The sequence below is a fragment of the Mesorhizobium sp. ESP-6-4 genome, assembly GCF_020164735.1.
Taxonomy (GTDB): Bacteria; Pseudomonadota; Alphaproteobacteria; order Rhizobiales; family Rhizobiaceae; genus Mesorhizobium.
This window is the reverse complement of sequence record NZ_JAIUGS010000006.1, coordinates 1-112,508: the sequence shown is the minus strand read 5'-3', so window position 1 is coordinate 112,508 and position 112,508 is coordinate 1. Positions and strand designations below refer to the sequence as shown.

Here is a 112,508-nt window from a genome sequence, read left to right as displayed (position 1 = left end):
CATTGGCCGGTTCCGCATCCAGCGACTTCGCAATCATCCGCAGAGCCGGCTTCACCTTCCCGAATGTTGCATGGAGGATATGCGCCGAGCACGCCGCGGCGTAGGGATGCCCCTCTGCGGCCGCCGCGAAGAAGGACTCGAAATCTTTCGACATGACATCGCCGCGCCATGTCCGGCAGACCAGCACGCCAATCGCTCGCAACGGCATTGCGGAAGAGGCTTCGAACTGTCTTGTCATGAGCGCCTTCAAAACGGCCTCGCCGGACCGGTAGTCGCGTTCGTGAAAAAAAGCCGCCGCGATTTTGAGCGGATAGACGTCGTTGTGCGGATCCAGCGCGTGAGCCTTTTCCAGGATGTCTCTTGCTCGCGCGGGATTGATTTGATCCTCGAGATCTAGAAACGCGGTTTGATAGCCGAAGGCCGCCTCGAGCGGGTGGTAATCGCCCTGATGTCGGCTGAGTTCGGCCAGAATCATTTCCGCGGCTCTCGAACCGTCGAACAAGGTTTTCGGATGGACGAGACCGACATCGCCCATCATCGATGCGACGGACGCATAGACGCTGCCGCCTGCATAGATTTTCTGGCACCGCGCCATCAGCCTCATCTCGAAGAATGCCTTGAGCGTCTCATCTGCGAATTCCGCCGATCCCAGATCGTCGCCCAGCAAGGCTCCCGTTTCCGACCGCAGATATTCGAGCGTTTCACGATCCTGACCGATCAGAAGAGTTGTCAGGCCTTTTGACGAAAGCTCCGACGCGACAGCCTTGACCAAGGTCGAGGCCACTACCTTGTCGCTGAAATGCAGCATGAAGCGATATTTGCCGCGCACGATGTCGCCGCTGCGAAGATGTAAAGCGGCGATCGGCCCCGGAAACGGGCATCTGTCGGCGGCGTCGAGCGCCTGGTTCACGGCCCTGGAAAAACCGAAACCTCGCAATGTCTCCGATCGTCGGACGAATTGGGATCCGCCGTGAAAATGATCCAGTATCTCAAACTCGTTGCAGATCCAGCCGCGAAACCTTCGCCGTGCCGCCGCGGCATCGAGACTGGCACGGCTAAAGGCTACCCCTTCCAGAACATCGAAACCCAATGGTTCGACCGTCTCCCCCAGCCAGTGCTTCTCGATGAAATCGGCGGAGAATATCTTGTCGACTTTCTCGACCGAGTGAAATTTATCGTCATGGATCGGCTTCCAGGCAAAGCCGAAGCGATAGCCGAGCGAGTCGGCAAGCGCCTTGGCGTTGACCATAGCCAGAAGCCGGCCGCCCAAACCGTCCTCCCTGGTCGCCGCGATGAGTTTCGATTGAGAATCATGCAGCGCCAAGACGGATATCGCCTTTCTCGACATGGTCGAGGAACCAGGCATAGGTCTGTTCCAATCCATCTCGAAGCGAATAGGCCGGCCTCCAGCCGGTCTTGAACAGGCGCGAGACGTCCATCAGCTTGCGCGGCATCCCGTCCGGCTTCGTCAGATCGAACGCGATCTCGGCGCCGGCGCCGACGACCGATACGACGGTGCCGGCAAGCTCCGCGATGGTGATGTCCTCACCGCTACCGACATTGACGTGGCCGTCGCCGGAATAAGTCTTCAAAAGCCAGATAAAGGCGTCGGCGGCGTCGTCGACATGCAGGAATTCTCGCATCGGCCGGCCCGAACCCCACACCTGCAGGGTCTTTTGACCGGTTAGCTTCGCCATATGCGCCTTGCGCATCAGCGCAGGCACGACATGACTGCTGTCGAGGTCAAAATTATCGCCCGGACCATAGAGATTTGTCGGCATGGCCGAGATGTAGTCGACGCCATGTTGCCGCCGGTAGGCCTGGCAAAGTTTCAACCCGGCGATCTTGGCGACGGCGTACCATTCGTTTGTGGGTTCGAGCGGGCCGGTGAGCAGCGCGTCTTCCGGGATCGGCTGCGGCGCAAGCTTCGGATAGATGCAGGACGAGCCCAGGAACAGGAGCTTCTGCACCCCGCTGCGAAAAGCGGCCTCGACGACATTGGTCTGCACGACGAGGTTTTCGTAAAGGAAATCCACCGGGAAGCTGTCATTGGCCAGGATGCCGCCGACCTTGGCGGCCGCCATGATCACGGCGTCCGGCCGCCGGGCCTCCATCCAGCGGCGCACGCCGGCCTGGTCGAGAAGGTCGAGCTCGCGGCGCGCCACGGTCACGATCTCGCAATCCTCGCCGGCCAGGCGGCGCACCAGGGCCGAGCCGACCATGCCGCGGTGGCCGGCAATGAAAATGCGCTTTCCTTTGAGATCGAAACTCTTGTCCATAAGCGCAGGTCCTAGGTTGAACGGCCGTTGCGCCAAGTAGCGCCGGCGGTGCGCATCAGATCGGCCCGAACCATTTCCGCCACCAGGTCCTTGAAGCCGATGGTGTGCGACCAGCCCAAAACCTTTCTTGCCTTGGCGGCGTCGCCGACCAGCGTATCCACTTCGGTCGGCCGGAAGTAGCGCGGATCGATCCGCACAAGCGCGGCGCCGGTGGCTGCGTCGATGCCGACTTCATCGGCACCGCTGCCCTGCCAGCGAATGCGGTGTCCGGCCTCGGCGAAGGCGAGTTCCACGAATTCGCGCACCGAATGCGCCTCGCCGGTCGCGAGCACGAAATCGTCCGGCTCGTCATGCTGCAGGATGCGCCACATGCCCTCGACATAGTCGCGCGCATGACCCCAGTCGCGACGTGCGTCGATATTGCCGAGATAGAGCGTGTCCTGCAGGCCGTGATGGATCGCGGCAACTGCGCGCGTGATCTTGCGGGTGACGAAGGTTTCGCCACGCGTCGGGCTCTCGTGATTGAACAGGACGCCGTTGGCGGCGAACATGCCATAGGCCTGGCGGTAATTGACCGTGATCCAGTAAGCATAAAGCTTGGCTGCCGCATAGGGCGAGCGCGGCCGGAACGGCGTGCTCTCGTTCTGCGGAGCTTCGACCGCATCGCCATAGAGCTCCGAGGTCGAGGCCTGGTAGAAGCGCACCGATTTCTCGAGGCCGAGAATGCGGATCGCTTCGAGAAGCCTGAGCGTCCCCAGCGCATCCGCATTGGCAGTGTATTCCGGCGTCTCGAAGCTCACCTGGACATGGCTTTGCGCCCCGAGATTATAGATCTCGCTGGGCTTCGTCTCCTGCACAAGGCGGATCAGATTGGTCGCGTCGGTCAGATCGCCATGATGCAGAAAGAAGCGCGCGCCGCTCTCATGCGGATCGACATAGATGTCGTCGACGCGCTCGGTGTTGAAGGAAGACGACCGGCGTTTGACGCCGTGGACGACATAGCCTTTGCCGAGCAGCAGCTCAGCCAGATAAGCCCCGTCCTGCCCGGTAACCCCGGTGACAAGCGCGACCCTGTTTGCCAGGGCGACCTTGTCTGCCGGGGCGACTTTCTCCGCCATTGCCATGTGCGCCCGCGCCTATTTTCGGCAAGCGAATACGATTTATCGCCGAAACGCAAATCCCCGCACAGGGACCGGCTTAAACGCCCGCGACCGCCAGCAGGGTCTTCATCCTGGCGATGGCAAGATCGGGGTCGGCCAGCAGCCCGGCCTGGTCGGAGAGCCGGAAGACATCCGCGTAGTGGCTTATGCCGCGCGCCGATTGCATGCCGCCCACCATCGTGAAGTGGTCCTGATGCCCGTTCAGCCAGGCCATGAAGACGATGCCGGCCTTGTAGTATTCGGTCGGCGCCTCGAAGATTTTTCGCGACAGCGGCACGGTCGGCGCCATCAGCGCGTCATAGCCGGCCTTATCGCCCTCCGCCAGCTTCGCCAGCGCGGCATTTGCCACCGGCGCGATGGCGTCGAAGATGCCGAGCAGCGCGTGCGAGTGTTTCCTGCCGTCGCCGGCGATCAGTTCGGGATAGTTGAAATCGTCGCCGGTGAACATCACCACCCCTTCGGGCAGCCTGTCCCGCAGCCGCACTTCCTTCTCCGCGTCGAGCAGCGATATCTTGATGCCTTCGACCTTGCCCGCATGCCGCTCGATAATGGCGACGACGGTGTCGAGCGCCGCGTCGAAATCGTTGCTGCCCCAATAGCCCTTGAGTGCCGGATCGAACATGTCGCCCAGCCAGTGCAGGATGACCTTGCCCGATGCCTGGGACAGCATGCGGTCATAGACGCGGGCATAATCGTCCGGCCCTTTGGCCACCGCCGCCAGCGCGCGGCTCGCCATCATGATCGCCTTGCCGCCCTCGCCTTCGATGAAGGCGAATTGCTCTTCATAGGCGCTGATGACGTCATCGAGCGTCTTGGCCGCTGCCGGCGGCAGGTGATCGGTCCCCGCCCCCGAGGCGAGGTCGGCGCCCGGCACAGTTTTGGCTTCCGCCATCGAGCGGCGGATCAGCTCCTTCGCGCTCGCCCAGTCGAAACCCATCCCGCGCTGGGACGTGTCCATGGCTTCGGCGATGCGAAAGCCGAGCCGCCACAGATGATGGCGGAACGCCATCGTCCTGTCCCAGTCGACCGCCGGCCGCGACCACGGATCGGTCATGGCGATGGGATCGGCAACGACATGGGCGGCGGCATAGGCGATGCGCGAAAAGCGTGCGCCCTCGATCGGTTCGGCCGGTTTGCCGACAAGCCGGTAGCTGACGCGGTCGCCGTTTGCCGCAGGCAAGGTGATGTCCATGGAACTCTCCCGTGCGGTCGCTATAAATGGAACGTTCCAATAAATCAAGAACCTTTATGATTCATGGCATCCAAGCCGGAAGACATTGTGTCTCCTTTGGGATGGCCCTTACATTCATTGACGTTTTGAACCGCGCCGATCAATTTTTCGAATCTCCGCGGAATCGTGATTGACTCGGATTTGGATCGATGATTAGAACGTTCCAATAGATTTTCTCGAAACTTGGAGGACATGACGAGGATGGCCAGCCGGCCCAAGGCGACGATCCTGGACATCGCTCGCGAGGCCGGCGTGTCCAAATCGACGGTGTCGCTCGTGCTGCAGGGCAGCGGGTTGATCCGGCCTGAAACCGCGGTCAAGGTGCGCAAGGCGATCGAGGATGTCGGCTATGTCTACAACCGCGGCGCCGCCAATCTGCGCAAAGCCCATTCCAATGTCATCGGCATGGTGATCAACGATCTCACCAACCCCTTTTTCGCCGAGTTGGCGGTCGGCATGGAGCGCGTCTTCCAGGCGGCGGGCGTCGTCCCCTTCATCGCCAACACGGCGGAAAACCCGGTGCGTCAGGAAGAGGTGCTGAAGTCGCTGATGGAACAGGGCGTCGCCGGCCTGATCGTCTCGCCGGCGCGCGGCACCACGCCCGGTACCTTCCGCCGCATCGAGACGGCCGGCGTCCCGATCGTCTTCACCATGCGCAGGCTGCCGAACAGCCGCATTCCGGTGATCGCGCCGGACAATCATCGCGGCGCGGTGCTTGCCGCCGAACATCTGATCCGCAAGGGCCATCGCCGCCTGGCCTTCTTCGGCGGTTCATCCGATCTCGTTGTTTATCAGGAGCGCCTGGGAGGCTTCCTCGAAGCCTGCGAAACGCTCGGCATCCCAGCTTCCGACCGGCTGATCGTCGAGGGCGAGACCAGCCGCAAGGGCGGCATGGCCTGCCTGGAGACGGCCCTTGCCGTGCCGCGACCACCGACCGCAGCGCTGTGCTTCAACGATGCGGTAGCCTTCGGCGTCATGCTGGCATTGCGCAAACGCGGTCTCGAGGCGGGCGCAGACTTCGCCGTCGTCGGCTTCGACGATGTCGCCGAGGCCGAGCACTACAGCCCGGCGCTGACCAGCGTCGCCGTCGATACGGCGGGTCTCGGCGAGCGCGCGGCGCACGTCATGCTGAAGATGATCCAGTCGCGCACCACGCGCGCCGAGAACCATATCGGTGCCGTCAGCCTGGTCGTGAGGGAAAGCAGCGGCCCGGACCGCAACAGCCAAGTGGGAGACGCGGCGTGAGCGTGCGATGGGGACTGATCGGCGCCAGCACGATCGCCAGACAGTTCATGATCGATGCCATCCGCGCGCAGGCCGACGGCGAGGTCGCCGCCGTGATGAGCTCCAGCCCGGAACGGGCCGAGACCTATGCAAGGGAAAACGGCATCGCACGCGCCGTCTCGTCTCTCGACGCGCTGCTCAACTCAGATATCGACGCCGTCTACATCTCGACCACCAACGAATTGCATCTCGAGCAGGGGCTTGCCGCGATCAAGGCCGGCAAGCATGTGCTGTGCGAGAAGCCGCTGGCGCTGACCAGCGCCGATGCGCGTGAGATGGTTGTCGCCGCGAAAGCTGCCGGTATCGTCTTCGGCACCAATCACCATCTGCGCAATGCCGGCGCCCACCGCGCCATGCGCGAGGCGATCGCCGCCGGCCGCATCGGCAAGCCGATCGCGGTGCGCGTCTTTCATTCCGTCTATCTGCCGGAAAACCTGCAGGGTTGGCGCATAACCAAGCCCGAAGCCGGCGGCGGCGTTGTGCTCGACATAACCGTGCATGATGCCGACACGCTGCGCTTCGTGCTGGACGACGACCCCGTCGAGATTTCGGCCTTCACGCAAGCCGCCGGCATGGCCGGCGGCGGACTGGAGGACGGCGCCATGTGCATCTGGCGCTTCAAGTCCGGCGTCATCGCGCAGTCGCATGAGGGCTTCACCACGAAATTCGCCGGCACCGGCTTCGAGGTGCATGGCTCGGAAGGCTCGCTGATCGCCGCCAATGTGATGACGCAGAAGCCGGTCGGCTCGGTGCATCTGCGCAGCGCGAGCGGAGAAGAAGAGCTGAGCTTCGACCGCGAGGATCTATACACCCGCTCGCTGCGCCACTTCCATGCCGCAATCCGCGGCGAAGGGCGGCCTGCCGCCACCGGCGAGGACGGCGTCTGGTCGCTGGCATCGTCCGAAGCAGCACTGCAATCGTCGAACACCGGCAAGGCCGTCGCTATCGACCCGCAACTTGGGGGCATCGCGTGAGCAAGCTCGTCTCGGCGGCCTATGCCGCCAGCCTGATCAAGGACGGCATGGTCGTGTCGGTGTCGTCGTCGAGCGGGCTCGGCTGCCCCGACGCCGTGCTTGCCGCGATCGGCGAGCGTTTCGACGCGGAAGGCCATCCGCAGGCGATCACCACGCTGCATCCGATCGCCGCCGGCGACATGTACGGCATCAAGGGCATCGACCATCTCGCCAAGCCAGGCCTGCTCAAGCGCACGCTCTGCGGCTCCTATCCGTCCGGCCCCTCCTCTGCCGAGCCGCCGCAGATCTGGAAGATGATCGGCGACAATTCGATCGCCGCCTACAACGTGCCGTCCGGCATCCTGTTCGACATGCATCGCGAGGCCGCCGCCAAACGTCCCGGCGTGCTGACCAAGGTCGGCCTCGACACCTTTGCCGATCCGCGTCATCAGGGTTGCGCCATGAACGCCGCGGCCAGCGAGCCGATCGTCTCGGTTGAGCAGTTCGACGGCGAGGAATGGCTCTATTTCCGCGCCATCGTGCCCAACGTCTCGATCATCCGCGCCACGACGGCCGACGAGCGCGGCAACCTCACCTATGAGCATGAGGGCGCCTATCTCGGCGGGCTGGAGCAGGCGCTGGCCGCCCGCAACAATGGCGGCATCGTCATTGCGCAGGTCAAGCGCGTCGTCGAGAACGGCACGCTGAAGCCGCACGACGTGCGTGTGCCCGGCGTGCTGGTCGACCATATCGTGGTGGCGCCCGACCAGTTGCAGACGACGCAGACCCCTTATGATCCGGCGATCTCCGGCGAGATCTTCCGGCCGCTGTCGACCTTCCGCACGCCGGAGATGAACATCCAGAAGGTCATCGCGCGGCGCGTCGCCATGGAATTGCGCGACGGCATGGCCGTCAACATCGGCTTCGGCATCTCGGCCAACGTGCCGCGCATCCTTCTCGAGGAAGGCCAGCACGGCAAGGTGACCTGGGTGATCGAGCAGGGCGCGGTCGGCGGCGTGCCGCTGCTCGACTTCAAGTTCGGCTGCGCCTCCAACGCCGAGGCGATCATGCCCTCGCCGCACCAGTTCATCTATTTCCAGGCCGGCGGCTTCGACGCCTCGCTGCTGTCCTTCCTGCAGATCGACCGCCACGGCTCGGTCAACGTCTCCAAGCTCTCGGCGCGGCCGCATGTGACCGCCGGCGCCGGCGGCTTCGTCGACATCACCGCGCGGGCGAAGAAGATCGTCTTTTCCGGCTTCTTCAATGCCGGCGCCAAGCTGTCGCTGGCTGGAGGCGCGATCCGCATCGACCAGGAAGGCAAGGTCAAGAAGGTGGTCGCGGAGGTCGAGCATATCTCCTTCTCCGGCAAGCGCGCGGTCGCCCAAGGGCAGGACATCACCTATGTCACCGAGCGCTGCGTGATGAAGCTGACGCCGGACGGGCTGATGGTGACGGAACTGGCGCCGGGCATCGACCTCGAACGCGATGTGCTGGCGCAGGCCGAGATCCCGCTCGCTGTGGCGAACGACCTCAAGGTCACGCCTGTGGCGCTTTATCAGGACCGGCCGATCGGCCTGTCGCTCAATGGCGGCGCTTCGCTCGGAGGTGCGCATGGCTGAGCGTCTCGTCACCTTCGAAAAGGACGGCGCCGTCGGCATTGTCACGTTGCGCCGGCCGGAAAAGTTCAACGCGCTCGACATCCCGATGCTGCGCGCGCTCGAAGCGGCGCTCGACGAAGCGGAACTGGCCGAGGGCGTTCGCGCCGTGCTCATCCGCGGCGAAGGCAAGGGCTTCTGCGCCGGCGGCGACGTCGAGGCCTGGGGTGCCATGAGCGCCGCCGACTTCCAGGTGCAATGGGTGCGCTACGGCCACCGCGTCTTCGACCGGCTGGCGCAGCTCCGGCAGCCGACCATCGCGGTGCTCTCCGGCCATGCGCTGGGCGGCGGGCTGGAACTGGCGGCGGCTTGCGATTTCCGTGTCGCCGAAACGCAGGTGAAGCTCGGCTTCCCCGAAACCTCCATCGGCGTCGTGCCCGGCTGGTCGGGCACCCAGCGCGCGGTACGCCGCTTCGGCGCACAGATCGTGCGCCGGATGGCGATCGGCGGCGAGATTTTCCTGGCATCCGACGCGCTCGCGCACGGCGTCGTCGACCAACTGGTTGAAACAGGCAAGGCTTTCGACGAAGCCAAAGCCTGGGCCGAAAAGATCGCCGAGCGCGGTCCGCTTGCGACGGAGGCCGCGAAGCTGATGATCGGCATTGCCGAGGGCGAGGAAGATGCGGCCGCGACCGAGGCGCTGGCCAGCGGTTTCATTGCGCTCACCGCCGACCTCAAAGCTGGCGTCGGCGCTTTCAAGACCAAGCAGAAGCCGGCCTTTTCGAGATCCTAGAGAAGACATGATGAACGCACCCCTCAACATTGCCATGCCGGCCGAGGCGTCTGAGGCGCCGAAGGCCTATAAGCTGCTGATCGACGGCAGGCATGTCGATGCCTGCGACGGCCGCAGCATAGAGCGCGCCAGCCCAGGCCACGGCTTCGTCGTGTCCCGTTACGCGCAAGCGGGCGCGACAGAAGTCGAGGCGGCGGTGCAGGCCGCGCACAAGGCTTTCGAGACCGGCCCGTGGCCGCGGATCAAGGCGTCGGAACGCGCGGCGGTTCTGCTGAAGGCGGCCGACCTGATCGAGACCCAGCTGGAGCAGATCGCGCGGCTCGACGCGCTGGAATCCGGCAAGCCGATCGCCCAGGCGCGCGACGAGATCGGTGGCGCGATCAACATCTGGCGCTATGCCGCTTCGCTTGCCCGCACGCTGCATGGCGAAAGTTACGCCAATCTCGGCGATTCCATGCTGGGCGTAGTGCTGCGCGAACCGATCGGCGTCGTCTCGATCATCACGCCGTGGAATTTCCCTTTCCTGATCGTCAGCCAAAAGCTGCCTTTCGCGCTCGCCGCAGGCTGCACGGCGGTGGTGAAGCCGAGCGAGATGACGTCCGCTTCCACTTTCGTGCTCGGCGACATCCTGCTCGAGGCCGGGCTGCCGGCTGGCGTCGTCAACATTCTCGCAGGCTACGGCGCCGATGTCGGCGCGCCGATGGTCGCCCATCCGCTGGTCGAGATGGTCTCCTTCACCGGCTCGACCCGTGTCGGCAAGACAACCATGGCCGCCGCTTCCGATTCCTTGAAGAAGGTTTCGATGGAACTCGGCGGCAAGAACGGCCAGATCGTCTTCCCTGACGCCGACCTCGAGGCCGCTGCGGATGCCGCAGTGTTCGGCGGCTTCTTCAACGCCGGCGAATGCTGCAATGCCGGCAGCCGCCTGATCGTGCATGAGGCGATCGCCGACGACTTCCTCAACGCGGTCAAGGCGCTGTCCCAGAAGGTCCGCGTCGGCGATCCGCTCGACGATCGCACCAAGGTCGGCGCGATGATCTCGGCCGACCATATGGAAAAGGTAGCCGGCTATGTGACAGCGGCGAAAACCGACGGCGGCAGCGTTTTCGCCGGTGGCGCGCGGCTTCCATCCAACGCCGGTCAATATCTCGATCCGACCATCATCCGTGACGTCACGGAGGATATGGCGATCGCGCGCGAGGAAGTGTTCGGACCAGTGCTGTCCGTGCTCACTTTTGAAACGATTGAAGAGGCATTGCGCATTGCCAACAACACGCCCTATGGTCTGTCTGCAGGGGTGTGGAGCGCCGGTATCGACACGTGCATGTCGGTGGCGCGCGGCGTGCGTTCGGGGACGGTTTGGGTGAATACGTTCATGGAAGGTTATCCCGAACTGCCCTTCGGCGGCTACAAGCAGTCGGGTCTGGGACGCGAACTCGGCAAACGCGCTGTCGAGGATTATACCGAGGAAAAGACTATCCAGTTTCATCGCGGCCAGCGCACCGGATGGTGGGTCGGCTGAGTTGGGAGACCCCGGCGGACACCCGCCGGTTCTGTGAATGCAACAAGGGAGGTAGTACATGTTGCGCAAACTGCTTATCGGAACGGCTCTTGCGACGAGCTTTGCGTTCTCGGCGCACGCCGCGGACGTCAAGGAAGTGCAGATGCTGCATTGGTGGACGTCGGGCGGCGAAGCGGCTGCTCTGAACGTGCTGAAGCAGGATCTGGCCAAGGAAGGCTATGCCTGGAAGGACGTGCCGGTGGCCGGCGGCGGCGGCGATGCCGCCATGACCGCGCTGAAGGCGATGGTCGCGGCCGGCAATTACCCGACCGCCTCTCAGATGCTCGGCTACACCGTGCTCGACTATGCCGCTGCCGGCGTCATGGGCGACCTCACCGAGACCGCCAAGAAGGAAGGCTGGGACAAGTCGGTTCCGGCCGCCCTGCAGAAGTTCTCCGTCTATGACGGCAAATGGGTCGCCGCTCCGGTCAACGTCCACTCGGTCAACTGGCTGTGGATCAACAAGGCGGTGATGGAGAAGATCGGCGGCACCGAGCCGAAGACCTTCGACGACTTCGTGGCGTTGCTCGACAAGGCCAAGGCCGCGGGCGTCATCCCGCTGGCACTCGGCGGCCAGAACTGGCAGGAAGCGACCATGTTCGATTCCGTCGTGCTGTCGACCGGCGGACCGGAATTCTACAAGAAGGCGATGAACGACCTCGATGAGGAGTCGCTCAAGTCCGACACGATGAAGAAGTCGTTCGACAACCTCGCCAAGCTCGTCAAATATGTCGACCCTAACTTCTCGGGCCGCGACTGGAATCTCGCCACCGCCATGGTCATCAAGGGCGATGCGCTGGTCCAAGTCATGGGCGACTGGGCCAAGGGCGAGTTCCACGCCGCCAACAAGACCCCGGGCACCGACTTCCTGTGCTACCGCTTCCCAGGCACCGACGGCTCGGTGATCTACAACTCCGACATGTTCGGCATGTTCAACGTGCCGGAGGACCGCAAGGCCGCTCAGGTGGCACTCGCCACCGCCACTTTGTCGAAGAGCTTCCAGTCGGCCTTCAACGTCGTGAAGGGTTCGGTCCCGGCCCGCACCGACGTGCCTGATACCGACTTCGATGCTTGCGGCAAGAAGGGCATCGCCGACCTGAAGAAGGCCAATGAGGGCGGCACGTTGTTCGGCTCGCTGGCGCAGGGCTACGGTGCCCCGCCGGCCGTCGCCAATGCCTACAAGGATGTCGTGTCGAAGTTCGTCCATGGTCAGATCAAGACCTCCGACGAAGCCGTGACCGAGCTGGTCAAGGCGATCGACGACGCCAAGTAAGCCGTTGCTTGAACTCGGATCTCCCCCGCTTCGGCGGGGGAGGTCTCCCGTCGACAAAGGCGCGGGAAAGACCCTGGCGCGTTTCGCGCCGGGCGGTTTCCGACCAACCGGTACTGGACGAGCCTATGAGCACAGTTGCCGAAACCCGGATCAAGCTGACACCGGAGCATGACGCCCGTCCTGGCGCGTCGGTTCGGTCGCGGCTGCAGGATCTGCTGCCGAAGATCGTTTTGGCGCCGAGTTTCGCGGCGACGATCGTCTTTGTCTATGGCTTCATCCTGTGGACGATCTATCTGTCCTTCACCAATTCCAAGACATTCCCGTCCTATGCCGTCACCGGAGCCCGCGCCTATCAGCGGCTGTGGCGCTGGACCTTCGAGAGCGACCCGCCGTCGAGCTGGTACACCTCGATCACCAATATGGGCATATTCGGCTTCCTCTACATCCTGATCTGCCTGGCGCTCGGCCTGTTCCTGGCCATCCTGCTCGACCAGAAGATCCGCGGCGAAGGCGTGCTCAGGCCGATCTACCTCTACCCGATGGCGCTCTCCTTCATCGTCACCGGCGTCGCCTGGAAATGGTTCCTCGATCCCGGCCTCGGACTGGAACAGACGCTGCATCAGTGGGGCTGGACGAGCTTTCATTTCGACTGGATCAAGAACAAGGATTTTGTCATCTACACCGTGGTGATCGCCGGCGTCTGGCAGGCGTCCGGTTTCGTCATGGCGATGTTCCTGGCCGGCCTGCGCGGCATCGACGGCGAGATCATGAAGGCCGCGCAGATCGACGGCGCTTCCACCTTCCAGCTCTATCGCCGCATCGTCATCCCGCTGCTCAGGCCCGTCTTCCTATCGGCCTTCATCGTGCTCGCGCACCTGGCCATCAAGTCCTATGACCTTGTCGTGGCGCTGACCAGCGGCGGGCCCGGCGGCTCAGCCTGGCTGCCGTCCAACTTCATGTATGAGTTCACCTTCAAGCGCAACGAAATGGCAGTCGGCTCGGCAAGCGCGGTGATCATGCTGATGACCATCACCGCCATCATCGTTCCGTATCTCTATTCCGAGCTCAGGGAGAAGTCGCGATGAGCGCCGTCGCTTCACCCGCCGGCCAAGCCGCAAGCGGCGCCCGCGCGAGGACAATCAACCGCATCGTCATCTACGGGCTGCTTGGGCTGTTCGCGATCTTCTATCTGATGCCGCTCTTCGTCATGCTGGTCACCTCGTTCAAGACCATGGACGAGATCCAGAACGGCAACATGCTGTCGCTGCCGCATGCGCCGACCTTCGCGCCATGGATAAAGGCGTGGAGCGAAGTCTGCTCGGGCCTGACCTGCGTCGGCATGAAGGGCTATTTCTGGAACTCCATCAAAATGGTCGTGCCGGCGGTGCTGATCTCGACGCTGCTCGGCGCGCTCAACGGCTATGTGCTGACCAAATGGCGCTTCCGCGGCCACACGCTGGTCTTTGCCATGATGCTGTTCGCCTGCTTCATCCCGTTCCAGTCGGTGCTGTTGCCGATGGCCACGATCCTCGGCAGCCTCGGCCGCTTCGGCGTCACCCTGCAGAACGCGACCGGGTTCAACTTCGGTCTCGGCAATTCGACCGTGAACCTGGTCTTCGTCCATGTGGTCTACGGCCTCGGCTTCACAACGCTGTTCTTCCGCAATTATTACGAGGCCTTCCCGACCGAGTTGGTTAAGGCGGCACAGGTCGACGGCGCGTCCTTCTTCCAGATATTCCGGCGCATCATGCTGCCCAATTCGCTGCCGATCATCGTTGTGACGGTGATCTACCAGTTCACCAACATCTGGAACGACTTCCTGTTCGCCTCTGCCTATGCCGGCTCCGGCGACGTGATGCCGATGACGGTGGCGCTGAACAACGTCGTCAACACCTCGACGGGCGTCGTCGAATACAACGTCAACATGGCGGCGGCGATGATTGCCGCGCTCCCCACCCTGATCGTCTATGTCGTCGCCGGCCGCTATTTCGTGCGCGGGCTGATGGCGGGCGCGGTCAAGGGCTGACCACATTCGGAAGGAACGACCATGGCTTTTCTGGAAATTGATGGGCTGAAGAAGCGCTTCGGGAATGTCGAGATCCTGAAGGGCATCAATGTCGAGCTCGAGAAGGGCGGCTTTCTGGTGCTCGTCGGCCCTTCCGGCTGCGGCAAGTCTACGCTGCTCAACACCATTGCCGGCCTGGAGCAGATCACCGAGGGCGAGATCCGCGTTGACGGCCGCGCGATCAACGACCTGCATCCTTCGAAGCGCGACATCGCCATGGTGTTCCAGAGCTATGCGCTCTACCCGAATATGACGGTTGCCGGCAACATCGCCTTCGGCATGGAGATGCGCGGCGTGCCGGCGGCGGAACGCCAGGCGGCGATCGACAAGGTGGCGAAGATCCTGCAGATCGGCCATCTCCTCAACCGCAAGCCCAGTCAGCTTTCCGGCGGCCAGCGGCAGCGCGTCGCCATGGGCCGGGCGCTGGTCCGCGACCCGAAACTCTTCCTGTTCGACGAACCACTCTCCAATCTCGACGCCAAGCTGCGCGTCGACATGCGCATCGAGATCAAACGCCTGCATGCCACGACCGGCACGACCATCGTCTATGTCACGCACGACCAGATCGAGGCGATGACGCTGGCGACCAAGATCGCCGTCATGCGCGACGGCGAGGTGCAGCAATTCGGCACGCCGGCCGAGATCTACAACAACCCGACCAACATCTTTGTCGCCGACTTCATGGGCTCGCCGGCGATGAACCTGATCCCGGCCAAGATCGATGCTAACGGCAGCGGGCTGTCGGTGGTTCTGGACCGCGAAGCGCGCCAGCCGATCGTGCTGCCGATGCCCGGCGCGCCTACCGGCCTTGCGGCCTTCAAGGATAAGCCGGTGATCTTCGGCGTGCGCCCCGAAGCGCTGACCGACCCGGAAGGTGCGGAACGCAACGGTTCGAACATCGCCACCGCCGACTGCCATATCGAAGTGGTGGAGCCGGCGGGATCAGATACGTTCGCCGTCACCAATCTGGGCGGCAAGGGCGTGGTGGCGCGGCTGAGAGCTGATGCGAATATCCAGCCCGGCACCAGCACGCCTTTGGCCTTCAACCTGAGCAAGGCGGTGTTCTTCGACCCGGCGACCGAGAAGCGCATTCTTTAAAAGCTATGGCAAACCCGGATATCGTCATCATCGGCTCCGGCATCGGCGGCGCCACGATCGCCTCCGGCTTGGCCGGCAGCGGCGCCTCGATCCTGATCCTGGAGCGCGGCGAGCCGCTGCCCGCGACGCCGCATGCGCGCTCGACGCGCTCCATCTTCATCGACGAGCACTACCGGCCGAAGGAGATGTGGCGCGAGGCCGGCGGTGCCGCCTTCAACCCCGGCAACTACTACTATGTCGGCGGCAATTCGAAATTCTTCGGCGCCGTCCTGATCCGCTACCGCAAGGAGGATTTTTCCGAGCTCGAGCATTTCGGCGGCATCTCGCCGGCTTGGCCGTTTTCCTATGACGAATTCGAGCCGTGGTATTCGAAGGCCGAGCAGCTTTTTCGCGTGCACGGCACGCTGGGTGAAGACCCGACCGAGCCGTTCCATTCGATCCCCTACGCCTTCAAGCCGGTGCCGGACGAGCCGCCGATCGCGCGCGCCCGCGCCGAGCTGAAGAGCCTTGGACTCCATCCTGCCTCGCTACCGCTCGGCGTCGACATCGAGGCCTGGCTGAAGGACGGCAGGACGGGCTGGGACGCCTTCCCCAACACCGGCCAGGGCAAGATCGACGCCCAGACTGGACCGCTGACGGCGGCGCTCACCGACAAGAACATCCGCCTCGAGACCGGCGCGCATGTCGACTGGCTCGAAACCACGCCGGACGGCAGGTCGATCGCCGCCATCCACTACATACAAAACGGCGCACAGAAGAGGCTGTCGCCGAAGCTCGTCATCCTGTCGGCCGGCGCGATCAATTCGGCCGCCATCCTGCTGCGCTCGCCGTCGGCGACGGGCAAGGGCCTCGCCAACAGCTCCGACCAGGTCGGACGCAATTTCATGAACCACAATTCGAGCGCGATGCTGGCCATCGATCCGCGCCGCCGTAACGATAGCGTCTACCAGAAGACGCTGATGCTCAACGACTATTATCTGTCCGACGGAAAGCGCGGCAAGCCGCTCGGCAATGTGCAACTGCTCGGCAAGATCGATGGCAACATGCTGAAGGCCAATGTGAAGAGGATGCCGAAATTCGTGCTCGACTTCATGGCCGGCCACGCCGTCGACTGGTACCTGATGTGCGAGGACCTGCCCGATCCCGAAAGCCGCATCATGGTCGATGGCAAGGAGATCATCATGCAGTGGCGGCGCTCCAACATGCAGTCGCTGGATGGCCTGACCAAGGTCATGCGCGAGAACCTTCGCGCCTGCGGCTATCCGATCGTGCTGTCGCGGCCCTTCGACAAGCGCACGCCGTCGCACCAATGCGGCACCGTGAAGATGGGCAACGACCCCGCAACATCGCCGCTCGACCCCTTCTGCCGTGCCTGGGACCATCAAAACCTGTTCGTCGTCGACGGCGGTTTCCTGCCGACATCGGCCGCCGTCAATCCGGCGCTGTCGATCGCGGCGCAAGCGCTGCGCGTGGCGGACTACATCCGCAAGACGGAGCTTTCTTCATGACAGGCCGGCGCCGCCCCTCATCCGCCTGCCGGCACCTTCTCCCCGTAAACGGGGAGAAGAGCGCTGGCCGCAACGCCGATACCCATTCTGCAACGCTTGCGACTGGCGAAGCCGGCGACAGCATCCTTCTCCCCGTCACTATACGGGGAGAAGTGCCCGGCAGGGCGATGAGGGGCGGCGCCGGCATCCAAGAGGCCAGTCTCCAATGACCCGCCCGGCAGCCATCGTCACCGGCGGCGCGCGCGGCATCGGCCTCGCCTGCGCCGAGGCGCTGGCGGATGCCGGTTTCGACATTCTGATCGCCGATCTTGCTGAGAAGCCTGCGGCTGGGCTTGCCGAAAACATCGATACGCGCAGCGCGAAATTCGCCTACGCTCAATGCGATATCGCCGACCTCGCCCGCCATTCGAAACTGGTCGAAGCAGCCGCGGACGCCTTCGGCCGCATCGATTGCCTGGTCAACAACGCCGGCGTCGGCGCCGTGGTGCGCGGCGATCTGTTGGAGCTGAAGCCGGAGAATTTCGACCGCGCTCTGGATATCAACCTGCGCGGTACAGTGTTCCTCAGCCAGGCCGTCGCCAAGGTCATGCTTGCGGCACCCGCAAACGCCGTCCGATCGATCATCACCATCACCTCGGTGAGCGCCGCTATGGCTTCGCCGGAACGTGCCGACTACTGCATCTCCAAGGCCGGGCTTTCGATGTGGGTGAAGAACCTGGCGCTGCGGCTCGCACCCGAAAATATCGGCGTGTTCGAGGTCCGGCCGGGCATCATCCGAACCGATATGACGGCTGGCGTTTCAGCCAAATATGATGCGCTGATCGAGGACGGCTTGGTGCCGGCAAAACGCTGGGGCGAGGCCAGCGACATCGGCGCCGTCGTGGCCGCGCTTGCCTCCGAAAAGTTCGCCTTTTCGACCGGATCGGTCATCGATGTCGACGGCGCGCTCTCCGTGCCACGCTTGTGAGGAACCATGGCTGACTACATCATCGTCGGCGCCGGTCCGGCCGGCTGCGTTCTCGCCAACCGGCTGAGCGAGGATTCGTCCAATTCCGTTCTGCTTTTGGAGGCCGGCGGCAAGGACTGGCATCCACTGATCCACATGCCGGCGGGCTTTGCCAAAATGACCAAGGGCATCGCCTCCTGGGGCTGGTCGACAGTGCCGCAGAGGCACATGAAGGACCGCGTCTTCTGGTACACACAGGCCAAGGTCGTCGGCGGCGGCTCATCGATCAACGCCCAGATCTACACGCGCGGCAATGCCCGCGACTATGACGCCTGGGAGAAGGAAGAGGGACTGGCCGGCTGGGGCTATCGCGATGTGCTGCCCTATTTCAAGCGCGCCGAGAACAACCAGCGCTTCGCCAACGATTTCCATGGCGACCAGGGACCGCTCGGCGTCTCCAACCCGATCTCGCCGCTGCCGATCTGCGAGGCCTATTTTCGCGCCGGGCAGGAAATGGGCATTCCGTTCAACCCCGACTTCAACGGCGCCAGCCAGGAAGGCGTCGGCTACTATCAGCTGACCCAGAAGGATGCGCGGCGTTCATCAGCCTCCGTGGCCTATCTGAAGCCGATCCGCAGCCGCAAGAACCTGACGGTCAGGACCGACGTGCTCGTCACCCGCGTCGTCGTCGAGAAGGGCCGCGCCGTCGGCGTGGAGATCGTCGGCAAGCCGAGTGGCGAAAAGACGATCCTGCGCGCCGAACGCGAGGTGATCGTCTCGTCGGGCGCGATCGGCTCGCCAAAGCTCCTCATGCAATCGGGCATCGGCCCGGCCGACCATCTGAAATCGGTTGGCGTCACGCCCGTGCATGACCTGCCCGGCGTCGGCTCCAACATGCAGGATCATCTCGACCTCTTCGTCATCGCCGAATGCACCGGCGACCACACCTACGACAATTACGCCAAGCTGCACCGCACGATGTGGGCCGGCTTGCAATATGTACTGCTCAAGAAGGGCCCCGTCGCCTCAAGCCTGTTCGAGACCGGCGGCTTCTGGTACGCCGACCCGACCGCCGCCTCGCCCGACATCCAGTTCCATCTCGGCCTCGGCTCCGGCATCGAGGCCGGCGTCGAGAAGCTGAAGAATCCGGGCGTGACGCTGAACTCCGCCTTCCTGCGCCCGCGCTCGCGCGGCACGGTGCGACTGAAGAGCGCCGACCCGGCCGACCACCCGCTGATCGATCCGAACTACTGGTCCGATCCTTACGACCGCGACATGTCGATCAAGGGCCTGCGGCTGGCCCGCGAGATCATGCGGCAGAAGGCGCTGCAGCCCTATGTGCTGCGCGAGGTGCTGCCCGGCCCTGCCCTGCAAAGCGACGCGGACCTTTTCGACTACGCCTGCCGCACATCGAAGACCGACCACCACCCCGTCGGCACCTGCCGCATGGGGCATGATGCGATGGCCGTGGTGACGCCGGATTTGAGGCTGCGCGGCATCGAAGGTCTGCGCGTCTGCGATGCGTCGGTGATGCCGCGCGTTCCCTCCTCCAACACGAATGCGCCGACGATCATGGTCGGGGAAAAAGGCGCCGATCTCATCCTCGGCCGCGAGCCGCTGCCGCCGGCCGTGTTCAAGGGCAACCAGGCGGCATGAGGCATCAACGAAGATCCGGCATTGCGTCTTTGTCCGCTTTCGCGACGACGTCCCTGAAATCGAGCGCGCGGCGATTCACGCTGATCTCGAAGCCTTGCGCGCCGTTATCGCCGGCATGGACAGGGTCCAATTCAGCGCCAATGTCAGCCCGGAGCCGTTCGGGCGCGGCTTCGGTCACGGTTTCACCATCGACTTCCGCGATGCCGCCGCCCGCGACGCCTACCTCGTTCACGAGGCGCATCAGCGCGCCGGCGCGCGCCTGGTCGCCGCGCTCGAAGGCGGCACCGACGGGCTGATGGTCATCGATCTGGAGGTGACGCAAATGTGACCGCTCGCCGGCTCAAATCCGGCGGCCGTCCCGTTCTCTTTTGCCCGCCCTGGAACATATCGTGCTTTCGGGGGATGCAAAAGGAGCACTGCCTTGAACCTCACCCTCGAGCAGAAGAAAACCGTAACCGCATCGTTCCTCGGCTGGACGCTCGACGCTTTTGATTTCTTCCTTCTGACATTCCTGCTCACCGATATTGCCGCTGAATTCCAGACCGACGTGCCGGCGGTCTCCAAAGCACTGTTCCTGACACTGGCGACGCGTTTCATCGGCGCGTTCTTCTTCGGCGTGCTTGCCGACAGATACGGCCGCAAGCCCATTCTGATGCTCAATATCGTCAGCTATTCGGTGATCGGCGCCTTGGCCGCCTTCTCGCCCAATCTCGGCATATTCCTGGCGCTGCGTGCCCTGTTCGGCATAGCCATGGGAGGCGAATGGGGTCTGGGCAGCTCGCTCGCCATGGAATCCATTCCGCCGAGCGCGCGCGGCACGGTCTCGGGCATTCTGCAATGCGGCTATCCGGCCGGCTATCTGCTGGCCGCGGTCGTCTACGGGCTGCTCTACCGGCAGAAGATCGGCGACTTCACCTTCGGTTGGCGCGCCATGTTCCTCCTGAGCTTCCTGCCGGCGCTGATCGTGCTCTTCATCCGCTCGCATGTGCCGGAATCGCCGGCCTTCGTCGAAGGCCGCGCCCAGACGCGGCCCGGCCTTTTAGAAACGTTGCGGAAGCACTGGCGGATCGCGCTCTACGCCGTGGTGCTGATGATGTTCTTCAACTTCTTCAGCCATGGCACGCAGGACCTCTATCCGACCTTCCTGAAGAAGCAGCACGGCTTCGACACGCACACGGTGAGCTGGATCACCATCGTCGCCAATATCGGCGCGATCGTCGGCGGCCTGGCCTTCGGCGCGCTGTCCGAGAAGATTGGCCGCATCAACGCCATCACGCTCGCTTGTGTGATCGCCCTGCCGGCAATCCCGCTCTGGGCCTACACGACCACGCCCTTCATGCTGGCGATCGGCGCATTCATCATGCAGGTCGCGGTGCAGGGCGCCTGGGGCGTTATCCCGGTGCATCTCAACGAATTGTCGCCGGGCTCGGTGCGGGCGACGCTGCCCGGCTTCATCTATCAGGCCGGCAACCTCGCCGCTTCCTATGGCGGTCCCTATCAGGCCGGCATCGCCGAAGCGCCGGGAAGCAGCTACGGCTTTGCGCTGGCCCTGTTTGCCGGCGTGGTCGCCGTCTGCCTCATCGTCGTCATCCGCTTCAGTCCGGAAAAGCGCGGCCAGGTGATGACCGTGCTCGGTTGAGGGTCTGTTTTTAACCCATCCTGAGCGCCGCGACGCCGGCAACGATGCCGAGCGCCGCGGCCGCGCGCCAGACGGTCATCTTCTCGCCCAGCGCCAGCACTGAGATCAGCATGGCGAACAGGATCGAGGTCTCGCGCAGCGACGCGACCGAGGCGATCGGCGCCTTGGTCATTGCCCACATCACGATCCAATAGGCCGCGCCGCTGAGCACGCCGGTGAACAGCCCGGCCTTCCAGTCGCGCGCCAACACAGGAAGCGACCGCGGCCCGCGAAAGAAGATGCACAGCAAAAGCGCCCACGTCGCATCGCAGACGAACAGCCAGGCCGCATAGCTTTGCGCAGTTGCCGCCAGCCGCGCGCCGCTGCCGTCGGAGAGTGTGTAGCTGGCGATGAAGATCGATGTGCCGAGCGCAAAGCCGACCGCGCGCAAATTGAGCTTCTCCAGATGCGCCCCGCCCCGGAACGACATGACCAGCGTGCCCGCCGACAGAAGCACGATGCCGAGGATGGCGAACGGCGCCGGGACCTCGCCGATCAGGACGATGCCGCCGAGCGCCGAGAGCAATGGTGCGGTGCCGCGCGCCAGCGGATAAGTCTGGGCGAAATCGCCGGCCTTGTAGGCGCCGATCAAGAAAGTGCGGTAGCCCATGTGGAAGATCAACGAGGCGAAGATATAGGGCCAAACTTCGGCCTTTGGCACCTCGACGAAGGGAAGCGCGACCAGCGCCGCAAAGCCCATGCCGAGCGTCATCAGTGTGATCGACAGGAAGCGGTCGAGATGCACCTTGACCAACGCGTTCCAGATCGCATGCATGGCCGCCGCCGAAAGCACCGCCAGGACGACGAACAGCGTCATGCCTGCCTCACCTGCCCGCCAGGCCGGAGGCGATGCCTGGCATTTCAAGATCGATATCGACCCTCAGCGGGAAATGGTCGGAAGCCACCTCGCCGATATCGGCGCTCACAGAACGCACCCTCCCGGCCAGCATGCCGCCGACGAAGCAATGATCGAGCCGTCGTTTCGCCCGCCTGCCGTCGATGACCTTTTCGTGCGTGTGGAAATCCGGCCCCGGCTCGCCGGCGACGGCCGCGGCATCGACGAATCCGTCGATATAGGCAGCGCCGTGATGGTAGGGTGTATCGCCGACGATGCGCCGGTATTCGGCGCTGCCCGGCTCCATGTTGAAGTCGCCCAGCCAGATCGCCGCCAACGGGTTTTCCGGTTCCGGCTGGCCGTTCGACCAGTTGCGCTGCGGCTCGTCGTCGACGCCGCTCCAGGGGCCGCCGTCGGACGGCGCGCGGCGATGTTCGGCAAGCAGGTAATCGATCTGCTCCAGCCGCTCTTCAGCCGCGATATGCGCCAGATGCAACGAAAGCACCCGCACTGGTCCCGCCGGCGTGCGGATCATGCATTCGAGCGCCGCATTGCGAGTGTTGAGCGGCCTCAGCGTCCGCCGCTGCGGCAAAGTGTGCAGCCGCGACCAGACGATCGGCAGCTTCGACAGCACCATCGTGCCGAATTGCCGCCGGCGGTTGACGACGCGGCCATCACGCTTCTCGCTGGCATCCATGTCGAAGGCCGGGCCGTAAGCCCAGTAATAGCCGGGCAGCAAGCTGGACAGGATCTCGGGCTGGTCGTCCTCGTTGCTGCGTTGCCAATGCCGCTCCACCTCCTGCAGCGCGACGATGTCGGCGCCGTCCACCAGCCTGGCGCAGCGGCTGAGATCGTAGCGCCCGTCGCTGCCGTAGCCATACTGGATATTGTAGCTGATCAGCTTCATTGATTAACCGGCTCACTTCTGGTGATCGCAGTAGCGCCACGCCCCTTGCGTTGCAATGGACCGGCGGGGCAAGCGGAATAGTCCAGTGGAAATCGGCGAACCGGCGCTCTAATAAGTCGTCAGCGGCTGGAAGCTTCCGGCGGGCGACGCCGCAAGTTCCGACCAGTCGATCTCCTCCTCCAGCCGGTGATAGGCTTCGTCGCCGATCGTGCCGTTGCTGCGCAGTTCCTCCAGCGTGTCCCGCTGCCGCTTGATGGCGTAGAGGCGCAACCGGTCGTATTCCGTCGCGGCCTGCGCGTCGTCGGGATTTTCGGCGATCCGCCGCTGCGCTTCGTACTGCTCGCGCACGACGGCGGCAGCCGACGAGGTCTTGCGGCTCAGCACATCGAGCGCGGCCTGCATGATGGCGACGCGCGCTTCGGCCACCTCGCGATCGATCGTCCAATCGCGCGGGAAATTGAGCCAGCGCAGCAGAACCTTCAGGCTCATGCCTTGCAGCACCAGCGTGCCGAGCACGACCGCGAAAGCGGCAAGCACGATCGGGTCACGCCCGGGAAAGCCGGCCGGCAAGGCAATGGCGGCGACCAGCGTCACCAGCCCGCGCATGCCGCACCAGCCGACAAGCGCGGCACCGGCAAATGTCGGCGCATCCTGCTTTTCTTCCTCGCTGTCGTTGCGGGCAAACCATCGGATGATCGCGACATACCCCGCCACCCAGACGAGGCGCGCCACGATGACGACGGTAAGAACCGTCGCGGCGAAGACGAATGCCTCGCCTTGCCCATCGCCGGCCAGCCGGCCGATGATCGACCGTGCCTGCAGGCCCATCAGCACAAACGCCAGCACATTGAGCACGAACACCGCCGATTCCCAGACCGAATAAGCGCTGACGCGGCGTCTGGCCGACATGCGGCGCGGCGTGGTGCGCGCGATGGTGATGGCATAGACGACGATGGTGATGATGGCGGAGAGGCCGAGCTTGTCGGCAATGATCCAGACGGCGAAGGTTCCGGCGAACTGCACCACGGTGCTGCTTGCCGCGTCCTCGATGCGTGTCAGCGTGAGCCGCGACACTCGGCCGAACAGATAGCCGGCGATAACACTGCCGACCGTTGCAAGCAGGACGACGGGCACTGCGTCTTTGAGCATGAGTGTGCCGATGGCGGCTGAAACCGATATCCGGTAGATCAGCAGCGCCGTGGCATCGTTGAGCAGGCTCTCGCCCTGCAGGATCGCAGTCAGACGGTGCGGCACCTTGAACTGATTGAGCACCGCGCTTGCGGCGACTGCGTCCGGCGGCGCGACGATGGCGCCGAGCGCGATCGCCGCCGCGATCGGCAGGCCGGCCATCTTCCAGCCGACAAAGGCAACGACCACCGCGGTGAAGACGACCGCGCCAAGCGCCAGCAGGGCAAGCGACAGCCGGTAGCGCTTCAGGTCGCGCAACGAGGTGTCATAGGCGGCATCGAGCAGCACCGGCGCGATGAACAGCGCCAGCGCCAGTTCCGGATCGATCTCGATCATCGGCGCGCCCGGCACGAAGGCAAGCCCAACGCCGGCAAGCGCCAGCAGCGACGGGTAAGGTACCTCCAGCCATCGCGATACCGCCGTCAGCGCGACGGCGATGAGCAGCAGGACAAGGGTGAGTTCGAACAGCGCCATGGCTCATCGTAACGATGGAACCAGGCGTTTGGCACTGCAAAAGTGATGGTGAATGGTGAATGGTGAATCATCAGAAGATCTCGAGCACGTAAAGTGCTGATCGCCATTCACCATTCACTCTTTCCCTAATGCAAAACCAGCATATCGCCCGATGAGAAGGAGATGTCCGCCTTGTCGCCTACGGCAGGGGGCGGTGTCGCCGAGTTGTTGAAGGTATCGAGCGATACCGTGTTGCCGCCGATGCCGACGCGCACGCGGATGACGGAGCCGAGGAAATGCACTTCGGCGATCTCGCCCGACAGGCTGGTGTCGTGGCCAGGCTGGCGCCCCAGCGAGATGGCTTCGGGCCGCAGCGCCAGCGACAGCGTGTCGCCTGACTTCGAGCCGTTGAGCTTGCCCTTGAGCGACACTTCCTGGGCGTTGACTTGCACCTTGCCGGACGCGGCGTCGGTGACCTTGCCTTCCAGCACGTTGAGCGTGCCGACGAAATTGGCGACGAATTTGGTGGCCGGCCGGTTGTAGATCTCGAACGGCGTGCCGACCTGCTCGGCCTTGCCGCCATACATCACCGCGATGCGGTCGGAGATCGACAGCGCCTCTTCCTGGTCATGCGTGACGAAGATGGTGGTGATGCCGAGCTTCTTCTGGATCGATCGGATTTCCTCGCGCAGCGACACGCGCACCTTGGCGTCGAGCGCCGACAGCGGCTCGTCGAGCAAAAGCAGCTTCGGCTTCGGCGCAATCGCCCGCGCGAGCGCGATGCGCTGCTGCTGGCCGCCGGAAAGCTGGTAGGGATAGCGATCGGCCATCTGCGGCAGCTTGATGATGTCGAGCATCTCAGCGACGCGCCTGTCGGCATCGGCCTTCGGCATGCCACCTACCTTCAGTCCGAAGGCGATGTTCTGCGCCACCGTCAGGTTCGGAAACAGCGCGTAGGCCTGGAACACCATGCCGACATTGCGCTGGTTGGGCTTCAGCCTGGTTATGTCCTTGCCGCCGACGACGATCTTGCCGGCCGAGGGCTCCTCGAAGCCGGCGACCATACGCAGCACCGTGGTTTTGCCGCAGCCGGACGGCCCCAGGAAGGAGACGAATTCGCCCGGCGCGACATCGAGATTGAAGTCCTCGACCACTGTTGTGGCGCCGAAGGATTTTCGCACATGCTGGATGGAGAGGAACGGCTCGGCCATGGCTTTTTTCTTTCGATGCTCTTCGCTCAGTTGGGGCGGTTCGCCGATCTTGGCGCGAAACGCGACAGAATCTGGATCAGGGACATGCAGCCCCAGGTTATCACGAAGGCGATGATGGACAGCGCGGCCGGTTCGTAGGCGCGATTAGCCACAAGGTTCTGCAGATACGGACCGAAGGCAGGGCGATTGAGCAGACTGGCCATGGTGAATTCGCCAATGACGATGGCGAAGGTGAGGAACGCGCCCGACAGCACCGCGATCAGCACATTGGGCAGAATAACCCGAGTGATGATCGTACCCCAGCCTGCCCCCAGAATCTGCGCAGCCTCCGTCAGCGTGCGAACGTCGATGGTGCGAAGACCGGTGTCCACGGCCCGGTACATATAGGGCAGCGCGAGTGCCGCGTAGCCGATGACCAGCAGCGCGTTCGCTCCCAAATTCGACCCGAGAAACGGCAGCGGCGAATTCGAGCCATACATTCTGATATAGCCGAAAACGATGACGATGGCTGGGATAACCAACGGCAACAAGGTGATAAACTCGACCACCGGGCGCAATTGGGGCAGGCGCAGGCGGATCCAATAGGCGGTTGGCACCACGACCAGCACGCCCAGGAGAATCGTGAAGATGGCGACGACCACGGAAAATATGAAGGTAGCCTGAAACTGGCTGTCGCCCAGCACGACCTTGTAGGCATCGAAGGAATAGACACCGCGCCGCATGCGCAGCGAGAACTCGACTGTCGCGATCAGCGGTATGAAGAAATAGGCCGCGCCGAGGATGAAGACGGCCCAGGCCCAGAATTTGCCAGCCTTCATTTGAGCCACCTCTCCGAGCGGGTCCGAAACCAGATGTAGAAGATGTTGGCAAGCCCGGTGATGAAGATCATGCCGAAGGCGATCGCATAGCCGAGATGGGCATTGTGCAGCACGTCGCCGCGGATCTGCGCATAGAGCAGGATCGGAACAATGTTAAGCGACGAGCCGGTCAGCGCATAGGCGGTTGCGATTGCTCCGAACGCATTGGCGAAGAGCAGGATGACGGTGCCCAGGAAGCTCGGCCAAAGCACCGGAATGACCACCATGCGCCAATATTGCGCCTGGGTGGCGCCGAGCGTGGCGGCGGCCTCGCCCCATTCCCGTTTCAGCCCGTCGATCGCGGGCACGATGATGACCACCATCAGCGGAATCTGGAAATAGACATAGGTGATCGTCAGACCCCAGAACGATAGCAGGTTGAAGCCATGCGCGTAGAGGTTCAGGCCGACCAGCGTGTTGAGCAAGACAGTGACGAGACCGACCCGCCCAAGCGTCGCGATGAAAGCAAACGCGAGCGGCACGCCGGCGAAATTGGATGCGACGCCCGAGAAGGTCAGTGTCGCTGAACGTATCCAGTCGGGCAGCCCGCCGCGCACGATGGCGATGGCGATGGCAAGGCCGGCTAAGGCGCCGATGAGTGATGACGCCAGGCTGACCTTTATCGAGATCCAATAAGCTGCAACGATGTTGGCCGAAAAGAGCGCGACGATGTTTGCGAAGGTGAATTCGCCTGCCTCATTCTGGAAAGCGCCCAGCATCAGATAGAGCGTGGGCAGGATCAGGAACATCACGGCGAAGATGAAGAAAGGCGTGACGCCAAGCCACTGCGTCGGCAGCCTCAGGCTCCGAGCCTCTGCCGGCGGCGCGGTCTTTCCCGCAATAGCCTTGTTGGAGAGCGAGAGATCGGTCATGCGCCGGTTACCGTTCTGAAACGAGGCCGGGCGGCCAGGGCCGCCCGGTCGATATCACCCTGTTACTTCACATTGGCGCCGACAGTGGCGTCCCAATTCTTGGTGATGGCTTCTTTGGCCTTCCCCTGCTCGTCGAGCGTCGGGAACACGGCGGAAGCGTACGACTCCGCCGGCGGCAGCTTGGCCAGCACGTCCGCCGGAATCTTGCCGTTCTTGGCGAGATCGTTGAAGCGGATCGGATGGCAGTAGCCCTTCAGCCAGCCGATCTGGCCTTCGTCGGAATAGAGATACTCCATCCACAGCTTGGCGGCGTTCGGATGCGGCGCAAAGGCGCTGATCGCCTGCACATAGACGCCGGCGACGACGCCGGTCTTCGGCACGATGACGTCGACGGGCGGGTTGCCCTTCAGCGTGTCGCGGCCCGAAAGCGCGTTGTAGTCCCAAGTGACGAGGATCGGCGTCTGGCCCTGGGCGAGCGTCGCCGTCTTGCCAATGACCGGCACGAAATTGCCGGCCGCATTGAGCTTCTTGAAGTATTCGAGGCCGGCGGTGCCCGCGGCTTCACCAGCAGCGGCGCCACCGGAAAGGCCTGCAGCATAAACGGCCTGAATGGCTTGGTTCGAAGCACGCGGATCGCCGGCAAGCGCGACCGAGTTGGCGAATTCCGGCTTCTGCAGGTCAGCCCAGTCGGTCGGCGATTCCTTGACCAGATCCTTGTTCACCTCGAAGGCGAGCACGCCGTAATAATCGCCATACCAGGCACCATCGGCATCCTTGGCGCTGTCCGGGATCGAGTCCCAGGTCGACACCTTGTAGGGCATCAGTAGGCCGTCTTTCTTGGCGGTCGGGCCGAAGGACAGGCCGACGTCGATGACGTCAGGCGCCTGCGGGCCCTTGTTGTCCTTGTTGGCCTTGATCGCCTCGACCTCGTCGCCCGAGCCGGCGTCGGGATTGAGCTCGTTGATGGTGATCCCCGGATACTTAGCCTTGAAACCGTCGATCACTGCCCCGTAGCCACACCAGTCATGCGGAAGCGCGATGGTGGTGAGCTGGCCTTCAGCCTTCGCGGCCTTGACGAGATCGTCCAGCGAATCCGCGGACGAAATCACCGTCGACGCAAAGAGCGCCGCGGCCGAGAGGGAAAGCACTTTCCCCGTGAACTTGAACATGTGTTCTCTCCGTTGAACTGGCGCGTTTAAGCGCCTGCGATGCGGGTATCGTTTTCGTGTGACAGCCGGATGAAGGCTTTTTGAAACCCGATCCCCGCGGCGAAAAAAGTTAACTCTTTTTAACGGACTGTAGCAATTAGCCCGCGCTTAATTTTCCGGCTAATGGTTATTCACCTTGCCCTTTGCCCTCTCCCTTCCCCTTTGGAACGCCTCTTCAGTCAACTCTTCGGCATTGAAAGCCGGCTCTCAGACGGAGCCGGCGATCGCATTTTCGAGCAGCGTCAGCGCCGCCTTCTTGGTGAGCTTGACCGGGTTGCCGCCGGCCGTAGGATCGACCACCGCCATGTCGGCGATCAGCGTCTTGCGCTTCTTGTCCATGTCGAGGCCCTTGATCAGGCCGGGCAACGCATGCGGCACCTTGAGTTCCTTGCGCAGCTTGACGATCGCCTTGGCGAAGCCGTCGAAGCCGCCCTTGATGCCGCAATAGGCGGCGAGCCTGGCGATACGCTCCTCGATCGCCTCGCGGTTGAAGGCCAGCACATAAGGCATGAACACGGCATTGGTCATGCCGTGATGAGTGTCGTAGAGCGCGCCGATCGGATGCGACAGCGAATGGATGGCGCCCAGCCCCTTCTGGAAGGCGGCAGCGCCCATGGCGGCGGCGCTCATCATATGGGCGCGGGCGACCAGATCCTTGCCGTTGGCAAAGGCCTTGGGCAGGTTCTCGAAAACCAGACGGATGCCTTCCACCGCGATGCCGTCGGCCATCGGGTGGTAGCCCGGCGCGCAATAGGCCTCCAGGCAATGCGCAAGCGCGTCCATGCCGGTGCCTGCAGTGATGAAGGCCGGCATGCCGACCGACAGCTCCGGATCGGCAATGACGATCGCCGGCAAAAGCTTCGGATGGAAGATGACCTTCTTGGTGTGGGTCTCCTCATTGGTGATGACGCCGGCGCGGCCGACCTCGGAGCCGGTTCCCGCCGTGGTCGGCACCGCGATGATCGGCGCGATCGCGTCCGAATTGGCCCTGGTCCACCAGTCGCCGACGTCCTCGAAATCCCATACCGGGCGCGTTTGCCCGGCCTGGAAGGCGATCAGCTTGCCGAGGTCGAGCGCCGAGCCGCCGCCGAAGGCGATGACGCCGTCATGCTTGCCCTTCTTGAACACGGCGATGCCGGCGGTGAGGTTGGACTCGACCGGGTTCGGCTTCACCTCCGAAAACACGCCGTACGGGACCTTGGCGTCGTCGAGGATCTTCAGCGTCGATGCGACGACCGGGAGTTTTGCCAGGCCCGGATCGGTGACGAAGAGCGGGCGCTTGATGCCCGCGGCAGCCAGCACGTCCGGCAGTTCCTTGATGCGCCCGGCGCCGAAACGGACGGTGGTGGGGTAGTTCCATTTGGAGATCAGCTTGGACATGTCTTGTCTTTCAAAAAGTCAGATTGCTTCGCGCAGGTGATAGGATTTCGGCCGGGTCAGATTGTCATAGCCGATGGCCGAGAGTGCGGCGCCCTTGCCGGTGTCCTTGACGCCGGTCCAGACCAGCGCCGGGTCGAGATAGTCGCAGCGGTTCATGAACACCGTGCCGGTCTCGACGCGGTCGCCGATGGCCACCGCGCGCTCCGTGTCGCGCGTCCAGATCGACGCCGTCAGTCCGTAGGGGCTGTCGTTCATCAGCGCGATCGCTTCCTCGTCATTGCGCACCTTCATGATGCCGACGATCGGCCCGAAACTTTCCTCGCGCATGACGCTCATCTGGTGGTCGACCCCGGTCAGCACTTCCGGCGCCAGATAGGGCGAGCCTGGCCTGTCGTTCTCGACCTTCATGCCGATATGGGCCTTGGCGCCCTTGCGCAGCGCCTCGGCCTTTTGCTCGCGGATCAGGTCGGCGAAGCGTGGCTGCGCCATCGGCCCCATGGTCGTCGCCTGCTCCAGCGGATTGCCGACGACATAATTCCTGGTCTCGGCGACAAAACCCTCGATGAACGCGTCATAGACCTTCTCGTGCACATAGACGCGCTCGATGCCGCAGCAGCACTGGCCGGAATTGAAGAAAGCGCCGTCGACCAGATTGGCGACCGCATGATCCATCTTAGCGTCGGGCAGCACATAGGCGGGGTCCTTGCCGCCGAGCTCGAGGCCGAGCGTCATGAAGGTGCCGGCCGCGGCCTTCTCGATGGCGCGGCCGCCGCCGACCGAGCCGGTGAAATTGACATGATCGATCTTGCCGGAGCCGAGCAGCTTCTCGGTCTGGGCGTGGTTCATGACCAGGTTCTGGAAGAGCCCCTTTGGCAGGCCGGCCTTGTCGAAAGCCTGCTGGAAGCGCTCGCCGACCAGCAGCGTCTGCGCGGCATGCTTGAGGATAACGGCACTGCCCGCCATCAATGCCGGCACGATCGTGTTGACCGCGGTGAGATACGGATAGTTCCAAGGCGCGATCACCAGCACGACCCCGAGCGGCACCTTCTTCACATAGCGGCGGAAGCCGTCCTTCGGGTTGGAGGCCAGCACCGGCTTCAGCGCGGCTTCGGCGATCTCGACCATGTAGTTGGTGCGTTCCTTGACGCCGCCGAACTCGCCGCCATAGCGTACCGGCCGGCCCATCTGCCAGGCGATCTCGGGCACGATCTCGTCGGTCATCGCAACCAGGGCTTCCAGCATCGCCAACATGTATTTGCCGCGCTCGACGACCGGCGTCTCGGCCCATTTTTCTTGCGCCGCCCTGGCGCGCTCGACCGCCGCGTTGATCGCCTGATCGTTCGCGACCGGCCGCTCGGCATAGATCGATCCGTCGATGGGGGATTTGAGTTTGACCGTTTCGGTCATTTCTTCCTCGCAGTTTTACAACAATCGAAAATCACTTGGCTTGGCGCCGCCCCTCATCCGCCTGCCGGCACCTTCTCCCCGTATAGTAACGGGGAGAAGGGAGAAGCTCCTGCGCGGGCGACCCCCTCTCCCCGTTCTTCACGGGGGAAGGGTAAGGGTGAGGGCGGCGCCGACCCTAACCCAGCCCCCTAGTACCTCTCAAAACCCCTGTGCAGCTCCCAATCCGTGATGCGGCGGTCATATTCGAACTGCTCCCAGCGGGCGGTGTGCACATAGTGCTCGATCACGTCGTCGCCGAAGGCCTGCTTCAGCATCTTCGACTTCGAAAGTGTCTCGGTGGCGTCGCGCAGCGTCTTCGGGATCTCTGGCAGACGCGAGGCCTGATAGGCGTCGCCGACGAACGGCTTCTGCAGCTCCAGCTTCTCGTCGATGCCGGCAAGGCCGGACGCGATCAGGGCGGCGAAGGCGAGATACGGATTGAGATCGGCGCCGCCGATGCGGCATTCCATGCGGATGCCCTTGGTGCCCTCGCCGCACAGCCGGAAGCCGGCGGTGCGGTTGTCCTCGCTCCACATGATCTTGGTCGGCGCGAAGGTGCCGGCCTGGAAGCGCTTATAGGAATTAATGTAGGGCGCCAGGAACCAGGTGAATTCCTTGGCGTATTTGAGCTGCCCGGCCGCCCATTGTTGGCCGAGGCTCGACAGCGTCCAGTCGGCCGTCTTGTCGAAGAACAGCGGCGTCTTGCCGTCCGCGCTCCACAGCGAATTGTGGATATGGCTGGAATTGCCGGCCAGCCCGTAATTGTACTTGGCCATGAAGGAGATCGCCTTGCCCTCGGAATCGGCGATCTCCTTGGCGCCGTTCTTCAGGATGACGTGGCGGTCGGCCATCTCGAGCGCTTCGGCATAGCGCACATTGATCTCTTCCTGGCCGGGACCCCACTCGCCCTTGGAATTCTCGATCGGAATGCCAGCGGCTTCCATCTCGTTGCGAAGCCGGCGCATGACGCCCTCTTCCTTGCTGGTGATGCCGATCTGGTAGTCGCCGATATAGGGCGAGGCGCTGTCGAGCCCCTGCCAGTGCTTCTTGCGCGCGGAATCGTAGGTTTCGCTGAACAAATAGAATTCGAGCTCGGAGGCGAAATAGCCGATATAGCCGCGCTCCTGCAGGCGCTTGACCTGCTTCTTCAGAATCGCGCGGGGTGAGTGTGCCAAATCCTCATGGTCGTGATGGTCGAGCACGTCGCAGATGACCAGCGCCGTCTTCTCCAGCCAGGGAATGCGCCGCAGCGTCGACAGGTCCGGCTTCATGACGAAGTCGCCATAGCCCTTTGACCAGCTCGCCGCCTTGTAGCCCGGCACCGGCTCCATATCGATGTCGCAGGCCAAGAGATAGTTGCAGCCATGCGTCTCGCCATGCGCGGAATCGACGAAATACTGAGCCAGGAAGCGTTTTCCCGAGAGCCGGCCCTGCATATCGACGATGCAGGCCAGCACCGTGTCGATCTCGCCGTTAGAGACCGCTTTCTTCAACTGATCGAACGAGAAATTCCCGGCCATTCCTTTGGCACTCCAGCGCTTGTCGATTGAAAGGGAGAAGCAAAACCATGGCCGGCGTTGCGCCGGCCATGAAGCGAAGTATCAGTGGCCGGTCTCGCCAACCGCCACTTCGGCTGCTGCAATTTCCGCCTGACGGCGAGCAATATCGGCCCCGATCGGCGGGCCCTTGAACCGCTTGGATTCTATGCCGAACCACAGCACCGCGAGAAGGATGATCAAACCGATGGCATAGTTGATCAAGATATCGAAGGGCGGCTGGATACCCGCGTACATCAACACCATAACGCCGAGGATGGTGATAATGGCGAACGGCTTGGACCACACGCCCAGGCGGAACGGGCCGAATTCGGTCCAGCTTTTGCCTTCAGCAAGAAGGCCAGCCGCCACCGGCATCGCATAGGACACATAGAGGAACAGGGCACAGCCGGCCGCCAAAGCCGCGAAAGCCGGCGAGTAAAGCGTCGCTGCGACCGAGAGGACGGCTCCGAGCCAGATCGCCGCCACCGGCGTGCGCCATGTCGGGCTGACGGTTTTCCACATGGAGGAGCCGGGCAGCCCGCCATCACGCGCGAAGGCGAATATCATGCGCGAGGTGGAGGTCAGTCCAGCCAGCGCGCAGATGTAGTTTGCTACCACGATTGCGATGGCGATGATGCTCTTCAACCAAAACGGCGCCGGCAGATTGTTGAAGAGATTGAACCAGGCGTTCGCGCCGTCCTTGGCAGTCGCCGCCAGATCCGGGCTTGCCAGCACGAAAGAGACGGCCATGACGAAGCCGAAGACCAATGACCAGAGAACCGAATGGATCATGCCGCGCGGCACTGCCACCCGGGCGTTGTGGGTCTCCTCCGAGGTATGGGCGGAGGCATCAAAACCGGTGATGGTGTATAGTGGGTAGAGAAGACCGATCAGGAAGGCGACCAGCGCCGTCCGTGCCGTCGGCACATAGCCGCCACCCGCATCGCCCGTGTTGTTGACGAAAGTGGTCAGTCGCGAGAAATCCCAGCTCGCGCCCCAGATCAGGAACATCGCGGTCAACACCACCGCAACGACCAGGATGAGATAGCCCGAAAAGTCGGTCAGCGCTGTGGTCAACTTGATGCCGAAATGGTTGAATAGCGCCTGCGTCACCGTGATGATCACGACCCCGATCACCTGCTCCTGATAACCCCAAGCCGACACATCGTGGCCGAACACGCCGGCCCAAACGAGGTCCTTGAAGAGCGCATAGACGCCGACATTGACCGAAGCGACAACGAAGATCAGCCCAAGCAGGTTGATCCAGGCCGTCGCCCAGCCCCAGCCGCGCCCGCCCAAGATCGACGACCAATGGTAAAGCCCGCCGGCGGTCGGATAGGCCGAACCGATCTGGCCAAGCGAAGCCGCGACCACAAGAGCGAACAGACCGCCTATAACCCAGCCGATGGTCGCTTCGAAACCGCTGCCGGTGGCCATGGCCAGCGGGAACGAGGTGATGCCACCCGCCAGTATGCAAATGATCGAGAAGGAAATGGCAAAGTTGGAGAAGCCGCTCATGCGGCGAGCCAATTCCTGGGCATACCCCATGCTGTGAAGGACTTTTACGTCCTCAGACTTGTCGATTTCTTCAGGTCTCATTTTGGAAGTCCCCTATCTGGTTCTTAGCTGGCCGATTGTACTGACTTTCCCATTGCGCGTTGTCGGGAGCCCCTGGCCTCGTCAGGCTCCAGATTCGAGAATATGCCGGTGAGCAGATCCGCCCATTTCCGCTGCCCGGTCTCGCCGGAGATTTCGTCGTTGCGGATTTCGATCATCGCGCAGGCAAGGCCGCGCGAACGCGCGTGCCGTTCCAGCGTGAAATAGACGCGGTCGGCCGGCGAATAGGGTTCGTTGACGCCGACGGTGACGCCGGAGAGCCGCTGCAGCGCCGATATCAGCGGCGCCGCCAACCGGCGATCCTCGTCATGGATGATGCCGATATGCCATGGCCGGTTCTTGCCCTTATAGACCGGCGTGAAGGAGTGCACCGACACCAGCCGCGTCTCCTGGCCGCGCGCCAGCCGCCCGTCGATGATCTGGGCGATCGTGTCGTGGAACGGGCGCCAGGCAAGGTCGACGCGCGCGGCGCGCTGCTTGTCGGATAGATCTGTGTTCCCAGGGATGGCCGTCGTCTCGCTAATCGGCGGCACGAGGTCCGGCGCGTCGAGCGGCCGGTTGCAATCGACGACGAGCCGCGACACGCGGGTCTCGATCAAGATGGCATTGAGCGCTTCGGCCATGCGGCGAGCGACAGGAAGCGCGCCGGGATCCCAGGCGATGTGGCGCGAAAGATCCTCGGCCGGCAGGCCGAGCGTCCCGAACTCGGCGGGCAGGACGTTGGAAGCGTGGTCGCAGGTGAAGACAAAGGGGCTTGAGCCGCCGGGGTTCGTCACCCTCACGGTTTCAGACGGTGCAAGGCTGGCGGGCCGTGCTCTCTCCATACTGCCGTCCCCTGGGGGCGCTGTATCGAATGTTACGTATTTTGTCTCATTGCGTCCCTATGAATGATTTCATACAGTTTGACCGGCTTTGTCAAACGCGAATTCGGGAAAACGGCGGCGGGGCGGCCAACGGGCGGGGGAAAACCATGATTTCCAGCATTGCCGAACTGATCTCGGACCGCATCGGGACGATGCCGGCCGGCGAGCGCCGCGCCGCCCAGACGCTGATTGCCAACTATCCCTTGACCGGGCTGAAGACAGTCGCCGAATTCTCGGCCGCGGCCGGCGTGTCCTCGCCGACGATCCTGCGCTTCGTGGCCAGGCTCGGCTTCCAGAACTACCCCGAATTCCAGTCGGCGCTGCAGGATGAGCTGGCGGCGCAATTGCAGTCGCCCGCTTCGCGCACGCTCGATCCAAGCTCGGCCGGCGGCGCCATCTCGCCGATGCTCGAGGCAACGCTCGACAACATGCGCGAGACCTTCCGGCACCTCACCGACAGACAGCTGGCGGACATTGCCACGAGACTTGCCGAGCGGCGCGGCAAGACCTTCCTCATCGGCGGCCGTTTCACCGATCCGCTGGCGCGCTACATGGCCGCTCACCTGGCCATCATCCAGCCGGATGTCTATCACCTCGCCGGCCAGGAGAGCATCTGGCGCGACCGGCTGATCGACATGGGCAAGCGCGACGTCCTGGTGATCTTCGATATCCGCCGCTATCAGGAAAGTCTCGTGCGCTTTGCCGAGAAGGCTCACCATCGCGGCGTGCAGATCATTCTCTTCACCGACCAGTGGCTTTCGCCGATCGCCCGCTTCGCCCGACACGTGATCGCCGGACGCACCGCCGTGCCCTCGGCCTGGGATTCGTCCGCCGCACTCTTCGTCGTCGCAGAAACGCTGATCGCCGCCGTGACGAGGCAATTGGAAGCCGCCGGCGCCAAGCGCATGCGCGACCTGGAGAGCTTGCGATAGAGCCGGATGATTTCAGGTCGGACAGACCTGAAATCTGAATCCGTCCCAAAGCCGCCTATATCAACGCGGAGCCGGCCGAGCAGCTACTTTACGATCCTGCCCTCGATCGACCAGCGCGCCGCCAAAAAGTTCAGCACGGCGGCCACCACGACGCCGACGATCTTGGCCGGCCAGACGCCGACAACCCCCGCCAGTACAGCGATCGACAGGCTCGAAACACCGAGCGAAATCAGCGCCCCGAGCGAGACGAAACGCAGGAAGGACCGATGCAGCCGGATGTCCGGGTCCCGCTCGAACGACCAGAAGCGGTTCGCCACGAAGGAGAAGAGCACCGCGACGAACCAGGCACCGACATTGGCGGCCAGAGCCGGCACCACGAGCTTGAGCAGCAGGAAGAATGCGGTGAGATCGATCCCGGTGTTGACCAGCCCGACCAAGGCGAAGCGGACGATCTTGTTGCAGGTCGAACGCCGCGGCTGGCCGGCGCTCATGCTTTGCCGTCCATGACGCGCACTCCGGCCCGTTCGAGGCTGGCGCCGAAATCCTCAGAACTGAGAATCGTGAACTCGACCTCACGCGCGCCCTGCATCGGGTCTCGCGCCCGTAAAATGTCATCGACTTGACCCGGATGACACATGAACACCCCTTGTTCGGGCAATGTGTCGACCGCCGCGCGCAGCGTCGGACCGAATTTTTGCGGCTGCCGCCAGTCATAGATCCCGCAGAGCGGCGTCATCACGTTAAAGCCAGCCCGCTGCATCGACCTGTTGAAGCCCGCGGCCAGCGTGGCGATCGCCGCGATCTTGGCCGCCGCGTCCAGGCCGCCAAGGCTGGGCGCGCCGCGCAGCGCCGGCTTGTGTGCGCTCTCCCCAAACCGGGCGAGCAACCAATTCCGTACCACGGGAAGAAAATGCACGTGCTGGTGCCCGTCGATGTGATCGGGCGGGCCAGTCAGCGCGTCGGTGAAGAGGTCGTACTGGGCGTCGAGCTCGGCATGAATATCCCGCTCGTCGATGCGCCCTCGACGGACCGGCAGCGCAAGAGAGGCAAGCCCAGGCAATTTGCCGTCTGGCGCCAAACTGGACGAGCCGGTTGCGGCGGTCTGATCGGTGAGGGTCAGGTGCAGCCCGATGGCGACCTGTTGACGCAACGGCCTGATGCGCGCCGCCGCCTCTTCCCATTCGGCAAACCCGGTCATGCAACTGGTCCCGGTCAGGCGGCCGCGCTCGATGAGGTCGAGGATCGCGTTCGATACCCCCGGCGCAAGCCCGTAATCATCGGCGATCAGGCGGATCGGCCGGGTCATTTGCCGGGGGCAACCTGCTCGGCGGCATTGCCATGCAGCACGTCGCGCACGATATAGACGGGCCGGTCCTTGCTTTCGCTGAGCGTGACCCAGACATACTCGCCGATCAGGCCGAGCAGCGCCAGGTTGAGGCCTCCAAAAAGCACGACGGCGACCATGATGCTGGGGTAGCCAGGCACGGCGATGCCATAGAACAGCACCTCGAAGAGCACCTTCACGCCATAGGCCAGACCCGCGAATGCCGCGAGCAATCCGATGAGGCTGATGACGCGCAGCGGGATCACGGAAAACGAGGTGAACCCTTCAAGCGAGAACGCGATCAGGTTGAACCTTGTCCATTTCGACGTGCCGCCACCACGGTTTTCCGGCGAATAAAGCACAGCCTTCTGGCGGAAGCCGGCCCAGGCGAACAGACCCTTGTTGAAGCGGCGCTTGTCGCGCACGCTGGTCAAGGCACGCGCCACCGCGCCGCGCATGACACGGAAATCTCCGGCATTCTCGGGAATATCGAAGCGCTGGCTGCTGTTGATCAGCCTGTAGAAGAGCCGCGCCAGCTGGCTGCGCCGCCAGCTCCCCTCGCGCCGGTCGTTCTGCGCGTAGACGACATCGATCTGCGGATGCTCGACCAGCTCGCCGATCATCCTCAGGCTGATATCCATGGAATGCTGGAGGTCCGAGTCCATGATCAGGACCATGTCGCCACGGGAATGATCGAGCCCGGCGAGCACCGCCGCTTCCTTGCCGAAATTACGGCTGAGCCGCACGATCTCCCAGGAGCCGGAGAGCGTGGCCGCGAACGTCTCGGCGCTGCCGTCGCGGCTGCCGTCGTCGACGAGTATCTTGCGGACTGTCATGCCGAAGCGCTCCGCCACGGCCACTTCCAGCTTGTCGAGCAGCCCGACAAACGCGATGGCGGATTCGGCCTCGTCGAAGAACGGCGCGATGATGTCGAGCATCTCAGCCATGCGCGACGGCCCCGGCGGCAGGCGCCTTCTGTCTGTCTTGCGTCCAGAACCAGCCGACGAGCACGCAGCCAATTATGGTGATGCTGATCGGCCGGAACCACGGGTGGAAAAGATCGTGCAGTTGCAGGTCGGCACTGGTCAGTCCGGTGACGAAGAGGAACGCCGCCAAGAACCAGCACATGGCCCCGGTTCCCTTCTCCCGCCAAAGCAGGGCGATTGAGAGGCCGGCAGGCACCGCCACCATGGCGTAAGTGTTCTGCTCGACCCGCGGATTGAAGACGCACATGTAGAATGCCGCGGCGAGGAAGATAGCGAGTCCGCTGATGTTGGCGTCCAGCCTGCGATCGAGCTGGAGCACCAGCCAAAGCGTGAGCAAACCCGCGACGACGCGCACGATCGTCGCGTCAAACTCGGAAATCGGGAGGCCAAATCGCATGAAAGGCGCCGTGAAGTCGGCCGGAACGAAGGGGCCGGTCGGGTCCACCGTCATCGAAGTAAGAAGCCGGAAGAAATCATGATACTGCGCGTTGACGTAGTCGCTCGACGCAAAGCCATAGGGTATCGCGAGCACGACGAGCACCGCCAGCACCAGCACCGGTATCAGCCGGGGACGCAGCGCCCCCGCCAGAAGCAGCATGATGATCGCGGTCGGCTTGGCGATGATCGCAAGCATGGCCCAGAAGAAGCTTTCGGACCGGCGCCCCTCGAGTGTCGACAGTGTAAGGAACCAGCACGCCCCTGTGAGCAGGATCGTCGCCTGGCCATTGCGAAGCGCCGCCAGCGCCACCGGCAAGGCAAGAAAAAGACCCAAGGACAGCAGCCATGTCTGCTCCTGGCCGCCAAGCTTGCGCACCTGACGCATTGCGGCAAAGGTCAGGACGCTGAAGCCCAGCATGTGCCACAAAATATTGCCCAGATACGGCCCGAGCTTCAGCAGGGGAACATAGAGGACGGCGAAGGCGGGAGCGTATAGATACCCCATGGCAACTTCGACCTGATACAGCGGTTGGCGATCCAGAAAAGCTTCACTGCCATGCCTGTAGATATGGACCACCGAACGCGCATCGGGCGACCATAGCGCCAGACCAAGCACAAGCAGAAACGACCCGGCCCAAAGCCAAAGCCCCAAACGGTCGAAAACCGGCTTGGTTACCATCATAGCGCACCCCGCATTCCGACCAGGACGGCTTTCCCATCGCCGCCTGGTTTTTAACCGCCGGCGAGATATCACATCGAATGGAATAAAACATCCGAACGTGGCTGTTACCGGCGCGAGGCAATGACGGCGCGACAGCGGCTTTTTTCCGCCGCTGTCGGGCCGATCACAGCTTTGTGTTCAAGGCTTTGGTCTGGTCTGAACAGCTGCGATCGGGCGCTCGGATTGCCTCACGGCCTGATGAACACCTTTCCATTTGGCTTGGCGAGCTCGGCCGGCAGCCTCGCCATCGCTTCGTCGAGCGGCACGACCGCGGTGACGTCGGTCGACCAGCGTCCATCGGAAAAGCGCTTCTGCGCTTCCAGCACCGCCGGGCCCAGCCTGTCGCGGAACTGGCGCATCCATTCGGCCAGCCAGAACCCTTCGACGCGCTTGTGCTGGAAGATCAGTTGGCCGGGCTCGCGGATCACCGTCGGCTCGGCGTCGAGCCTTCCATAGACGATCCAGCGCGCGCGTTTCGGCATGGCATTGAAGATGGTCGAAGCCAGCGGGCCGGTGACCGCGTCGAGGAAGATGCGCGGCTGCTCGGCCTTCATCGCCTCGCGCAAGACCGCCTCGAAATCCGCCGCTTTCTCGTTGAGCACATGGGCGGCGCCGAGCTCCTTCAGCGGCGGAATCTGCTCGTCGCGACGCACGGTGACGATCGGACGGAAACCTTCCTCCTTCGCTAGGCCGATGATCAGCTTGCTGAGCTGGCTGGCGCCCGCGGTCATGATGAAGGATTTTTCGCCCTCCTCTCTGACGATGTCGAACATGGCCAAGGCCGTCAGCGGATTGACGATCATCGCGGCGCCGTCCTCGTCGCGCACGGTGTCGAGAAGCGGAATGCAAGACGCGGCCTCGGCAACCGCATAATCCGCCCAAGCGCCCCAGTTCGACACGCCGGTGGCGAAGGCCACGCGTTTCCCTGCAAGGCTCCTTGCATAGGGATCGTCGCCCGTGGCGACGACGATGCCGACGCCTTCGAAGCCCGCCGGCCGGCCCTTTACCCGCGGCTGGCCGTACTGGCCCTTGATGAAGGCGATGTCGGACGGGTTGACCGAGGCGAGGCTGACCTTGATCAGCGCCTGCGAGGGACCGGGCGCCGGCACCGCGATGCTGCCGGGCTGGAGGTAAGGCTCCATCGCCTCCAGCGCGGCCGCCGAGGGCGTCCTGGTGTAACCGTCGCCGACAAGCAGCAGACCCTGCATTTGCGAAGGAAGCGTCATGGCCGTCAGACCTTTTCCTGCGTGTATTTCTTCAGTTCCGTGCGCGCCACCTGCCGCCGGTGCACCGCGTCCGGCCCGTCGGCCAGCCGCAATGTCCTCAAATGCGTCCACGAGCGGGCGAGCGGCGTGTCCTGGCTGATGCCTTGCGCACCGAACATCTGGACTGCCTCGTCCGTGACCTTCAGCGCGACGCGCGGCGCCACCACCTTGATCTGGCTGATCCAGGGCGCGGCCGCGCGAGCGTCCCCCTGATCGATCATCCAGGCAGCCTTGAGGCATAAGAGCCTCGCCATCTCGATCTCCATCCGGCATTCGGCGATGATGTCGAAATTGGCGCCGAGCTTTGCCAGCGGCTGGCCGAAGGCCTCGCGCCGCACCGAGCGTTGGCACAGCATCTCCAGCGCCATCTCGGCCTGGCCGATCGCGCGCATGCAGTGATGGATGCGGCCAGGCCCCAGCCGCCCCTGCGCGATCTCGAACCCTCTGCCCTCGCCGAGGATCAGGTTCGTCGCCGCCACCCGTACATTGTCGAATCTCAGATGCATATGGCCGTGCGGCGCGTCGTCGTCGCCATAGACCTGCATGGGCCGCAGCTTGGCGATGCCCTTGCTGTCGGAGGGCACCAGGATCATCGAATGCCGGCGATGCTGCGGCTCCTCGTCCGATCCCGTCCTGACCATGACGATATAGATGGCGCAGCGCGGATCTCCCGCTCCGGAAGCCCACCATTTTTCGCCGTTCAGCACATAGTCCTCGCCTTGCCGCTCGCAGCGCATCGAAATGTTGGTGGCGTCCGAGGAAGCGACGTCCGGCTCGGTCATCAGATAGGCCGAGCGTATTTTCCCTTCGAGCAGCGGCTCCAGCCAGTCGCGCTTGTGCGCTTCCGAGCCGTATCGCTCCAGCACCTCCATGTTGCCGGTGTCAGGCGCCGAGCAGTTGAAGGTCTCGGCGCCGAGATGCGCCTTGCCCATCTCCTCCGCCAGATAGGCGTATTCGACGGTGGAAAGGCCGTAGCCGCGCTTGGAATCGGTGAGCCAAAAGTTCCACAGGCCGCGCTCGCGCGCCGTCTTCTTCAAGCCGTCCAGGATTTCCGTCTGCCTAGCGGTATAGGCCCAGCGGTCGCCATTCCTGCCGACTTCGGCGAGGAACTCTTCGCCGAGCGGCGCGATCTCGTCGCGCACCATCGCCGCCACGCGCTGATGGAGCGGCTTCAGCCGCTCGGTCATGCCGAGATTCATGTCCGCCATCGCTTCCGGCCTTTCCGAAGATAAACCTTTACCCGTGGCAAGGATGACCGTACTTCGGCTAGCCTTGTCAACGCGAGTCCTTGGGCGAGTCCCGGCCGGCCTGATGCGGAGAAACACGATGAGCTATCTGGACAAGCTGTTCTCGGTCGCCGGCAAGACTGCGCTGGTGACGGGTGCGGCGACCGGCATCGGCCGCATGGTGGCGACCGGGCTGGTGCGCGCCGGCGCTCAGGTGATGATCGCCTCGCGCAAGGGCGAGGATTGCGCAAAAGTCGCCAACGAATTGAACGCGCTCGGCGGCTCCGGCCATGCCGAGGGCTTTGCCGGCGACGTGTCCAGCGAAGCTGGCATCGCGGCACTGGTCGCCGAGGTCAAGGCACGCACGGAACGCCTGCACGTCCTGGTCAACAATGCCGGCATTTCCTGGGGCGCGCCGCTGCAGGATTTCCCCTACCATGCCTGGGCCAAGGTGTTCGGCGTCAACGTCACCGCCGTCTTCCATTTGACGCGGGAGCTCTTGCCGCTTCTCGATGCCGCCGCGAGCGACGAGGATCCTGCCCGCGTCATCAATCTCGGCTCGGTGATGGGCACCCAGCCGCTGGCCGACGACGCCTATTCCTACGCCGCCTCGAAAGCGGCGGTGCATCATTTGACGCGCACGCTGGCGATCGAGTTCGCCGCCCGCCGCATCACCGTCAACGCCTTTGCGCCCGGTCCTTTCCAGAGCCGCATGACGGCCTTTGCCACCGCGACCGAGGAGCAGGCGAAACATGTCGGTAACCATGTTCCGCTCGGCCGCATCGGCGTGGCGGATGACATTGCCGGCGCAACGCTTTATTTGTGCAGCCGAGCCGGAAGCTATGTCACCGGCGCCATCCTGCCTATCGACGGCGGCCAGTCGGTGCAGCATGGCATGACTTTGTTCAAGGAATAAGGTGCCCGGTTCGAGGAATCGCGGTCCGGGCGGGTTGCGGAGGACATCAGTGTGGAACCGATCAGTCTCGATACGCTTCTGGCAAGCGTCGGCAAGGAGGTCGGCGTCTCGCCCTGGCGAACGGTGACGCAGCGCATGATCGACCAGTTCGCCGATGCGACCGACGACCACCAGTTCATCCATTGCGATCCTGAGCGCGCCGCGCGCGAGACGCCGTTTGGCGGCACCATCGCGCATGGCTTCCTGTCGCTGTCGCTTTTGTCGGCAATGACCTTCGAGACCATGCCGCCACTGGAAAACAGCAAGATGGGCGTCAACCACGGCTTCGACACGCTGCGTTTCCTGGCGCCGGTGAAGACGGGTTCGCGCATCCGCACCCGCTTCGTGCTGGCGGACGTCAAGGTCAGGCCGTCCGGCTGGGTGCAGACGGCGCATGACGTGACCATCGAGATCGAAGGCTCGAAGAAGCCGGCGCTGACGGCGCGCTGGCTGACCTTGACGCTGATCGAGCGCCAACCCGAGAACGCATGAGCGGCGAGGCCGGTGCCATAGACCAGGCGGCCCTTGCGCCCTACCTCGAGGCGCATATCCCGGGTTTTGCCGGCCTGTCGGCGATTGAAAAATTCAAGTCCGGGCAGTCCAATCCGACCTATCTTTTGACAGCCGCCAGCGGCCGCTACGTGTTGCGCGCCAAGCCGCCGGGACAGTTGCTGAAATCCGCGCATCAGGTCGACCGGGAATTCCGGGTGATGCAGGCGCTTGCCGGCACGGCGGTGCCGGTGCCGCGCATGCTGCATCTTTCCGGCGAAGACTCCCCGATCGGCCGCATGTTCTACGTCATGGAGTTCCTCGACGGCCGCATCTTCTGGGATCCGTCACTGCCGGACGTATCCGGCAATGACGAGCGCGCCGCGATCTACGATGCCATGAATGCGACGCTCGCCGCCTTGCACGATATCGATGTGGACGCCGTCGGACTTGGCGATTTCGGCCGGCCCGGCAGCTATTTCGAGCGCCAGCTCGCGCGCTGGGCCAGCCAGTACAAGGCCTCCGAAACCGAAACCATAACAGACATGGACAGGCTGATTGCCTGGCTCGAAACGCATATGCCTGCCGATGACGGCCGCGTCTCGCTTGTCCATGGCGACTACCGGCTGGACAACATGATGTTCGCGCCGGGCGCGCCGAAGATCATCGCGCTGCTCGACTGGGAGCTGTCGACGCTCGGGCATCCCTTCGCCGACCTTGCCTATCAATGCATGCAATGGCGTCTGCCGCATGCCTCGGGCTTTCGCGGCCTCGGTGGCATCGACCGCGCCGCTGCCGGCCTGCCTTCCGAGGAAGCCTATGTCGAGGCCTACTGCAGACGGCGCGGCATCGAGAAGATAGACAACTGGACCTTCTTCCTCGCCTTCTCCTTCTTCCGGCTGGCGGCGATCTGCCAGGGCGTCTACCGCCGCGCGCTGGACGGCAACGCCTCCAATCCGGAAAAGGCAAGGACCTACGGCCAGGCGGTAAAACTGCTCGCCGCGCTCGCGGCGGAACTGATTGACGAGAACAGCTGAACGCGGAGAAGCCCGGCAATGGGCCGTTTCGATGGGATGACGGTGCTGATCACCGGCGCGACCGGCGGTCTCGGCAGCGGCGCGGCAAAGGCCTTCGCCGCGGAAGGGGCACGGCTCATTCTGTCCGACCTCGACGAGTCTGCGCTTGGCGATTTCGCCGCAACGCTCGACGCCGAGACGGCTCACCTTGCCGGCAACATCGCCGACGAAAAGCTCTCGGAGGATCTGGTGAAGCTGGCCGTGCAAAAGTTCGGCCGGCTCGACATCGCCGTCAACAATGCCGGCATCGTCCACTCCTTCGTACGCCTGCCGCAGGTCACCTCGGAGGAAGCGCGCCGCGTGGTGGAGGTCGACCTGCTCGGCGTCTTCTATGCCATGAAACACCAGATTCCTCAGTTGGAACGGCAATTCAGGGAAAGCGGCAAGGGCGGCGTCATCGTCAACATCGCCTCGGTCGCCGGCCTCTCAGGCGCGCCGAAGCTTTCGGTCTATGCCGCCGCCAAGCACGGCGTCGTCGGGCTGACGCGCTCGGCTGCCGTGGAATACGCCAGCAAGGGCATACGCATCAACGCGGTCTGCCCGGCCCACACCCGCACCGCGATGGTCGACGGCTTCGTGCGTTTCACCGGAGCGCCCGAGGCCGAAGCGATGGCCGAGCTCACGCGCGGCGTGCCGATGAAGCGTGTCGGCGAGGTCGACGAGATCACCACCGGCATCCTGTTCCTCGCCGACCCGGCCAATTCCTTCATGACCGGCCACGCTCTGGCGCTCGACGGCGGCATTGGCGCCATCTGAGCAATTTCAGGAAAAGTGCCTTAACGGTTTTCCGTCCGCAATTGCGTTAGGACGGAGAGTGCACGCAAGGGAACTGGAGGCGCCCTTGTCCGTTTCCGTACAGCGTATATAATTTCGTCAGGCAACCAATCACAAAGGCAAGCGTATATTGGCGCTAAGCGTTCAGAAACGCCGCGAAAAACAGAAGGCGGAGCTTCGCTCCGAACTGGTCGCGGCGGCTCACAAGCTGGTCCAGGAAGAGGGCTATGAGGGCCTGACCATCCGCAAGCTGGCCAAGCGGGTCGGCTACGCGCCGATGTCGGTCTATTCCTATTTCGCCGACAAGCAGGACATTCTGTTCGCGCTCGCCGAGGACGCCTTCGAAACGCTCGCCCGCCGCATCGAGGAGCACCCCGCCGACGATCCGATCGAGGCGCTCAAGGCGGTGATGACCGAATATGCCGCCTTCGGGCTCGGCAATCCCAATGAATACCGCACCGTCTTCATGACCGAGAAGACCAAGCTGCCTGAAGGGCGCAGCTACGCGGACATGGAAGAAGGCAATCCGGCCATGAAGGTGCTGATCAAACGCGTCGAGGCCTGCGTTGCCGCCGGCAGGCTCAAGGGCGACCCGCGCGCCATTGCCACCATGCTGTGGACCGTAGGCCACGGCACGATTTCGCTCTTGATCACCTTTCCCTTCTATCCGTTCGGCGACGCCCAGGCCTATGTGAAGCGCATGTGCGATTTCACGCTGGCGGGCTTGCAGGCGCAGGATATTCCGCCGCTGACCGCGACGCCCGTCAACTGCTGATCTCTTGATCGTCGGCTTGCACCGCTTCGCTTGATTTGCGGCGCCGAATTCCTGTGTTCAAAAAAATTTGTCGTACACGTACAGATTCCTCCTTGAATTCCGACTCTATTAACCGTATTTGTACACCGTATCGTACATGTACGAAAAAGATTGACTGGAGACGGAAAATGAAGAAGACCATCCTTGCTCTCGCCACCGTGCTGGCTTTCTCGGGTACCGCTTTCGCTGGCGCAAGCCAGCCGGCCAAGCACGCCCCCGCGGCTTGCGCTCAGACCAACGCCAGCGTGAAGCTCGACTGCACCCCGACCGGTTCGGTGGAAAAGGGCGACGCCAACAAGACGACGAAGAGCCCGCGGCTCGGCATCGATGTCAGCCCCTGGTTCGTGCCCGGCCTCTGAGCACTATTGGCAAGACTTCGAACGAAAACGGGCGGCATTTGGCCGCCCTTTTTCGTTTCTGCCCGCGCTCCTGAGGACCTGCTCGAGCCTATCTCTTGCGCGGTTTCGTTCCTGCCGCGGTCTTAGCCTTATTCTGCTTTGCCGGTCCGCCGGGAATGGAAGTGCTGGTGATCGATACCGGGTCGCTGGCGGGAAATGTGTCCTCGAGGCCTTCCTCGAGTTCCTCTTCCTCGACCTCGTGGCGCCGCTCCTGCTCCAGCGAGCGGACTGCAGCTGTCTTCTTGGATGACTTCGGCGCGGATTTGGACGGCATCGGCAATCTCCCTCGCAAGCCGCAGAAACGACATGGACTGGCGATGGTTCCTTGAAACCGACGCCGCGAAGCTCAGTTCGCCGCGTCGACCGCCGCTTCCGACAGCAGAGTGAAGACATAGTCCGAGAAGGAACGCCAGCATTCCACCCGGAACGCATCGGCCGCGCTGCGCAGCAGCACGATCTCGGATTTGCCGAGAATGGTGCGCGAGGCAGCACCGACCGGGAAAACCTCGAGCGATAGGTCCTGCGGACAACCCGAATTGACCGTCGCCGCGGCGGCAGGTCCGACAACGGAAATCCCGACATTGCGGTGCGAGATGCCGACCGCCGAATGCAGCATTGTCACCTTGGCGCAATCGGCGAGCGGATCCTTGCCCGCCTCGTCGATGATCATCCATTCGTCGGGCCCGAGCCACAGCGCCGTGCGCCCGTCCTTGGTCGCCGAAGTCTTGGGCTTTGTCGGCAGCGTGAGGCCGAGCGCCTTGGAAAGCGCTGCAAGGGAAGCCTGGGGGGCGCGCAGCGAGATGCGTTCAGCCGGCGGCAGCATCTCGACCTTGACGCCCGGCGCCGACAGCGTGCGGCCGGCAAGCGCGGGCCGACGCTCGACGGAGGTGGAAGCAGCAGCGGCTTTTGTCTTGGCAGCGGCCTTAGCCATTGAGGCGTTCTCCCTTCTCGTCGACGAACACCATGCCGGTGACTTCCACCTCGATCGTGCCGTTCGGCATCGGCACATAGAGCGTCTGGCCCATGCGGTCGCGGCCGCCGGCGACGAGCGCCAGCGCGATCGAGCGACCGCAATTCTCCGACCAGTAGCTGGAGGTGACGTGGCCGATCATCTTCATCGGGATCGCCTGCTTCGGGTCGGCGACGATCTGCGCGCCCTCTTCCAGCACGACCTTCGGGTCCTTGGTCTTCAGGCCGACCAGTTGCTTGCGGCCCTTGGTTACAAGGTCCGGCCGGGTCAGGCCGCGGATGCCGACGAAATCGGTCTTCTTCTTGCCGACCGCCCAGTCGAGCCCGGCATCGTTCGGTGTGACTGTGCCGTCGGTATCCTGGCCGACGATGATGTAGCCCTTTTCGGCGCGCAGCACGTGCATCGTCTCGGTACCATAGGCGGTCGCGCCATGCTTCTGGCCTTCGGCCCACAGCGCTTCCCACACAGCCTCGCCGTAATCGGCCGGCACGTTGACCTCGAAGCCGCGCTCGCCAGTGAAGGACATGCGGAACAGCCTCGTCGGTACGCCGCAGATCCTGCCCTCGCGCACCGACATATGCGGCATCGCCTCGTCCGACATGTCGATGCCTTCGACCAGCGGCGCGATGATGTCGCGCGACTTCGGCCCCTGCACCGCGATCACCGCCCATTGTTCGGTGATCGAGGTCAGCCACACATTGAGATGCGGGAATTCGGTCTGGAGGTAATCCTCCATGTGGTTCATGACGCGCGGTGCGCCGCCGGTCGTGGTCGTCACGTGGAAGCGGTCCGGCGCCAGCCTGCCGACGACGCCGTCATCATAGATGAAGCCGTCCTCGCGCAGCATGATGCCGTAACGGCAGCGGCCGGTTTCGAGCTTCTCCCACGGATTGGTGTAGAGCAGTTCCATGAACTTCGCCGCGTCCGGCCCGACCACCTCGATCTTGCCGAGCGTGGAGGCGTCGAACAGGCCGGCGGCCTTGCGCACCGTCACGCATTCGCGGTCGACGGCGGCATGCATGTCCTCGCCCGCTTTGGGGAAATACCAGGCGCGCTTCCAATGGCCGACATCCTCGAACACCGCACCTTGCGACGCGGCCCAGCCATGCGTTGCCGTGCGGCGGGTCGGGTCGAACAAGGCGCCGCGCGCGTGGCCGACGATCGAGCCGAACGTCACCGGCGTGTAAGGTGCCCGGAAGGTGGTGAGGCCGACCTGCGGGATCGGCTTGCCGAGCGTCTCGGCGGCGATCGCCAGGCCGTGCATGTTCGACGTCTTGCCCTGGTCGGTCGCCATACCGTTGGTGGTGAAGCGCTTGACGTGCTCGATCGAGTGCATGCCTTCATGCACCGCCTGGCGGATGTCCTTGGCAGTGACGTCGTTCTGGAAATCGACAAAGGCCTTGACCGTCGTGCCCGGGCCGGCACCGGGCGCGGCGCCCAACATACCGCGCGACCAGTTCTCGCCGGCGTCGACCTTGGGCTTGGCGCCCTTGCCAACCTTGCCGTCGGCCTCCTTCGCCGCCTTGGCGCCCGCCGCGTAAGCCTCGTCAACTGAGGCGGCCAGCCCGTCGGTACCGTTGCAGGCGCCGACCGAGACGCAGTCCTGCGCGTAGGTGCCCGGCACGAAGCGCTTGGTCTCGTCGTTGAAGGCGACCTTGCCGCGCGATTGAGAGAACAGATGCACCGATGGCGTCCAGCCGGCCGACATGAGGATCGCGTCAACCGGGATGGTCCGCTCGCCGCCACCATTCTTCGGCTGCACGGTCATTGACGACACACGCAATTTGCCGCCGGCGCTGACCACCGCGCGGCCAAAATTGATCTCGATGCCGAGCGCCCTCGCCTCGTCGATCACCGGTCCGGCCGGGTTGTCGCGCAGATCGACGATCGCCGCGATGTTGATGCCGGCCTTCTTGAGATCGATCGCGGCGGCGTAGGCGGAATCGTTGGCCGTATAGACGCCGATATTCCTGCCGACCGCGACGCCGTAATGGTTGAGGTAGGTGCGCGCCGCCGAAGCGAGCATCACACCCGGACGGTCGTTGTTGGCAAACACCATGTGGCGCTCGATGGCGCCAGTGGCGATCACGACGCGCTTGGCGCGAACCTGCCACAGGCGTTCTCGCGCAAGCTCCCGGCCCGGGCTCTTGAGATGGTCACTGACCCGCTCGACCAGTCCGACGAAGTTCTGCGCGTAATAGCCGAAGGCGGTCGTGCGCGACAGCACGCGCACATTGTCCATCGCCTTGAGCTTCGCGATCGCCGCTTGCGCCCAGGCATAACCGTCCTGGCCGTCGATCCTGGCGCCGCTCTCGAAGCGCAGGCTGCCGCCGAATTCGGCTTGCTCGTCGGCGAGGATCACCCGCACGCCGGTTTCGGCCGCGGCGAGCGCGGCCGCGATGCCGGCGGCGCCGCCGCCCAGCACCAGCACCTCGCAATGCGCGTAGCGCGCGGCATAATGGTCGGGATCCGGCTTGTCCGGCGAAACGCCGAGGCCCGCGGCAGCGCGGATCTTCGGCTCGTAGAGATCCTTCCAGGCCCATTTCGGCCACATGAAGGTCTTGTAGTAGAAGCCGGCCGAAAACATCGGTGATGCGATGTCGTTGACGGCGCCGACGTCGAAGGCAAGCGACGGCCAGCGGTTCTGCGAGTTGGCCGTCAGCCCGTCATAGAGCTCCTGCACTGTCGCCCGCACATTCGGCGTCTTGCGCGCATCGTCGCGCACGATCTGCACCAGCGCGTTGGGTTCTTCCGCGCCGGCCGACAGGAAGCCGCGCGGACGGTGATATTTGAACGAGCGGCCGACCAGGTGCACGCCGTTGGCGAGCAGCGCCGAGGCCAGCGTGTCGCCCTCTATGCCGATATACGGCTTGTCGTCGAAGCTGAAGGAGGCAGTCTTCGCCTGGCTGAGGCGACCGGCGCCGGAAATGCGGAACGCGGCGTTCATTTTGAGGCTCCGGGCAGCTTCGCGGGCTTCGGCTCGCCGGCCTTGTAGGTCATGACGAACCTGTCGGTGACCGTATCGCGCACCGCGTTGAAGAAGCGGGCGCAGCCATGGATGTGCCGCCAGCGCTCATAGATGACGCCTTTAGGGTTGGCGCGGATGAAGAAGAATTTCTCGAAATCGTCGTCGCTCTCGGCGGCAATGTTGGTCGGGCGCGCAATATGCGCCTCGCCGGCATTGCGGAACTCGAGTTCCGGGCGCTCTTCCTCGCAATAGGGGCAGCGGATGAGAAGCATTTTCGGTGGATCCTACAACTCGCCATGGCCGACGCGGGCGCCGGCCGGTTGATCGCAAAGCGGCTTAAGGGTCATTTGGCCCATCGTCAGTGTGCCACAGCCGCCGCGGCGGCCTCGTCGATGAGACGTCCCGTGCGGAAGCGCTCAAGCGTGAAGGGCGCGTTGATCGGGTGCGGCTCGTCCTTGGCGATCGTGTGCGCGAAGACGTTGCCCGAGCCGGGCGTCGCCTTGAAGCCGCCGGTGCCCCAGCCGCAATTGACGTAGAGGCCCTGGACCGGTGTCTTCGCCAGGATGGGCGAGCGGTCGGGGGTCACGTCGACGATGCCGCCCCAGGAGCGCAGCATCTTCATGCGGGTGAAGATCGGGAACATCTCGCAGATGGCGTCGAGCGTGTGCTGCAATATGTGCAGGCCGCCGGTTTGCGAATAGGAGACATACTGGTCGGTGCCGGCGCCGATCACCAGCTCGCCCTTGTCGGACTGCGAGATATAGGCGTGCACCGTGTTCGACATCACCACGCAGGGCACCACCGGCTTGACCGGCTCCGACACCAGCGCCTGCAGGGGATAGCTTTCGAGCGGCATGCGCACGCCCGCCATGTTCATGATCACGGAGGAATGGCCGGCAGCGACCACGCCGACCTTCTTGCCGCCGATGAAGCCGCGCGTCGTCTCTACCCCGCTCACAGCGCCATTGGCCGCGCGCTTGATGCCGGTGACCTCGCAATTCTGGATGATGTGCACGCCGCGCGCCGAAGCGCCGCGCGCATAGCCCCAGGCGACCGCGTCATGACGCGCCGTGCCGCCGCGGCGCTGCAGCGCGGCACCCATCACCGGATAGCGCGCCTCCCTGGAGATGTTGAGCGGCGGACAGAATTCCTTCGCCTCTTCCGGCGTCAGCCATTCATTGTCGATGCCGTTGAGGCGATTGGCATGGATATGGCGCTTGAACACCTGGACGTCATGCACATTATGCGCCAGCATCATGACGCCGCGCGGCGAATACATGACGTTGTAGTTGAGCTCCTGGCTGAGCCCGTCCCAAAGCTTCAGCGCATGGTCGTAGATGCCGGCGCTCTCGTCATAGAGATAATTGGAACGGATGATGGTGGTGTTGCGGCCGGTGTTGCCGCCGCCGAGCCAGCCCTTTTCCAGCACCGCGATGTTGGTGATGCCGTGCTCGCTCGCCAGATAATAGGCCGTCGCCAGGCCGTGTCCGCCGGCGCCGACGATGATGACGTCGTATTCCTTCCTCGGCTCGGGCGACGTCCACTGCTCTTCCCAGCCTCTGTGGCCGCGCATCGCCTCGCGGGCAATGGCGAATACCGAGTATTTCTTCACGTTAAGCCTCGCGCCAAAAATCGCGGATGTCGTTCGGGCCTCTCCCGTCACGCGAGGTGTATCACTAGCGAAACCGCGTCGCCATCCTTGCGCTGTTTGCGACGGCGCTTGCCGTTTTGCGCCACGGTCAAAACGAAGCGTCTGCTCTGGCTTCCGAGATTCCGTTCGGCGACACTCCTGCCGCGTGATGCTGGAGGACGACAATGGGTAATGCCTGGTGGAATCTGAGCCTGCGCTTCCTGCTGGAACTTGCAGCGCTGCTTGGGCTCGGCATGGTCGGCTGGAGCTTTGCTGTCGGTTTCAGCCGTTGGATTCTTGCCATCGCCTTGCCGCTCGTCGCGGCGGTGCTGTGGGGCACTTTCGCCGTGCTCAATGATCCGAGCCGGTCGGGTCGAGCTCCGGTGCCTGTGCCCGGCGCCCTCAGGCTGGCGCTGGAACTCGTCATCCTGTGCGGCGGCGCCGCGGGATTCTGTCTGACTGGTCACGTGGCCATTGGCATCATCATGGCTCTGCTGATTGCCTTCAGCTACGTCTTCTCGCTGGATCGGCTGGCTTGGCTGTTGCGGCAGTAGGGCAATGCGCCTTTGCCGGTTTCGGGTGGCCACCGTAATCCTCATCTGCGACCAAGCATCCAACAGTCGGCAAGCCCGGTACAGAGGAAGGATGCAAAGACATGTTCACCCTAACAAACAAGGTCGCAATCGTCACCGGCGCGAGCTCCGGCATCGGCCGCGCCACCGCCAAACTGTTTGCCGAGCAAGGCGCAACCCTGGTCGTCGCGGCCCGGCGTCAGGCCGAGCTCGACGTGCTCGTCGACGAGATCGAAGCGGCCGGCGGCACGGCAGCCGCGCTTGCCGGCGATGTAAGGGACGAGGCCTATGCGAAGGCGGTCGTCGAATTCGCCGTCGCAAGGTTTGGCGGCCTCGACATCGCCTTCAACAATGCCGGCGCCGTCGGTGTGATGGGACCGGTGACCGATATGCCGCCAGCCAACTGGCACGAGACGATGGACACCAATCTGACCAGCGCCTACCTCGCCGCAAGGCACCAGATACCGGCCATGCTGGAGCGCGGCGGCGGCTCCCTGATCTTCACCTCGAGCTTCGTCGGCTACACCGCCGGCATGCCGGGCATGGCGGCCTACGCCGCTGCCAAGGCCGGACTGGTCGGCCTGACGCAGGTGCTCGCTGCCGAATACGGTCCGCAAGGGCTGCGCGTCAACGCACTGCTGCCCGGCGGCACCGACACGCCCGGCGCAACCACGACCACGCCCGAGGCGCGCGCTTTCGTCGAAGGCATTCATGCTTTGAAGCGCATGGCGCAGCCGGAAGAGATCGCCCGCTCCGCGCTTTACCTTGCCTCGGATGCGTCGAGCTTCACCACCGGAACCACGCTGTTTGCCGATGGCGGTGTCTCGATCAACCGGACATGATCTATTTTGGCAGACGACAGACATGCCCATCCGCCAAAATGTTGGCGATGCGGCCTTGCATTCCCGTCCATTTTGACGATTTTCGTTCCCGTCGAAATCGGACCGGAACGATGCTGCTGATCAGAACCTATGTTGCCCAGAGCGCCATCGAAGGGGTCGGGGTCTTCGCCGCCGAGCCGATCCGTAAGGGCGCTTCGATCTGGCGCCTCGATCCGGATTTCGACCGGCTGATCCCGATGGAGAAATATGAGGCGGCGCCGCCGCATCTGCGCGAGTTGCTCGACCGCTATGCCTATCCGAGCCCGGACAAGCCCGGCTTCATGGTTTATGAGGTGGACAATGGCCGCTTCATGAACCATTCGGAGCGGCCGAACACGGATTTCTCGCAGTATGGCGGCGCCACAGCCATTCGCGACATCGCTGCAGGCGAGGAAATCACCTGCGATTATGGTGAGTTTTTCGAGGACTTTGCGCGCCACCATCTGGCGACCGCGTAGCGCGAGCGAACATGCGGGCGCAGCGCTCGGGTTTTTGATCGCCGTTTCGCGCAATCGGAGGTGGACATCCCAGCCTGATTCTGCTATCAGCCGCCACAATTCGCGGTGCAATTCGCCGCGGAGGCATGTCAGCTATGGCTGTTTGCCTAATGATTTCAAACCCGAAGACAGGATTGCCCGTGCAGGTACTCGTCCGCGATAACAACGTTGATCAGGCGCTTCGCGCGCTGAAGAAGAAGATGCAGCGCGAAGGTATTTTCCGCGAAATGAAGATGCGCGGTCACTACGAGAAGCCGTCCGAGAAGCGTGCCCGCGAGAAGGCCGAGGCCGTGCGCCGCGCCCGCAAGCTGGCCCGCAAGCGCGCCCAGCGCGAAGGCCTGCTGCCGATGACCCCGCGCCCGGCTCCGGCTGGTGCCGCCGGCGCATCGCGCTCGCCGCGCTCATAACGCCTATTTTTCGTCCTTTTCGAAGGATACCGAAGGTGGCGCGATGCGGAATCGCCGCCACCTTTTTGTTTATGTATTGGAGCCGGTTCGGAGAGGGAACGGACTGACGGCGCTGCGGCAGTGAGGACAAAGATGAACGCAATTACCGTGGAGCGCAAAACCGCTTTTCGCGGCTTCGCCCTGACGGCGGCCCTGCTTTCGGGTCTGACGCTTGCAGCATGCCAGACGACCCCGACGGGCGAGTTCAACTCGATCGACAAGGCGCAGGCGTCGAGCGAGAACATCTCCTCGCTTTCGGCGGTCATCCAGCGCAATCCGCAGGATCCCGAGGGCTATAACGTGCGCGGCTCGGCCTATGGCCGCGGCGGCCAGTACCAGGCGGCGCTCAAGGACTTCAACCAGGCGATCCAGCTCAATCCGAACTTCTACCAGGCCTATTCGAATCGCGCGCTGATCCAGCGCTTCCTCGGCAATCAGGAAGCCGCTTTGGCCGACTACAACCGCTCGATCCAGATCAACGCCAACTACGACGCAGCCTATATCGGCCGCGGCAACCTCTACCGCAAGGCGGGCCGCACCCAAGATGCCTTCAACGACTTCCAGAAGGCGATCCAACTCGACACCACCGATGCCCGCGCCTACCACAATCGCGGCCTGATCTATCAGAGCCAGGGCCAGCACAAATTCGCCATCGAGGATTTCTCGACCGCGATCTCGCTGGCGCCGGACGCCGCCGAGCCCTACAACGGCCGCGGCCTCTCCTATCTGGCGACAGGCGACGAGGACAACGCCTTCTCCGACTTCAACATGGCCATCAAGCTCGACGGCAAGAACGCCGAGGCCTGGGCCAACCAGGCGCTGATCTACGAAAAGCGCGGCGACAAGGGAAGGGCCGCCAAGTCCTACCGCGAGGCTGTCCACCTCGACCCCAACTACCAGCCGGCCAAGGACGGTCTGTCGCGCACCGGCGGCAACGCCAGCTGATCTCAAGCCGACGCCGGAAGGGTGTATTGCACGGCGCTTGGGCGTCGTTCCCGGTCGCCGTCGGCGGCCGCGATGATGCGCTGCGGAGACGCCGATAGCGATCCGTTAACCGCCCAGGGCAATGCGTTAACCCTTGCCATGTTCGCGTCAAAGTTTCGGCGGAACGCTCCGTGCACCTCGATCGTTTAAGCCGGGGCCAAGATTTTCGCGAAAGGGACTTTCCAATGATCAAGACACTTGCCTGTGCCGCTGCCGCGCTTGCCGCCACGGTCCTCGCTTCTCCGGTCAGCGCCGGCACGCTCCGGCTCGGCACGCTCGATTGCACCATCGACGGCGGTGTCGGCTATGTCATCACGTCGAACAAGGGCGTCTCCTGCGTCTTCCGCCCCTCCCACCACGGCCCAGCCGAGATTTATACCGGGATGATCTCCAAGCTCGGCGTCGACGTCGGCAAGACGCATCAGGGCCAACTCGTCTGGGCGGTGCTTGCCGCCACCCGCAGCCATGACGCGGGCGATCTCGCTGGCAGCTATTACGGCGTCAACGCCGAGGCGAGCGTGGTGACCGGCGGCGGCGCCAACGTCCTGGTCGGCGGCCTGGACAGCGCCTTCATGCTGGAGCCGCTCAGCGTCCAGGCACAGACCGGCCTCAACCTGGCCGTCACCGTAGCGTCGCTGGACCTCGTCCACTCCTACAAGTGAGCCCTCGGCTTTTCAAATTCATTGCGCCGCACTCGGCCCGGAACATCTGTTCCGGGCCGAGTGCTTCGGAAAGCCCTTCGGCGCAAATGGTGGCTTGCCTCGAAATCCGCGAAAAAGCCTCTTGAGCTCAACTGCGCTTGAGGTTTTACAAGCCCTGCCGAACTAGATCTTGCCCCTCGTTCGCAACGCTGATGAGGTGCGCAAAACAAGCAGGAGATCGGCGTGACGGCAGCGAGCGGCAACAAGGTGGCCAGCAACAGGGTGGCCAGCAACAGGGTGGATTGGCGGGCGCTGTGGGCAAGCGGCGATCTGGCGCGCTTCTGCTTCGTCAGCCTCGGCATCCTGCTGCATGCCACCAACGAAACAATGGTGGCGACGGTGATGCCGGCCATGGTCGGCGAACTGGCGGGCGTGCAGCTGGTCGGCTGGTCGCTGGCGATCTACGAGCTCGGCGCGATCGTAGCCGGCGCCGCTGCGGGCCGGCTGGTCAGTTATGTCGCCCTGCGCTCCAACATGGTGGTCGCCGCCCTGCTCTATGCGACCGGCGCGCTGATCTGCGCCGCGGCGCCGTCCATGCCCTTGTTCCTCATCGGGCGTCTGGTCGAAGGGCTTGGCGGCGGCGCGCTGGTATCGCTGGCCTTCGTCTCGGTCGAGCGCCTGTTTCCACGCAACATCTGGCCGCAGCTCTTCGGCATCATGTCCGCGATCTGGGGCGTCGCCGCCTTCAGCGGCCCGATGCTCGGCGCTCTCATGACCGAATACCTGTCGTGGCGCTGGGCTTTCGGCGTATTCACCTTCGGCGGCGCGGCGATGGCGCTGGCAAGCTTCGTCGTGCTCGACACGCCTGAAGCGAGGAAGCCGCAGGCGAGCGGCGGCAAAGCACCGCCCTTTCCCTATCCCGCGCTTGCCTGTCTCGCCCTCAGCGTCGTGCTGATCGCCGCCGCCGGCATCGATATCGCCCTGTTGCGCTCGTCGCTGCTCCTCTTCCTCGGCTTGACCGGCCTGGCGCTTTTCTTCCGCGTGGATGCGCTTAGACCGCAATCCCGGCTCTTCCCGTCGCCTCTGTTTTCATGGCGCTCGCCGCTTGGCAGCGGCATGACGATGGTCGCGGCTTTCTCGGTGGCGACCTGCACCTTCACCATTTACGGGCCGCTGCTTCTGACCACGTTGCACGGCATTCCGATCCTGACCACCGGCTACATCATCGCCGCAGAATCGATCGCCTGGTCGATCCTGTCGATTCTTGTCGCCAATGCACCGCTGGAGCGCGAGAGGCTGATCATCGTCGTCGGCGCCTTGATGATCGCCTCCGGCCTCGCCGGCTTCGCCTACACAATCCCGGCAGGCTCGATCCCGCTGATCCTGCTCTGCGCCCTTTTGCAGGGCGGCGGCTTCGGCGTTTGCTGGCCCTTCCTCACGCGCGTCATCGTCGCCTCGGCCCGCGACGGTGAGCAGACCATCGCCTCGGCCGCCGTGCCGACCATGCAGCGCATCGGCTATGCGGTAGGCGCAGCGCTTGCCGGCATCGTCGCCAATGCCAGCGGCTTCTCGGAAGGTCTGAACCGTGAAGCGGCCGCAGGCGTCGCCGGCTGGCTGTTTCTCGCCTTCGTGCCCCTCGGCGTGTTCGGCTGCCTGGCGGCGCTGAGGATATTTTCAGCGACAAACCGGCCGAGATTGGCAGCGGGTTGACGGGGATGTCAGGGCGGCCGCGGCCGAAGTGCCGCTTGCCGCTCGGTCTCAGACGACGACTGTCTGCTGCAGCCGCTCCGCAATCAGCGCGGCGAGCCGCGCCGCCACTTCGTCCTTGCCGATTTCCGGCCATTCCTCGACACCGGTCCTGGAGACGATGCGCACCTTGTTGCGGTCGCCGCCCATCACGCCGGATGGACCGATGCCGCTTTCGTGCGAGACGTCATTGGCGACGATGAAGTCCGCGCCCTTTTTCTTGAGCTTCGCCTCGGCATTGGCGATGAGGTCCTGTGTCTCTGCGGCAAAGCCGACGACGAGTCCGGGCCGCTGAACGTGATGGCCGATGCCGGCGAGGATGTCGGGGTTCTCGACCATCCGCAGCGAAGGCGGTCCCTTGCCCGCAACCTTCTTAATCTTCTCGCCGGCGGCGTTTTCCGTGCGCCAGTCGGCGACGGCGGCAACAAACACGGCGGCATCCGCCGGCAGCAGGCTCTCGACCGCTTGCTTCATCTGCGCGGCCGTTTCGACGTGGGTGGTCGCAACACCGGCCGGATCGGCGACGGTGACCGGGCCGGAGACAAGCCTGACATCGCCGCCGAGCTTAGCCAAGGCGGCCGCGATGGCATGGCCCTGCTTGCCGGACGAGCGGTTGGCGATGTAGCGCACCGGATCGATCGGCTCATGCGTTGGGCCGGAGGTGACGATGATCCTGCGGCCGGCAAGCGGTTTCGGCTTCTCGTCGAGCATCGCCTCGATCGCGGCGACGATCTCCAGCGGCTCGGCCATGCGGCCCTCGCCCACTTCATTGCTTTCGGCCATCTCGCCCTTGGCGGGGCCAGCAAAGGCGACGCCGTCCTTCTGCAAGGTCGCCCGATTGCGCCGCGTTGCCGGATGCCCCCACATCTTCGGGTTCATCGCCGGCGCCATCAGCACCTTCTTGTCGGTGGCCAGAAGCACCGTCGAGGCAAGGTCGTTCGCATGACCGTTGGCGAGCTTCGCCATCAGGTCCGCGGTTGCCGGCGCAACGACCAGCAGGTCGGCCTCGCGCGACAGCCTGATATGGCCGACATCGTGCTCGTCATTGCGGTCGAACAGCTCGGTGAAGACGTGGTCGGCCGAAAGCGCGCCGACCGACAGCGTGGTGACGAATTCCTGCGCAGCCGACGTCATCACCACCCGCACCGAAGCGCCCCGCTCGCGCAGCCGCCGGATCAGGTCGAGCGCCTTGTAGGCCGCGATGCCGCCGCCGATAATGAGCAGGATGCGCTTGCCGGAGAGCGAGCCTCGCGAAACTGATTTGGCGGATGCGGCGACAACTGGCACCGCCTGCCCCTTTAAGCCTGTCAGCGCACGCAGCTTTTCTTCGATCTGCCCGATACGGTCGGCCTGCCCTGCCCGGCCTTCGACCGCGGCGCGTATCATTACCCGGGCCTGCTCCTCCATCGAGCAGCCATTTTCGGCCGCGAGTTGCCGGAGCAGGTCCTTCACCTCGTCATCCAGATTGCGGATCGTGATGCTGGCCATGTGATTGCACTCGCATGAGGTAGCGCTTGCAATGATAGCAATGCAATCAACCGGCGACAAGCCGCATGGCGGTCAGAGCAACTTCCAAGTGATATAGACCAGCGTCAGCGCGATCACCCACAGCGCCACGCGGCCGGAGCGGGTGTGGCGCGCTTCTGCTCTCCCTATCGCGCGCGCGGTCGCTTCGTCGAAGCGCAGGCCGTTTTCCGCCATCAAATCGATCTCGCGTGACAGCCGCTCGGTGCGGGCCACAAGATCCGGCGCCTGCCTTGCCAGCGACACAAGGGCTCTGCCCGCGTCGCGCGCGTCGGTGAGCATGCCGCGCGGGCCGAGATTGCCCGCGATCCAGTCGCTGACCACAGGCTCGGACGTCTTCCACATGTTGAAGGCCGGATCGAGCGTGCGGGCGACGCCTTCGACAACCACCATGGTCTTCTGCAAAAGCACCAGCTCGGTCCGCGTCGCCATATCGAACAGCTCGGTGACTTCGAACAGCAGCGTCAGCAGCTTCGCCATCGAGATGGTTTCCGCCGACTGGCCGTGGATCGGCTCGCCGATGGCGCGGATCGCCTGCGCGAAGGCCGAGACATTGTGTTGGCGCGGCACGTAGCCCGCCTCGAAATGCACCTCGGCGACGCGCTGATAGTCGCGCACGATGAAGCCGTAGAGGATCTCTGCTAGGAAGCGTCGCTCCTTCTTGCCGAGCCGGCCGGCAATGCCGAGATCGACCGCGACGATGGTGCCGTTCGCCTCGACGAACAGATTTCCAGGATGCATGTCGGCATGGAAGAAGCCGTCGCGCAACGTGTGCCTGAGGAACGACTGGACCAGATTGGCGGCGATCGCCTTGAGGTCGTGGCCGGCGTCGGCAAGACCGGCGAGATCGTTCATCTTGATGCCGTCGATCCACTCCATGGTGAGGACATCGCGGCCGGTCCGCTCCCAGTCGACCGCCGGCACGCGGAAGCCCGGATCGTCCTTGGTGTTCTCGCCGAGTTCGGAAAGCGCGGCTGCCTCGAGCCTCAGATCCATCTCGATTCTGGTGGTCTGTGCCAGCGTCTCGGTCACTTCGACCGGGCGCAGGCGACGCGACGCGGGGATGTATTTCTCCTGCAGGCGGGCGGCAAGGAAATAGCTTTCGAGATCCTGGAAGAAGCGATGCCGCACGCCGGGCCGGATAACTTTCACCGCCACCTGCGAAGCGCTACCCTCGCGCACGATTTCGGCGCCGTGCACCTGCGCGATAGAGGCCGCCGCCACCGGTTCGCCGAAGCTCGAATAGAGATCGTCGATCCTGCGACCGAGCGAGGCTTCGATCGCATGGACCGCCTCCGCTCTCGGGAAGGTATGCATCTTGTCCTGCAAAAGCGCGAGGTCCAGCGCCATGTCGTTGCCGACGACATCGGGCCGCGTCGCCAGGAACTGGCCGAGCTTGACGTAGGAAGGTCCGAGCCGCACCACCGCCCGCGCCAGCCTGTCGCCCCGCTGATAGCTCAGCGCCCGGCGGCGGGTGAAAAGCCGCGCCACGCGCCAGCCGAATTTCGGCATTCCGGAAAGCTCTTCGCCCGGCAGCGCCGCGACGACGCCCTCGCGGACCAGCACCCAGCCGGCCCTGGCGAGCCTGAAGGCGGCAGCGACGCTGCTCATAGCTCTGCCTGCTTCAAAGCGGCCTGCTGCAAGGCGCCGCGCCTCAAAGCTTCCAGCCGGAATGAAGGGCGGCGATGCCGCCCGAATAGTTGCGGAAGGTGACGCGGTCGAAGCCGGCGCGGGTGATCATTGCTGCGAAATTCTGCTGATTGGGGAACTTGCGGATCGATTCGACGAGATAGGAATAGGGCTCGCCATCGCCGGTCACCGCCTTGCCGATTTTGGGGATGGCGTTGAACGACCAGGCCTCATAGGCCTTGTCGAGCAGCGGCATGTCAACCTCGGAGAACTCCAGGCACAGAAACCGTCCGCCCCGCTTCAGCACCCGATAGGCTTCGTCAAGAGCGACCTCGATGCGCGGCACGTTGCGTATACCGAACGCAATCGTATAGGCATCGAAGCTGTCGTCCTCGAACGGCAATTCCTCGGCATTGGCCTCGACGAAGTCGGTGTTTGCGGCAAGCCCCAGCTTCTCGGCGCGGTCGCGGCCGACGGCCAGCATCGAGCCGTTGATGTCGAGCACCGTGGCATGGGCCTGGCGCTGGCTGGCCTCGATGATGCGAAAGGCGATATCGCCGGTGCCGCCGGCAACATCGAGCACCTTCCAGCCTGCCTTTTTGGGAGGATTCAGCCAGGCGACCATCGCGTCCTTCCACAACCGATGCAACCCGGCCGACATCAGATCGTTCATCAGGTCGTATCGATTGGCCACCTTATGGAAGACGTCGTTGACCAGGGGCTGCTTCTCGCCTTCCCCGACCTTCCTGAAACCATAGGAGGTTTCCATGCCGCCCGCGGCCGTGGTTCTCTCAACCGACATTATTTTGATCCGCCATAAAACCGGCGGGACCATAGCCGATCGATGGTGCCGACGCTATTGTCCAAGGCGCGGTTTTCGGCCGCGCCTTCAAAACCCGGCAGGGAAAGGCCACGCATGATTTTCCGGCCAGAATCTGCGCGAGAGCAGCATATCGGACGGGATGACCGCATGATTTTGAAGGCCGAACTGCACTGCCACATCGAAGGGGCGGCGGCGCCCGAGCTCGTCGTCGCCCAGGCCCGCAAATACGGCAAGGACCCTTCGCCCTACATCCAGGACGGCTCCTTCGTCTGGCAGGACTTCACCTCGTTTCTCGCGGCTTACGATTTCGCTTCCGACCTGTTTCGCACGGAGGAGGACTATGCCCGCCTCGCCGACTACTATCTGACCAGCCTCGCCCGCGACGGTGCCATCTATTCCGAGATTTTCACCTCCCCGGACCATGCCAAAAAGGCCGGCCTGTCGCCAAAAGCCTATACGGATGCGCTGGGCGAAGGCATGGCCCGCGCCAAGGCCAAGACCGGTATCGAGGGCCGCATGATCGTCACCGGCGTGCGCCATGTCGGGGTCGAGGCGATCGAGCAGGCGGCGCGCTTCGCGGCGCGCTGCGGCCACCCGCTGGTGACCGGTTTCGGGGTCGCCGGCGACGAGCGCATCGGCGATTTCGAGGACTATGTCCGCGCCTTCGAGATCGCGCGCGAGGCGGGCCTCGGCATCACCATCCATGCCGGCGAGTTGATGGGCTGGGAAAGTGTGGCGGCGGCTCTCGACCACATCCGCCCCTCCCGCATCGGCCACGGCGTTCGCGCCATCGAGAATCCGGACCTGGTCCGCCGCATCGCCGCCGAAGGCGTGGTGCTGGAATGCTGCCCGGGCTCCAATATCGCGCTGAAAGTATTCGACAGCTTCGCCGACCATCCCTTTCCGGCGCTGCGCGCAGCCGGCTGCAAGGTGACGCTCAACTCCGACGACCCGCCCTACTTCTGGACCTCGTTGAAGCGCGAATACGATATCGCCGCCGAGCATTTCGCCTTGAACGACAAGGCGCTCGCCGGGATCACCAGAACGGCCATCGAAGCGGCCTTCGTGGACAAGAAGACCAAGGCGATGCTGCTAAGCCGGTTGGACGCGAAGGTGCGGTGAGTGAGTAGGGGAGTAGTCGGTAGTCAGTAGTTATGCATTTGGCCGAGCGCGCATAGAGCGGTTGAAGGCAGGAGCTTTCCCCGAGGCGAGGACTCGCAAATCGGCTCACTATTCACTACTCACTACTGACTACTGACTACTGACTACTACCCCGAACCAGTCGGAGCACATCATGCAGGGCGTCACCGTCGTCGACCATCCCCTCGTCCAGCACAAGCTGACCATCATGCGCAAGAAGGAGACCTCGACGGCCGGCTTCCGGCGGCTGCTGCGCGAGATTTCGCTGCTGCTCGGCTATGAGGTGACCCGCAATCTCGAACTGACCACGACCATGATCGAGACGCCGATCGAGGAGATGGAGGCACCGACGCTGGAAGGCAAGAAGCTGGTCTTCGCCTCGGTCCTGCGCGCCGGCAACGGCCTGCTTGAGGGCCTGCTCGACCTGGTGCCGGCCGCACGCGTCGCCCATATCGGCCTCTACCGCGACCACGAGACGCTTGAAGCGGTCGAGTATTTCTTCAAGGCGCCGAGCGATCTTGCCGACCGCCTGGTGATCGTCGTCGATCCGATGCTGGCCACCGCCAATTCGGCGATCGCGGCGATCGACAAGCTGAAGGGACGCGGCGCCACCAACATCCGTTTCCTCTGCCTGCTGGCAGCTCCGGAAGGCATCGAGCGCTTCACCAAGGCGCATCCGGACGTTCCGATCTTCACCGCCTCGATCGACCGGCAGCTGAACGAAAAGGGCTACATCATGCCCGGCCTCGGCGATGCCGGCGACCGCACGTACGGGACAAAGTGAGCGCCCTTCTTAACCGGCTGTTTACGCAAGCTTGCGGTTCCCGCACGCGTTAAAGTCGTGCACACCATGCCGGGCTTAGGGATGCTGCTTCGGGAGCAATTCCAGGAAAGGTGCGAGGCGGTTTTCCGTTCGGAATTGCTCCAAAAACAAAGAGCGGTTCAACGTTTCCTTGAAACGGTGAAACGCTCCAGGGGCATCCATGCTGCGCAAGCTTCTCATCCTCGGCATCTTTGCCGGATCCTCGGCCTCGATCCCGATCATCTATCAGGCTAACCCGCATCTGGTGGATGGCCTGCTGAAGTCGACCGTCGCTTCGCGGCCGGCAGCACCGGAAGCTCAGCCGCAGGTCAATCTCGCTTCGGTCCCAGACAAACCGCCGACCCCGATGCCGCTCGGCCGCCAGGTGCTGGTCAACGCCGATGCGCGCGGCCACTTCACGTCGCAGTTCAAGCTCAATGGCCGCCAGATCGATGGCATGATCGACACGGGCGCGACGCTGGTCGCCATCAACACCTCGACGGCGCGCAGGATCGGCGTCTCGCTCAATCCGTCCGACTTCAATCGACCGGTGAGCACCGCCAACGGCGCGGTAAAGGCCGCCGTGGTGACGGTCGACCGCCTGCAGATCGGCAAGATCTCGGTCGACAACGTCCAGGCGATGGTGCTCGACGACAGGGCGCTGCAGACCAACCTGATCGGCATGAGCTTCCTGCAGCGGTTGCAGAAATACCAGGTCCAGGGCGGCTCGCTGCTGCTCGTTCAGTAGTCAGCGCGGCAATATCCGCCTGAGCACGGTCTTCTCTGCGGGAGGCTTCGACGCGCCGATCGTATAGGCGGCACGCACGGCGGCCGCTGCCGCCTCGGCTTCCGCATCGGTGCGGGCATGCACCAGCGCCAGTGCCTCGCCCGAGCGCAGCTCGGCGCCGACCGGCAACAGCTTGGTCAAGCCGACGGCATGATCGATCTTGTCGTCCGGACGGCTACGGCCGCCACCGAGCGTGACGACGGCAAGCCCGATATCGCGCGTGGCGATGCCGGTCACGAATCCATCCTGTTCCGCCTTCACGGCCAGTTCGACGGGCGCAGTCGGCAAATATTTTTCCGCGTTCTCGATGAAATCGGCGGGACCGCCAAGTGCGGACACCATTCGCGCGAAGACGGCCGCCGCACGGCCTCCGGCAAGCGCTTCGGTGGCGCGCCTGATGCCGTCCTGGTTGGACGAGACGAGCCCCGTCGACTGCAGCATCTCGGCCGCCAGCGCCAGCGTCACCTCCTCCAGCCGCCGGTCGCGATATCGCCCGGTGAGGAAATCGACGGCATTCTTCACCTCGACCGCGTTGCCGGCGGCCGAGGCCAGCGGCTCGTTCATGCCGGTCACCAGCGCTGAGGCGCTCAAGCCGGCGCCATTGGCGACCTCGACCAGGCTGTTCGCCAGGGCGACGGCATCGCGCGACTTCTCCATGAAGGCGCCGTTGCCGACCTTGACGTCGAGCACCAGCGAGCCCAAGCCGGCGGCAAGCTTCTTCGACAGGATCGAGGCGGTGATCAGCGGCACCGATTCGACCGTCCCGGTCACGTCGCGGATCGCATAGAGCCTGCGGTCGGCCGGCGCGAGATCGGCGGTCTGGCCGATGATGGCGCAACCGGTCTCGAGCACCGTCTTGCGGAAAAGCGCCACGTCCGGCTGGCTGGCATAGCCGGGGATGGCATCCATCTTGTCCAGCGTGCCGCCGGTGTGGCCGAGCCCGCGGCCCGAGATCATCGGCACACAGGCGCCGCAGGCCGCGACGATCGGCGCCAGCATCAGCGAGACATTGTCGCCGACGCCGCCCGTGGAATGCTTGTCGGTGACCGGACCCGGCAGGTCGGACCAGTCGAGCACATCGCCGGAATCGCGCATCGCGATCGTCAGCGCCACCGCTTCCTCGCGGCTCATGCCGTTGAGGAACACGGCCATCGCGAAAGCGCCGACCTGGCCCTCGGAGATGGTGCCGGCCGTCAGCCCCGCGATGAAGTCCGCGATCTCGTCGGCCGAGAGCCTGTGGCCGTCGCGCTTGCGGCGGATGATCTCCTGCGGCAGCATCAGTCGGGCAAGCCGTCCTGGAAGACGCGCCGCAGGATCGTCGCCAGCCGCGCGCCGCCGATGGGCGCCATATCCTTGGTTTCCTGGTGCGAGAGCTCCGCTCCGGTCATGCCGGCCGCCAGGTTGGTGATGACCGAGCAGGCGGCGACCTTGAGCCCGAGGAAGCGGGCGAGGATGACCTCCGGCACGGTCGACATGCCGACGGCGTTGGCACCCATGACGCGGGCCATGCGGATCTCGGCCGGCGTCTCGAAGCATGGCCCGGAAAACCACATATAGACGCCTTGATGCAGGGCCGTTCCGGTTGCCTTCGCCGCCTTCTCGATCGCTTTGCGCAGGCCGGCATCATAGGCCTCCGTGAGGCCGACGAAGCGGCGGTCGCTCGGCTCGCCGATCAGCGGATTGGAGCCGGAGAAATTGATGTGGTCGGTGATCAGCATCACCGAGCCCGGCCCCATTTCAGGATCGACCGAGCCGGCGGCATTGGTGAGGATCAAATGCGAGATGCCGATGCCGGCAAGCACCTCCAGCGCCGGCCGCATCGCCGCGGCATTGCCATGCTCGTAATAATGCGCGCGCCCCGACAGCATCAGCACCGGCGTGCCGGCGAAATGCCCGGCAACCACCTCGCCGGCATGGCCGGAAACACGGCTGCGCGGGAAGCCCGGCAGTTCGGCATAGGAGATGCGCCTGGCATCCTTGACCTGGTCGACCAGCCCGCCCAGGCCCGAGCCCAGCACGAGCGCCGCGGTCGGCGCCAGTCCGTCCAGCTTCTCGACCAGATGATCCAGCGCTTCCTTCATTTCAACCCGCTCTTCATTTCAAGATGTCGCCCCTGAAGCCGTAGGGCAGCATGTCGCCCATGGTCACCGTCTCGGCCACGCCGGCGTTGTCGCAGAGATAAAGCTTCGTGTCCGGCCGGCAGAATTCCGCCAGCCGCTGCCGGCAGCCGCCGCATGGCGAGCATTTGGCCATGCGTTCGGCGATCACCGCGATCTCCACGATCCTGCCGCCGCCGCCCATGATGTAATGGCCGAGCGCCGTCGTCTCGGCGCACCAGCCTTCCGGATAGGATGCCACCTCGATATTGGCGCCGGTGAAGACGCGCCCGTCCTCGGTGCGCAGTGCTGCCCCCACAGGGAACTTCGAATAGGGCGCATAGGCCTTTGCCATCGCCGTCTTCGCCGCCTCGAAAAGATCATGCGACATCCGGTTCTTCTCTCCCACGATCTTGTTCAAATACCGGTCGCCGCCGCACGAAAATCCGCCCGGCATTCTCCGACCTCAGCGTTCCTTCACATAAGGCACGCCGCCGGCGCGCGGCGGGATGGCCTTGCCGATGAAGCCGGCGAGCAGGATGACGGTCAGCACATAGGGCAGCGCCTGCATGAATTGCACCGGCACCTTGCCGATGATCGGCAGCGGTGAGCCCTGCAGGCGAATGGCCGCAGCATCGAGGAAGCCGAACAACAGGCAGGCGAACATGGCGTTGACCGGCTTCCATTTGGCGAAGATGAGCGCAGCCAGCGCGATATAGCCCTTGCCCGCAGTCATGTCCTTCACGAAGCCGCCATTCTGCACCATGGAAAGATACGCGCCGGCGACGCCGGTGAGGATGCCGGTGCAGATCAGCGCGCGGTAGCGCAGCCAGGCGACCGAGATGCCGGCCGTGTCGACCGCGGCCGGGTTTTCGCCGACCGCGCGCATCCTGAGACCGAAGCGGGTGCGAAACAGCACCCACCAGGTGAACGGCACCATGGCGAAGGCGAAATAGACCAGGATCGAATGGCCGGAGATCAGCTCGGCATAGATCGGGCCGATGATCGGCACGTCCTTGATCGCCTCGGCGGCGGGCCAGACGATCGCCTCGAAGCGTTCGGCCGGCTGCAGCGCCGGCGTGCGCCCGCCCTGTTGGAACCACGCCTGGCCAAGGATGATGGTCGATCCGGCGGCGATGAAATTGATCGCCACGCCGGAGACGATCTGGTTGCCGCGATGCGTGATCGAGGCGAAGCCGTGCACCAGGGCGAAAGCGACCGAGATCAGCACCGCTGTGCCGAGGCCGATCAGCGCCGAATGGAAGACGGCGGCGGCCGATGCGCCGGCAAAGGCGCCGACCAGCATCTTGCCTTCGAGCCCGATGTCGAAGATGCCGGCCCGTTCCGAATAAAGACCGGCCAGGCAGGCGAGCAGCAGCGGCACCGAAAGGCGGATGGTCGAATCCAGCACCTGGATGATGGCGTTGAACATGTCCATCTCAGGCCCCCTTACCGTTCACTGCCTGCATGCCGACCGATTTCGGACTGACCGAGGCGAACAGCGCCTGGATGTAAGGCCTGAACATGTGTTCGAGCGCGCCGGCGAACAGGATGACCAGCCCCTGGATGATGACGATCATGTCGCGGCTGATCGCCGGCATCTCAAAGGCAAGCTCCGCGCCGCCCTGGTAGAGCATGCCGAACAGGATCGCCGCCAAGACGATGCCGACCGGATGCAGCCTGCCCATCAATGCAACCGCGATGCCGACATAGCCGGCGCCGGACACGAAATCGATCGCGACATTGTGCTGGTCGCCCATCACCGGGTTGAGCGCCATCATGCCGGCCAGCGCGCCCGAGATCATCATCGCGGTGATGATGATGCGGGTTTCCGAAATGCCGGCATAGCGCGCCGCCTTCGGGCTGTGGCCGTAGGTGCGCATCTCATAGCCGAGCCTGGTGCGCCAGATCAAAAGCCAGACCAGGAAGGCCATGACGAGCGCCAGCAGGAAGCAGATGTTGAGGGGTGCGGAACGGATCTTGGCGCCGAACAATTCGATGATCCAGTTGAGCTTCGGCAGCTCGGCGCCGGCGAGGAAATTGCGCGTCTGCGGCGCCTGCGAGCCGGCCGGCTTCAGCGGGCCGACCAGCAGATAGACCATCACCGAGGCCGCGATGAAATTGAACATGATGGTGGTGATGACGATGTGCGAGCCGCGCTTGGCCTGCAGATAGGCCGGGACCAGCCCCCACAGCGCACCGAACGCCGCCGCGGCCACGATCGCGATCGGAAAGATCACCCACCAGGGCAGCACGCTGTCGAGGCTCAGGCAAACGAGCGCGATGCCCAGGCCGCCTATATAGGCCTGCCCCTCGGTACCGATGTTGAACAGGCTGCAATGTGCCGCCACCGCCACCGACAGCCCGGTGAAGATGAAGGTCGTGGCGTAGAAGAGCGTGAAGGCGATACCTGTGCCCTTGCCGAAGGCGCCTTCGACCAGGATGACGGCGGCACGGAACGGATTTTCGCCGACCAGCATGACGACGAAGCCGGCAACGATGAAGGCAACCGCCAGGTTGATCAGCGGAATCAACCCATAATCGGCCCAGGCAGGCAGCTTGGCGTAAGGCGTGCTCATTCGGCGGCCTCCTGGTGCTCGACGCCGGCCATGAGCAGGCCGAGCTCGCCTTCGGTCGCGTCAGGGCCGCGCTCGCCGACGACACGGCCGGCGAACATCACCAGGATGCGGTCGGACAGCGAGCGGATCTCGTCGAGCTCGACCGAGACCACCAGCACCGCCTTGCCCTGGTCGCGCATGGCGATCAGCCGCTTGTGGATGAATTCGATGGCGCCGACATCGACGCCGCGCGTCGGCTGGCCGACGATCAGCACGCCGGGATCTTGTTCCATCTCCCTGGCCAGCACGATCTTCTGCTGGTTGCCGCCGGAAAAGTTCGCCGTCTTCAGCCGCGGATTGCCGGGGCGGATATCGTATTTCTCGATCTTGTCCTTCGCGTCGGCCATGATGGCATCGACGTCAAGGAACGGCCCCTTCAGATAGCGCTCGTCGTCATGATAGCCGAGGATAGAATTCTCGTTCTCCTCGAAGGCGAGCACCAGTCCGACATGGTGGCGGTCCTCCGGTACATGGGCGAGCCCCCGGTCGCGCAATTCGCCGGGATCGGCCTTGCCGGTGAGATCGATCGGCTTGCCTTCCAGCATCACCTCGCCGGAAACCGCATGCCTTATGCCGGAGATTGCCTCCAGCAGTTCGGACTGGCCGTTGCCGGCCACGCCGGCGATGCCGACGATCTCGCCGCCGCGCACGTCGAAGGAGACGTTGTCGACCATGGTGACGCCGCGCGAATCCTTCACCGTCAGGTTCTTGACCGAGAGTTTTACGGCGCCAGCGTCCGACTGGCCCTTCTCGACCCGCAGAAGCACGCGCCGGCCGACCATCAGCTCGGCCAGTTCGCCGACCGTGGTCTCCTTTGTCACCCGGGTCGCCACCATCGTGCCCTGGCGCATCACCGAAACCGTGTCGGTGATCGCCATGATCTCGCGCAGCTTGTGCGTGATGAGCACGATGGTTTTTCCTTGATCCTTCAATTGCTTGAGGATGCGGAAGAGGTGGTCGGCCTCGGCCGGCGTCAACACTCCCGTCGGCTCGTCGAGGATCAGGATCTCGGCGCCGCGGTAGAGCGCCTTGAGGATTTCGACACGCTGCTGCAGGCCGACCGGCAGCTCTTCGATGACGGCGTCGGGATCGACCTCGAGCCCGTATTCGCGCTCCAGCCGGTCGAGTTCCGAGCGCGCTTTGGCGATGCTGCTCTTCAGCAGCACATCGTTTTCGGCGCCGAGGATGACGTTCTCCAGCACCGTGAAATTGTCGACCAGCATGAAATGCTGATGCACCATGCCGATGCCGAGTGCGATGGCGTCGTTGGAGGTGTTGATCGACACCGGCTTGCCGCCGACGTGGATCTCGCCGCTGTCGGCCTGGTAGAAGCCGTAGAGGATCGACATCAGCGTCGATTTGCCGGCGCCGTTTTCGCCGACGATGCCGTGGATGGTGCCGCGCGCCACTTCCAGGTTGATATCGCGGTTGGCGCGCACTGCGCCAAAGCTCTTGTTGATGCCTATGAGCTCGATTGCGGCTTGCGCCATGCAGCCTGTTCCCACTGTTATTTTTTATCGCTTGGTCAAAAGGCCTAGCATGATGCCCCGCTTATGCCAATCGGCCGTTCACTCTCGACAAATCGCCGCGCCCTTGTCAATTTCGAACCTGAGCAAGTTCCGCAAAACTGTCCACGGTTTTGCGATCAGAACCTGCGAGAACCAACAGGGCCTAAGCAGATATTCGGGCATCCCACGAATATCTGCTTGGGTGGAGGCTTCACATTCGAAGGGTCGGTTTTGCATGGCCATGCCTGATGATCGGTTGACGACGCTGGAAATCCGCGTCGCCGAGCAGGAAAAGACCATCGAGGAACTGTCCGGCCAGATCGCCGAACAGTGGAAGGTGATCGAGCGCATGGAGCGCAAGCTCGCAGCCCTCGCCGACCGTTTCCTGGAATTGGAGGAGCAGACCGCCTCCGACGTGCCGGTGACCAAGCCGCCGCATTGGTGAGAAGCCATGGGGAAAGACGGCCATGTCCAGTGAAAGCGACAACGTCGCCAGGGCCGGCGATTATGTCTTTGGCCTGATGAACGACAGGGAACGCGCCCGCGCCGAGCGCGACCTCGAGATCGATCCCGCCTTTCGCGACACGGTGCTGCGGCTGGCCGAGCGCTTGCGCGCCTTCGATCCCGCGGCACCTGAAGGGCGCGACAATCGCTGGGAGCTGGTCACGCAGCGCCTTGCCGAATTGCCGCAGATGCAGGCACGGCTCGCCGGCATTGCCGCCGAGGCCGAACCGCCGCCGCCGATGATCCACCGGCTCGAGCGCAAGCCCTATCGCGTCGGCCTCCATCCGCGCGGCAGGCTTGGCTTTGTTATTGTGCTTGCCCTGCTGGCCGCCTTTGCGCTCGGCTATCTCGCCGGCACGCTATAGCTCATGCGACATGAGAAGCATCGGCGCGCCGTCCTGCTCGAAGGTCTCGACCGCCGTCCATCCAAGCGCCTCGTAGAAGCCGCGCGCCTGCCAGGTGTAGAGATAGAGCTTGCCGATACCGGCCGAGACAGCATGAGCCTCAACGGTTCTGACCAGCGCCGTGCCAACGCCGCTGCCGCGATATCCATCCTCGACGATCAGCCCGGCCAGCCATGGCGAGAAGTCGTGCGGCGAACTGATTTCGCTGCGGACGAGCAGGCAGCTCCCGATCGGCCGGCCACGGTCGCGCGCAACGAAGGCTGCCTCGGAGCCGTCGCCGGCGATCAACCCGCGCAACCCGGCCATGTCCTCGTCGAGTGTCCGGTCCGTGCCTTCGAAGAAAGCCGCGAGGCGAAGCCCCGCGATTGCTTCGACGTCGCCTTCAGCCATGGCCTCGATCGTCGGCCGCATCGTTCCCTCTCCAAAGCGAAACCGCCGGGCGTTGGCCCGGCGGTTCAAACCTTGCTTCAGCCGCAGATCAATACGGGCAGGCGTTGTCGGTGGTGTAGTCGTGCACCTGGACCTTGCCCGAGATGATGTCGGCCTTGGCCTTTTCGACGGCCGCCTTCATCTCATCGGTCACCAGGGCCTTGTTGTTGTCGTCCATGGCGTAGTCGACGCCGCCTTCCTTGAGGCCGAGATTTTCGACGCCGCCTTTGAAGGTGCCGTTCTTGCCGTCCATGAAGGCATTGTAGACGGCAACGTCGACGCGCTTCAGCATCGAGGTCAGCACCTTGCCGGGCTGCAGGCCGTTCTGGTTGGAATCGACGCCGATGCCGAGCTTGCCCGCATCCGCCGCCGCCTGGAGCACGCCGACGCCGGTGCCGCCGGCAGCCGCGTAAACCACGTCGGCGCCCTGGTCGATCTGCGTCTTTGCGATCTCGCCGCCCTTGGCCGGGTCGTTCCATGCGGCCGGCGTGTCGCCGGTCATATTCTGGATGACGTCCGTCGCGCCGGCCGACTTGGCGCCGCCGACATAGCCGCATTCGAACTTGCGGATCAGCGGGATGTCCATGCCGCCGACGAAGCCGACCTTCTTCGACTTCGACGCCATCGCCGCCAGGATGCCGACGAGGTAGGAGCCTTCATTCTCCTTGAACACCAGCGAGCGGACATTGGGCAGGTCGACGGCATCGTCGATGATGGCGAAGTTGAGATCGGTATATTCGGCCGCGACCTTCTTCAGCGCGTCCTCCCAGGCAAAGCCGGCCATGACGATCGGGTTGCGGCCGTCCTCGGCGAAGCGGCGCAGCGCCTGCTCGCGCTGCGAGGCGTTGGAGACCTCGAATTCGACATAGGCGATGCCGGTCTCGGCCTTGAACTTCTCCGCGCCATGATAGGCGGCCTCGTTGAAGGATTTGTCGAACTTGCCGCCCAGATCATAGAGGATGGCCGGCTGGACATCCGCGGCGAAAGCCGGAAGAACCATTGCGGTTGCGGCCAGAAGGCCGAGAACGATACGTTTCATGTGATCCACACCCTGTCGGTTATCTTTCCGTTATGCGCCGCCTGCCCGCCCGGTTCTCCGGCAGGCTTGCGGTGCCAGGCAGGAAGTGTTTTGCCCCTCCCGCTCGCGGTCAATCTGGCACGGCGCGAAATAAAATTCACGTGGAATTTTGACCTGTTGGAAAAAGCGGTTACCGGCGATTTCGCCGTGGCCGTCCGTCCGCAACAGCGTCAAAACAAGAGCCTTCAGGGACTTGGGGCGAATTCCGCGCCGCGGCGCTTGCGCCGGTAGCCGATGGCGTAGAGCAGGAAGGCCAGCACCGCGAAAACAGCAAAACCTGGTTGTGCGAGCACCCATGCGACGGCGCCGTCCCAGACCAGCGGGCTTGCCTTGGCGCGCACGAAAGTCTCGAAGGCCGCACGGGTATCGGGCGAGACCGCGAGCCAGCTTGCATTGAGCGGCGTCAGCACCAGCGAGGAGGCTGCGACCGAGCGTGTCGTATCGATCACCGCCATGATCACCGAGATCGACAGCGCAACCATGGCTGCCAGCCGAAAGATGAAACGCAACATCGACGCTCTCCCCGGGAACGCTCCCGCCTGCCCCGCAATCGACATAGAGCGTGCGTGGTTTCCGCGCAATCGCGGCCCGTGAAATTAGCGAGCCCGCGCAGGCTTGCGCCGGTTCACCCGCCAGATGGCGAAAATGCCGCCGGCGACCGCGCCGACGATCAGGCCGCCCAGGCCGACAAAAGCCGCGAAAAATCCGCAGGCGCCCTCGAAACAGCTCATATGCGTTAGGTCCGCTATCAGCGAACCGGCGAAGAAACCGGCGCAGGCGCCGATCGCGCCGCCAAGGATGATGCCGAGCAGCGCGGCAAGGATCGAGACGAAGACCGGCGGCCGCTCGGTCTCCGGATTGGCGTAGATCGTCTCGGCGCCGGCCCCGTTGCGCAGCAGGTAAATGCAAAGTAGGCCGATGGCGATCTCGGCGACGGTGAAGCCCAGCGCCTCGGCCGAGAAGACGAAGTCGGACACGAGCAACACATAGGCCTGGCGCACCAGGAGCCAGATGATGATGGCGATCTGCCAGATCGTGTAATGGCGAGGAAAGCGGGCCGACCGGTTGAAGGCAAGGCCAAGCAGGTACAGCCCCCACAGGATGGTGATGACGCCGCCCGTAAGGCCGCCATAGACCAGGAAGAACACGCTGTCGGGCAGGCTGAAGTCGCCGATCAGCCGCCAGGAGGAGATCAGCCCGTAGGCCGACAGCCCCATAACGATGACGAGCCACGCCACCGGGATGAGGGAAAGCCCGCCGTCCGGCCGCCCCGCGGGTTGCTGGTCGATCGATGCCATGTCGGGACGATGCCCCTCGCCCAGGCAATTCCGGGAAAGCCGCCTCGCGGCTTTCCGGCGGGAACTGCAAAACCGAACCTGCAGTTCCAGGGAAAGCTCGCAACCGTCCACCGGGACTGCACGAAACAAAGATTTGGCGCAGTCGACAGCCGGGCGGAGGCGAAGTCAAGCGTCGCCGGCGCGCCGCCATCGGCCTGTGCACATCATTCGAACGCATCGCCCCCTGGACCCGCCTTTGCGCCCATACACGGCAAAAGCCGCGGCAATGCCAATATGGCTTGGCTTTCGCTTTAGGATCGACTAGATGAGCCCCGCGCCTGTTTGCCTAGACGGCTAGCGGTGCCGGGAAGGGTTGCCTGCCGGTTGAGGGCACACCAGATATCCGTTGAGGACTTCCCATGGGAGCATCTCCCCAACCCGCGCGGCAAAACCGGCCGACGCGAGATGCCAAGACGGAGAGGTGGCCGAGTGGTTGAAGGCGCACGCCTGGAAAGTGTGTTTACGGGAAACCGTAACGCGGGTTCGAATCCCGCTCTCTCCGCCAGCAAGCTTCATTGATTTCTATATTTTTCGGAGCAGGCCGAGCCTTCATGCTCGACCAGGTGATATCTGAAACGGTCGCGCACGAATTCGTTGAAGAACTGCCCTTTTGAGAAGGCCGCCTTGAAAGCCGTGTAGACCTCGGGTCCTACGTCCTCATAGTCATAGCGCTTGCCGGTCGGGACGAACCATACCGAGAGGACCCGCCTCGACGGATCGTAATGGATAGCCCGGATCGCGGTGGAAGGCATGTGCCGCCTCCTGCTTCCAACGCTTAATTCTTCGTGCGCCGCGAGGTTCCGCCATGCCGGCTTGCACAAGGGGCCCGATTGCCTATCTGAGCCGCATGACATCATTGAAAAACCGAGCTGCCGGCGACGCTTTCCAGGGCGATCTGTTCGGTGGGCCTGCAAGCCAGCCGCCCATGCCCGTGGGCTTCTCCTACCAGCCGGATCTGATTGCCCGCGACGAAGAGCACGAGCTGGTCCGTCATATCCGGGGCCTGCCCTTCAAGCCGTTCGATTTCCACGGCCATCTTGCCAACAGGCAGGTCGTCGGCTTCGGCTTGCGCTACGATTACGAACGCCGCCAGGTCGTGGAAGCGCCGCCCATACCGGACTTCCTGCTGCCGCTTCGCGCCAAGGTCGCCGCTTTTGCGTGCATCCCCGCAACAGAGTTCGCGCAAGTGCTGATCAACGAATATCGCCCGGGCGCGGGCATAGGCTGGCATCGGGACAAGCCGCATTTCGAGCTGGTCGCCGGCGTTTCCCTGCTGGCGTCCTGCAGCTTCCGGCTGCGCCGCAAGAACGGCGCGGCGTGGGACCGTGAAACGATCGAGGTCGAGCCCAGATCGCTCTACCTCATGGCAGGGCCGGCCAGGCACGAGTGGGAGCACAGCATCCCGCCCGTCGAACGCCATCGCTATTCGGTGACCTTGCGGACAATGCGGGCTCTTTAAGCAGCCGCGCCGGCGATTATCCGGGAACCATCGCCGGGCGCCAGGGTTGTGTCGTCAGATTTTCCAGATGGAAAGGAAAGACGATGCGCATGTTGACGATGGTCCTGACGCTGTCGGCAATGGCATTGGCGCAGCCCGCTTCCGCTCAACGCGCCGATCCGCAGCCGCCGCAAGCGACGCCCCCTGCCCAGGAACCCATCCCCGGCCAGCCGCAGCCCGGCCAGGACGATGCCGCCCAGAACGTCACCAACATCGTCGTGGTGGCGATGGAGGACCTGCCCTCGGAAGTGAAGGCGCAGGCCGAAGCCATAGTCACCAGGACGACCGCCAAGGAACTGGCCAAGCTGCAGAACTCGGTCGACGCCTCGCCCGAGGCGACGTCGGTTCTGCATGCGAACGGACTGAATTCCTCGCAGGTCGTTGCCGCCAACATCGACGGTGACGGCACGCTGACGCTGATCATCCAGACGACGGCCTGACCTTGGGGGCATGACCCAGCCGAACGGCGGCCGACGGGCTGCGGTTCGCCTTCGATCCTCACTCTTGCGGAGGCCGTCATGACCGAAGCCGCGGTCCGCAACTTCATGCTCAACTTCGGGCCGCAGCACCCGTCGGCGCATGGCGTGCTCAGGCTGGTGCTGGAACTGGACGGCGAGATCGTCGACCGCGCCGATCCGCATATCGGCCTGCTCCATCGCGGCACCGAGAAGCTGATCGAATACAAGAACTATCTGCAGGCCCTGCCTTATTTCGATCGGCTCGACTACGTCGCGCCGATGAACCAGGAGCATGCCTTCTGCCTTGCCGCCGAAAAGCTGCTCGAGCTGTCCGTTCCCCGGCGCGGCCAACTGATCCGCGTGCTGTTTTGCGAGATCGGGCGGCTTTTGTCGCATCTTCTCAACGTCACCACGCAGGCCATGGATATCGGCGCCCTGACGCCGCCGCTATGGGGTTTCGCCGAACGCGAGAAGCTGATGGTGTTTTATGAACGCGCCTCAGGCGCGCGTATGCACGCGAACTATTTCCGCGTCGGCGGCGTCCACCAGGACCTGCCGGAAAAGCTGCTCGACGACATCTGGGATTTCTGCGATCCGTTCCTGAAGGTCTGCGACAATCTCGAGGGCCTGCTCACCGACAACCGCATCTTCAAGCAGCGCAATGTCGATGTCGGCGTGATCTCGCTCGACGACGCCTGGGGCATGGGCTTCTCCGGCCCCATGGTGCGCGGCTCGGGCGCCGCCTGGGATCTGCGCAAGGCGCAGCCCTATGAATGCTATCCCGAAATGGATTTCGACATCCCCATCGGCAAGCACGGCGACTGTTACGATCGCTATCTGGTGCGCATGGAAGAGATGCGCCAGTCGGTGCGGATCATGCGGCAGTGCCTGGAAAAGCTGCGCTCATCCGATGGCCGGGGCCCGGTCGCGGTGCCCAACCAGAAGATCACGCCGCCGCCGCGCGCCACCATGAAGCGCTCGATGGAAGCGACCATCCATCATTTCAAGCTTTATACCGAAGGCCACCGCGTGCCGCCCGGAGAGGTCTATGCCGCGGTCGAGGCGCCGAAAGGCGAGTTCGGCGTCTATCTGGTCTCGGACGGCAGCAACATTCCCTATCGCTGCAAGATACGCGCGCCATCCTTCGCCCATCTCCAGGCGATGGATTTCCTGTCGCGCGGGCACATGGTGGCCGATGTCGCGGCGATCATCGGCTCGCTCGACATCGTGTTCGGCGAGATCGATCGCTGACGCGGAGGAGAGCCCGGCGCCTCTCCTTCGTCTGCGTCAATCAGCGAGCCCGACGCGATCCCGCCGACGGACCCGCTCTAGCGCATGAACACCGCTCTCAGCCACGCAAGAATGCCGGCGCCCGGAGAGATCGCCGCCCGCACGCGCGAGGCCGCCCAGCGGGCCGGCATGTTGGCGCCGACATGGCAATGGCAGACGACTTCATGCAGCTGCCAGTCGCTCATTTCGAAGAAGCGCTTGGCTTCGCCGTAAGTGTCGTCCCGCAGGCCTTGCGCGCGGAAGATCGGATCCTCGAAAGCGATGGTGATCGCCGAGCCGTCGATACGCATTCTTTGGCGCACATCGGCTGAGGCGTATTCGGTGCCCGCCAGCGCCGTGAGGCGGCGGCCGGGATTTTGTTCAAGAAGCTGCGCCCAGCGCTCAAGGCGCTGACCGCGATTGGCGATGAGAGCCGGTGCTTCGGTATGAACGTCGGCAACGGCGTTGATCTGATCAAGGGTTTGGTGCTTCACGGCCGTCTCCTGTGTCGGCAGATGGCCCCCGTCCACAACGGGATTTAAGGCGCCGACCGACGCCGGCAAGAGCCGAAACAGGCAGGTGGAATCATTTGATCATTGTCTGCCGCCGTCGCGCGCCGCGATCGTGTTGGAACCATCCGCGGGCGTGGCCGTTCTGCCAGCTTGCGCCGCCGATCGCTCCAGACGAAGCGTCCGAATGCAGCGGTCACCTCCATCAGTTCAGGTCGGGCAGGACATCCCCGTTTTTGGGATTCGCAGCAGGCCTTGCCAAGGCATCGAACGGAAGGAAAACGCGATGGCCATTCTCCCCAATCCAGACCCATCTCCCACGCCCGTGCCCACGCCGCCGCCCATCCCGGAACCGAAACCGGTGCGCGAACCGGAGCCGGACCGGCTGCCCGACGAGGAGCCGATCCCCAATCCCGATGAGAATGACGCGCCGCCCAGGCATTCGCAACCAGGCGGCGCCGAATTTGAGCGACTCGCGGGAGGCGCCTGATGCGCCTCCCGCCTGATCATTCCCCGCGCATCGTCGCCTGGAAGGTCGGCAGGTGCTTCTTCTGCGCCTCGATCATGCGTTCGCGGTAGACGCCGTAGATGACGTCGGTGTCGTGCAGCGTCACGCCCGCAATGGTCGGCGAGGCGAAGACCGGCAGCTCGATGCCGCGCTTCGACAATTGCTCGGCCGTGCGGGCGAGCAACTCATGCGCCATGATCATCGCCAGCACCGTCGACGAGCCCGACACCGGGCGGCTCCAGCCTTCGATCGGCACCACCGCGTCCTCGATCGGCGAGCAGGTGTCGATGACGAGGTCGGCGGCGTCCGCCAGCCGCTTGCCGGAGGAATGCGTGGCTGGCTTGTCGAGATTGTTCTTGCTGGTGACCGCTACGACGAAGATGCCGCGCTTCTTGGCGTAGAGCGCGGTGTCGATACCCGAGGAATTGCGGCCGCTATGGCCGAAGATGATGATGGAATCGCCCGTGTTCAGCGGCTGATGGTCGAGGAACTTCTCGGCATATTTCTCGGTCCGCTCCAGCCACAAAAGCTCGCGCACGCCGCCGGCGCCGAGCACGTTGTGCCACATCACACGCGGGTCGGTCAGCGGATTGAAGCCGACGAAGCTGCCATAGCGCGGAAACATCTCCTGCGCCGGCAGCACCGAATGGCCCGAACCGTAGAGATGGACCAGCCCGCCGTTTTGCAGCGTGTCGGCGAAACGGCTCGCCGCCTGGCCGAAGGCTTCTTCATTGGCCTTCGATGCCTGTTCGAGGAGGGCGGCGAGACGGGGAATGTAGAGATCGGACACTTCGGTACTCCTGTTGATCGTGTCAGCTTCTGGTGTTTGGGAGACGGCCGGCGCGCAGCGTCGAGCGTATCTCGTAGCGGTCGCCGCGCATGATCGAGACGGTGAATTCGAACGGGCCGCGCTCGTCGATGGTGATGCGCTCGACGACGAAGGCGGGACTGCCCGCGGGCAGGTCGAGCAGCTCGGCGTCGGCGGCGCTGACCGCGCCGACGCGGTAGTTCTCGCGCGCCTCGGCCGGCACGATGCCGTACTGACGCTCCAGCGCCTCGTAGAGCGAGCCCTTGAGCAGGCCGGCATCGAGAAAGCCCGGCACGCGCGCGGCCGCCAGTTGCGCCGTCTGGATGCCGATCGGCTCGTTATTGCCGAGCCTCAATCGCCGGATCCGCACGACAGGGTCGCCCTCCTCGATCTCCAGCGCGCCGGCCGCCGCCGCACTCGCCGTCGTCAGGCTGCAGTCGAGCAGGCGCGAGCCGGCGACCACGCCGATATTGCCCATCTCCTGGGTGAAGGAGGTGAGCTCGCGCGTGCCGGCGACCAGCGTCGCCGAGCGCACGAAGGTGCCCCTTCCATGCTCGCGCCTGAGCAGTCCGCTTTCCTCAAGATTGCGCAGCGCGTGGCGAAGCGTGATGCGGCTGACGCCGAATAGCGCGCAGAGCCTGTCCTCGGCCGGGATCTGGTCACCGGTCGCCCACTCGCCGCTCTTGACGATGGCGCGGATCGCCTCCTCGACCTGATACCAGAGCGGCTCCGGTCGCCTGCGGTCCGGCTGCTGAAAGCTCGCTTCGCTCATCGGATCTGTCTCCACCCGCTTCCCGCCTGTCCGGCAAGCGCAGCACCGACCAGGCCGGCGCGGGAGCCGAATTTTCCAGGCTTAAGTTCGATGCCGCGCAGATGCGGCGGCAATTGACGCCGTAGCGCCGCACGCAAAGGCGGCGCGATCACATCCAGTGCGTCGGCCAGGCCGCCCGAGACCAGGATGACGCCTGGATCGAGCAACCCGACCGCGCCGGCCAGCGCCGTGCCGAGTTGGCGCGCCGGCACCTCGAGCAGGGTCTGCGCGGCAAGCTGGCCCGCTTTGGCGGCGGCGATCAGCTGGCGGCTGTCGGCCAGTCCGATCTGTGCAGCAAGGGCGTCCAGCGCACGGCCGGAGGCGACACGTTCCAGCCAGCCGCTGCGATCCTCGCCTTGGTCCCTGACGTCGGCGCTGGCCCAGCCGAAGGAGCAGGCGCCGCCATGCGCGCCGGCGACGATGCCGCCATTGGCCAGCACCGCCGAGCCGATGCCTGTCCCGATGGCCAGCAGGATCGCGACGGAGACGCCCTTGGCCGCGCCTTGCGCCGCTTCCGCCAGCAGCGCGATCTGCGCGTCATTGCCGACCGCCACGCGAAGGTCGGGAAACAGCGCCGCGACGTCGACGCCGTCGAGCCAGGGCAGATTCGGTATCCAGCGGCATGCGGAGCCCTCGACAAGTCCCGGTACGGCAAGCCCGAGCGCTTCGGCCTCGCCTGCGGCCGCAAGCGTGCGAACGTGCGTCACGAACGCGTCGAGGCTCGCCGGCGCCGGCTCACGGACCTGGGGCACGAGGGCGCCGATATCGCCCGTATGGACCGCGGCGCGCAGATTGGTGCCGCCGAGATCGATGGCGAGAACCCGTGTCATGTATGGCGGCTCCGGTCAGCATTTCTTCAGACGTCATTATAACGACATGATGCCGCTCGCAAGAGCCACAAAGACGTCGACGGCTACCCTATTGATCGGCGATCGGCCAGGAAACCGCATCTTATCCTGCTGATCTATTTACGTAATCTGACTGGATCGACATCATCGAGTTTTTCATCTGCAAGCATGATCCGCACGTCCATGTGCGAGGGGGCTTGCGCCTTTACTCAAAGTTGTCATAACGTCATCCACTCTGGTATGGCTTATGTGGAGGACGCCGATGTCGCTTGCCTGGATCTCGAAGCTTGGATTCGCCGCGGGGCTTATTGCGCTGCCCGCGACCGGCTGGGCGCAATCGGTCAACATCTCCTACCTGACGCATTGCTCGCCGGAGACGGTGGCCCTGCTCGAAGCGGCGGCCAAGGATTTTTCCAAGGAGCACCCGGATGTCGCCATCACCGTGCGCGCGGTTCCGTTCGGCGACCTCTTGACCACGCTGCGCTCGCAGGGCGGATCCTCCGACGGTCCGACGATCGGCGGTATCTACGATCTGTGGCTGCCGGAACTGGCAAAGGACAAGCTCGTCGCCCCCGCTCCCGATGCGGTGGCAGCCGAGGTGAAGAGCGCCTGGCCGGCGGGCGTCGTCAGCGCCGCCTCGGTCGGCGGGACGCTCTACGGCATTCCGAACGAGATCGACGTCTACGCGCTGAACTACAACAAGGAACTGTTCAAGGAAGCGGGCATCGCCGCTCCGCCCAAAACCTGGGCCGAACTCAAGGATGCCGCCGCGAAGCTGACCGACAAGGCCAAGGGCCAGCAGGGCTTCGGCATGATCAACTCATGGGCGGCGGGGGTGGTCCATCCTTTCGCCTCGCTGCTCGTCTCCAATGGTGGCAACCTGGTCAAGGACGGCAAGCCGGCGCTGGACAGTCCCCAGGCCGGCGAAACCTTCGCGCTCTATGAAGACTTGATAAAGTCCGGCGCGAGCAATCCGGCGATGGCAACGGCGGACGCCAACACCACGGGCCCGTTCCTCGACAATTTCGTCTCCGGCAAGACCGGCATGATCATCATGGCCAACTGGTGGGAAAGTGCGCTCAAGACCGGCATGGGCGACAAGTTCGCAAACATCGCCACCGCTCCCATCCCTGTTGGCCCAAGCGGCGACAAGCCGCATTCGATCTCCTATTCCTGGATGACCGTCGTCAACGCCAAGGCCGGCGAGGCCGAGCAGAAGGCGGCCTGGGAATTCCTCACCTGGCTGAACAGCCCGAAGTCGGGCAAGAACGGCGCCTCGGCCATGTCCGACATATTGATGTCGATGGGCATCCTGCCGTCACGCACCTCCGACATCGAGGCGCACAAGGACAAGCTCGGCTCCGAATTCCTGTCCGGCTACGTCTCGGTTCTTGCCGATGCGCACCCCTTCCCCGTCGTGCTCGGCGGCCAGGAATTCTCAGAATCCCTGCAGCAGACGCTCGAGGCGTTGCAGTATGGCCAGGTCTCGGCCAAGGATGCGCAGGCGAATGCGCAGGCCGACGCCACGTCGATCCTGGAGCGCGCGGCGAAATAGCTCGGGTCTTTGACCCGGAGCCATCGGAAGCAGGTGAATGGCCAAAGCTTTTCGTGCCTCGGCGGGCATCATGCTTGCGCCCGCCGTGACATTGATCGGCGTGTTCGTGCTGCTGCCGACGCTGCTGACCGTATGGCTGTCCTTCCAGGACTGGTCGACGCAGACGCCCTTTTCCGAGGCGAGCTTCGTCGGGCTTGGCAATTTTCACGAGATTTTCGGCCCCACCTCGGTCGGCCGCGATTTCAAGACGGCCCTGCTCAACACCACGATCTACACCGCGCTGTCCGTCGTTCTCATCCTGCCGCTGTCGGTCGTCTTCGGCCTGCTGGTCTACCAGCGCGAAATCGCCGGCGGCACGGCGCTGCGCACGGTGCTGTTTTCGACCTACATGGTGCCGATGATCGCGGTCGCGCTGGTCTGGTCGAAGCTTTATTCGCCAAGCGAGGGACCGCTCAACCAGCTGCTCGGCCTAGCCGGCATCGGTCCGCAGCCCTGGCTCTCCTCGCCGCGCTCGGCGCTGGTCTCCATCGTCTTCCTCAATGTCTGGCAGCAGGTCGGCTATTTCACGGTGCTCGCCATCGCCGGACTGACGCAGATCCCCGGCAGCCTCTATGAGGCGGCGACGCTCGACGGCGCCAACGGACGCGAGCAGTTCCGATTCATAACCCTGCCCTTGCTTCGCCGCACGCTTCTGTTCAGCGCGGTCATTGCCATCATCAATGCGGTGCAGGTATTCGAGCCGGTGGCGCTGATCACGCAAGGCGGACCGGTCGGCTCGACCAACGTGCTCACCTACCATATCCGCCGCGTCGGCATCGAACGCGCGCAGGGCGGGCTGGGCTCCGCCATGGCGGTGATGCTGATGCTGTCGCTGATCGTCTGCGTCTCGGCGCTGTTTGCCTTTGCCAATCGCAAGGACAGCGAATGAGCGCTCCAACCCGATCGCTCACCCGCAAGCGCCCTTCGGGCCGCAAGGCGCTGCTCGCGACCGCAATGCTTCTGGTCGCCGTCGCGTCCGCCTTCCCGCTGGCCTGGATGGTTCTCTCCAGCCTGAAGACGCCGGCCGAGACCATGCAGGTGCCGCCGGTCTGGATCCCGCATACGCCGACCCTGGAGGCCTATGGCAAGGTCGCCGGCGTGATCAATGTCGGACGCTCGATGTGGAATTCCTTGGTCATCGCCACGATCACCACCGCCGGCATCCTGGTCACCAGCATGATGGCCGGCTACGCCTTCGCCAAATATTCTTTCCCCGGCCGCTCGCTGCTCTTCTCGCTGCTGATCGCCACCATGTTCCTGCCGCCGATCGTGACGCTGATCCCGCTCTACCGCATGGTCGGCTCGATCGGGCTGAGCGCCAGCCTTGCCGGCATCATCGTGCCCAACCTCGCCAACGCCTTCGGCATCTTCCTGATGCGCCAGTTCATCGCCGGCGTGCCGGACGAGTTGATCGACGCCGCCCGCATGGACGGCGCTTCCGAGCTGCTCATCCTGTTCAAGATCGTGGCGCCGAGCGTGGCGCCGGCCATCGCGGCGCTGGCTCTGTTCGCCTTCGTCTATCACTGGAACAGCTATCTGTGGCCGCTGACCGTGCTGCAGGGCAACGCCGACGCCTATCCGATCGTCATCAGCCTGAGCCGGCTGCTCAGCTACAACCGCGGCGCCGTCAACACCGGCCTGGTGATGGCCGGCGCAACGCTCGCCGTGCTGCCGCCGCTCATCCTCTTCGTCTTCCTGCAGCGCTTCTTTGTCGATTCGATCGTCGGCTCGGCAATCAAGGGGTAGAGCAATTCCAGGAAAAGTGTGCCGGTTTTCCGTCAGGAATTGCGTCAAAACGATAGGATCGAGTGCCGTCAAGTCTTGGGCTTGGTTCCGCCGCAGATCAGATAATAACACTCGTCGTAGCGGATATATTCGGGAGCGTGCGGATCCGGCCAATTGCCGGTGTCGCTCAAGGTTTTGAGCAGGCGCGTGCATTGCGCCACATCCTTGGCATTGTTGCCTCGAAAAGCTTGCGGCGCCGCGAACGCAACAGCCGCAAGCGCAAGACAGCCGAGACTAGCTGCGAGAAAGAGAGACTTTTGCATTGCTTCCGAATACGATCGGACGGGCGTTCCGACAACGAACACCTCATATCATCATTAACGCGTCAGTGGCAGAGCCCTTGCTTGGTCCGGCAATACTTCGTGGCCTGTGGATCGCTATCTCAGCCCAGCCAAAAGTGCCCATCAAGCCTTTTGTCGTCTCCTGCTCGATCACCGTAGGCACCGTCCGCGCGTCGGCGGTATCGGAGCGCAAACCGCTCACCGATGTTATTGCAGCGGAATGCCAATTTCCATTTAAAATTTTAGTTGGAATGGGGAGGAGTAGGTTTCTTCTTCCGGCTGAAGAAGGCTTTGACCTGTTCGTGCCTGTTAGGAAGCCGTTTGAATCCGATATGCCAACGCTCGTATTCCTTCCTGTCCGGATAAGCCCCAGCTCTTTTGCCTTTGAAAAGTCGGGTACCGATACCTTGGGCAGGCGCCAAAAAATGTGATGGCGATATTTTCTGCGAAGCTTTTGGCCGTACTCACAAATGGCTTCCGACACCATCGTGTCGAAATAGATGCAGTCATCGCAATATTTTTCGATCGCGAACAGGAAATCCTTGTATTTCGTATCTGCTTGGTCCGGGCGATGAATGCCTAGATAGCGGTACATCACCTCATCATCCCTCGCTTTCGGACCATCAGCCCATTTCGCCAAGATGTCGTTTCGCCCGATCAGCGATGTATTGAGAAGGTCGAACGCTTTGCCGAGTTCAATCGTGGCTGCAAGTGCCTCCATTCGTATGTCGAGTCTCTCAAAAACAGTCTTCTCTAGGCGCTCGACGGGAACCTTGACGACAGGCAATGTCACCAAATTGGGCGCGAAATTCAAAATCGCGGGTTGTCCGGTTGTGCTATTCCGGGTTTGTAGCGAGGCGTATTCCACTTCAAGAGCTCGGAATTTCTCCATCATCGTGAGTAGATGCTGGCTCTTCATCGCCATCAGTGTATTGCCAATCGTGGAACACAAGGTCTGCGCTTCGTTGACACTTTTTAAGGTCGCTACAATTTCCCTTCGCTGATCACGACGAAATATCGCGATTTGGGCTCCCCATGCGCCAGCGAACGAGGCCGCTACGCCAACAACCGCAGTGTTGAAATTTTCATTGGTAATAAGGTAATGCCAAAGGCTCATTTATTACCTTTGATTTCACCGACGAGAGCGGCTATCGATTCCGAAAGCTCCTTTTCGGCCCGTTCCTTTTCGCTGGCGTGATAGTCTTCCTCAAGAATTGATAGGATCGCTGACCTCACGATGGGAAAATATCTCATGCAAGTATCCTCATCCAATTCATGAACGCCCTTGCTGAGTATTCCATAGATGGCCCTGTTTTTGACCAAGGCCCTCGGCAAAACCTCTTTCAGTGCCTCAATCTTTTCCTCCATTCGAAGTCCATCAAAGCCCTCAATCGTGCCGTGGTGGGCCTCGAATTCCTGCCTGTGGAGCAAAATCAGTCTTTCAAAAATGCGACGTAGGTACACGAATGATCCGATGCCGACGCCATGACTCATTAGCCCGGTAGCACGGTGTAATTCCGCGAAATACTCCTTGCCTAGGATCGGCCGATATTTTTGCAAATCGAAGCTGGCTATAGATGCCATCGACGGTATTTGGCCAATTTTCATGACCATTTTATCGAAAGCTTGAAACACGTACGTATAAATATGGTTCGCATTTCTTTGGCAATGCAGATGCAATGGAAACACGTCATCTTCGAGCACAGTGCTTTGCTCGGCTAAACTTAACATGCGGGCCTGATTATCAGAGCGCTCGGTTCGAAAAGTCGATGGCTTGTCGCAGTGGACGCAATAGCAGTCTAACTGAAAATGCCCCACCGATAGTATGCGAACCGTGTACTCGTTTCCGTTATCATCACGCACCCTGGGGATTGACCCGTAGAGCGGTAGCTCAAGGCAAAGTTGAACTGCCTCAGCCTCAGCTTTTTCGCGTTCCCCGACCATCTTCGTCTTGCCCCTACCTCAACGATCGAGTTGTCGTATAGCAGCTACAATGCCGATTCGCTAAGAGCCGCCTTAACCGAAGAGAAGAGGTGTTCCTCTCGTCCGATCCGATGCGATAACTGAGGAAAACATCTCTGCATCTAATCTACTAATCACCTTGAAACCGCTAACCGCCTAACCGCGCCGGCGTCCAAGCCCCACCAGCCGCGTTCGACTCCACCGCCGCGGCGACGAACTTCACGCCGCGCGCGCCGTCGACAACGTCGGGCACTTGTGCTGCCCGCGCGACATCGACCGCACCACCCGCGCGATGCGCGCGGATGATGTCCGCTGCGTCGCGGTAGAAATTGGCGAAGGCCTCGATATAGCCCTCGGGATGCGCCGCCGGCATGCGCGAGACGCGCCGGGCTTCCGCCGTCGAGTCGTGGCCGCCGCGCACCAGCGTGCGGGTTTCCTCGCCATAAGGCGAGAAGCGCAGTTCCTCCGGCCGCGATCCAAACCATTCGAGCCCGGCCTTCTCGCCATAGATGCGCACCGAAAGGTCGTTGTAGTGGCCGGGCGAGGTCTGGCTGGCGAGGATCGTGCCGCGCGCCCCGCCCGCCCAGCGCAGCAGCACATGCGCGTTGTCGTCGAGCCGCCGTCCCGGCACGGCGGTGAAGAGGTCGGCGGAAACCGCCTCGGCCTCGAAGCCGGAGACGAAGCTTGCCAGGTTAAAAGCATGCACGCCGATATCGGCGAGCACCGCCGACTGCCCGGCGCGCGCCGGATCGGTGCGCCATTCCGCCTGCTTCTGGCCCTCGGCGTCGATCGGCCTGGCTAGCCAATCCTGGATGTAGGCGCCATGCACCGAAACGATGCGGCCGAGCTCGCCCGCCGCCACCATTTCGCGCGCCTGGCGGACCATGGCGTAGCCGGTATTGTTGAACGTGACGACGAAGCGGCGCTGCTTCGCTTTTGTCAGCGCCACCAGCGCCTCCGCCTCGGCAAGCGTCGTCGACAGCGGCTTGTCGCAAATGACGTCTATGCCGGCCTCGAGGAACGCCGTGGCGATCGGCGCGTGCAGATGGTTGGGCGTGACGATGACGACCGCCTCGATGCCGTCGGCCCGCGCCGCTTCTGCCTTCGCCATGGCGCGGTAGTCGGCATAGCTGCGCTCCGGCGCGATGCCGATCTCCGCGGCGGAGGCGGCTGCGTTCTCCGGATCGGAGGACAGCGCACCGGCGACCAGCGCGATCTGGTCGTCGAGCCGCATCGCCAGCCGGTGCACGGCGCCGATGAAGGCGTTGCGGCCGCCTCCGACCATGCCGACCCGCAGGCGTTGACGCGAGGTTCCGTCGGCAGTTGCATAGACCATGACTGCGATTCTCCCAAGGTTCGGCATGCCGGCCGGCGCGGATGTTTTCGAAATGATATTTCTATTTTTTGTTTTGTAAAACGATTGTGCCGCGTTAGCTTTTTAACCCTAGGGACCAGGCGATCGGGCGCTTCCGGAGGACAGGATCCGATGACGCATCCGACGGTTGGGTCACGATGAGGCATATTTCTATGAGCGGCCATCGCGGAGCGGCTGACGAACCGTTCACAGATAGTCTGGAGACGGCGGCAAGAAAACGGAGCCGTTCGCTGGCAGCACTTGGCTACACGAAACCGCAAACCTACGAGGAATTGCGGGCGGTGCTTGCGTCGGGGACCGTGCATTTCCCAAAACGGCTTCGCCAGGTGGCGATCTTCCTCTGGCAGAACCCGAGCGAGGTGGCGCTTGGCACGATCGCGCAGGTGGCGGACCAGGCCGGCGTGCAGCCTTCGACCCTGGTGCGCTTCGCCCAGATCTTCGGCTATTCGGGCTTTTCCGATTTCCAGCTCCTGTTCAAGGACCGCATGAAGGGCTCCTGGCCGGACACGCAAGGCGGCCAGGACAAGGCCGCGGAGCCGAACGCCAACCTGCATTTTCTCAACGGCATGGTCGGTGCCTGCCAGGCCTCGCTCGGCCGCATCGGCAACGATCTCGATATCGCCGCTTTCGAGACGATGGTCGATCATCTGGCGGCGGCGGAGCTGATCTATGTCATCGGCAGCAAGCGCGCCTTCCCCGTCACCACCTATCTGTCGCTGACGCTCTCGCAGCAGGGCGTGCGCAACGTGCTGGTCGACAATGTCGGCTCGACCGCGCTCGACCAGGTCGGCTGCATCACGCCGCGCGACGCGGTGCTGGCCGTCTCCTTCAGCCCCTACAACTCGATCACGCCCGACCTCGTCGCCGTGGCGCATGAGCGCAAGGCGCGCATTCTCACCATCACCGACAGCACCTTTTCGCCGTTGGCAAAACTCTCCGACACCTGGCTGGAAGTGGTCGAGCAGGACTTTGGCGGTTTCCGCTCGCTCGCCGCCTCGCTCGCGGTCGGCATGGCATTGGTCCACGGCGTCGTCGCGCAGCGGACAGGCTGACAAGAGCAATTCCAGGAAAAGTGTGAGCGGTTTTCCGTCCGGAATTGCGAAAGGCAGGCAGATAGGCCGTTCACCGGTTGCATGAAAACGGCGAACCGCTCTCGCACGATTGACTAAAGAGAACCGTCGTTCCATATTTGAAAAAATGGAAACTTTGTTCCGGGAAGAGGAATGGAGGTTCGTCTCGACGGCAAGGTGGTGCTGGTCACCGGCGCGACGCAAGGCATCGGCCGGGCGATCGCCGAAACGCTTGCGCGCTCCAGCGCCGCCGGATTGCTGATCACCGGGCGGGACCAGAAGCGCGGCAATGCTGTCACCGCCGAACTCTCGGCCATGGGCACTCCCGCCGCCTTCGCTGCTGCCGATCTCGGTGATCCCAAGGCCCCGGTGCGGCTGGCGCAAGCCTGCATCGAGCACTTCGGTCGCATCGACGGCTTGGTCAACGCCGCCGGCCTGACCGACCGCGCTTCTTTCGTCGATGGCACGCTCGACAACTGGGCGGCGCTTTTTGCCGTCAACGCCCGCGCGCCTTTCTTCCTGATGCAGGCGGCAATCGCCGATATGAAGAAACGCGGGCAGGGCGGCTCGATCGTCAACATCCTGTCGATCAACGCGCATTGCGGCTCGCCGGAGCTCGCCGTTTATTCCGCCACCAAGGGCGCGCTGGCGACGCTGACCAAGAACGCCGCCAACGCCCACCGCTTCGACCGCATCCGCGTCAACGGCATCAATGTCGGCTGGACCGACACCCCGGCCGAGCGCGTCATGCAGGCCGAGACGCTCGGCCACGGTCCGGGCTGGCTCGACGCGGCCAATGCGACGCAACCCTTCGGCCGGCTTTTCTCCGTGACCGACATCGCCAATCTTGCCGTCTTCCTGCTTTCCGACGCGGCGGGCCCTATGACCGGCGCGCTGATCGACCAGGAGCAATGGGTGATCGGAGCCAATCGGTGAGCGCCGAGAAGCTCAGCCCTGCCCTGCTCGGCCGATTGCCGTTAGAGGTCCGCAAGCCGGCTTACGACCGCGCTGCGCTGAAGCCAGGCATCGCCCATATCGGCGTCGGCGCCTTCCACCGTTGCCATCAGGCCGAATACACCGACGATCTTCTGGCGAAGGATTTCGACCGCTGGGGACTGGTCGGCATCAACATTCGCCCTCCCCTGCTGGCCGGCACGCTGGGGCGCCAGGACGGTCTCTACACGCGGCTCATCCGCCAGAACGACGAGGTCGAGGCGCGCGTCATCGGCAGCATCGTTCGCGTCGTCGACAGCCAGGACAGCGCGGCGCCGGCGCTGGATGTGCTCGCCTCGCCCGACATCGCGACGGTCACCATGACGGTGACCGAGAAAGGCTATTGCCACATCCCCTCGAGCGGCGCGCTCGACCTCGACCATCCTGACATCGCGCACGACCTCGCCAATCCCGAGGCGCCGCGCAGCGTGCCCGGCATCCTGGCGCGCGCGCTGGAATTGCGCATGGCCACGCATGGCAGGCCGGTGACGCTGCTCTCCTGCGACAACATCCCGACCAACGGCGTCATCCTTGGCAATGTCGTACGCAAATTCGCCGAACGGCGCGGCGGCAAGCTGGCGGACTGGATCGAAGCCAATGTCGCCTTCCCCTCGGCCATGGTCGACCGCATCGCGCCGGCGACGACCGAGGCCGATATCGACACCGTCGAGCAGCGCTTCGGCTACCGCGACGGCGCCGTCGTCGTCGGCGAGCGCTTCCGCCAATGGGTAATCGAGAACCGCTTCGCCGGCCGCGTGCCGCGCTGGGATCTTGTCGGCGCGACCTTCGTCGACGACGTGACGCCATTCGAACACCTCAAGATGCGCGTGCTGAACGGCGCCCAGACGACGCTCAGCTATCTCGGCGTTCTGGGCGGCTTCGAGCACACGTTCGAGACGATTGCCGACCCGCTTCTGGCCCGTTTCGTCCGCCGCATGCTCACCGAGGAAACACTGCCGACGCTGATGCCCGTGCCCGGCATCGCGCCGGCCGCCTATGTCGAGCAGAGTCTGTCGCGCCTCACCAACACGGCGATACACCATCGCAACCACCAGATCGCCACCGACGGCTCGCAGAAGATCGTGCAGCGCCTGCTCAACCCGATCCGCGATCGGCTGGCGAAGGGCGAGGGCATTGCGCTCCTCTCGGTGCCGGTCGCCGGCTGGATGGCTTATCTGATCAAGGCTTCTTCCCGCTTCGGCCGCGCCTGGCAGGTGTCCGATCCCTTTGCCGACAGGATTGCCGCCATTGCCGACCGCATCGGTGCGGACAGCAAAGGGCTCGTCGATTCGATCCTCGCCATCGATGCTATCTTCAACCCGTCCTTGGCCGCCAACGCGACATTCCGGGCGCATATCATCGCCGCGCTTGATGGTTTGCTTTCAGGCGATCCGATGGGCTTTGTCGGACAGGTCTGCGCTGGGCCAACCGATGCGCGGTTGAAGCAGCCGGCGCGATCTGCATAGTTAGCAACCGGGAGGGATCATGAAGCTTGGACTGCTGACAGCACCATTCCCCGACACGCCGCTCGGCGAAGTCGCCGACTGGGCGTGCTCGGCCGGCTTCGAGGCGCTGGAAATCGCCTGCTGGCCGAAGACTTCCGGCGCCAGCCGCCGCTACGCCGGCACCAGCCATATCGACGTGGACGTCCCGGCCGCTGAGGCCAAGGACATCGCCGACGAGTTCGCCGGCAAGGGCCTGGCCATCTCGGGTCTCGGCTTCTATCCCAATCCGCTCCATCCCGACCAAGCGCATCGCGAAGCAGTGATCGACCATCTGAAGAAGGTGATCGTGCTTGCCAGCCGCATGGGCGTGCCGCTCGTCAACACCTTCTGCGGCGGTGACGCTTCGAAGACTATCGACGCCAACTGGGAAGATGCGCAGAAAATCTGGCCGGCGATCATCGCCCATGCCCGCGAGCATGGCGTAAAACTCGCCTTCGAGAACTGCCCGATGATCTTCAGCTATGACGAATGGCCGGGCGGGCACAACATCGCCTACTCGCCCTATGTCTGGCGCCGCATCCTGGAATCCTGGGGCGGCGATGTCGGCATGAACTTCGATCCCTCGCATCTCGTCTGGCAGATGATCAACAAGGAGCGCTTCATCCGCGAGTTCGGCGCAAACATGCTGCATGTGCATGCCAAGGATCTGATGATTGATCATGATGGTTTGTACGAGCGCGGAATCCTTTCCGCTGGCATAGGCTGGCAGGTGCCGCGCATGCCGGGGCTTGGGGATATCGACTGGAGCAGGATTTTTTCGGGCCTCTACCGGGCCGGCTATGACGGACCGGTCGTCATCGAGCATGAGGACCGGCGCTTCGAGGGGACGGATGAAAAGGTCAAGCGCGGCTTCCTGCTGGCCCGCGACGTGCTGCGCCCCTTCATCAAATGACGAAAGCTTGGCTCCGACTGAATCAGAGCCTGGAACCGAACTGAAAAGATCAATGTGGAGGAGTACTGAAATGAAAAGACATCTGACCGTGGCCTCGCTCCTTGCCGGCGCCGCGCTGCTTGCCTCGGCGGGCGCCTCGGCCGCCGCCGGCAAGTACACGATCGGCATTTCCAACACTGTGCAGGGCAATGGCTGGCGCGAGGAAATGATCTGTGCGATGAAGGCGCAGGCGCTCGCTTCGGGCGAAGTGGCGAAGCTCAACATCGCCCACCGCAACACCGACGCTGCCGGTCAGTTGGAAGACATCCGCAACCTGATCAGCGCCAAGGTCGACGCCATCGTCGTCAACCCGGCCGATCCGGCCGGCATCAAGGCCGGCCTCGAGGAAGCCACCAAGGCAGGCATCGTCGTCGTCGCCGTCGACCAGGCGGTAACCGAGCCGTCCGCCTACATCATCTCCAACAACCAGGAACAATATGCCTATCTCGGCGCCAAGTGGCTGTTCCAGCAGATGGGCGGCAAGGGTGAGGTGCTCTACATGCGCGGCGCCGCCGGCGCTTCGGCCGACTCGGATCGCGACAAAGGCTTCAAGAAGGCGCTCGCCGAATTCCCAGACGTGAAGGTCGCGCAGGAAGTCTTCACCGGCTGGCAGCAGGATCAGGCCAAGCAGCAGATCCTGTCCTTCCTCGCCACCGGCACCCCGATCAACGGTATCTGGACCTCGGGCATCGACAACGTCATCGTCGATGCGCTGGTCGAGCAGCAGGCGCCGATGGTGCCTGTGGTCGGCGCCGACAATGCCGGCTTCGTCGGTCAGTTGAGCTCGGTCAAGGGTCTGGTGGGCGCGGCCGTCACCAATCCCGGTTCGATCGGCGGCGCCGGCGTGACGCTGGCGCTGCAGATCCTCGACGGCAAGAAGCCGGCGCAGCAGACCGTCCTGGTCGAGCCGCAGCTTTGGGAAAACGCCACCGACGAAGGCAAGGCCAAGCTGAAGAGCGTCGTCGACCCCTCGCTCAGCCCCGAATGGCCTGTCTCGATCTCGATCCCGGATTGGACGACCTACACCAAGGATCAGATCATCGCCTGCAAGGGCCCGGGCGAATAAGCGACGAAACCCTCTTCTGCCTTCTCCCCTTGTGGGAGAAGGTGGATCGGCGCGTAGCGCCGAGACGGATGAGGGGTATTCCAGGGAACGCCAACGTCTCACTCCGCTGGAGCACCCCTCATCCGTCGCCTTCGGCGACACCTTCTCCCACAAGAGGAGGTCAGCCGCGGCCTGCATCGGTTTTTGGAACGAGAACCACACCATTTGACAACAAACCCGTTGCCGCAAAGCCCTCTCCTCGACGCCACCGGCGTAGCGAAGAACTATGGTGCAGTTGCCGCGCTGCGTAACGCCTCGCTGTCCGTGCTGCCGGGCGAGGTGCACGCGCTGATGGGCGCCAATGGCGCCGGCAAGTCGACGCTGGTGAAGATCCTGACGGGGGCGATCAAGGCGGACGCCGGGCGCATCCTGATCCGCGGCCAGCAGCTCGATGTCCGCTCGCCCGCCGCCGCCCGCCGCGCCGGCCTGCTGCCGGTCTACCAGGAACCTTCGCTGATCCCCGACCTCGATGTCCTATCCAATCTGCGGCTCACCGGCACGCCGGTCGAGCCGTTCCGCGCCTGGGTGCGCGAGCTCGGCATTCCCGACCTCGATATCCGCGAGACGGCGCGTCATATCCCCTTGGCCATCCTGCGCGTGCTCGACTTGGCGCGCGCGCTCGCCGTCGAACCCGACGTGCTTCTTCTCGACGAGATGACCGCGGCGCTACCGGCGAACCTCGCTGAGAAAGTGCTGGAAGTCGTGCGCCGCCAGGGCGACGCCGGCCGTTCCGTCATCTTCATCTCGCACCGTTTCGTCGAGATCTCCGCGCTCTGCGACCGCGCCACCGTGCTGCGCGACGGCGCAACCGTCGGCGTCGTCGACATTGAGCCCGGCATCGAGGAAAGAATAGTCGAGATGATGCTCGGCACCCGCATCGAGAAGACGCGCGTCGCCGCGCGCGCAGCCAGTGAGATGGCAGGCGCCGGCGGCGGTCGTCCGCGATTGTCGGTCCGCAACCTGCAGCTAGGCACCAAGCTCAACGACGTCTCCTTCGATCTCGCCAATGGCGAGGTCGCCGGCGTCTTTGCACTCGAAGGTCAGGGCCAGGACGAGCTCTTCGCCGCGCTTGCCGGCTCGATCCGTCCGACCGGCGGCAGCATCGACGTCGACGGCGCGCCGGTCAAATTCTCGCATCCGGGCGACGCCATCCAGGCCGGCATCGCCTATGTGCCGGGCGACCGCGCCGAGGCCTTGGCCATGCAGCGTTCGGTGCGCGAGAACATCGCGCTGCCCTTCAGCGCGGCGCCGCGCAAATGGGGCCCGATCCGCATGCGCCGCGAGCAGGTGGTGGTTTCCGGCGCCATCGGCAGGTTGCAGATCGATACCCGCGCCCAGGGCGAAGTGCAGCGCCTGTCCGGCGGCAACCAGCAGAAGGTGACCATCGCTCGCTGGATCGCCGCCAACGCTCGCACCATCCTTTGCTTCGACGCGACGCGCGGCATCGATGTCGGCACCAAGCAGGAGATCTACAAGCTGCTGCGCGAGCTCGCCGGCCAGGGTAAGTCGGTGCTGTTCTACACATCCGAGATGGAAGAGGTGCAGCGTGTCTGCGACCGCGTCATCGTCATCTTCGGCGGCCGCGTCGTCGACACTTTCCCGGTCGAAGAAGCCGACGAAGCGGCATTGATGCGGGCCGCCTACGGCCTGCCGCGCGGCGCCAGGGCGGATGTCGGCATCCTTGCCGAGGTCAAACCCGGTTCCAGCGCCGAGGCCGCGTCATGAGCCGCTTCTTGCGAAACCAAGGCTGGGTGGCAGGCCTGTTCGCCCTGCTGATCTTTGTCTTCGTCGTCACCAAGCTGATCCAGCCGGGCTATGGCAGCGGCGACTTCGGTTCCCTGGCGCGGGCGGTTCTGCCTTACGCCTTTGCCGTCGCGGCCCAGACCGTCGTCGTCATCGCCGGCGGCATCGATCTGTCGGTCGCCGCCATGATGGCGCTGACCAGCGTGACCGCTGCCTCGATGATGAACGGCGCCAGCGAGGAATATGCATTGTTCGTCGTGCCCTTTGTGCTGGCCATGGGGCTGGTGCTCGGCGCGCTGAACGGCGTGCTTATCGTCGTCACGCGGGTGCCCGACATTGTCGTCACCTTGGCCATGCTGTTCGTGCTGCAGGGCGCGGCGCTGCTGGTGCTTGGTGCTCCCGGCGGCGCCGCCGCCGAGTGGCTGAAGGCCAGCGTCATCGGCACCGCGCCCATCCCCGGCCTGCCGGACTGGGCCGACGCCTGGGTGCCGAAAGCCCTGGTGCTGCTCGTCGTCTGCCTCTGCATCGTGTGGATTCCGCTCAGGCGCTCGCGGCTTGGCCTCTCCATCTATGCCATCGGCAGCGACGAACTCGCCGCCTTTCGCAGCGGCGTGCCGGTGGCGCGCACCAGGATCGTCGCCTATGCGCTCTCCGGCCTGTTCGCCGCGATGGGCGGATTGTCTCTCACCATCAGCACCGGCATTGGCGCGCCCATTCCCGGGCCTTATCTGCTCGCCAGCGTCGCCGCCGTCGTGCTGGGCGGCGTCGCGCTCGGCGGCGGCAAGGGCGGCCTGCTCGGGCCGATCATCGCCGTCTTCGTGCTGCGGCTGGTGCGCACCGATCTGACGCTTCTGGCCATCGATCCGAACGTTACCGCCATCATCGAAGGCGCGATCATGGTCGCGGTCGTGATGTTCGGCGCCTTCATCACCATCCGCGGCCGTCCGGTGGGAGCAACGCCATGACTGACATCGCGACCATGCCCCAGCCGGTCTCGTTCGGCCGCCGCTTGAAGCGCTTCATGGCGGACCGGCCGCTCATCCCGCTGATCATCCTTTTGATCGTCCTCGTGGCGATCCTGCAGGTCCTGCGTCCGGGCATCGTCAACGAGCGCTGGATCGCCAACACGGCGAAATTCGCCATCCCGCTGGCGATCCTCGCCGGCTGCCAGACCATGACCATGCTGACCGGCGGCATCGACCTTTCGGTCGGCACCGTGGCGACGATGAGCGCCTTCATCATGGCGACGCAAATCGTCAACCAGGATCCGGCGGTGGCTTTCCTGCTGGCCATGCTGCCCGCCGTGCTGATCGGCCTCGTCAACGGCATCGGCGTCGGCGTGTTTCGGGTGCATCCGCTGATCATGACGCTGGGCACCAGCCTGATAGGCACCGGTTTCCTGCAGGTCTACCAGCGCACCGTCATCGCGTCCGGCGCCAGGATTCCCGATTTCCTCAACTGGCTGGGCACCGGCCTCACCTACGGCTTTCCCAACGCGCTCTTCCTGTTCGTGCCGGTGGCGGTGCTGATCGTCTTTATGCTGAACCGCACCGGCTTCGGCCGCCTGCTCTATGCCGTCGGCGATAACGAACGCGCCGCGCGCCTGTCAGGCGTCCGCTACTGGCAGGTGATCACGGCGCTCTATGTCCTCTCCAGCCTGCTCGCCGGCATCACCGGCCTGCTCTATATAGGCCTGATCAAGGCGCCCTCGCTGTCGCTCGCCGAGCCGCTGGTGCTGCCTTCGGTGGCGGCAGCCGTCATCGGCGGCACCTCGATCTTCGGCGGTCGCGGCGGCTACACCGGCACCATCGTCGGCGCGCTGATCCTGACGGTGCTGACGACGCTGCTCACCATCCTGCAGATGCCCGAAGGCGGCCGCCGCATTTTGTTCGGTTTCATCGTGCTGTTCGTGACGGCGGCGTATTTGAGGATCATCGAGGATCGGTAGTATTTGAGCTAAGGCATGTCGCGCAAAAGTGTGCAGCGGTTTTGCGGCAACGACATGCACAAAATAAGCGGCTCATCCCTGTCGCATCGGAGAGGCACCCTTATGGCCGAGCGTTCGCGTGCTGCTGCAAACAGTCCCGCCGACGATGACCCTCGTCTTGCGTTCATCTATCAGGAGGCGGTGAGAGGTCTCACCCATCAGCAGACCGTGGTGGAGAACATGAGCACCCGCGCCGGCAGCCTGATCTTCGCCACAGCATTCGCGAACTCGCTGCTCGGCGGCGCGGCCCTTTCCGACGGGCTCGGGCTTTGGGAATGGATTGCGGTGTCGCTGCTGTTCAGCATCGGCGGGCTCATCGTCTTCATGCTTTGGCCTTACCACCAATACTCATTCCGCTTCGATCCGGAAGAACTGCTGCATCAATATGTCGATGGCGACGGGCCGGCATCGATGTCGGCGATGCACCGCGCCCTTGCTCTTCGCATCAAGGCGGACATGGCCGCCAACTTGCGAATCATCCAGCGCCTGCGGGTGGCTCTGCAGATCGCGCTGCTCTTTCTGTTGCTCGACATTCTGGCATGGCTCTTGGCGATCGCGGGCGTCTGAGCCAAAACCGCGCTGTAGCCTTATGCGGGACCAGTGCAGAAAGACCCGGAGTAGAACGTTTCGATGCCGGCGACGGCGACACGCATGGTTTACTCGGCAGCCTGCACACGGCGGGCGTCGATGATCGCCCTGATCTCCGAGCGGCATGAGCCGCAATTGGTGCCCGCGCGCAGTGTCGAGCCGATCGCTTCGAGGCTGTCGCATCCCGCGGCGACCGCCGAAGCGAGCTGGTTGGCGCCGACATGGAAGCAGGCGCACACGACGCGCCCGATCGCAGGCATGGGCACTGGCGAGCGACCGGACAGAAGCGCGTGCCGGTCTGTAGCCGAGAGCGGCTGGCGCGTGGCGAGCAGCGACACCAGCCAGTCCCGCATGGGCAACTGGTCCGGAGCGGCGACCAGCAGGGCTTCGGCCATGGCGCCGCCTTCGTCGATGGCGGCTGCGCGATAGGCGAGCCCGCGACGGTCGGTGTATTCCAGGAGCTGATCCCGTCGCTGCGCGCCGAGCAGCTTGCGCGCCAGGAGAATGCCCTGGTCCGGCGGCTCGGTTCCGGTGAGCTCGTAAATCCATCCGCCCTCGACAGCATGCCGGCTCCAGTGAACGAAACCGGTCGGCCTGAGATCGCGCCGCGTGATGAGCACACCCGCCCAGCCAGCCTCTTCCCGCGCGATCCTGGCGGGGACATGCTTGAGCTCCGGCTGGCCGGAATGCGGATCGGTGACCGGCGAGGACAAGAGGCCGGCTGCTGCCCTGGCCGCGAACTGGCCGCTCCAATGCATGGGCATGAAGGCTTGGCCGCGCCGCTGTGCGTCGGCCACGCGCACCCTGGCGCGGACGAAGCCGAAGCGGGTTGAAAGATGAGCGAGGTCGCCATCCTTGAGCTGATGCGCCGCCGCGTCCGCCGGATGGAGGTCGACTGCGGGCTCCGGCGCGTTCGCCATCAAACGCGGCACGTTTCCGGTGCGCGTCATAGTGTGCCACTGGTCGCGCAGCCGGCCGGTGTTCAAGGCAAGCGGATAGTCCGCGTCGACCGTGAAGGCCGTCGCCTCCTGCCGCACCGGCACGAAACGCGCGCGGCCGTCTTGTGTCGGGAAACGGCCATCGGAGAAAAGTCTCGTCTGGTGGCCGCCTCGCTCCGACGCGGGCCAATGGCGCGGCACGAAGGCGGAATAATCTTCATCGCTGAGATCAGCCACACCGCCAAGGTCGAACAGACGCTTGCCGTCGTTCTCGAAGGCGGAGAGCGCTGCATGCTCGCGGAAGATCGCGGCCGGCGTCCGGTAGGCGAAGGCCTCGCCAAAGCCCATGCGCGCGGCGACCTCGCAGATGATACGCCAGTCGGCTTTCGCCTCGCCGGGCGGCGGCAGGAACGGCCGCTGGCGCGAGAGGCGCCGTTCCGAATTGGTGACGGTGCCGTCCTTCTCACCCCAGGCGGCGGCCGGCAGCAGCACGTCGGCATAGCGCGTGGTGTCGGTGCGGGTCACGTCGGAGACCGCGACGAAATCGCATTTGGACAACGCAGCGCGCACGCGCGAAGCGTCGGGCATCGAGACGGCGGGATTGGTGCCCATGACCCACAAGGCCTTGACGCGGCCGTCCGCGACCGCCTGGAACATGTCCACGGCTTTCAAGCCGCCGCGCCGCGCGACGTTCGGCGCATTCCAGAAGCGGGAAACCCGGTCGATATTGGCCTCGTCTCCGAAATCCATGTGCGCGGCGAGCTGGTTGGCAAGCCCTCCGACCTCGCGCCCGCCCATGGCGTTCGGCTGTCCGGTGACCGAGAACGGCCCCATGCCGGGCCTGCCGATGCGGCCGGTGGCGAGATGGCAGTTGATTATGGCGTTGACCTTGTCGGTCCCGTGCGCCGACTGGTTGACGCCTTGGCTGTAGACGGTCACCGCTCGCTCGGTCTCGACGAAGAGATCATAGAAGGCCTGGACGTCGGCTGCCGCCAGCCCGCAGCCCTTTGCCACGCGCGCGACCGACGGCGCATCGGCACCGGCCAAGGAAGCTGCGGCATCAAAGCCCGAGGTACTCTCGCGGATGAAATCGGCATCGATCTTTCCGGCCTGCATGAGATGCGCAAGCAGCCCGTTGAACAGCAGCACATCCGTGCCCGGATCGAGCGCCAGATGCAGGTCGCATTCGTCGGCGGTTGCGGTGCGGCGCGGGTCGATGACGACGATCCTGGTTCCGCGTTCCTTTCGCGCCGCGAGCATGCGCTGATAGAGCACCGGATGGCACCATGCGGTGTTGGAGCCGGTGAGCACGATGAGGTCGGCGCACTCGAAATCCTCATAGACACCGGGAACGAGGTCCTCGCCGAAAGCGCGGCGATGGCCGGCGACGGACGAGGCCATGCAGAGCCGCGAATTGGTGTCGATATTGGCCGAGCCGATGAAGCCCTTCATCAGCTTGTTGGCGACGTAATAGTCCTCGGTGAGCAACTGGCCGGAGACATAGAAGGCGACAGAGTCCGGGCCGTGCTCGGCGACAGCCTGCGAGAATTTCGCGGCCACGAGGTCGAGCGCTTCGTCCCAGCTCGCCGGCTTGCCGAGAATTTCCGGCCGCAGCAAACGGCCTCCGAGGCCAAGCGTCTCGCCGAGAGCCGAACCCTTCGAGCAGAGCTTGCCGAAATTGGCCGGATGATCGGGGTCGCCGCGGACGGTCGTCGTGCCGTCCGCGGCGACTTCGGCGAGCACGCCGCAGCCCACCCCGCAATAGGGGCAGGTGGTCCTCACCTCGCGTGCTTCTTGCATGCCTCAGGCCGCTTTCGAGGACAGCGCTTCGAGCGCGATGAACAACCGTTCGCCCTCGACCTTGACCGGGATAGTCCGGACCGAGCCTTCGTCGGCGCCAAGCGCCTTGCCTGTCTCCAGCGAGATCACCCAATTGTGCAGCGGGCAAGTCACGGCAGCGCCATGGACGATGCCCTGGCTGAGCGGCCCGCCCTTGTGCGGGCAGTGGTCGTCGATGGCAAACACCTTGTCGTCTGCCGTGCGAAAGACGGCGACCTTGCCTTGCGGTGTCGCAACGCAACGCGCACCGCGCGGCGGAATATCGGTGATGGAGCCGATGGCGATCCAGTTCATATTGGTCACTCCGCCGCCTCCGCGAACCCGACCGACGCCATCGGCCTGAACTCATGCTTGTCCTTGCCGGAGACGCGCTCCGACCACGGATCGACCTGCGCGAATTTTTGGCTGAAGACGAAGCGGTCGAAGAGCGTCCTGCGGCGCTCGGCATCGTCCAGGATCTGCTTCTTGATCTCGGCGGTGCCGATCCGCTTGGCCCATTTGTAGATGCGCTCCAGATAGCGGGCCTGCTCGCGATACATCTGGACGAGCGCCACGATCGCCTCCAGCGCCTCGTCCTCGGTCTTCACCAGCCCCAGCACTTCCGTGCCCTTGATGTCGAGGCCGGCGGCGCCCGCGAAGTGGATCTCGTAGCCAGAGTCGACGCACACCACGCCGACATCCTTGCAGGTCGCTTCCGCGCAGTTGCGCGGGCATCCCGACACCGCCATCTTCACCTTGGCCGGCGTCCAGGAGCCCCACATGAACTTCTCGATACGGATGCCGAGCCCGGTCGAATCCTGCGTGCCGAAGCGGCACCAGTCCGAGCCGACGCAGGTCTTCACCGTGCGCAGGCCCTTGGCATAAGCATGGCCGGAGACGAAGCCCGCCTTGCCGAGATCGGCCCATACCGCCGGCAGGTCTTCCTTGCGGATGCCAAGCATGTCGATGCGCTGGCCGCCCGTCACCTTGACCATCGGGATATCGAACTTGTCGACCACGTCGGCGATGGCGCGCAATTCGCCGGCGCTGGTGACCCCGCCCCACATGCGCGGCACCACTGAATAGGTGCCGTCCTTCTGGATGTTGGCGTGCACGCGCTCGTTGATGAAGCGCGACTGGTAGTCGTCGGCATATTGGTCCGGCCAGTCGCAGACGAGATAGTAGTTGAGCGCCGGCCGGCACTTGGCGCAGCCGCAGGAGGTCTTCCACTCCAGCTCCTGCATGACAGCGGGGATCGTCTTCAGGCCCTTTGCCTTGATCAGGCGCCGCACGTCGTCATGGCCAAGGCTCGTGCAGCTGCACATGGGCTGCACCGCTGCCGGATTGTAGGCGTCACCCAGCGTGAGCTTAAGCAGCTGCTCGACGAGACCCGTGCACGAGCCGCACGAGGCCGAGGCCTTGGTGTGGGCGCGCACGTCGTCGAGGCCGGTCAGCCCCTTGGCCGTGATCGCGCCGGTGATCTTGCCTTTGCAGACGCCGTTGCAGCCGCAGATTTCCGCATCATCCGCCAGTGCCGCAACGGCCGCCAAAGGGTCCGAGGAAACGCCCCCCTGGAACGCCTGGCCGAAGATCAGCGTGTCGCGCATCTCCGAGATGTCGGTCGCCTTCTTCTTGAGGTCGTTGAACCACGCGCCGTCGGCCGTCTCGCCGAACAAGACGGTGCCGATGATGCGGTTGTCCTGCAGCACCACACGCTTGTAGATGCCGGCCGACGCGTCGCGCAGGATGATCTCCTCGCGGTCGTCGCCGTCGGCGAAGTCGCCCAGCGAATAAAGGTCGATGCCGGTGACCTTGAGCTTGGTCGGCGTATCGGAGTGGACGAAGCGCCTGTCCTCACTGTCCGTCAGTTTGGCTGCCGCCACCCGTGCCATCTCGTAGAGAGGCGCGACCAGCCCGTAGACATGGCCGCCGACCTCGGCGCATTCGCCGAGCGCCATGATGGCGGGATCGGAAGTCCGCATGCGGTCGTCGACGACGATGCCGCGACTGACCTCGAGCCCAGCCTCCTTGGCTAAAGCGGTGCTCGGCCGGATGCCGACCGCCATCACCACCAGCGTCGCCGGAATGATCGTGCCGTCCATAAGCTCGACACCCTCGACCTTGCCGTTGCCGACAATGGCCTTGGTGTTGGCCTTGGTCATGACCTTGATGCCGCGCGCCTCGACGGCTTTCTGCAAAAGGTAGCCGGCGGCGGGATCGAGCTGGCGTTCCATCAGCGTCGGCATGACGTGCAGCACGGTGACGTCCATGCCGCGCTCTTTCAGGCCGGCCGCGGCTTCTAGGCCGAGCAGGCCGCCGCCGATGACGACCGCTTTGGCGCGCGACTGCGCGGCAAGCAGCATGGCGTTGACGTCGTCGAGATCGCGGTAGCTGAGCACGCCGGGCAATTCCTTGCCCGGAACCGGAATGATGAAGGGAACCGAGCCGGTGGCGATGACCAGCCTGTCGTAGCTCTCGGTGACGCCGTGGTCCGAGGTGACGGTCTTGGCCTCCCTGTCGATGGCGACGATCCGGTGACCCTTGTAGAGGGTGATGCCGTGCTTGATGTACCAGCCGTCGCCATGGATGACGATTTCCTCGAACGCCTTCTCGCCCGAAAGCACCGGCGACAGCATGATGCGGTCGTAGTTCACGCGCGGTTCGGCGTTGAAGATGGTCACGGCGTAGCGGTCAGGCGCGGCTTCCAGCAGGTGCTCCAGCATCCTGCCCGGCGCCATGCCGTTGCCGATGATGACGAGTTTCTCGGTCATGTCGCTCTGCTCCGATCTATTCGGCGGCGTAGGAAAGGGATGCGTTGTTGACGGCGGCGGCGCGCTCCATCCGGCGGATGGTGACGTGCATCCAGACCAGGCAGGAGACGACGATGAGGAAGAGCAGCATGAAGCAGCTCGACCAGACTCCGGTGAGATCGTTCAGCGCGCCGAAGGCGATCGGCAGGATGAAGCCGCCGAGCCCGCCGATCATGCCGACCACGCCGCCGACCGCGCCGACGCTCTGCGGATAGTAGGCGGGGATGTGCTTGTAGACGGCCGCTTTGCCGAGGCTCATGAAGAAGCCGAGCACGCAGGCGACGGCGATGAAGGCGAGCGGGCCGATCTCGAAATGGAAGGGGATCGGCCCGCTGATGCCGCGCACGACATAGTCTGCCGAGGGGAGAGACAGAACGAGTGTCGCGACGGCACAGACGCTGAAGGTCCAGTAGAGCACGGTGCGGGCGCCGATGCGGTCGGAAAGCACGCCGCCATAGGCGCGGAAGATGCTGGCGGGGATCGAATAGGCGGCGCCGATCATGCCGGCGGTGGCGATGCCGAAACCGTAGACGCCGATCAGGTAGCGCGGCAGCCAGAGCGACAGCGCCACGAACGCGCCGAAGGAGAAGAAATAATAGAACGCGAAGCGCCAGACCCGCAGGTTCTTCAGCGGCGCGAATTCCTGCCAGAAGCTTCTTGCCGGCGCCGCCTTGCCGGCGCGGCGCTCGCGGATGACCGGATCGTCGCCGGTGGTGAACCAGAAGATGGCGGCCATGACGACCAGCGCCGCGGCCCAGATCAACGCCACCGACTGCCAGCCCCAGGCGAGCAGCACGAAGGGCGCAAGGAACTTGGTGACAGCGGCGCCGACATTGCCGACGCCGAAAATGCCGAGCGCGGTGCCTTGTTTTCCAGCCGGGAAGAAGCGCGAGACATAGGCGACGCCGACGGCAAAGGAGCCGCCGGCAAGGCCGACGCCGAGGGCCGCAAGCAGCATCTGACCGTAGGTGTGGGCGAAAGCGAGCAGGAAGGTCGCGATCGCCGCGGCGAGCATGGTCGCTGTATAGACCAGGCGTCCGCCATAGCGGTCGGTCCAGACGCCGAGCACCATGCGCACGAGCGAGCCCGTCAGGATCGGCGTGCCGACGAGCAGGCCGAACTCGGTCTCGTTCAGGCCGAGTTCCTGTTTGATGCGCACGCCGATGATGGAAAAGATCGTCCACACCGCAAAGCACACGGTGAAGGCGATGGTGGACATCACGAGCGCCTGCCTTGAAGCACTGTCCTGGCTGGGCGCGGCTGGGAGGTTTGCGGTCATCTTGAGCTCCGGTTTGCGGCGTGGGAGGCGCCGCTCGTTGTGTTGATCAGAGGCGTGGCATCGGTCAGCGGGGCGAGGCCGGGACTTGCGCACTCACTTGCGGGCTTTTGCCTTCGGTTTGGTGATTGGCTGGAAACAGCAGGAGCGCCGCGGTGAACAGCGCCGCCGTCAGCGCGCTGCTCGCCAGGAAATCGCGGCGGGTGAAATCCCTGAGCAATGTCGTTGCGATCCGTTTGGTCATCGTCGTCTCCGGTCCAAAACGAAAAAAGCCGCCGTCCAAGCCTCGCGCGTCCGTACATCCGGGATCGCGCATTGACCTGAGCGGCAGCTTTGCCTGTGGCGCCCGCCATTGGACGCCTGTTCCATTGCCCGCGAACGGGCTCGATTATTTCAAAGCACGAAGCGTGCCAGTTTCGCTCGAAAGCGGAATTTCAAGGAAAATCAATGACGTGGAAGCTTTGCCCTTCGACCGCGCCGAGCGGCGACGCGGTCAAACATTGATCAATGGCACCAGCATTGCGCATAAATTTTGTGCAATGCACAAGAATGGCGCGAAAATGATCAGGCGCGCCGCTGGCCGGCAATATAGGCGTCTATCCGGTCCGGATCGAAGATCTGGCCGTCGAAAAATCCGTCGGGGCCAAGGACCAGGCTTGCCCCCGCTGAGCCGACCGGCGTTGCCATCCTCAGCGCGCCTTCCACCTTGGCATTGGCGCCTGGCAAGGCGACGCCAAGCGGCCTCAACGCCGCGCGGTAGAGGTCGGGCCGATAGCAGTCGCGGGCGATGGCGAGGTTTTGCGGCGTATGCGGCAACTGCCCCCAACGCACCATCTGCGTGTAGAACCAGAGCGCATGGCTCTTCCAGGGAAAGTTGGCCGCCTTGTCGAAGGGCAGGAAGAAATCCTCGACGCGCCGGGCCGCGCCCCCGCCAAGTTGAAGCTGCCCGGTCAGGGCCGGCATCTGGATCGCCTCCGGCTGGCCGAGAAAGTCGGGCCTCGCCATCAGCGCCGCCAGCTCGCCGCGGTGTGCCAGATCCTGGCACCAGCGGGCGGAATGATGCAGAGCCCTCAGCAGCGCTGCCAGCGCGTCCGGGTTCTGTTCGGCCCACAACTTGCGCACCCCGATCACCTTTTCCGGACTGTTGCGCCACAGCAGCGCCTTCACGGTGACGATGTGGCCGGTGCCCGCCGCGACGGCGGCGCTGTTCCAGGGCTCGCCGACGCAATAGCCGTCGATGCGGCCGGCGGCCAATGCATCGGCCATGAAGGGCGGCGGCACGATGACGATCTCGATATCGCGGTCGGGATCGACGCCGCAGGCGGCGAGCCAGTAGCGCAGCTCATAATTGTGCCCGGAATGCGGATGCACGACGGCGAAACGCAGCGGTTCGCGGCCGGCGGCCGCCCGCTCGCGGATCAGTGCGCCGAGCGCTGCTCCGGCGCGCGCCGGATCGAGGTCAGGTGCTGCGCCATGCGCCGCCATGCCTTGCCACACCGCATTGGAAACAGTGATGCAATTGCCGCCGAGCCCGAGCGAGAACGGCACGATGGTCTCGGAAGCAAGCGGCGTGAGGCCGAGGCTGCAGGCGAGCGGCATCGGCCCGAGCATATGGGCGACATCGAAGTGGCCGATGGCGATGCGGTCGCGGATATTGGCCCAGGAGGTCTCGCGATGCAGCTTGAGCTCGATGCCCTCGCGCGCGGCAAAGCCCATCTCGCCGGCTGCGACCAGGACGGCGCTGTCGAAGAGCGGCATGAAGCCGGCGGTGATCTGATGCGCTGCCGACATGCTCATTCGCCCTCCAGCGGTCCCAGCAATCCCGCCGCCGTCACCAGGCTCTGGGCGATGTCGGCGATCTTGCGGTTCTGGTTCATGGCGGTCTTGCGCAGCAGCGCATAGGCCGCCTCCTCGCTTAAGCCCCGCGACTTCATCAATATGCCCTTGGCCCGGTCGATGACCTTGCGGTTCTCGAGCTCGCTGCGCGCCTCCTCCAGTTCGCGCGCCATGCGCGAGAAAGCATTGAAGCGGCTGATCGCCATGTCGAGGATCGGCTTGATGCGTTCCTTCTTCAGCCCGTCGACCACATAGGCGGATACACCGGCATCGACGGCTGCTTCGATCGAGGCCTGGTCGGAGCGGTCGACGAACATCGCGATCGGCCGCTTCACCACGCGCGACAGCTGGAACATGTTCTCCAGCATGTCGCGGTTGGGATTTTCGAGATCGATGACGATGACGTCCGGCTCGATCTCGGCGATGCGCCGGGCGATGCCGGCGACGTCATGGACGACCGTGACATGGCGATGGCCGGCGTCCCGCAATCCGGCCTCGATGATCGAGGCACGGATGCGGTTCTCGTCGATAACAAGGATGGTCAACGAACCGGCGGACATGCGCCTATTGTGCAGGCCGGGCGGAATTGTGCAATGCGGCAATCGACTGGGGTGGATCGCAACCGCCCCCAATGAATGAACTGCTGCGCTATCGCGCCCAACCCTGTGTTGCGGCCAAGGGAGGTTGGCCGCCTTTCTCACTCCTCTCTGAAGGCGTGAGCAAAACTGTCGGCTACCGGCTGGAAGAGATACTCGAGCATGGTTCGCTTGCCTGTAACAACGGAGACCTCCACCGGCATTCCCGGATATAGCTTCACTTGCGGAAGCTTCTTAAGCTCATCGGCGCCCACCTCGACGGTCCCCCGGAAAAAAGTCGCGCCGCTGCGCTCGTCGATCTCTGCGTCGGCCGAAACCCGGGTAAGGGCGCCCTTCACCGTGGGCGTGGTTCTCTGCTTATAGGCGACCAGCCGCACCGTCGCCGGCAGACCTGGGCGAACGACATCGATATCCAGGGGCTGAAGCTTGACATCCAGCACCATCTTGTCCTGATCGGGAACGAGATCGAGAATAATCCCGCCGGGAGGTACAACTCCGCCCGGCGTGAAATATCGAAGGTTCATCACCGCCCCATCTTCCGGCGCAACGACATCGCGGCGCGCCGCGCGCGCGTCGGTCTTCTGAAGCGCCTTTTCGAGCTCGGAGCGTTTGGTCTGGATGTCACGAAGGTCCTCAGCCGCCTTCTTGATGTACGAAAGCCGGCCATTGTCGATCTGCGCATTGGCCTCGGCGATCTGCTGCCGCAGGCTTTCTATGTTCCCACGGTTCGACTCAGCCTCGCCTTGTGCTGCGATGATCTGCCGTTCGAGCTGGAGCACGCGGGACTTCACCCCATAGCCTTTCTTGAGAAGCGTGCGGGCGTCGGCCAACTCTTCCCGCAAAGACGGCAACTGGATCTCGAAGGCCGCAACTCTCGCAGCGAGGGCCGACATCTGGGCATGATACTGGGCGATCCGCTGCTGCCAGACCTCGACCTCCGAAGCCTGAACCTTGGCCTGGTCGCGGAAAATGCGCTCCTGACCGGCAAGGGCCTCGGCGACGGTCGGTTCGCTTCGCCGGGCCGACAGGTCTGCCGGGAATGGAATCGTGCTCAGGCCGTCGCGCTGCGCGATCAGGCGGGCTTCGCCGGCGAGCGCCGCATCGAGTTCACCGCGCACGGCATCGCGGTCGGATTCCGCGTCGAGCCCGTCGAGGCGGACCAGTATCTGGCCCTGCCTGACCTGGTCTCCTTCCCGGACCAGGATTTCCCGGATGATGCCGCCTTCCAGGTGCTGTACGGTCTTGCGGTTGCTGTCGACCTTCACCACCCCGGGCGCGACCGCCGCGCTCGTCAGCGGCGCGGTGGCTGCCCAGAGGCCGAAGCCGCCGAACAGCAGGCCGATGACGGTCAGGCCGCCGAAGACATGGGCGCTCACCGCCGGCCAGGCGGTCGGTGGCGGCGGCATTTCCAACGACAAGGTGGCTTCCGTCACGATCCGGTCCTTTCGGAGCTCACGACCCGAACCTGCGGCGAGGCGGACTGCTGCTCGGGACGGCGCAGTTGCGCAAGCACGCCGTCGCGCGGGCCGAACATCTGCGACTGGCCTTCGTTTAGCACCAGGACGCAATCGACGTTCACCATCAGCGACGGGCGGTGGGCGACGATCACCACGGTCGAACCTGCCTCCTTCATCGCGGCAATCGCCTGGTTCAGGGCTTCCTCGCCGACGGCATCGAGATTGGAGTTCGGCTCGTCCAGCACCAGCAGCGCCGGACGGCGATAGAGCGCCCTGGCAAGCCCTATGCGCTGGCGCTGCCCCCCGGAGAGCACCGAACCCTGCTCGCCTATCTCGGAATCATAGCCATTTGGGAGCCTGAGGATCATCTCGTGCACGCCCGCCATCCGGGCGGCGGCCACGATCTCGGCCGGATCGCCTTGCTCCATGCGGGCGATGTTCTCGCGGACGGTTCCGGGAAAGAGTTCGACGTCCTGGGGGAGATAGCCCACATAGGAGCCGAAATCGGCGCGGTTCCAGGCAAACACGTCGACACTGTCGAGCCGAACCCGCCCCTGCTGTGGCGAAAGCATGCCGACGATCAGGCGGGCAAGCGTCGACTTGCCGGCGGCCGACGGCCCGATCACCGCAAGCACCTGGCCCGGCGGCACGGCGAAGGAGAGGTTCCTGAGCACGGGCTCCTTTGCGCCAGCCGGCATATATGTGACGGCGTCGACCGAGAGCTGTCCCTGGGGACGCGGCAATTCCATCCCCGGCGGGCGCAGCGACGGAGTCTCGAACAGCCGGTCCAGCCGGCGCCAGGCCTCGCGCGCGGCGGTGGTCTGCTTCCAGGTGGCGATAGCCTGCTCAACCGGCGCGAGCGCGCGCGACATGATGATCGACGCCGCGATCATGGCGCCGGGCGAGACTTCGTGGCGCAGCGACAGCCAGGCGCCGAGCCCCAGCACCGCGACCTGCAGGAACATCCGGAACGGCTTGGTGAATGCATTGATCAGGCCGGCCCAGTCGCTGGCGGTTGTCTGCAGCGCGAGCACGGACGCATTGGCCGCGTCCCAACGTCGGGCGAGCACCCCGCCCATGCCCATCCCGTCGATGACTTCGGCATTGCGGAAACCGGCATCCGCCGCTTGGTAGGCGCGCGCGGAAGCGGCGTTGGCCTGCTTGAGCGTGTTGGCCGTCAGCGCGTTGTTGGCAAGGGCGAGGCCGAACAAGATGATCGCGCCGCCCAGCGCCAGAAGTCCGAGCAGGGGATGCAGCAGGAAGACGAAGCCGAGATAGAGCGGCATCCATGGCGCGTCGAACAGCGCCATGATGCCGCCGCCGCCAAGATAGCCGCGCAGCGTGGCGAGGTCGCGCAGCGCCTCGGTGCGGTAGGATGAGCCGCGCAACGCGTTCTCAAGCCCGCGGCCCAGCACCTGCGGCGACAGCACGCGGTCGATCCAGGTGCCGAGCTGCACCAGCAACCGGGAGCGGAAGAATTCGAGCGCGCCCATTGCAGCCAGCGCCGCCGTCGTAATCAGCGTCAGATAGACGAGCGTTTCCACGCTGCGTCCCGTCAGCACGCGATCATAGACCTGCAGCATGTAGATCGAGGTCGAGAGCACGAGCAGGTTGATGACGAAGCTGAACCCCGCCACCGCGGCGAAACCGCCGCGGCAGCGGGAGAGAGCAAGCTTTAGGGGAGAGAGGCCTTGCATCATCTTATCTGCCGCCCTCTGTCACTTTTCATGGTTGTCAGGCGCTCAGGTTGAAGTCGTTGGCAGTGAGCGTGGATACCCCCATCAGATGGATTTCAATGATGTGGGCTCCGCCCGCCACACTCTCGGCCGAGGTTCCGGTATTGGCATAAACGATCGTGTTGCCACTCCCGTCGCTCTGCCAGGCAACGGTATGAGCGGCCAGATTTCCACCCGAGACCGTGCCGGTTGCCGTTAGGCCAAGGGCGCTCGCAAAGTCGATGAAGTCGTGACCCGTTGCCGCCGTCCCGTGCTGGAAATCGAGAATGGTGTCGAAGGCAGAGTGCGTTGAATCGCCTACCGCTTCGAATCTGAAATGATCATCCCCGGCTCCGCCGCTCAACCAGTCGGCGCCGCCAAGGCCCTTGATCGTATCGTTGCCGCTTCCGCCGAAGATGTAGTCGACGCCGCTGGAGCCTGTCAGCCCGTCGGCGCCGGCACGACCGTCCGCGATGTTGGGGTTCGTGCTGCTGAGAACGATTCCGTCATCCCCGCTTCCGCCGCTGCTGCCGTTGCCGATCCAGACATTGAAAGTTAGCGGCGACGAGGAAGCGGCATGGTTGTCGGTCGCGGTGACTGTGAGCGTCCCGTTCAGTGTCTGCCCTGTAGGCACGTTGACAATCAGCGAGCCGTTGCTGGCAACGGAGACCGAGCCATTGCTGTTGAGGCCGGGCGTGAAAGTGCTCGTGAATGTGACGGTGTCCTGAGCATCGGGATCGGTCGAAACAAACGAGCCTAGGCTCGGAGCCTGTCCATCCGCCGATGGCGCCGAGCTTGGGACGAAAACCGGGGCGCTCGGCGCATGGTTGGTCACAGGCTCGTCGGCACCGTTCACCGTGATGTCGATGACGTGGTCCGTGCCATCTACCGACGTTACATGGATCTGATCATGCGGATGATCCGCGGAGTTCAGAGCCTGAACGTTGGCGGCGCCATTGTTGAGCGTATAAACCCAGTTGCCGGCGGCATCGATGGTCAATGACCCGTATGTGCCCGCGATCGGATTGCTGCCGTTGTGCACCTGGAACGAACTCTGCCCTGCGTCAGGGTCGTTGACGGTCAGAGCACCGTTTACGGTCAGCACGGCGTCCTCGGTCACCGAACCGCTGCTGTTGCCGGTAATCGAGGCGGCGTCGTTGGTGCCGGTGATGTTGACGACGATGTCGTGGTGAGCGGTGCCGTCGGCCGACCACACCGTCAGCGTGTCGGTCGCCGGCTCGCCGCCGTTGAGCGCCTGGGTGGCGGCGCGGCTGTCGTCGAGCGCATAGGTCCAGGCGCCCGAGTTCGCGTCGAAGCTGAAGGTGCCGTAGGTGCCGTTGAGGCTCGCCGGCGTCTGGAAGTGCGCCTGGCCGGCGTCGACATCGCTCACCAGAAGCTTGCCCGAGGCGGAGGGATCGCCCGCCGTGCCGTTGTTCACCCCGCCGGCCTCGCTCACCGCCCGGTCGTCGGTGACCGAAGCGTCGACCACGATCGAGGCGGCGTCGTTGGTGCCGGTGATGTTGACGACGATGTCGTGGTGAGCGGTGCCGTCGGCCGACCACACCGT

At 64.0% G+C, this 112,508-nt stretch carries 108 protein-coding genes and 1 tRNA gene (1 of these 109 running past the window's edge); 50 read left to right on the top strand and 59 right to left on the bottom strand.

The window, feature by feature from the left end:
• From LB523_RS14010 to LB523_RS13995, 4 genes are all read right to left on the bottom strand, one after another.
• Positions 1-1,324, bottom strand: partial view of a hypothetical protein gene (locus LB523_RS14010; RefSeq protein ID WP_224603347.1) — the 5' portion only. The gene continues 107 nt to the left of window position 1, outside the view; the window shows 1,324 of its 1,431 coding nt (coding positions 1-1,324); it begins with the start codon at positions 1,322-1,324; the stop codon falls past the left edge of the window.
• On the bottom strand, positions 1,311-2,279 hold the full coding sequence (gene fcl, locus LB523_RS14005) for a GDP-L-fucose synthase (protein WP_224603345.1): 969 nt from the start codon (positions 2,277-2,279) through the stop codon (positions 1,311-1,313). The genes LB523_RS14010 and fcl overlap by 14 nt, the downstream gene beginning before the upstream one ends.
• 11 nt (positions 2,280-2,290) lie before the next feature.
• Positions 2,291-3,397 carry a GDP-mannose 4,6-dehydratase gene (gene gmd, locus LB523_RS14000; RefSeq protein WP_224603338.1) on the bottom strand — a complete coding sequence of 369 codons (1,107 nt, stop codon included), beginning with the start codon at positions 3,395-3,397 and terminating at the stop codon, positions 2,291-2,293.
• Positions 3,398-3,476: 79 nt separating this feature from the next.
• On the bottom strand, positions 3,477-4,631 hold the full coding sequence (locus LB523_RS13995) for a dihydrodipicolinate synthase family protein (protein WP_224603337.1): 1,155 nt from the start codon (positions 4,629-4,631) through the stop codon (positions 3,477-3,479).
• A 240-nt stretch (positions 4,632-4,871) separates the two neighbouring features.
• On the opposite strand from LB523_RS13995, the gene LB523_RS13990 reads away from it, so the two are divergent.
• From LB523_RS13990 to LB523_RS13925, 14 genes are all read left to right on the top strand, one after another.
• Positions 4,872-5,915 carry a LacI family DNA-binding transcriptional regulator gene (locus tag LB523_RS13990; RefSeq protein WP_224603336.1) on the top strand — a complete coding sequence of 348 codons (1,044 nt, stop codon included), beginning with the start codon at positions 4,872-4,874 and terminating at the stop codon, positions 5,913-5,915.
• On the top strand, positions 5,912-6,928 hold the full coding sequence (locus tag LB523_RS13985; protein ID WP_224603335.1) for a Gfo/Idh/MocA family protein: 1,017 nt from the start codon (positions 5,912-5,914) through the stop codon (positions 6,926-6,928). Before LB523_RS13990 ends, LB523_RS13985 begins: the two co-directional genes overlap by 4 nt.
• The gene (locus tag LB523_RS13980; RefSeq protein WP_224603334.1) at positions 6,925-8,526 is read left to right on the top strand and encodes an acyl CoA:acetate/3-ketoacid CoA transferase; all 1,602 of its coding nucleotides are present in this window, start codon (positions 6,925-6,927) and stop codon (positions 8,524-8,526) included. Before LB523_RS13985 ends, LB523_RS13980 begins: the two co-directional genes overlap by 4 nt.
• The gene (locus LB523_RS13975) at positions 8,519-9,295 is read left to right on the top strand and encodes an enoyl-CoA hydratase/isomerase family protein (RefSeq protein ID WP_224603333.1); all 777 of its coding nucleotides are present in this window, start codon (positions 8,519-8,521) and stop codon (positions 9,293-9,295) included. Before LB523_RS13980 ends, LB523_RS13975 begins: the two co-directional genes overlap by 8 nt.
• Positions 9,296-9,305: 10 nt before the next feature.
• Positions 9,306-10,817 (top strand): aldehyde dehydrogenase family protein, encoded by a 1,512-nt coding sequence (locus tag LB523_RS13970; protein WP_224603771.1) that lies wholly within the window; start codon positions 9,306-9,308, stop codon positions 10,815-10,817.
• A gap of 58 nt (positions 10,818-10,875) precedes the next feature.
• Entirely contained in the window at positions 10,876-12,129 is a 1,254-nt protein-coding gene (locus tag LB523_RS13965) for an ABC transporter substrate-binding protein (RefSeq protein ID WP_095766309.1), read from the top strand.
• Positions 12,130-12,254: 125 nt separating this feature from the next.
• On the top strand, positions 12,255-13,214 hold the full coding sequence (locus tag LB523_RS13960) for a carbohydrate ABC transporter permease (RefSeq protein WP_224603331.1): 960 nt from the start codon (positions 12,255-12,257) through the stop codon (positions 13,212-13,214).
• Positions 13,211-14,155: a carbohydrate ABC transporter permease gene (locus LB523_RS13955; protein WP_224603326.1), complete on the top strand. Its 945-nt coding sequence runs from the start codon at positions 13,211-13,213 to the stop codon at positions 14,153-14,155. The genes LB523_RS13960 and LB523_RS13955 overlap by 4 nt, the downstream gene beginning before the upstream one ends.
• Before the next feature lie 21 nt (positions 14,156-14,176).
• Complete coding sequence (locus LB523_RS13950; RefSeq protein WP_224524121.1) at positions 14,177-15,292, top strand: ABC transporter ATP-binding protein; 1,116 nt, start codon at positions 14,177-14,179, stop codon at positions 15,290-15,292.
• A gap of 5 nt (positions 15,293-15,297) precedes the next feature.
• Positions 15,298-16,800 carry a GMC oxidoreductase gene (locus LB523_RS13945; protein WP_224603324.1) on the top strand — a complete coding sequence of 501 codons (1,503 nt, stop codon included), beginning with the start codon at positions 15,298-15,300 and terminating at the stop codon, positions 16,798-16,800.
• Positions 16,801-17,005: 205 nt separating this feature from the next.
• A complete protein-coding gene (locus LB523_RS13940) occupies positions 17,006-17,767 on the top strand; it encodes a 3-ketoacyl-ACP reductase (protein WP_224603318.1) in 762 nt (253 codons plus the stop codon).
• Positions 17,768-17,773: 6 nt separating this feature from the next.
• Positions 17,774-19,402 carry a GMC family oxidoreductase gene (locus LB523_RS13935; protein ID WP_224603317.1) on the top strand — a complete coding sequence of 543 codons (1,629 nt, stop codon included), beginning with the start codon at positions 17,774-17,776 and terminating at the stop codon, positions 19,400-19,402.
• 13 nt (positions 19,403-19,415) lie between these two features.
• Positions 19,416-19,730, top strand: a complete 315-nt coding sequence (locus tag LB523_RS13930) for a Dabb family protein (RefSeq protein ID WP_318011961.1) — start codon at positions 19,416-19,418, stop codon at positions 19,728-19,730.
• Between the two features lie 93 nt (positions 19,731-19,823).
• Positions 19,824-21,041: an MFS transporter gene (locus LB523_RS13925; protein WP_224603314.1), complete on the top strand. Its 1,218-nt coding sequence runs from the start codon at positions 19,824-19,826 to the stop codon at positions 21,039-21,041.
• Between the two features lie 10 nt (positions 21,042-21,051).
• Here LB523_RS13925 and LB523_RS13920 read toward each other — a convergent pair whose 3' ends face one another.
• The 12 genes from LB523_RS13920 to LB523_RS13865 all read right to left on the bottom strand — a co-directional run bounded on the left by LB523_RS13920 (position 21,052) and on the right by LB523_RS13865 (position 35,416).
• Positions 21,052-21,897: an EamA family transporter gene (locus tag LB523_RS13920; RefSeq protein WP_224603313.1), complete on the bottom strand. Its 846-nt coding sequence runs from the start codon at positions 21,895-21,897 to the stop codon at positions 21,052-21,054.
• Between the two features lie 7 nt (positions 21,898-21,904).
• Entirely contained in the window at positions 21,905-22,822 is a 918-nt protein-coding gene (locus LB523_RS13915) for an endonuclease/exonuclease/phosphatase family protein (protein ID WP_224603312.1), read from the bottom strand.
• 108 nt (positions 22,823-22,930) lie between these two features.
• Positions 22,931-24,484, bottom strand: a complete 1,554-nt coding sequence (locus LB523_RS13910) for a cation:proton antiporter (protein ID WP_224603309.1) — start codon at positions 24,482-24,484, stop codon at positions 22,931-22,933.
• 125 nt (positions 24,485-24,609) lie between these two features.
• Positions 24,610-25,674: an ABC transporter ATP-binding protein gene (locus LB523_RS13905; RefSeq protein WP_140842199.1), complete on the bottom strand. Its 1,065-nt coding sequence runs from the start codon at positions 25,672-25,674 to the stop codon at positions 24,610-24,612.
• 26 nt (positions 25,675-25,700) lie between these two features.
• Entirely contained in the window at positions 25,701-26,492 is a 792-nt protein-coding gene (locus LB523_RS13900) for an ABC transporter permease (RefSeq protein WP_224603308.1), read from the bottom strand.
• Entirely contained in the window at positions 26,489-27,403 is a 915-nt protein-coding gene (locus tag LB523_RS13895) for an ABC transporter permease (protein ID WP_140842203.1), read from the bottom strand. The genes LB523_RS13900 and LB523_RS13895 overlap by 4 nt, the downstream gene beginning before the upstream one ends.
• Before the next feature lie 62 nt (positions 27,404-27,465).
• Positions 27,466-28,572 carry an ABC transporter substrate-binding protein gene (locus LB523_RS13890; protein WP_224603307.1) on the bottom strand — a complete coding sequence of 369 codons (1,107 nt, stop codon included), beginning with the start codon at positions 28,570-28,572 and terminating at the stop codon, positions 27,466-27,468.
• Between the two features lie 246 nt (positions 28,573-28,818).
• Positions 28,819-29,991 carry an iron-containing alcohol dehydrogenase gene (locus tag LB523_RS13885; RefSeq protein ID WP_224603306.1) on the bottom strand — a complete coding sequence of 391 codons (1,173 nt, stop codon included), beginning with the start codon at positions 29,989-29,991 and terminating at the stop codon, positions 28,819-28,821.
• Positions 29,992-30,009: 18 nt separating this feature from the next.
• The gene (locus tag LB523_RS13880; protein WP_224603305.1) at positions 30,010-31,398 is read right to left on the bottom strand and encodes an aldehyde dehydrogenase family protein; all 1,389 of its coding nucleotides are present in this window, start codon (positions 31,396-31,398) and stop codon (positions 30,010-30,012) included.
• Between the two features lie 188 nt (positions 31,399-31,586).
• Complete coding sequence (locus LB523_RS13875; protein ID WP_140842215.1) at positions 31,587-32,957, bottom strand: glutamine synthetase family protein; 1,371 nt, start codon at positions 32,955-32,957, stop codon at positions 31,587-31,589.
• Between the two features lie 81 nt (positions 32,958-33,038).
• The gene (locus tag LB523_RS13870) at positions 33,039-34,574 is read right to left on the bottom strand and encodes an amino acid permease (RefSeq protein WP_224603304.1); all 1,536 of its coding nucleotides are present in this window, start codon (positions 34,572-34,574) and stop codon (positions 33,039-33,041) included.
• Positions 34,575-34,597: 23 nt separating this feature from the next.
• Entirely contained in the window at positions 34,598-35,416 is an 819-nt protein-coding gene (locus tag LB523_RS13865) for an N-formylglutamate amidohydrolase (protein WP_224603303.1), read from the bottom strand.
• Positions 35,417-35,562: 146 nt separating this feature from the next.
• Between LB523_RS13865 and LB523_RS13860 the strand changes: the two genes are divergently transcribed.
• On the top strand, positions 35,563-36,387 hold the full coding sequence (locus LB523_RS13860; RefSeq protein ID WP_224603301.1) for a MurR/RpiR family transcriptional regulator: 825 nt from the start codon (positions 35,563-35,565) through the stop codon (positions 36,385-36,387).
• Positions 36,388-36,470: 83 nt separating this feature from the next.
• Here the strand turns inward: LB523_RS13860 and LB523_RS13855 are convergent, their stop codons facing one another.
• The 6 genes from LB523_RS13855 to LB523_RS13830 form a co-directional block, all read right to left on the bottom strand.
• Entirely contained in the window at positions 36,471-36,878 is a 408-nt protein-coding gene (locus LB523_RS13855) for a GtrA family protein (RefSeq protein WP_224603299.1), read from the bottom strand.
• Positions 36,875-37,693 (bottom strand): ChbG/HpnK family deacetylase, encoded by an 819-nt coding sequence (locus LB523_RS13850; protein WP_224603297.1) that lies wholly within the window; start codon positions 37,691-37,693, stop codon positions 36,875-36,877. The genes LB523_RS13855 and LB523_RS13850 overlap by 4 nt, the downstream gene beginning before the upstream one ends.
• Positions 37,690-38,658 (bottom strand): glycosyltransferase family 2 protein, encoded by a 969-nt coding sequence (locus LB523_RS13845; protein WP_224524059.1) that lies wholly within the window; start codon positions 38,656-38,658, stop codon positions 37,690-37,692. The genes LB523_RS13850 and LB523_RS13845 overlap by 4 nt, the downstream gene beginning before the upstream one ends.
• Positions 38,651-39,817: a glycosyltransferase 87 family protein gene (locus LB523_RS13840; RefSeq protein ID WP_224603294.1), complete on the bottom strand. Its 1,167-nt coding sequence runs from the start codon at positions 39,815-39,817 to the stop codon at positions 38,651-38,653. Before LB523_RS13840 ends, LB523_RS13845 begins: the two co-directional genes overlap by 8 nt.
• 227 nt (positions 39,818-40,044) lie before the next feature.
• Positions 40,045-41,082: a zinc-binding dehydrogenase gene (locus LB523_RS13835; RefSeq protein ID WP_224603290.1), complete on the bottom strand. Its 1,038-nt coding sequence runs from the start codon at positions 41,080-41,082 to the stop codon at positions 40,045-40,047.
• Between the two features lie 5 nt (positions 41,083-41,087).
• Entirely contained in the window at positions 41,088-42,329 is a 1,242-nt protein-coding gene (locus tag LB523_RS13830) for an acyl-CoA dehydrogenase family protein (RefSeq protein WP_224603288.1), read from the bottom strand.
• Between the two features lie 118 nt (positions 42,330-42,447).
• Between LB523_RS13830 and LB523_RS13825 the strand changes: the two genes are divergently transcribed.
• The 6 genes from LB523_RS13825 to LB523_RS13800 all read left to right on the top strand — a co-directional run bounded on the left by LB523_RS13825 (position 42,448) and on the right by LB523_RS13800 (position 46,814).
• Positions 42,448-43,263: an SDR family oxidoreductase gene (locus LB523_RS13825; protein WP_224603285.1), complete on the top strand. Its 816-nt coding sequence runs from the start codon at positions 42,448-42,450 to the stop codon at positions 43,261-43,263.
• A gap of 51 nt (positions 43,264-43,314) precedes the next feature.
• The gene (locus LB523_RS13820; RefSeq protein WP_095766281.1) at positions 43,315-43,794 is read left to right on the top strand and encodes a MaoC family dehydratase; all 480 of its coding nucleotides are present in this window, start codon (positions 43,315-43,317) and stop codon (positions 43,792-43,794) included.
• Positions 43,791-44,828 (top strand): phosphotransferase family protein, encoded by a 1,038-nt coding sequence (locus tag LB523_RS13815; RefSeq protein WP_224603283.1) that lies wholly within the window; start codon positions 43,791-43,793, stop codon positions 44,826-44,828. Before LB523_RS13820 ends, LB523_RS13815 begins: the two co-directional genes overlap by 4 nt.
• An 18-nt stretch (positions 44,829-44,846) precedes the next feature.
• Positions 44,847-45,623, top strand: coding sequence for an SDR family NAD(P)-dependent oxidoreductase (locus LB523_RS13810; protein WP_224603282.1), 777 nt, complete (start codon positions 44,847-44,849; stop codon positions 45,621-45,623).
• Positions 45,624-45,771: 148 nt separating this feature from the next.
• A complete protein-coding gene (locus LB523_RS13805; protein ID WP_095766278.1) occupies positions 45,772-46,416 on the top strand; it encodes a TetR/AcrR family transcriptional regulator in 645 nt (214 codons plus the stop codon).
• A 167-nt stretch (positions 46,417-46,583) separates the two neighbouring features.
• Positions 46,584-46,814: a DUF680 domain-containing protein gene (locus LB523_RS13800; protein WP_224603281.1), complete on the top strand. Its 231-nt coding sequence runs from the start codon at positions 46,584-46,586 to the stop codon at positions 46,812-46,814.
• 88 nt (positions 46,815-46,902) lie between these two features.
• Here the strand turns inward: LB523_RS13800 and LB523_RS13795 are convergent, their stop codons facing one another.
• From LB523_RS13795 to LB523_RS13775, 5 genes are all read right to left on the bottom strand, one after another.
• Positions 46,903-47,127 carry a hypothetical protein gene (locus LB523_RS13795; RefSeq protein ID WP_224603280.1) on the bottom strand — a complete coding sequence of 75 codons (225 nt, stop codon included), beginning with the start codon at positions 47,125-47,127 and terminating at the stop codon, positions 46,903-46,905.
• Between the two features lie 72 nt (positions 47,128-47,199).
• Positions 47,200-47,784 (bottom strand): sarcosine oxidase subunit gamma, encoded by a 585-nt coding sequence (locus LB523_RS13790; protein ID WP_224603277.1) that lies wholly within the window; start codon positions 47,782-47,784, stop codon positions 47,200-47,202.
• Entirely contained in the window at positions 47,777-50,770 is a 2,994-nt protein-coding gene (locus LB523_RS13785; protein WP_224603275.1) for a sarcosine oxidase subunit alpha, read from the bottom strand. The genes LB523_RS13790 and LB523_RS13785 overlap by 8 nt, the downstream gene beginning before the upstream one ends.
• The gene (locus tag LB523_RS13780) at positions 50,767-51,063 is read right to left on the bottom strand and encodes a sarcosine oxidase subunit delta (protein WP_140541913.1); all 297 of its coding nucleotides are present in this window, start codon (positions 51,061-51,063) and stop codon (positions 50,767-50,769) included. The genes LB523_RS13785 and LB523_RS13780 overlap by 4 nt, the downstream gene beginning before the upstream one ends.
• Before the next feature lie 86 nt (positions 51,064-51,149).
• Complete coding sequence (locus LB523_RS13775) at positions 51,150-52,403, bottom strand: sarcosine oxidase subunit beta (protein ID WP_224603273.1); 1,254 nt, start codon at positions 52,401-52,403, stop codon at positions 51,150-51,152.
• A 203-nt stretch (positions 52,404-52,606) separates the two neighbouring features.
• Between LB523_RS13775 and LB523_RS13770 the strand changes: the two genes are divergently transcribed.
• The 7 genes from LB523_RS13770 (at position 52,607) to LB523_RS13740 (ending at position 58,152) form a co-directional block, all read left to right on the top strand.
• Positions 52,607-52,975, top strand: a complete 369-nt coding sequence (locus LB523_RS13770) for a YrdB family protein (RefSeq protein WP_224603271.1) — start codon at positions 52,607-52,609, stop codon at positions 52,973-52,975.
• A 101-nt stretch (positions 52,976-53,076) separates the two neighbouring features.
• Positions 53,077-53,835, top strand: a complete 759-nt coding sequence (locus tag LB523_RS13765; RefSeq protein WP_224603269.1) for an SDR family oxidoreductase — start codon at positions 53,077-53,079, stop codon at positions 53,833-53,835.
• 110 nt (positions 53,836-53,945) lie between these two features.
• Entirely contained in the window at positions 53,946-54,332 is a 387-nt protein-coding gene (locus LB523_RS13760) for an SET domain-containing protein (RefSeq protein ID WP_224603267.1), read from the top strand.
• 179 nt (positions 54,333-54,511) lie between these two features.
• Complete coding sequence (gene rpsU / locus LB523_RS13755; RefSeq protein WP_027165252.1) at positions 54,512-54,778, top strand: 30S ribosomal protein S21; 267 nt, start codon at positions 54,512-54,514, stop codon at positions 54,776-54,778.
• Positions 54,779-54,910: 132 nt separating this feature from the next.
• Positions 54,911-55,762 (top strand): tetratricopeptide repeat protein, encoded by an 852-nt coding sequence (locus tag LB523_RS13750; protein WP_224524038.1) that lies wholly within the window; start codon positions 54,911-54,913, stop codon positions 55,760-55,762.
• A gap of 224 nt (positions 55,763-55,986) precedes the next feature.
• Positions 55,987-56,463 (top strand): DUF992 domain-containing protein, encoded by a 477-nt coding sequence (locus LB523_RS13745; protein WP_140541919.1) that lies wholly within the window; start codon positions 55,987-55,989, stop codon positions 56,461-56,463.
• Between the two features lie 222 nt (positions 56,464-56,685).
• Positions 56,686-58,152, top strand: a complete 1,467-nt coding sequence (locus tag LB523_RS13740; protein ID WP_224603265.1) for an MFS transporter — start codon at positions 56,686-56,688, stop codon at positions 58,150-58,152.
• A 48-nt stretch (positions 58,153-58,200) separates the two neighbouring features.
• On the opposite strand, the gene coaBC is transcribed toward LB523_RS13740, so the two are convergent.
• The 3 genes from coaBC to ubiE form a co-directional block, all read right to left on the bottom strand.
• Entirely contained in the window at positions 58,201-59,676 is a 1,476-nt protein-coding gene (gene coaBC, locus LB523_RS13735; RefSeq protein WP_224603263.1) for a bifunctional phosphopantothenoylcysteine decarboxylase/phosphopantothenate--cysteine ligase CoaBC, read from the bottom strand.
• A gap of 72 nt (positions 59,677-59,748) precedes the next feature.
• Positions 59,749-61,323, bottom strand: a complete 1,575-nt coding sequence (gene ubiB, locus LB523_RS13730) for a 2-polyprenylphenol 6-hydroxylase (protein ID WP_095766267.1) — start codon at positions 61,321-61,323, stop codon at positions 59,749-59,751.
• A gap of 43 nt (positions 61,324-61,366) precedes the next feature.
• Complete coding sequence (gene ubiE, locus LB523_RS13725) at positions 61,367-62,143, bottom strand: bifunctional demethylmenaquinone methyltransferase/2-methoxy-6-polyprenyl-1,4-benzoquinol methylase UbiE (RefSeq protein WP_224603262.1); 777 nt, start codon at positions 62,141-62,143, stop codon at positions 61,367-61,369.
• A gap of 168 nt (positions 62,144-62,311) precedes the next feature.
• On the opposite strand from ubiE, the gene LB523_RS13720 reads away from it, so the two are divergent.
• The 3 genes from LB523_RS13720 to LB523_RS13710 all read left to right on the top strand — a co-directional run bounded on the left by LB523_RS13720 (position 62,312) and on the right by LB523_RS13710 (position 64,854).
• Positions 62,312-63,286 carry an adenosine deaminase gene (locus LB523_RS13720; RefSeq protein WP_224603261.1) on the top strand — a complete coding sequence of 325 codons (975 nt, stop codon included), beginning with the start codon at positions 62,312-62,314 and terminating at the stop codon, positions 63,284-63,286.
• A 172-nt stretch (positions 63,287-63,458) separates the two neighbouring features.
• Entirely contained in the window at positions 63,459-64,088 is a 630-nt protein-coding gene (gene upp, locus LB523_RS13715) for a uracil phosphoribosyltransferase (RefSeq protein WP_224603260.1), read from the top strand.
• A gap of 199 nt (positions 64,089-64,287) precedes the next feature.
• Entirely contained in the window at positions 64,288-64,854 is a 567-nt protein-coding gene (locus LB523_RS13710) for a TIGR02281 family clan AA aspartic protease (RefSeq protein WP_224603259.1), read from the top strand.
• On the opposite strand, the gene deoA is transcribed toward LB523_RS13710, so the two are convergent.
• The 6 genes from deoA to LB523_RS13680 all read right to left on the bottom strand — a co-directional run bounded on the left by deoA (position 64,855) and on the right by LB523_RS13680 (position 71,097).
• On the bottom strand, positions 64,855-66,171 hold the full coding sequence (deoA, locus tag LB523_RS13705) for a thymidine phosphorylase (protein ID WP_224603258.1): 1,317 nt from the start codon (positions 66,169-66,171) through the stop codon (positions 64,855-64,857).
• On the bottom strand, positions 66,171-66,974 hold the full coding sequence (locus LB523_RS13700; protein ID WP_224603257.1) for a purine-nucleoside phosphorylase: 804 nt from the start codon (positions 66,972-66,974) through the stop codon (positions 66,171-66,173). Before LB523_RS13700 ends, deoA begins: the two co-directional genes overlap by 1 nt.
• 13 nt (positions 66,975-66,987) lie before the next feature.
• Positions 66,988-67,380: a cytidine deaminase gene (gene cdd, locus LB523_RS13695; RefSeq protein WP_095766692.1), complete on the bottom strand. Its 393-nt coding sequence runs from the start codon at positions 67,378-67,380 to the stop codon at positions 66,988-66,990.
• A gap of 75 nt (positions 67,381-67,455) precedes the next feature.
• A complete protein-coding gene (locus LB523_RS13690) occupies positions 67,456-68,427 on the bottom strand; it encodes an ABC transporter permease (protein ID WP_224603256.1) in 972 nt (323 codons plus the stop codon).
• Between the two features lies 1 nt (position 68,428).
• Complete coding sequence (locus LB523_RS13685; RefSeq protein ID WP_224603255.1) at positions 68,429-69,568, bottom strand: ABC transporter permease; 1,140 nt, start codon at positions 69,566-69,568, stop codon at positions 68,429-68,431.
• The gene (locus LB523_RS13680) at positions 69,565-71,097 is read right to left on the bottom strand and encodes an ABC transporter ATP-binding protein (protein ID WP_140846326.1); all 1,533 of its coding nucleotides are present in this window, start codon (positions 71,095-71,097) and stop codon (positions 69,565-69,567) included. The genes LB523_RS13685 and LB523_RS13680 overlap by 4 nt, the downstream gene beginning before the upstream one ends.
• A 253-nt stretch (positions 71,098-71,350) precedes the next feature.
• On the opposite strand from LB523_RS13680, the gene LB523_RS13675 reads away from it, so the two are divergent.
• Positions 71,351-71,560 carry a SlyX family protein gene (locus LB523_RS13675; protein ID WP_224603253.1) on the top strand — a complete coding sequence of 70 codons (210 nt, stop codon included), beginning with the start codon at positions 71,351-71,353 and terminating at the stop codon, positions 71,558-71,560.
• 22 nt (positions 71,561-71,582) lie between these two features.
• Positions 71,583-71,984, top strand: a complete 402-nt coding sequence (locus tag LB523_RS13670; RefSeq protein WP_095766258.1) for a hypothetical protein — start codon at positions 71,583-71,585, stop codon at positions 71,982-71,984.
• Here the strand turns inward: LB523_RS13670 and LB523_RS13665 are convergent.
• The 4 genes from LB523_RS13665 to LB523_RS13650 all read right to left on the bottom strand — a co-directional run bounded on the left by LB523_RS13665 (position 71,979) and on the right by LB523_RS13650 (position 74,828).
• Positions 71,979-72,434: a GNAT family N-acetyltransferase gene (locus LB523_RS13665; RefSeq protein WP_140846324.1), complete on the bottom strand. Its 456-nt coding sequence runs from the start codon at positions 72,432-72,434 to the stop codon at positions 71,979-71,981. The two genes, LB523_RS13670 and LB523_RS13665, sit on opposite strands and share 6 nt — an antisense overlap.
• 67 nt (positions 72,435-72,501) lie before the next feature.
• Positions 72,502-73,491 (bottom strand): BMP family protein, encoded by a 990-nt coding sequence (locus tag LB523_RS13660; protein WP_095766256.1) that lies wholly within the window; start codon positions 73,489-73,491, stop codon positions 72,502-72,504.
• Between the two features lie 224 nt (positions 73,492-73,715).
• On the bottom strand, positions 73,716-74,042 hold the full coding sequence (locus LB523_RS13655; RefSeq protein WP_140846323.1) for a hypothetical protein: 327 nt from the start codon (positions 74,040-74,042) through the stop codon (positions 73,716-73,718).
• 84 nt (positions 74,043-74,126) lie between these two features.
• A complete protein-coding gene (locus LB523_RS13650) occupies positions 74,127-74,828 on the bottom strand; it encodes a DUF2569 family protein (protein ID WP_140846322.1) in 702 nt (233 codons plus the stop codon).
• A 454-nt stretch (positions 74,829-75,282) separates the two neighbouring features.
• Here LB523_RS13650 and LB523_RS13645 point away from each other — a divergent pair.
• Positions 75,283-75,372 (top strand) — tRNA-Ser (locus tag LB523_RS13645).
• 7 nt (positions 75,373-75,379) lie between these two features.
• On the opposite strand, the gene LB523_RS13640 is transcribed toward LB523_RS13645, so the two are convergent.
• Positions 75,380-75,619 (bottom strand): KTSC domain-containing protein, encoded by a 240-nt coding sequence (locus LB523_RS13640; protein ID WP_224523998.1) that lies wholly within the window; start codon positions 75,617-75,619, stop codon positions 75,380-75,382.
• 95 nt (positions 75,620-75,714) lie between these two features.
• On the opposite strand from LB523_RS13640, the gene LB523_RS13635 reads away from it, so the two are divergent.
• The 3 genes from LB523_RS13635 to LB523_RS13625 all read left to right on the top strand — a co-directional run bounded on the left by LB523_RS13635 (position 75,715) and on the right by LB523_RS13625 (position 78,074).
• On the top strand, positions 75,715-76,326 hold the full coding sequence (locus LB523_RS13635) for an alpha-ketoglutarate-dependent dioxygenase AlkB (RefSeq protein WP_224603252.1): 612 nt from the start codon (positions 75,715-75,717) through the stop codon (positions 76,324-76,326).
• A gap of 83 nt (positions 76,327-76,409) precedes the next feature.
• Entirely contained in the window at positions 76,410-76,805 is a 396-nt protein-coding gene (locus LB523_RS13630; RefSeq protein WP_095766251.1) for a hypothetical protein, read from the top strand.
• Positions 76,806-76,883: 78 nt separating this feature from the next.
• Positions 76,884-78,074 (top strand): NADH-quinone oxidoreductase subunit D, encoded by a 1,191-nt coding sequence (locus LB523_RS13625; protein WP_140846319.1) that lies wholly within the window; start codon positions 76,884-76,886, stop codon positions 78,072-78,074.
• A gap of 77 nt (positions 78,075-78,151) precedes the next feature.
• Here LB523_RS13625 and LB523_RS13620 read toward each other — a convergent pair whose 3' ends face one another.
• Positions 78,152-78,586 (bottom strand): hypothetical protein, encoded by a 435-nt coding sequence (locus tag LB523_RS13620; RefSeq protein ID WP_095766690.1) that lies wholly within the window; start codon positions 78,584-78,586, stop codon positions 78,152-78,154.
• Between the two features lie 301 nt (positions 78,587-78,887).
• Here LB523_RS13620 and LB523_RS13615 point away from each other — a divergent pair, with 301 nt between their 5' ends.
• Complete coding sequence (locus LB523_RS13615) at positions 78,888-79,091, top strand: hypothetical protein (RefSeq protein WP_224603251.1); 204 nt, start codon at positions 78,888-78,890, stop codon at positions 79,089-79,091.
• A gap of 16 nt (positions 79,092-79,107) precedes the next feature.
• Here LB523_RS13615 and LB523_RS13610 read toward each other — a convergent pair whose 3' ends face one another.
• From LB523_RS13610 to LB523_RS13600, 3 genes are read right to left on the bottom strand one after another with little or no spacing between them, the layout of a single operon-like run.
• Positions 79,108-79,899, bottom strand: coding sequence for a sugar isomerase domain-containing protein (locus LB523_RS13610; RefSeq protein ID WP_140846318.1), 792 nt, complete (start codon positions 79,897-79,899; stop codon positions 79,108-79,110).
• A gap of 22 nt (positions 79,900-79,921) precedes the next feature.
• Positions 79,922-80,689: a GntR family transcriptional regulator gene (locus LB523_RS13605; protein ID WP_140846317.1), complete on the bottom strand. Its 768-nt coding sequence runs from the start codon at positions 80,687-80,689 to the stop codon at positions 79,922-79,924.
• On the bottom strand, positions 80,686-81,558 hold the full coding sequence (locus LB523_RS13600) for an ROK family protein (protein ID WP_224603250.1): 873 nt from the start codon (positions 81,556-81,558) through the stop codon (positions 80,686-80,688). The genes LB523_RS13605 and LB523_RS13600 overlap by 4 nt, the downstream gene beginning before the upstream one ends.
• Positions 81,559-81,838: 280 nt before the next feature.
• On the opposite strand from LB523_RS13600, the gene LB523_RS13595 reads away from it, so the two are divergent.
• The 3 genes from LB523_RS13595 to LB523_RS13585 are packed head-to-tail and all read left to right on the top strand — an operon-like array spanning position 81,839 to position 84,916.
• On the top strand, positions 81,839-83,131 hold the full coding sequence (locus LB523_RS13595) for an ABC transporter substrate-binding protein (RefSeq protein ID WP_224603249.1): 1,293 nt from the start codon (positions 81,839-81,841) through the stop codon (positions 83,129-83,131).
• A 37-nt stretch (positions 83,132-83,168) separates the two neighbouring features.
• Positions 83,169-84,059, top strand: a complete 891-nt coding sequence (locus LB523_RS13590; RefSeq protein WP_224603248.1) for a carbohydrate ABC transporter permease — start codon at positions 83,169-83,171, stop codon at positions 84,057-84,059.
• The gene (locus LB523_RS13585) at positions 84,056-84,916 is read left to right on the top strand and encodes a carbohydrate ABC transporter permease (protein WP_224543482.1); all 861 of its coding nucleotides are present in this window, start codon (positions 84,056-84,058) and stop codon (positions 84,914-84,916) included. Before LB523_RS13590 ends, LB523_RS13585 begins: the two co-directional genes overlap by 4 nt.
• A 68-nt stretch (positions 84,917-84,984) precedes the next feature.
• Here the strand turns inward: LB523_RS13585 and LB523_RS13580 are convergent, their stop codons facing one another.
• The 4 genes from LB523_RS13580 to LB523_RS13565 all read right to left on the bottom strand — a co-directional run bounded on the left by LB523_RS13580 (position 84,985) and on the right by LB523_RS13565 (position 88,534).
• Complete coding sequence (locus tag LB523_RS13580; protein WP_224603247.1) at positions 84,985-85,260, bottom strand: hypothetical protein; 276 nt, start codon at positions 85,258-85,260, stop codon at positions 84,985-84,987.
• A gap of 1 nt (position 85,261) precedes the next feature.
• Entirely contained in the window at positions 85,262-86,353 is a 1,092-nt protein-coding gene (locus tag LB523_RS13575) for a hypothetical protein (protein ID WP_224603246.1), read from the bottom strand.
• Entirely contained in the window at positions 86,350-87,180 is an 831-nt protein-coding gene (locus LB523_RS13570; RefSeq protein ID WP_224603244.1) for a hypothetical protein, read from the bottom strand. The genes LB523_RS13575 and LB523_RS13570 overlap by 4 nt, the downstream gene beginning before the upstream one ends.
• 166 nt (positions 87,181-87,346) lie before the next feature.
• Positions 87,347-88,534 (bottom strand): Gfo/Idh/MocA family protein, encoded by a 1,188-nt coding sequence (locus LB523_RS13565; protein WP_224603242.1) that lies wholly within the window; start codon positions 88,532-88,534, stop codon positions 87,347-87,349.
• Positions 88,535-88,725: 191 nt separating this feature from the next.
• Here LB523_RS13565 and LB523_RS13560 point away from each other — a divergent pair, with 191 nt between their 5' ends.
• From LB523_RS13560 to LB523_RS13520, 9 genes are all read left to right on the top strand, one after another.
• Positions 88,726-89,625: a MurR/RpiR family transcriptional regulator gene (locus LB523_RS13560; RefSeq protein ID WP_224603240.1), complete on the top strand. Its 900-nt coding sequence runs from the start codon at positions 88,726-88,728 to the stop codon at positions 89,623-89,625.
• Positions 89,626-89,796: 171 nt separating this feature from the next.
• Positions 89,797-90,579 (top strand): SDR family oxidoreductase, encoded by a 783-nt coding sequence (locus LB523_RS13555; RefSeq protein ID WP_224603238.1) that lies wholly within the window; start codon positions 89,797-89,799, stop codon positions 90,577-90,579.
• Positions 90,555-92,102: a mannitol dehydrogenase family protein gene (locus LB523_RS13550; RefSeq protein ID WP_224603236.1), complete on the top strand. Its 1,548-nt coding sequence runs from the start codon at positions 90,555-90,557 to the stop codon at positions 92,100-92,102. Before LB523_RS13555 ends, LB523_RS13550 begins: the two co-directional genes overlap by 25 nt.
• 19 nt (positions 92,103-92,121) lie before the next feature.
• Positions 92,122-93,033 (top strand): sugar phosphate isomerase/epimerase family protein, encoded by a 912-nt coding sequence (locus LB523_RS13545; RefSeq protein WP_224603234.1) that lies wholly within the window; start codon positions 92,122-92,124, stop codon positions 93,031-93,033.
• Positions 93,034-93,085: 52 nt separating this feature from the next.
• Positions 93,086-94,138, top strand: coding sequence for an ABC transporter substrate-binding protein (locus tag LB523_RS13540; protein WP_411908997.1), 1,053 nt, complete (start codon positions 93,086-93,088; stop codon positions 94,136-94,138).
• 219 nt (positions 94,139-94,357) lie between these two features.
• On the top strand, positions 94,358-95,902 hold the full coding sequence (locus LB523_RS13535) for a sugar ABC transporter ATP-binding protein (protein WP_224603769.1): 1,545 nt from the start codon (positions 94,358-94,360) through the stop codon (positions 95,900-95,902).
• On the top strand, positions 95,899-96,885 hold the full coding sequence (locus tag LB523_RS13530) for an ABC transporter permease (RefSeq protein WP_140846304.1): 987 nt from the start codon (positions 95,899-95,901) through the stop codon (positions 96,883-96,885). Before LB523_RS13535 ends, LB523_RS13530 begins: the two co-directional genes overlap by 4 nt.
• Entirely contained in the window at positions 96,882-97,868 is a 987-nt protein-coding gene (locus tag LB523_RS13525; protein WP_140688410.1) for an ABC transporter permease, read from the top strand. Before LB523_RS13530 ends, LB523_RS13525 begins: the two co-directional genes overlap by 4 nt.
• A gap of 102 nt (positions 97,869-97,970) precedes the next feature.
• Positions 97,971-98,474 carry a hypothetical protein gene (locus LB523_RS13520; RefSeq protein WP_224603232.1) on the top strand — a complete coding sequence of 168 codons (504 nt, stop codon included), beginning with the start codon at positions 97,971-97,973 and terminating at the stop codon, positions 98,472-98,474.
• 89 nt (positions 98,475-98,563) lie between these two features.
• Here the strand turns inward: LB523_RS13520 and LB523_RS13515 are convergent, their stop codons facing one another.
• The 10 genes from LB523_RS13515 to LB523_RS13470 all read right to left on the bottom strand — a co-directional run.
• Positions 98,564-101,233: a nitrate reductase gene (locus tag LB523_RS13515; RefSeq protein WP_224603230.1), complete on the bottom strand. Its 2,670-nt coding sequence runs from the start codon at positions 101,231-101,233 to the stop codon at positions 98,564-98,566.
• 3 nt (positions 101,234-101,236) lie between these two features.
• On the bottom strand, positions 101,237-101,566 hold the full coding sequence (nirD, locus tag LB523_RS13510; protein ID WP_224524629.1) for a nitrite reductase small subunit NirD: 330 nt from the start codon (positions 101,564-101,566) through the stop codon (positions 101,237-101,239).
• A 5-nt stretch (positions 101,567-101,571) separates the two neighbouring features.
• Positions 101,572-104,022, bottom strand: coding sequence for a nitrite reductase large subunit NirB (nirB, locus tag LB523_RS13505; protein ID WP_224603227.1), 2,451 nt, complete (start codon positions 104,020-104,022; stop codon positions 101,572-101,574).
• 16 nt (positions 104,023-104,038) lie between these two features.
• A complete protein-coding gene (locus tag LB523_RS13500; RefSeq protein WP_224603225.1) occupies positions 104,039-105,340 on the bottom strand; it encodes an MFS transporter in 1,302 nt (433 codons plus the stop codon).
• 64 nt (positions 105,341-105,404) lie between these two features.
• Positions 105,405-105,581: a twin-arginine translocation signal domain-containing protein gene (locus LB523_RS13495; protein WP_224543498.1), complete on the bottom strand. Its 177-nt coding sequence runs from the start codon at positions 105,579-105,581 to the stop codon at positions 105,405-105,407.
• A 320-nt stretch (positions 105,582-105,901) separates the two neighbouring features.
• Positions 105,902-107,128 (bottom strand): CmpA/NrtA family ABC transporter substrate-binding protein, encoded by a 1,227-nt coding sequence (locus tag LB523_RS13490; RefSeq protein ID WP_224603767.1) that lies wholly within the window; start codon positions 107,126-107,128, stop codon positions 105,902-105,904.
• A 2-nt stretch (positions 107,129-107,130) separates the two neighbouring features.
• Complete coding sequence (locus LB523_RS13485) at positions 107,131-107,733, bottom strand: ANTAR domain-containing response regulator (protein ID WP_140727844.1); 603 nt, start codon at positions 107,731-107,733, stop codon at positions 107,131-107,133.
• 137 nt (positions 107,734-107,870) lie between these two features.
• Positions 107,871-109,202 (bottom strand): HlyD family type I secretion periplasmic adaptor subunit, encoded by a 1,332-nt coding sequence (locus LB523_RS13480; protein WP_224603223.1) that lies wholly within the window; start codon positions 109,200-109,202, stop codon positions 107,871-107,873.
• Positions 109,199-110,923, bottom strand: coding sequence for a type I secretion system permease/ATPase (locus LB523_RS13475; RefSeq protein WP_224603765.1), 1,725 nt, complete (start codon positions 110,921-110,923; stop codon positions 109,199-109,201). Before LB523_RS13475 ends, LB523_RS13480 begins: the two co-directional genes overlap by 4 nt.
• A 37-nt stretch (positions 110,924-110,960) precedes the next feature.
• The coding region (locus LB523_RS13470; protein ID WP_224603220.1) for a VCBS domain-containing protein at positions 110,961-112,508 on the bottom strand (1,548 nt) is incomplete at its 5' end.

Bases quoted from the DNA above. Each gene is read 5' to 3' on its own strand.
- fcl (WP_224603345.1), bottom strand. From the start codon at position 2,279: ATGGACAAGAGTTTCGATCTCAAAGGAAAGCGCATTTTCATTGCCGGC.
- gmd (WP_224603338.1), bottom strand. From the start codon at position 3,397: ATGGCGGAGAAAGTCGCCCCGGCAGACAAGGTCGCCCTGGCAAACAGG.
- LB523_RS13995 (WP_224603337.1), bottom strand. From the start codon at position 4,631: ATGGACATCACCTTGCCTGCGGCAAACGGCGACCGCGTCAGCTACCGG.
- LB523_RS13990 (WP_224603336.1), top strand. From the start codon at position 4,872: ATGGCCAGCCGGCCCAAGGCGACGATCCTGGACATCGCTCGCGAGGCC.
- LB523_RS13975 (WP_224603333.1), top strand. From the start codon at position 8,519: ATGGCTGAGCGTCTCGTCACCTTCGAAAAGGACGGCGCCGTCGGCATT.
- LB523_RS13970 (WP_224603771.1), top strand. From the start codon at position 9,306: ATGAACGCACCCCTCAACATTGCCATGCCGGCCGAGGCGTCTGAGGCG.
- LB523_RS13965 (WP_095766309.1), top strand. From the start codon at position 10,876: ATGTTGCGCAAACTGCTTATCGGAACGGCTCTTGCGACGAGCTTTGCG.
- LB523_RS13960 (WP_224603331.1), top strand. From the start codon at position 12,255: ATGAGCACAGTTGCCGAAACCCGGATCAAGCTGACACCGGAGCATGAC.
- LB523_RS13955 (WP_224603326.1), top strand. From the start codon at position 13,211: ATGAGCGCCGTCGCTTCACCCGCCGGCCAAGCCGCAAGCGGCGCCCGC.
- LB523_RS13950 (WP_224524121.1), top strand. From the start codon at position 14,177: ATGGCTTTTCTGGAAATTGATGGGCTGAAGAAGCGCTTCGGGAATGTC.
- LB523_RS13945 (WP_224603324.1), top strand. From the start codon at position 15,298: ATGGCAAACCCGGATATCGTCATCATCGGCTCCGGCATCGGCGGCGCC.
- LB523_RS13940 (WP_224603318.1), top strand. From the start codon at position 17,006: ATGACCCGCCCGGCAGCCATCGTCACCGGCGGCGCGCGCGGCATCGGC.
- LB523_RS13935 (WP_224603317.1), top strand. From the start codon at position 17,774: ATGGCTGACTACATCATCGTCGGCGCCGGTCCGGCCGGCTGCGTTCTC.
- LB523_RS13920 (WP_224603313.1), bottom strand. From the start codon at position 21,897: ATGACGCTGTTCGTCGTCCTGGCGGTGCTTTCGGCGGCGGCCATGCAT.
- LB523_RS13915 (WP_224603312.1), bottom strand. From the start codon at position 22,822: ATGAAGCTGATCAGCTACAATATCCAGTATGGCTACGGCAGCGACGGG.
- LB523_RS13910 (WP_224603309.1), bottom strand. From the start codon at position 24,484: ATGGCGCTGTTCGAACTCACCCTTGTCCTGCTGCTCATCGCCGTCGCG.
- LB523_RS13905 (WP_140842199.1), bottom strand. From the start codon at position 25,674: ATGGCCGAGCCGTTCCTCTCCATCCAGCATGTGCGAAAATCCTTCGGC.
- LB523_RS13900 (WP_224603308.1), bottom strand. From the start codon at position 26,492: ATGAAGGCTGGCAAATTCTGGGCCTGGGCCGTCTTCATCCTCGGCGCG.
- LB523_RS13895 (WP_140842203.1), bottom strand. From the start codon at position 27,403: ATGACCGATCTCTCGCTCTCCAACAAGGCTATTGCGGGAAAGACCGCG.
- LB523_RS13890 (WP_224603307.1), bottom strand. From the start codon at position 28,572: ATGTTCAAGTTCACGGGGAAAGTGCTTTCCCTCTCGGCCGCGGCGCTC.
- LB523_RS13885 (WP_224603306.1), bottom strand. From the start codon at position 29,991: ATGTCCAAGCTGATCTCCAAATGGAACTACCCCACCACCGTCCGTTTC.
- LB523_RS13880 (WP_224603305.1), bottom strand. From the start codon at position 31,398: ATGACCGAAACGGTCAAACTCAAATCCCCCATCGACGGATCGATCTAT.
- LB523_RS13875 (WP_140842215.1), bottom strand. From the start codon at position 32,957: ATGGCCGGGAATTTCTCGTTCGATCAGTTGAAGAAAGCGGTCTCTAAC.
- LB523_RS13870 (WP_224603304.1), bottom strand. From the start codon at position 34,574: ATGAGACCTGAAGAAATCGACAAGTCTGAGGACGTAAAAGTCCTTCAC.
- LB523_RS13865 (WP_224603303.1), bottom strand. From the start codon at position 35,416: ATGGAGAGAGCACGGCCCGCCAGCCTTGCACCGTCTGAAACCGTGAGG.
- LB523_RS13860 (WP_224603301.1), top strand. From the start codon at position 35,563: ATGATTTCCAGCATTGCCGAACTGATCTCGGACCGCATCGGGACGATG.
- LB523_RS13855 (WP_224603299.1), bottom strand. From the start codon at position 36,878: ATGAGCGCCGGCCAGCCGCGGCGTTCGACCTGCAACAAGATCGTCCGC.
- LB523_RS13850 (WP_224603297.1), bottom strand. From the start codon at position 37,693: ATGACCCGGCCGATCCGCCTGATCGCCGATGATTACGGGCTTGCGCCG.
- LB523_RS13845 (WP_224524059.1), bottom strand. From the start codon at position 38,658: ATGGCTGAGATGCTCGACATCATCGCGCCGTTCTTCGACGAGGCCGAA.
- LB523_RS13840 (WP_224603294.1), bottom strand. From the start codon at position 39,817: ATGATGGTAACCAAGCCGGTTTTCGACCGTTTGGGGCTTTGGCTTTGG.
- LB523_RS13835 (WP_224603290.1), bottom strand. From the start codon at position 41,082: ATGACGCTTCCTTCGCAAATGCAGGGTCTGCTGCTTGTCGGCGACGGT.
- LB523_RS13830 (WP_224603288.1), bottom strand. From the start codon at position 42,329: ATGGCGGACATGAATCTCGGCATGACCGAGCGGCTGAAGCCGCTCCAT.
- LB523_RS13825 (WP_224603285.1), top strand. From the start codon at position 42,448: ATGAGCTATCTGGACAAGCTGTTCTCGGTCGCCGGCAAGACTGCGCTG.
- LB523_RS13815 (WP_224603283.1), top strand. From the start codon at position 43,791: ATGAGCGGCGAGGCCGGTGCCATAGACCAGGCGGCCCTTGCGCCCTAC.
- LB523_RS13810 (WP_224603282.1), top strand. From the start codon at position 44,847: ATGGGCCGTTTCGATGGGATGACGGTGCTGATCACCGGCGCGACCGGC.
- LB523_RS13800 (WP_224603281.1), top strand. From the start codon at position 46,584: ATGAAGAAGACCATCCTTGCTCTCGCCACCGTGCTGGCTTTCTCGGGT.
- LB523_RS13795 (WP_224603280.1), bottom strand. From the start codon at position 47,127: ATGCCGTCCAAATCCGCGCCGAAGTCATCCAAGAAGACAGCTGCAGTC.
- LB523_RS13790 (WP_224603277.1), bottom strand. From the start codon at position 47,784: ATGGCTAAGGCCGCTGCCAAGACAAAAGCCGCTGCTGCTTCCACCTCC.
- LB523_RS13785 (WP_224603275.1), bottom strand. From the start codon at position 50,770: ATGAACGCCGCGTTCCGCATTTCCGGCGCCGGTCGCCTCAGCCAGGCG.
- LB523_RS13780 (WP_140541913.1), bottom strand. From the start codon at position 51,063: ATGCTTCTCATCCGCTGCCCCTATTGCGAGGAAGAGCGCCCGGAACTC.
- LB523_RS13770 (WP_224603271.1), top strand. From the start codon at position 52,607: ATGGGTAATGCCTGGTGGAATCTGAGCCTGCGCTTCCTGCTGGAACTT.
- LB523_RS13765 (WP_224603269.1), top strand. From the start codon at position 53,077: ATGTTCACCCTAACAAACAAGGTCGCAATCGTCACCGGCGCGAGCTCC.
- LB523_RS13760 (WP_224603267.1), top strand. From the start codon at position 53,946: ATGCTGCTGATCAGAACCTATGTTGCCCAGAGCGCCATCGAAGGGGTC.
- LB523_RS13750 (WP_224524038.1), top strand. From the start codon at position 54,911: ATGAACGCAATTACCGTGGAGCGCAAAACCGCTTTTCGCGGCTTCGCC.
- LB523_RS13745 (WP_140541919.1), top strand. From the start codon at position 55,987: ATGATCAAGACACTTGCCTGTGCCGCTGCCGCGCTTGCCGCCACGGTC.
- coaBC (WP_224603263.1), bottom strand. From the start codon at position 59,676: ATGGCCAGCATCACGATCCGCAATCTGGATGACGAGGTGAAGGACCTG.
- ubiB (WP_095766267.1), bottom strand. From the start codon at position 61,323: ATGAGCAGCGTCGCTGCCGCCTTCAGGCTCGCCAGGGCCGGCTGGGTG.
- ubiE (WP_224603262.1), bottom strand. From the start codon at position 62,143: ATGTCGGTTGAGAGAACCACGGCCGCGGGCGGCATGGAAACCTCCTAT.
- LB523_RS13720 (WP_224603261.1), top strand. From the start codon at position 62,312: ATGATTTTGAAGGCCGAACTGCACTGCCACATCGAAGGGGCGGCGGCG.
- upp (WP_224603260.1), top strand. From the start codon at position 63,459: ATGCAGGGCGTCACCGTCGTCGACCATCCCCTCGTCCAGCACAAGCTG.
- LB523_RS13710 (WP_224603259.1), top strand. From the start codon at position 64,288: ATGCTGCGCAAGCTTCTCATCCTCGGCATCTTTGCCGGATCCTCGGCC.
- deoA (WP_224603258.1), bottom strand. From the start codon at position 66,171: ATGCTGCCGCAGGAGATCATCCGCCGCAAGCGCGACGGCCACAGGCTC.
- LB523_RS13700 (WP_224603257.1), bottom strand. From the start codon at position 66,974: ATGAAGGAAGCGCTGGATCATCTGGTCGAGAAGCTGGACGGACTGGCG.
- cdd (WP_095766692.1), bottom strand. From the start codon at position 67,380: ATGTCGCATGATCTTTTCGAGGCGGCGAAGACGGCGATGGCAAAGGCC.
- LB523_RS13690 (WP_224603256.1), bottom strand. From the start codon at position 68,427: ATGGACATGTTCAACGCCATCATCCAGGTGCTGGATTCGACCATCCGC.
- LB523_RS13685 (WP_224603255.1), bottom strand. From the start codon at position 69,568: ATGAGCACGCCTTACGCCAAGCTGCCTGCCTGGGCCGATTATGGGTTG.
- LB523_RS13680 (WP_140846326.1), bottom strand. From the start codon at position 71,097: ATGGCGCAAGCCGCAATCGAGCTCATAGGCATCAACAAGAGCTTTGGC.
- LB523_RS13675 (WP_224603253.1), top strand. From the start codon at position 71,351: ATGGCCATGCCTGATGATCGGTTGACGACGCTGGAAATCCGCGTCGCC.
- LB523_RS13670 (WP_095766258.1), top strand. From the start codon at position 71,583: ATGTCCAGTGAAAGCGACAACGTCGCCAGGGCCGGCGATTATGTCTTT.
- LB523_RS13665 (WP_140846324.1), bottom strand. From the start codon at position 72,434: ATGCGGCCGACGATCGAGGCCATGGCTGAAGGCGACGTCGAAGCAATC.
- LB523_RS13660 (WP_095766256.1), bottom strand. From the start codon at position 73,491: ATGAAACGTATCGTTCTCGGCCTTCTGGCCGCAACCGCAATGGTTCTT.
- LB523_RS13655 (WP_140846323.1), bottom strand. From the start codon at position 74,042: ATGTTGCGTTTCATCTTTCGGCTGGCAGCCATGGTTGCGCTGTCGATC.
- LB523_RS13650 (WP_140846322.1), bottom strand. From the start codon at position 74,828: ATGGCATCGATCGACCAGCAACCCGCGGGGCGGCCGGACGGCGGGCTT.
- LB523_RS13640 (WP_224523998.1), bottom strand. From the start codon at position 75,619: ATGCCTTCCACCGCGATCCGGGCTATCCATTACGATCCGTCGAGGCGG.
- LB523_RS13635 (WP_224603252.1), top strand. From the start codon at position 75,715: ATGACATCATTGAAAAACCGAGCTGCCGGCGACGCTTTCCAGGGCGAT.
- LB523_RS13630 (WP_095766251.1), top strand. From the start codon at position 76,410: ATGCGCATGTTGACGATGGTCCTGACGCTGTCGGCAATGGCATTGGCG.
- LB523_RS13625 (WP_140846319.1), top strand. From the start codon at position 76,884: ATGACCGAAGCCGCGGTCCGCAACTTCATGCTCAACTTCGGGCCGCAG.
- LB523_RS13615 (WP_224603251.1), top strand. From the start codon at position 78,888: ATGGCCATTCTCCCCAATCCAGACCCATCTCCCACGCCCGTGCCCACG.
- LB523_RS13605 (WP_140846317.1), bottom strand. From the start codon at position 80,689: ATGAGCGAAGCGAGCTTTCAGCAGCCGGACCGCAGGCGACCGGAGCCG.
- LB523_RS13600 (WP_224603250.1), bottom strand. From the start codon at position 81,558: ATGACACGGGTTCTCGCCATCGATCTCGGCGGCACCAATCTGCGCGCC.
- LB523_RS13595 (WP_224603249.1), top strand. From the start codon at position 81,839: ATGTCGCTTGCCTGGATCTCGAAGCTTGGATTCGCCGCGGGGCTTATT.
- LB523_RS13590 (WP_224603248.1), top strand. From the start codon at position 83,169: ATGGCCAAAGCTTTTCGTGCCTCGGCGGGCATCATGCTTGCGCCCGCC.
- LB523_RS13585 (WP_224543482.1), top strand. From the start codon at position 84,056: ATGAGCGCTCCAACCCGATCGCTCACCCGCAAGCGCCCTTCGGGCCGC.
- LB523_RS13575 (WP_224603246.1), bottom strand. From the start codon at position 86,353: ATGAGCCTTTGGCATTACCTTATTACCAATGAAAATTTCAACACTGCG.
- LB523_RS13570 (WP_224603244.1), bottom strand. From the start codon at position 87,180: ATGGTCGGGGAACGCGAAAAAGCTGAGGCTGAGGCAGTTCAACTTTGC.
- LB523_RS13565 (WP_224603242.1), bottom strand. From the start codon at position 88,534: ATGGTCTATGCAACTGCCGACGGAACCTCGCGTCAACGCCTGCGGGTC.
- LB523_RS13560 (WP_224603240.1), top strand. From the start codon at position 88,726: ATGAGCGGCCATCGCGGAGCGGCTGACGAACCGTTCACAGATAGTCTG.
- LB523_RS13555 (WP_224603238.1), top strand. From the start codon at position 89,797: ATGGAGGTTCGTCTCGACGGCAAGGTGGTGCTGGTCACCGGCGCGACG.
- LB523_RS13550 (WP_224603236.1), top strand. From the start codon at position 90,555: ATGGGTGATCGGAGCCAATCGGTGAGCGCCGAGAAGCTCAGCCCTGCC.
- LB523_RS13545 (WP_224603234.1), top strand. From the start codon at position 92,122: ATGAAGCTTGGACTGCTGACAGCACCATTCCCCGACACGCCGCTCGGC.
- LB523_RS13540 (WP_411908997.1), top strand. From the start codon at position 93,086: ATGTGGAGGAGTACTGAAATGAAAAGACATCTGACCGTGGCCTCGCTC.
- LB523_RS13530 (WP_140846304.1), top strand. From the start codon at position 95,899: ATGAGCCGCTTCTTGCGAAACCAAGGCTGGGTGGCAGGCCTGTTCGCC.
- LB523_RS13525 (WP_140688410.1), top strand. From the start codon at position 96,882: ATGACTGACATCGCGACCATGCCCCAGCCGGTCTCGTTCGGCCGCCGC.
- LB523_RS13520 (WP_224603232.1), top strand. From the start codon at position 97,971: ATGGCCGAGCGTTCGCGTGCTGCTGCAAACAGTCCCGCCGACGATGAC.
- LB523_RS13515 (WP_224603230.1), bottom strand. From the start codon at position 101,233: ATGCAAGAAGCACGCGAGGTGAGGACCACCTGCCCCTATTGCGGGGTG.
- nirD (WP_224524629.1), bottom strand. From the start codon at position 101,566: ATGAACTGGATCGCCATCGGCTCCATCACCGATATTCCGCCGCGCGGT.
- nirB (WP_224603227.1), bottom strand. From the start codon at position 104,022: ATGACCGAGAAACTCGTCATCATCGGCAACGGCATGGCGCCGGGCAGG.
- LB523_RS13500 (WP_224603225.1), bottom strand. From the start codon at position 105,340: ATGACCGCAAACCTCCCAGCCGCGCCCAGCCAGGACAGTGCTTCAAGG.
- LB523_RS13495 (WP_224543498.1), bottom strand. From the start codon at position 105,581: ATGACCAAACGGATCGCAACGACATTGCTCAGGGATTTCACCCGCCGC.
- LB523_RS13490 (WP_224603767.1), bottom strand. From the start codon at position 107,128: ATGTCGGCAGCGCATCAGATCACCGCCGGCTTCATGCCGCTCTTCGAC.
- LB523_RS13485 (WP_140727844.1), bottom strand. From the start codon at position 107,733: ATGTCCGCCGGTTCGTTGACCATCCTTGTTATCGACGAGAACCGCATC.
- LB523_RS13475 (WP_224603765.1), bottom strand. From the start codon at position 110,923: ATGCAAGGCCTCTCTCCCCTAAAGCTTGCTCTCTCCCGCTGCCGCGGC.